This window comes from Actinoplanes siamensis (assembly GCF_016862395.1).
GTDB classification, from domain to species: domain Bacteria; phylum Actinomycetota; class Actinomycetes; order Mycobacteriales; family Micromonosporaceae; genus Actinoplanes; species Actinoplanes siamensis.
In genome coordinates, this window is record NZ_BOMW01000041.1 from 1 (window position 1) to 96,662 (window position 96,662).

Annotated in this window: 66 protein-coding genes and 1 pseudogene; 28 read left to right on the forward strand and 39 right to left on the reverse strand. The window is 73.5% G+C overall.

The genetic code is table 11. The features are described from left to right. Nucleotides 1-8 precede the first annotated feature (8 nt). Entirely contained in the window at nucleotides 9-9,107 is a 9,099-nt protein-coding gene (locus Asi03nite_RS21575; RefSeq protein WP_239102832.1) for a type I polyketide synthase, read from the forward strand. Between the two features lie 62 nt (nucleotides 9,108-9,169). On the opposite strand, the gene Asi03nite_RS21580 is transcribed toward Asi03nite_RS21575, so the two are convergent. Together Asi03nite_RS21580 and Asi03nite_RS21585 are read right to left on the reverse strand one after the other, a co-directional pair. After that, complete coding sequence (locus tag Asi03nite_RS21580; protein ID WP_203682239.1) at nucleotides 9,170-9,829, reverse strand: response regulator transcription factor; 660 nt, start codon at nucleotides 9,827-9,829, stop codon at nucleotides 9,170-9,172. Between the two features lie 790 nt (nucleotides 9,830-10,619). Further along, on the reverse strand, nucleotides 10,620-10,988 hold the full coding sequence (locus Asi03nite_RS21585; RefSeq protein WP_203682240.1) for a response regulator transcription factor: 369 nt from the start codon (nucleotides 10,986-10,988) through the stop codon (nucleotides 10,620-10,622). A 30-nt stretch (nucleotides 10,989-11,018) separates the two neighbouring features. On the opposite strand from Asi03nite_RS21585, the gene Asi03nite_RS21590 reads away from it, so the two are divergent. Both Asi03nite_RS21590 and Asi03nite_RS21595 read left to right on the forward strand, forming a co-directional pair. Then, a complete protein-coding gene (locus Asi03nite_RS21590; protein WP_203682241.1) occupies nucleotides 11,019-11,963 on the forward strand; it encodes an RNA polymerase sigma-70 factor in 945 nt (314 codons plus the stop codon). 91 nt (nucleotides 11,964-12,054) lie between these two features. After that, nucleotides 12,055-13,254 carry an NAD(P)/FAD-dependent oxidoreductase gene (locus Asi03nite_RS21595; protein ID WP_203682242.1) on the forward strand — a complete coding sequence of 400 codons (1,200 nt, stop codon included), beginning with the start codon at nucleotides 12,055-12,057 and terminating at the stop codon, nucleotides 13,252-13,254. Nucleotides 13,255-13,313: 59 nt separating this feature from the next. Here Asi03nite_RS21595 and Asi03nite_RS21600 read toward each other — a convergent pair whose 3' ends face one another. Next, on the reverse strand, nucleotides 13,314-14,189 hold the full coding sequence (locus Asi03nite_RS21600; RefSeq protein WP_203682243.1) for a cytochrome c biogenesis CcdA family protein: 876 nt from the start codon (nucleotides 14,187-14,189) through the stop codon (nucleotides 13,314-13,316). Continuing rightward, complete coding sequence (locus tag Asi03nite_RS21605; RefSeq protein WP_203682244.1) at nucleotides 14,190-14,759, reverse strand: redoxin domain-containing protein; 570 nt, start codon at nucleotides 14,757-14,759, stop codon at nucleotides 14,190-14,192. Nucleotides 14,760-14,998: 239 nt separating this feature from the next. Here Asi03nite_RS21605 and Asi03nite_RS21610 point away from each other — a divergent pair, with 239 nt between their 5' ends. Beyond that, the gene (locus Asi03nite_RS21610) at nucleotides 14,999-16,507 is read left to right on the forward strand and encodes a GGDEF domain-containing protein (protein ID WP_203682245.1); all 1,509 of its coding nucleotides are present in this window, start codon (nucleotides 14,999-15,001) and stop codon (nucleotides 16,505-16,507) included. A gap of 102 nt (nucleotides 16,508-16,609) precedes the next feature. Here Asi03nite_RS21610 and Asi03nite_RS21615 read toward each other — a convergent pair whose 3' ends face one another. Beyond that, the gene (locus Asi03nite_RS21615; protein WP_203682246.1) at nucleotides 16,610-17,722 is read right to left on the reverse strand and encodes a carboxylate-amine ligase; all 1,113 of its coding nucleotides are present in this window, start codon (nucleotides 17,720-17,722) and stop codon (nucleotides 16,610-16,612) included. Between the two features lie 212 nt (nucleotides 17,723-17,934). Beyond that, complete coding sequence (locus Asi03nite_RS21620) at nucleotides 17,935-19,857, reverse strand: APC family permease (protein WP_203682247.1); 1,923 nt, start codon at nucleotides 19,855-19,857, stop codon at nucleotides 17,935-17,937. 188 nt (nucleotides 19,858-20,045) lie between these two features. On the opposite strand from Asi03nite_RS21620, the gene pdxY reads away from it, so the two are divergent. After that, nucleotides 20,046-20,897: a pyridoxal kinase PdxY gene (pdxY, locus tag Asi03nite_RS21625; protein ID WP_203682248.1), complete on the forward strand. Its 852-nt coding sequence runs from the start codon at nucleotides 20,046-20,048 to the stop codon at nucleotides 20,895-20,897. 91 nt (nucleotides 20,898-20,988) lie between these two features. On the opposite strand, the gene Asi03nite_RS21630 is transcribed toward pdxY, so the two are convergent. Genes Asi03nite_RS21630 through Asi03nite_RS21640 form a run of 3 tightly spaced genes read right to left on the reverse strand, consistent with a single transcriptional unit; the run spans nucleotide 20,989 to nucleotide 24,100 of the window. Continuing rightward, nucleotides 20,989-21,822 carry a carbohydrate ABC transporter permease gene (locus Asi03nite_RS21630; RefSeq protein WP_203682249.1) on the reverse strand — a complete coding sequence of 278 codons (834 nt, stop codon included), beginning with the start codon at nucleotides 21,820-21,822 and terminating at the stop codon, nucleotides 20,989-20,991. Between the two features lie 2 nt (nucleotides 21,823-21,824). After that, the gene (locus Asi03nite_RS21635; protein WP_373872148.1) at nucleotides 21,825-22,793 is read right to left on the reverse strand and encodes a carbohydrate ABC transporter permease; all 969 of its coding nucleotides are present in this window, start codon (nucleotides 22,791-22,793) and stop codon (nucleotides 21,825-21,827) included. 20 nt (nucleotides 22,794-22,813) lie between these two features. Beyond that, a complete protein-coding gene (locus tag Asi03nite_RS21640) occupies nucleotides 22,814-24,100 on the reverse strand; it encodes an ABC transporter substrate-binding protein (RefSeq protein WP_203682250.1) in 1,287 nt (428 codons plus the stop codon). A 240-nt stretch (nucleotides 24,101-24,340) separates the two neighbouring features. Here Asi03nite_RS21640 and Asi03nite_RS21645 point away from each other — a divergent pair, with 240 nt between their 5' ends. After that, nucleotides 24,341-25,621, forward strand: coding sequence for an endo-1,4-beta-xylanase (locus tag Asi03nite_RS21645; RefSeq protein ID WP_203682251.1), 1,281 nt, complete (start codon nucleotides 24,341-24,343; stop codon nucleotides 25,619-25,621). 76 nt (nucleotides 25,622-25,697) lie between these two features. Here the strand turns inward: Asi03nite_RS21645 and Asi03nite_RS21650 are convergent, their stop codons facing one another. Continuing rightward, the gene (locus Asi03nite_RS21650; protein ID WP_203682252.1) at nucleotides 25,698-27,356 is read right to left on the reverse strand and encodes a glycoside hydrolase family 43 protein; all 1,659 of its coding nucleotides are present in this window, start codon (nucleotides 27,354-27,356) and stop codon (nucleotides 25,698-25,700) included. Nucleotides 27,357-27,431: 75 nt separating this feature from the next. After that, nucleotides 27,432-28,454: a glycoside hydrolase family 11 protein gene (locus tag Asi03nite_RS21655; RefSeq protein WP_239102835.1), complete on the reverse strand. Its 1,023-nt coding sequence runs from the start codon at nucleotides 28,452-28,454 to the stop codon at nucleotides 27,432-27,434. A 551-nt stretch (nucleotides 28,455-29,005) separates the two neighbouring features. Between Asi03nite_RS21655 and Asi03nite_RS21660 the strand changes: the two genes are divergently transcribed. Continuing rightward, nucleotides 29,006-30,544, forward strand: coding sequence for a sigma-70 family RNA polymerase sigma factor (locus Asi03nite_RS21660; protein WP_203682253.1), 1,539 nt, complete (start codon nucleotides 29,006-29,008; stop codon nucleotides 30,542-30,544). 54 nt (nucleotides 30,545-30,598) lie between these two features. Here Asi03nite_RS21660 and Asi03nite_RS21665 read toward each other — a convergent pair whose 3' ends face one another. From Asi03nite_RS21665 to Asi03nite_RS37985, 3 genes are all read right to left on the reverse strand, one after another. Beyond that, nucleotides 30,599-33,700 (reverse strand): GH92 family glycosyl hydrolase, encoded by a 3,102-nt coding sequence (locus Asi03nite_RS21665; RefSeq protein ID WP_203682254.1) that lies wholly within the window; start codon nucleotides 33,698-33,700, stop codon nucleotides 30,599-30,601. Nucleotides 33,701-33,803: 103 nt separating this feature from the next. Beyond that, nucleotides 33,804-34,415 carry a hypothetical protein gene (locus Asi03nite_RS21670; RefSeq protein WP_203682255.1) on the reverse strand — a complete coding sequence of 204 codons (612 nt, stop codon included), beginning with the start codon at nucleotides 34,413-34,415 and terminating at the stop codon, nucleotides 33,804-33,806. A gap of 60 nt (nucleotides 34,416-34,475) precedes the next feature. Then, nucleotides 34,476-34,880, reverse strand: coding sequence for a hypothetical protein (locus Asi03nite_RS37985; protein ID WP_239102836.1), 405 nt, complete (start codon nucleotides 34,878-34,880; stop codon nucleotides 34,476-34,478). 100 nt (nucleotides 34,881-34,980) lie between these two features. Between Asi03nite_RS37985 and Asi03nite_RS37990 the strand changes: the two genes are divergently transcribed. After that, nucleotides 34,981-35,568 (forward strand): GGDEF domain-containing protein, encoded by a 588-nt coding sequence (locus Asi03nite_RS37990; RefSeq protein WP_239102837.1) that lies wholly within the window; start codon nucleotides 34,981-34,983, stop codon nucleotides 35,566-35,568. A gap of 123 nt (nucleotides 35,569-35,691) precedes the next feature. Here the strand turns inward: Asi03nite_RS37990 and Asi03nite_RS21680 are convergent, their stop codons facing one another. From Asi03nite_RS21680 to pabB, 3 genes are all read right to left on the reverse strand, one after another. After that, nucleotides 35,692-37,467 carry a GDSL-type esterase/lipase family protein gene (locus Asi03nite_RS21680; RefSeq protein ID WP_239102838.1) on the reverse strand — a complete coding sequence of 592 codons (1,776 nt, stop codon included), beginning with the start codon at nucleotides 37,465-37,467 and terminating at the stop codon, nucleotides 35,692-35,694. Nucleotides 37,468-37,762: 295 nt separating this feature from the next. Then, nucleotides 37,763-38,542, reverse strand: coding sequence for an aminotransferase class IV (locus Asi03nite_RS21685; protein WP_203682257.1), 780 nt, complete (start codon nucleotides 38,540-38,542; stop codon nucleotides 37,763-37,765). Beyond that, complete coding sequence (gene pabB / locus Asi03nite_RS21690) at nucleotides 38,535-40,637, reverse strand: aminodeoxychorismate synthase component I (protein ID WP_203682258.1); 2,103 nt, start codon at nucleotides 40,635-40,637, stop codon at nucleotides 38,535-38,537. Before pabB ends, Asi03nite_RS21685 begins: the two co-directional genes overlap by 8 nt. Before the next feature lie 452 nt (nucleotides 40,638-41,089). Here pabB and Asi03nite_RS21695 point away from each other — a divergent pair, with 452 nt between their 5' ends. Further along, complete coding sequence (locus tag Asi03nite_RS21695; protein ID WP_203682259.1) at nucleotides 41,090-42,004, forward strand: glycoside hydrolase family 19 protein; 915 nt, start codon at nucleotides 41,090-41,092, stop codon at nucleotides 42,002-42,004. Between the two features lie 278 nt (nucleotides 42,005-42,282). Here Asi03nite_RS21695 and Asi03nite_RS21700 read toward each other — a convergent pair whose 3' ends face one another. After that, nucleotides 42,283-42,864, reverse strand: coding sequence for a TetR/AcrR family transcriptional regulator (locus Asi03nite_RS21700; protein ID WP_239102839.1), 582 nt, complete (start codon nucleotides 42,862-42,864; stop codon nucleotides 42,283-42,285). 63 nt (nucleotides 42,865-42,927) lie between these two features. Here Asi03nite_RS21700 and Asi03nite_RS21705 point away from each other — a divergent pair, with 63 nt between their 5' ends. Both Asi03nite_RS21705 and Asi03nite_RS21710 read left to right on the forward strand, forming a co-directional pair. Beyond that, nucleotides 42,928-43,599 (forward strand): alpha/beta hydrolase, encoded by a 672-nt coding sequence (locus Asi03nite_RS21705; protein WP_203682261.1) that lies wholly within the window; start codon nucleotides 42,928-42,930, stop codon nucleotides 43,597-43,599. Nucleotides 43,600-43,818: 219 nt separating this feature from the next. Beyond that, nucleotides 43,819-44,163 carry a VOC family protein gene (locus tag Asi03nite_RS21710; RefSeq protein WP_203682262.1) on the forward strand — a complete coding sequence of 115 codons (345 nt, stop codon included), beginning with the start codon at nucleotides 43,819-43,821 and terminating at the stop codon, nucleotides 44,161-44,163. Here Asi03nite_RS21710 and Asi03nite_RS21715 read toward each other — a convergent pair. Together Asi03nite_RS21715 and Asi03nite_RS21720 are read right to left on the reverse strand one after the other, a co-directional pair. Further along, a complete protein-coding gene (locus Asi03nite_RS21715; protein WP_203682263.1) occupies nucleotides 44,160-47,342 on the reverse strand; it encodes a helicase HerA domain-containing protein in 3,183 nt (1,060 codons plus the stop codon). The genes Asi03nite_RS21710 and Asi03nite_RS21715 overlap by 4 nt on opposite strands. After that, entirely contained in the window at nucleotides 47,342-47,977 is a 636-nt protein-coding gene (locus tag Asi03nite_RS21720; RefSeq protein ID WP_203682264.1) for a hypothetical protein, read from the reverse strand. The genes Asi03nite_RS21715 and Asi03nite_RS21720 overlap by 1 nt, the downstream gene beginning before the upstream one ends. Before the next feature lie 330 nt (nucleotides 47,978-48,307). On the opposite strand from Asi03nite_RS21720, the gene Asi03nite_RS21725 reads away from it, so the two are divergent. From Asi03nite_RS21725 to Asi03nite_RS21740, 4 genes are all read left to right on the forward strand, one after another. Next, nucleotides 48,308-48,643: a CU044_2847 family protein gene (locus Asi03nite_RS21725; protein ID WP_239102840.1), complete on the forward strand. Its 336-nt coding sequence runs from the start codon at nucleotides 48,308-48,310 to the stop codon at nucleotides 48,641-48,643. Between the two features lie 22 nt (nucleotides 48,644-48,665). After that, nucleotides 48,666-52,679, forward strand: coding sequence for a WD40 repeat domain-containing protein (locus Asi03nite_RS21730; protein WP_239102841.1), 4,014 nt, complete (start codon nucleotides 48,666-48,668; stop codon nucleotides 52,677-52,679). Nucleotides 52,680-52,780: 101 nt separating this feature from the next. Continuing rightward, nucleotides 52,781-52,906 (forward strand): hypothetical protein, encoded by a 126-nt coding sequence (locus tag Asi03nite_RS38790; RefSeq protein WP_307834022.1) that lies wholly within the window; start codon nucleotides 52,781-52,783, stop codon nucleotides 52,904-52,906. A gap of 300 nt (nucleotides 52,907-53,206) precedes the next feature. Further along, nucleotides 53,207-54,637: a PLP-dependent cysteine synthase family protein gene (locus tag Asi03nite_RS21740; protein WP_203682266.1), complete on the forward strand. Its 1,431-nt coding sequence runs from the start codon at nucleotides 53,207-53,209 to the stop codon at nucleotides 54,635-54,637. Nucleotides 54,638-54,657: 20 nt separating this feature from the next. Here Asi03nite_RS21740 and Asi03nite_RS21745 read toward each other — a convergent pair whose 3' ends face one another. Beyond that, on the reverse strand, nucleotides 54,658-55,302 hold the full coding sequence (locus Asi03nite_RS21745; RefSeq protein ID WP_203682267.1) for a 4'-phosphopantetheinyl transferase family protein: 645 nt from the start codon (nucleotides 55,300-55,302) through the stop codon (nucleotides 54,658-54,660). A gap of 196 nt (nucleotides 55,303-55,498) precedes the next feature. Between Asi03nite_RS21745 and Asi03nite_RS38570 the strand changes: the two genes are divergently transcribed. Further along, nucleotides 55,499-55,624, forward strand: coding sequence for a hypothetical protein (locus Asi03nite_RS38570; RefSeq protein WP_275409487.1), 126 nt, complete (start codon nucleotides 55,499-55,501; stop codon nucleotides 55,622-55,624). Here Asi03nite_RS38570 and Asi03nite_RS21750 read toward each other — a convergent pair whose 3' ends face one another. Then, nucleotides 55,625-55,786: a hypothetical protein gene (locus Asi03nite_RS21750; RefSeq protein WP_203682268.1), complete on the reverse strand. Its 162-nt coding sequence runs from the start codon at nucleotides 55,784-55,786 to the stop codon at nucleotides 55,625-55,627. A gap of 67 nt (nucleotides 55,787-55,853) precedes the next feature. Between Asi03nite_RS21750 and Asi03nite_RS21755 the strand changes: the two genes are divergently transcribed. The 5 genes from Asi03nite_RS21755 (at nucleotide 55,854) to Asi03nite_RS21775 (ending at nucleotide 59,427) form a co-directional block, all read left to right on the forward strand. Next, a complete protein-coding gene (locus Asi03nite_RS21755; RefSeq protein ID WP_203682269.1) occupies nucleotides 55,854-56,543 on the forward strand; it encodes a TetR/AcrR family transcriptional regulator in 690 nt (229 codons plus the stop codon). Nucleotides 56,544-56,676: 133 nt separating this feature from the next. Further along, nucleotides 56,677-57,186, forward strand: coding sequence for a hypothetical protein (locus tag Asi03nite_RS21760; protein ID WP_203682270.1), 510 nt, complete (start codon nucleotides 56,677-56,679; stop codon nucleotides 57,184-57,186). A 243-nt stretch (nucleotides 57,187-57,429) separates the two neighbouring features. Next, nucleotides 57,430-57,960: a hypothetical protein gene (locus Asi03nite_RS21765; protein ID WP_203682271.1), complete on the forward strand. Its 531-nt coding sequence runs from the start codon at nucleotides 57,430-57,432 to the stop codon at nucleotides 57,958-57,960. 131 nt (nucleotides 57,961-58,091) lie between these two features. Beyond that, the gene (locus Asi03nite_RS21770; RefSeq protein ID WP_203682272.1) at nucleotides 58,092-58,718 is read left to right on the forward strand and encodes an ElyC/SanA/YdcF family protein; all 627 of its coding nucleotides are present in this window, start codon (nucleotides 58,092-58,094) and stop codon (nucleotides 58,716-58,718) included. Nucleotides 58,719-58,746: 28 nt separating this feature from the next. Beyond that, complete coding sequence (locus tag Asi03nite_RS21775; RefSeq protein WP_203682273.1) at nucleotides 58,747-59,427, forward strand: glycosyltransferase family 2 protein; 681 nt, start codon at nucleotides 58,747-58,749, stop codon at nucleotides 59,425-59,427. Nucleotides 59,428-59,451: 24 nt separating this feature from the next. Here the strand turns inward: Asi03nite_RS21775 and Asi03nite_RS21780 are convergent, their stop codons facing one another. The 8 genes from Asi03nite_RS21780 to Asi03nite_RS21815 form a co-directional block, all read right to left on the reverse strand. Beyond that, complete coding sequence (locus Asi03nite_RS21780) at nucleotides 59,452-59,652, reverse strand: hypothetical protein (protein WP_203682274.1); 201 nt, start codon at nucleotides 59,650-59,652, stop codon at nucleotides 59,452-59,454. Between the two features lie 13 nt (nucleotides 59,653-59,665). Continuing rightward, on the reverse strand, nucleotides 59,666-62,482 hold the full coding sequence (locus Asi03nite_RS21785) for a CHAT domain-containing protein (RefSeq protein WP_203682275.1): 2,817 nt from the start codon (nucleotides 62,480-62,482) through the stop codon (nucleotides 59,666-59,668). A gap of 20 nt (nucleotides 62,483-62,502) precedes the next feature. Next, on the reverse strand, nucleotides 62,503-64,866 hold the full coding sequence (locus tag Asi03nite_RS21790) for a CHAT domain-containing protein (RefSeq protein WP_203682276.1): 2,364 nt from the start codon (nucleotides 64,864-64,866) through the stop codon (nucleotides 62,503-62,505). A 25-nt stretch (nucleotides 64,867-64,891) separates the two neighbouring features. Continuing rightward, nucleotides 64,892-65,911, reverse strand: coding sequence for a hypothetical protein (locus Asi03nite_RS21795; protein WP_203682277.1), 1,020 nt, complete (start codon nucleotides 65,909-65,911; stop codon nucleotides 64,892-64,894). Nucleotides 65,912-66,067: 156 nt separating this feature from the next. Further along, entirely contained in the window at nucleotides 66,068-66,292 is a 225-nt protein-coding gene (locus Asi03nite_RS21800; protein WP_203682278.1) for a hypothetical protein, read from the reverse strand. A gap of 46 nt (nucleotides 66,293-66,338) precedes the next feature. Further along, a complete protein-coding gene (locus Asi03nite_RS21805) occupies nucleotides 66,339-68,840 on the reverse strand; it encodes a caspase family protein (RefSeq protein ID WP_203682279.1) in 2,502 nt (833 codons plus the stop codon). 21 nt (nucleotides 68,841-68,861) lie between these two features. Beyond that, nucleotides 68,862-71,759, reverse strand: coding sequence for a helix-turn-helix transcriptional regulator (locus Asi03nite_RS21810; protein ID WP_203682280.1), 2,898 nt, complete (start codon nucleotides 71,757-71,759; stop codon nucleotides 68,862-68,864). Between the two features lie 21 nt (nucleotides 71,760-71,780). Beyond that, entirely contained in the window at nucleotides 71,781-72,755 is a 975-nt protein-coding gene (locus tag Asi03nite_RS21815; RefSeq protein WP_203682281.1) for a hypothetical protein, read from the reverse strand. Nucleotides 72,756-73,036: 281 nt separating this feature from the next. On the opposite strand from Asi03nite_RS21815, the gene Asi03nite_RS21820 reads away from it, so the two are divergent. Continuing rightward, nucleotides 73,037-73,282, forward strand: a complete 246-nt coding sequence (locus tag Asi03nite_RS21820) for a hypothetical protein (RefSeq protein ID WP_203682282.1) — start codon at nucleotides 73,037-73,039, stop codon at nucleotides 73,280-73,282. Here Asi03nite_RS21820 and Asi03nite_RS21825 read toward each other — a convergent pair. From Asi03nite_RS21825 to Asi03nite_RS21840, 4 genes are read right to left on the reverse strand one after another with little or no spacing between them, the layout of a single operon-like run. Continuing rightward, nucleotides 73,257-73,823 carry an FHA domain-containing protein gene (locus tag Asi03nite_RS21825; protein WP_203682283.1) on the reverse strand — a complete coding sequence of 189 codons (567 nt, stop codon included), beginning with the start codon at nucleotides 73,821-73,823 and terminating at the stop codon, nucleotides 73,257-73,259. The genes Asi03nite_RS21820 and Asi03nite_RS21825 overlap by 26 nt on opposite strands. Continuing rightward, the gene (locus tag Asi03nite_RS21830; RefSeq protein ID WP_203682284.1) at nucleotides 73,820-75,769 is read right to left on the reverse strand and encodes an AAA family ATPase; all 1,950 of its coding nucleotides are present in this window, start codon (nucleotides 75,767-75,769) and stop codon (nucleotides 73,820-73,822) included. The genes Asi03nite_RS21825 and Asi03nite_RS21830 overlap by 4 nt, the downstream gene beginning before the upstream one ends. Further along, nucleotides 75,769-77,148, reverse strand: coding sequence for a hypothetical protein (locus Asi03nite_RS21835; protein WP_203682285.1), 1,380 nt, complete (start codon nucleotides 77,146-77,148; stop codon nucleotides 75,769-75,771). Before Asi03nite_RS21835 ends, Asi03nite_RS21830 begins: the two co-directional genes overlap by 1 nt. Then, nucleotides 77,145-79,421, reverse strand: a complete 2,277-nt coding sequence (locus tag Asi03nite_RS21840) for a protein kinase domain-containing protein (protein ID WP_203682286.1) — start codon at nucleotides 79,419-79,421, stop codon at nucleotides 77,145-77,147. Before Asi03nite_RS21840 ends, Asi03nite_RS21835 begins: the two co-directional genes overlap by 4 nt. Before the next feature lie 80 nt (nucleotides 79,422-79,501). On the opposite strand from Asi03nite_RS21840, the gene Asi03nite_RS21845 reads away from it, so the two are divergent. Both Asi03nite_RS21845 and Asi03nite_RS21850 read left to right on the forward strand, forming a co-directional pair. Further along, nucleotides 79,502-80,815 carry a hypothetical protein gene (locus Asi03nite_RS21845; protein ID WP_203682287.1) on the forward strand — a complete coding sequence of 438 codons (1,314 nt, stop codon included), beginning with the start codon at nucleotides 79,502-79,504 and terminating at the stop codon, nucleotides 80,813-80,815. Next, entirely contained in the window at nucleotides 80,808-81,473 is a 666-nt protein-coding gene (locus tag Asi03nite_RS21850; RefSeq protein ID WP_203682288.1) for a 4Fe-4S single cluster domain-containing protein, read from the forward strand. Before Asi03nite_RS21845 ends, Asi03nite_RS21850 begins: the two co-directional genes overlap by 8 nt. On the opposite strand, the gene Asi03nite_RS21855 is transcribed toward Asi03nite_RS21850, so the two are convergent. Further along, nucleotides 81,470-82,702, reverse strand: a complete 1,233-nt coding sequence (locus Asi03nite_RS21855) for a hypothetical protein (RefSeq protein ID WP_203682289.1) — start codon at nucleotides 82,700-82,702, stop codon at nucleotides 81,470-81,472. The two genes, Asi03nite_RS21850 and Asi03nite_RS21855, sit on opposite strands and share 4 nt — an antisense overlap. After that, nucleotides 82,699-83,418 carry a hypothetical protein gene (locus Asi03nite_RS21860; RefSeq protein WP_203682290.1) on the reverse strand — a complete coding sequence of 240 codons (720 nt, stop codon included), beginning with the start codon at nucleotides 83,416-83,418 and terminating at the stop codon, nucleotides 82,699-82,701. The genes Asi03nite_RS21855 and Asi03nite_RS21860 overlap by 4 nt, the downstream gene beginning before the upstream one ends. Nucleotides 83,419-83,461: 43 nt before the next feature. Here Asi03nite_RS21860 and Asi03nite_RS37995 point away from each other — a divergent pair, with 43 nt between their 5' ends. Next, complete coding sequence (locus Asi03nite_RS37995) at nucleotides 83,462-84,613, forward strand: OmpA family protein (RefSeq protein WP_239102842.1); 1,152 nt, start codon at nucleotides 83,462-83,464, stop codon at nucleotides 84,611-84,613. Nucleotides 84,614-84,861: 248 nt separating this feature from the next. On the opposite strand, the gene Asi03nite_RS21870 is transcribed toward Asi03nite_RS37995, so the two are convergent. The 3 genes from Asi03nite_RS21870 to Asi03nite_RS21880 all read right to left on the reverse strand — a co-directional run bounded on the left by Asi03nite_RS21870 (nucleotide 84,862) and on the right by Asi03nite_RS21880 (nucleotide 90,185). After that, entirely contained in the window at nucleotides 84,862-86,481 is a 1,620-nt protein-coding gene (locus tag Asi03nite_RS21870; protein ID WP_203682291.1) for an SWIM zinc finger family protein, read from the reverse strand. Between the two features lie 17 nt (nucleotides 86,482-86,498). Beyond that, a complete protein-coding gene (locus Asi03nite_RS21875; RefSeq protein WP_203682292.1) occupies nucleotides 86,499-88,178 on the reverse strand; it encodes a DEAD/DEAH box helicase in 1,680 nt (559 codons plus the stop codon). 96 nt (nucleotides 88,179-88,274) lie between these two features. Next, on the reverse strand, nucleotides 88,275-90,185 hold the full coding sequence (locus Asi03nite_RS21880; RefSeq protein ID WP_203682293.1) for a hypothetical protein: 1,911 nt from the start codon (nucleotides 90,183-90,185) through the stop codon (nucleotides 88,275-88,277). 442 nt (nucleotides 90,186-90,627) lie between these two features. On the opposite strand from Asi03nite_RS21880, the pseudogene fdh reads away from it, so the two are divergent. The 3 genes and pseudogenes from fdh to nrfD all read left to right on the forward strand — a co-directional run. Continuing rightward, nucleotides 90,628-93,861, forward strand: a pseudogene (gene fdh, locus Asi03nite_RS21890) (formate dehydrogenase); the annotation flags it as partial. A gap of 13 nt (nucleotides 93,862-93,874) precedes the next feature. After that, the gene (locus tag Asi03nite_RS21895; protein ID WP_203682296.1) at nucleotides 93,875-94,930 is read left to right on the forward strand and encodes a 4Fe-4S dicluster domain-containing protein; all 1,056 of its coding nucleotides are present in this window, start codon (nucleotides 93,875-93,877) and stop codon (nucleotides 94,928-94,930) included. A 56-nt stretch (nucleotides 94,931-94,986) separates the two neighbouring features. Continuing rightward, a complete protein-coding gene (nrfD, locus tag Asi03nite_RS21900; protein WP_203682297.1) occupies nucleotides 94,987-95,958 on the forward strand; it encodes an NrfD/PsrC family molybdoenzyme membrane anchor subunit in 972 nt (323 codons plus the stop codon). Nucleotides 95,959-96,662 lie beyond the last annotated feature (704 nt).

Consider the following 96,662-nt stretch of genomic DNA (forward strand, 5'->3'; position numbering starts at 1 on the left):
CGGCGACGGTGTTCTCGGGCGGGACCGCGGCGATCGACGCCCTGGAGCAGCGGCTGGCGGACGAGGGCGTCAAGACGACCCGCCTGACCGTTTCGCACGCCTTCCACTCGGCGATGATGGAGCCGATGCTCGCTGAGTACGAGCGGGTCGCCGCGTCGGTGACGTACCAGGCGCCGAGGATCGGCGTGTGCTCCACGGTCTCCGGCGCGCCGATCGGCCCCGAGCTGCTGACGCCGCGGTACTGGGTGCGGCAGGTGCGCGAGGCCGTACGGTTCGCCCCGGCGGTGCGGTCGCTCGCCGACGCCGGTGTGCGCCGGTTCGTCGAGGTGGGTCCGGACGCGGTGCTGACGGCGCTGACCCGCCAGACTCTGACCGAGGAGGAGGCTTCCCGTTCGCTGGTCGCGGCGGCGGCGCGGCGCAACCTCGACGAGGCCGGCCAGTTCCTGCGGTTGCTCGCCGCCGCCCACTGCTCGGGGATCGCCGTCGACTGGGCCACGCTGTCGCCGGGACGACCGGTGGCCCAGCTCGACCTGCCCTTCTACGCCTTCCAGCGCCGGCGTCACTGGGTGCGCCCCGACGACCGTGCGCTCGGTGACCTGGGCCGCGCCGGACTCGCCGCGCTGGACCATCCGCTGCTGCGCGTCGCCGCGCCGCTCGCCGGTCGCGACGAATGGCTGTTCAGCGGCAGACTCTCCACCACCGACCAGCCGTGGATCGCCGACCACACCGCCTTCGGCACGGTGCTGCTGCCCGGCACGGGGTTCGTCGATCTCGCCTTGGCCGTGGGCGGCCGCCTGGACCTGCCCGTCGTGGACGAGCTCGTCCTGGAGACGCCGCTGCTGTTCGACGGCGCCGCTGCCGTGGACGTGCAGATCTCGGTGACCGAGCCCGACCACACCGGACGCCGGTGTCTCTCCATCCACTCCCGCCCTCCGGGCGAGCCGGACTGGACGCTGCACGCCACCGGCACCCTGGCGCCCGCCGACGGCGTGACGCCGGACTGGACCGACCCCGCATGGCCACCGGCCGGCGCCACCCCGATCGACGGAAAGCTTCTCTACGACCGGCTCGCCGATCTCGGATTCGGCTACGGCCCGGCCTTCCAGGACGTGCGCGCCGCGTGGACCAGCGGTGACGACGTGTTCGCCGAGGTGGCCCTGGCCGAGACGACGGCCGGCTTCACGATACATCCGGCGCTGCTGGACGCGACGTTCCACGCCGCCATCGACGGGCTCGCCGCCGGCCTGCCCGACGGCCGGCTGCCGCTTCCGTTCTCCTTCGGCGGCGTCCGGGTGTTCCGGCCCGGCGCCACCGCGGTCCGGGCCCGCATCGTCCGCTCGGGTCCCTTGAAGGTACGCGTCGACGCCTGCGACGCCACCGGCGCCGCGGTGCTGTCGATCGACGCCGTGCTCGCCCGCCCCGCGGACGCGCGCGCCCTCGCCGGTGCCCGCAGCCCGATCTACGCGTTCGACTGGACGCCGGTGCCGACACCGGCGGTGGTGCCGGACCGGCACCTGCTCGCACTGGGCCGCCCCGTCGCCGGTTGCGCCGAGATGGTCCGGGATGTCGCGGATCCTTCGGGCGCGGCCGTCGTCTGGTCGCCCGAGGCCGCGGCGGGCGGCGCCGACGACGTCCCGTCCGCTGTCCGCACCGCCGTGCACGACGCCCTCGCGGTGCTGCGCGACTGGCTCGCCGAACCGAACCCGGCCGGCTCGACGCTGATCGTGCTGACCCGCAACGGAGCCGGCCTGCCCGGTGAGACGCCGGATCTCGCGGCGGCGGCCGTCCGCGGCCTGGTCCGCAGCGCGCAGTCGGAACATCCGGGGCGCATCGTGCAGGTCGATGTCGACGACGACCGGGCGGACCTGCGGCGGTGGATCGCCGCCGCGGCCGCCACGGACGAACCGCAGCTCGCGATCCGCGACGGCGTCCTGCTGGCACCGCGGCTGATGCGTACGGCGGCGGCCACGGCCGAACCGGCCGGCGAGCCCTTCGGCGGCGGCACGGTCCTGATCACCGGCGGCGCCGGCGGGCTGGGCGCCGTCACCGCACGCCACCTGGTCACCCGGCACGGGGTGCGCCGGCTGCTGCTCGCCTCGCGTCGCGGCTGCGCCGCGCCCGGGGTCGCGGAACTGGTCGCCGAGCTGACCGAGCTGGGCGCCGGCGTACGCGTCGCGGCCTGCGATGTCAGCGATCGCGCCGCCGTCGCCGAACTGCTGGGGTCCGTGCCGGCGCACGAACCGCTGACCGCTGTCGTGCACACCGCGGGGGTGTCCGACGACGGCACCGTCGAAACGCTGACCGCCGAGCAGGTGGACCGGGTGCTCGCCCCGAAGGTCGACGCCGCCTGGCACCTGCACGAGCTCACCCGCGACCTGAACCTCTCGGCGTTCGTGCTGTTCTCCTCGGCCGGGCCGCTGCTCGGCGGGCAGGGCCAGGGCAACTACGCGGCGGCGAACGCGGCGCTGGACGCGCTCGCCCGAGCGCGCCGCAGCGCCGGTCTGCCCGCTCATTCGCTGGCCTGGGGCCTGTGGAAGCGCGGCATGGCCGAGGCGTTGAACGACGCGGGCGGCGAGCATCTGGCGCGCCGGATCCGTACGCGTCTCGGCCTGTCCCCGATCGAGCCGGACGCCGGCATGCAGCTGTTCGACAGCGCCCTGAACAGCGGCGAACCAATGCTGATGACCGCGCTGCTCGACACGCCCGCCCTCACCGCGCTGGGTCGGCTCGGCACGCTGCCCGCGGTGTTGCGCGGCCTGATCCAGGTGCCGTCGCGCGCCCGGGTCGCCGACGGCCCGTTGCGTCAGCGGCTGCTCGACGCCCCCGCGGAGCAGTGGGAGGCGCTGATCCGCGGTGAGGTCCGCGTCATCGCCGCCGCGGTGCTCGGGCACGAGTCGGCCGAGGCGATCGACCCCGGGACGCCCTTCGCCGACCTGGGTCTCGACTCGCTCGGCGCCGTCGAGTTCCGCAACCGGGTCACCGCCGTCACCGGTGTTCAGCTGCCGTCCACGCTGGTGTTCGACTATCCGACCCCGGCCGCTGTCGCGGGCTTCCTGCGCACCCGGGTCGACGGTTCCGCGCCATCGCGTCCCGCCCCGGTCCGGGCCCGGGCGACGGCCGACGAGCCGATCGCGATCGTCGGCATGAGCTGCCGGTATCCCGGCGGCGTCGAGAACCCCGAGCAGCTCTGGGAGCTGATCGCCGGGCGCGTCGACGCGATCAGCCCGATCCCGGACGACCGCGGCTGGAACCCCGACCAGCTGTACGACGCGGAACCCGGCCGGCCCGGCAAGATCTACACCCGGGAGGGCGGGTTCCTGGACGCCGCCGGCGACTTCGACGCCGCCTTCTTCGGCATCGGACCCCGCGAGGCGGCGGCGATGGACCCGCAGCAGCGGTTGCTGCTCGAGGCGTCCTGGGAAGCGCTCGAAGACGCCGGCGTGGACCCGACCTCGCTGCGGGGCAGCGATACCGGGGTGTACGCGGGCGTGATGTACCAGGACTACGGCTATCTGGCGCGCGACGCCGCCGACGGTGCCGCCGACGGCTATCTGGCGACCGGGTCGGGCGGCAGCGTGGTCTCCGGCCGGGTGTCCTACGCCCTTGGGCTGGAAGGCCCCGCGGTTACCGTGGACACGGCCTGTTCGTCGTCGCTGGTGGCCCTGCACCTGGCGGTGCAGGCGCTGCGCGCCGGGGAGACGTCGCTGGCCCTGGCCGGCGGGGTGACGGTCATGTCGACCCCGATGCTGTTCCTGGAGTTCTCCCGGCAGCGGGCGCTGTCACCGGACGGGCGCTGCAAGGCGTTCTCGAGTGCCGCGGACGGCGTCGCGTGGGCCGAGGGCGTCGGCCTGCTCGCGCTCGAGCGGTTGTCCGACGCCCGGCGCAACGGGCGGCCGGTGCTCGCCGTGATCCGCGGCAGCGCCATCAATCAGGACGGCGCCAGCAACGGCCTGACCGCGCCGAACGGTCCGTCCCAGGAGCGGGTGATCGCCCAGGCGCTGGCCAACGCCGGGGTGGCCGCGGCCGACGTCGACGCGGTGGAGGCGCACGGCACCGGCACGACGCTGGGTGACCCGATCGAGGCGCAGGCGCTCGTCAACGCGTACGGGCAGGACCGCGCCGAGCCGGTACGGATCGGGTCGCTGAAGTCGAACATCGGGCACACCCAGGCGGCCGCCGGCGTCGGCGGTGTGATCAAAATGGTGCAGGCGCTGCGGCACGAGACACTGCCGCCCACCCTGCACGTCGACGCGCCGTCGCCACACGTGCAGTGGTCGGCGGGCGCCGTACGGATCCTGACCGAGGCCGAGCCGTGGCCCGCGGGTGAGCGTCCGCGCCGGGCGGGAGTGTCGTCGTTCGGGATCAGCGGAACCAACGCACACGTGATCCTCGAGGAGGCGCCCGCGGTCGCGCCGCGGCCGGCCGAGCCACCGCGGCCCGCGGCCCTGCCGCTGCTGCTGTCCGCGCGGACGACCACCGCGCTGCGGGAACAGGCGCGCCGCCTGCACGACGTGCTGCGCGAACGTCCCGAGCTCGACCTGACCGACGTCGCGACGACGCTGGCGCTGCACCGTGCCCGCCTCGAGCGGCGCGCCGCCGTCGTCGGCGCGGACCGGGAGGCTCTGCTGGCGGGCCTGGCCCGGGTGGCGGCCGACGAGCCGGGAGCGGGCGTGGCCGGCGGCGCCGACCAGGCCGGTACGACGGCGTTCCTGTTCACCGGCCAGGGCGCGCAGCGCAGCGGGATGGGCGCCGAGCTGTACCGGGCGTTCCCGGCGTTCGCGGCCGCGCTCGACGAGGTGTGCGCGCAGTTCGACGCGTACCTCGGGCGTTCGCTGCGCGACGTCATGTTCGGCGCGGTCGCCGGGACTCTGCTGGACCGCACCGAGTTCACCCAGCCCGCGTTGTTCGCGTTCGAGGTGGCGCTGTACCGCCTGCTGGAGTCGTTCGGCGTGACACCGGACGTGGTGGTGGGGCACTCGATCGGTGAGCTGGCGGCGGCCTATGTGGCCGGTGTGTGGTCGTTGCCGGACGCGTGCCGGCTGGTGGCGGCCCGGGGCCGGTTGATGGGTGCGCTGCCGGCCGGGGGAGCGATGCTGGCCGCCGCGGTGCCGGAGGAGCGGGCCGTCGCGTTGCTCGAGGCGGGGACGGTTTCGCTGGCGGCCGTGAACGCTCCCGACGCGGTGGTCTTCTCCGGGGACGACGAGGCGGTGTCGGCGATCGAGTCGACGCTGGTGACCGCGGGCGTCAGGACGAGCCGGCTGCGGGTGAGCCACGCGTTCCACTCCGCCTTGATGGATCCGATGCTGACCGAGTTCGCGCGGATCGCCGCGGGCCTGACCTATCACCAGCCGCGCATCCCCCTGTGCTCCACGGTCTCCGGCGCGCTCGCCGCCGACGCGGTGGATACGCCCGAGTACTGGGTGCGGCAGGCGCGCGAGGCGGTGCGCTTCGCCCCGGCGGTGCGGTCGCTGCTCGACTCGGGGGTGCGCCTCTTCGTCGAGCTGGGTCCGGACGCGGTGCTGACGGCGATGACCCGCGCCGCCCTGGCGACGGAGCCCGCTGCCGGCGCGGTGGTGGTCGCGGCGTCCCGGCGTACGGTCGCCGAGCCGGAGCAGCTGGTCGCCGCGCTGGCGACCGCGCACTGCGCGGGCCGGCCGGTGAGGTGGGCGGAGTATCTCGGAGCGCGGCCGCAGGCGCGGATCACCCTGCCGACCTATCCCTTCCAGCACGAACGCTTCTGGCTGCGGCCCGCGGAGGCCACCGCGCCGCTCGCCGGCGCCGACGCGGTCGACCATCCGCTGTTGCACGCCCAGGTGCAGGTCGCCGGCAAGGACGAGTGGCTGTTCACCGGCCGGCTGTCGCTGCGCGCACACCCTTGGCTCGCCGACCACGCCGTCTTCGGCACGGTGGTGCTGCCGGCTACCGGATTCGTGGAGCTGGCCCTGGCCGCCGGTGCCCGACTCGGTGTCTCGCGCCTGGCGGAGCTGGTGATCGCGGCGCCGCTGGTGCTACCGGCCGACGGCGGCGCCGACATCCAGCTCGCCGTGGGCGAACCCGACGCCGACGGCAACCGGACCGTGGTTGTCCACGCCCGCGCCGCCGGCGCCTGGACGGCGCACGCCCGCGGCCTGCTCACGCTCGCCGCGCCGGCCGCGGCGGCCGACTGGTCCCAGGTGTGGCCCCCGTTGGCCGGCGACCCGGTGGACGGCCGGCAGATGTATCGCGAGCTCGGCGAGCGCGGCTTCGGGCACGGTCCGGCGTTCCAGGGTGTTCGCGCCATGTGGTCGCGTGGTGAGCAAGTCTTCGCCGACCTGGCGCTGGACACCGGCTCCGCGGCGCGCGCCACCGCCTTCGGGATGCATCCGGCCCTGCTGGACGCGGTCTTCCACGCCGCCGCCGGCCTCCTTCCCGACGGGGTGCGCCTGCCTCTGGCCTTCGACGGCGTTCAGCTGACCCGACCCGGCGCGGATGCGCTGCGAGTCCGCGTTGTTCGCACCGCGCCGGACACCCTGCGCGTGGACGCGGTCGACGCGGCCGGTATCCCCGTGCTGAGCATGGAGTCGGTGCGCGTCCACCCGATCGAGCCGCAGGCGCTGGCCCGGCTGCGCGGCGCCGCGCCGCTGTTCGACCTCGAATGGGTGGCCCTGCCCGCCGTGTCCGGGGCGGACGCCGGACGCGTCGTCGTGCTCGGCGAGCCGGCGGCCCTCGCGACCCCGGAACCCCCGGCCTGCTGTGCCGACCTCACGGAGCTCGCCGCGCTGCCGGATGCTCCGGACACGGTGGTCTGGTCGGCGCCCCGCGAAACCGGTGGCGGCGCGGCGGACGTCCACGCCGGCGTGCTGACCGCGCTCACGCTGCTGCAGGGTTGGATCGGCGCCGGACACCCCGGCCGGCTGGCGATCATGACACGCACGGCCGCAGGCCTGCCGGGCGAGAGCCCCGATCTGGTCGGAGCCGCGGTGGCGGGCCTGGTGCGCAGCGCCCAGTCCGAGCACCCGGGCCGGTTCCTGCTCGTCGACCACGACGGCGACGCCCTGCCGATCAAGGTGCTCGCCGATGCCGTGGCCCGGGACGAACCACACGTGGCGGTTCGCGACGGCCGGCTCCTGGCACCCCGCCTGCAGCCGGTGCCCGCTGCCGAGCCGGGTGAGCCGCCGTCGTTCGGCCACGGCACGGTGCTCATCACCGGCGGCACCGGCGGCATCGGCGCGATCGTCGCCCGGCACCTGGTCGCGGCGCGCGGCGCACGACGGCTGCTGCTGGCATCGCGGCGCGGTGCCGCCGCGGACGGCGCCGCCGACCTGGTCGCCGAGCTGACCGGCCTCGGCGCCGAGGTCCGCGTCGTGGCCTGCGACGTCGCCGACCGCACCGAGGTCCGGGCGCTGCTGGCCGGCGTCGAGGCCGACGCCCCGCTGACCGCAGTCGTCCACGCGGCGGGTGTCCTGGACGACGGCACGCTCGACACCCTCACGGCCGCGCGGACGACACGGGTGCTGGCGCCGAAGGTCGACGCCGCACTGCACCTGCACGAGCTGACCCGTGACCTGGACCTGTCGGCGTTCGTCCTGTTCTCGTCGGCGGCGCCGCTGCTCGGCGGGCAGGGCCAGGGCAACTACGCCGCCGCGAACAGCATGCTGGACGCGCTGGCCCGGGTGCGGCGCGGCGCGGGACTGCCCGCACACTCCCTGGCCTGGGGACTGTGGACCGTCGGCATGGCCGGGGTCCTCGCCGGCGACGACGCGGGGCAGTACGCCCGTCAGATCCGGACGCGGCTGGGCCTGATTCCGATCGACCCGGAAGCCGGGATGGCGCTGTTCGACAACGCGCTCGCGACGGATCGGGCGACACCGGTGACGGCGCTGCTCGACCCGGCGGCGCTCACCGCCCTGGCGCACGGCGGCGCCCCGCCTGCGGTGCTGCGCAGCCTGGTCCGGGTTCCCCCGGCCGCCGCCGGTGCCGAGGTCAGCCTGGCACGGCGGGTGGCCGCGCTGCCCGACGCCGAGCGCGACGGTGTGATCCTGCGCGAGGTGCGCGATGTCGCCGCGGCGGTGCTCGGCCACCGCTCCGGCGACGCGATCGTCCCGGACGTGCCGTTCACCGAGCTCGGCTTCGACTCCCTGGGCGCCGTCGAGTTCCGCAACCGGCTCGCCCGGCTGACCGGGCTGACGTTGCCGCCGACACTGGTCTTCGACCACCCGACCGCCGCCGACCTGGCGAAACTGGTGCGGGCACGGATCGAGGAAGCCGGCATCGGCGGGGTCGAGCCGGCACCTGCCGGCGTGCGCGGCACGATCACCGACCTGGTCGCGGCGGCGCACCGCCGCGGCGAGCTGGCCGGGGCGCTGCCCCTGCTGATCGCGGGCTCGGCGTTGGCGACCACATATCCCGCTGGCGAGGCCGCGACCCGGCGCCCGCCGGTGCAGCTGCTGGCGCGCGGCGTCGCCGCACCGGCGCTGATCGGCATCCCCTCGTTCCTGGCGGGATCGGGCCCGCACCAGTTCGCCCGCCTTGCCCGCGAGCTCGGCGGCAAGTGGCAGTTCAGCGCGTTGCGGCTGCCGGGTCTGCGGGCGGGGGAGGATCTACCGGCGACCTGGGCGGCGGCGATCGAGAGCCTCGCCGCGGCCGTCGCGTCGGAGCTGGAGCGCGGCCCGGTGGCGCTCGTCGGCTATTCGGCGGGCGGTGCGATCGCTCACGCGGTCGCCCGGCGGATCGAGGACGGCGGCGGCGAGCTCGCGGGCGTTGCGATGATCGACACCTACGCCCCGGAGGACCAGGAGCTCAACCGTCGGGTGCTCACCGACGCGCTGGGGCAGATCCTGTCCCGGGACAACGCCCTGACCCCCGTCGACGACCACGGCCTGGTCGCCATGGGCGGCTACGTGCGGATCTATCCCGAGCGCGCGGCCGAGCCGATCGCCGCGCCGACGTTGAACCTGCGGGCCACCACGGCGCTGAGCGGCTTCGGCGACGCCGACCCGGTCCCCGGCTGGCAGCACGGTGGCCCGGCCGACCACGTCGAGGCGGATCACTTCTCGATCATCGAGAACCAGGCGCCGGCGACCGCCGCGCGTCTGCGCCACTGGCTCGACTCACTGGGCGCCCGTTGATGTCTCGGCCGTCGAATCTCAGAGATGCGCACCCGGAGGAGCGTGTGCGGGCGGCGAGCGTCTCAGACGGTGAGGAGCCCGAGCTCGATCGCACGGACCACGGCGAGGGTCCGGTTGGGGCAGTTGAGCTTGGCCAGAATGATGCCCACCACTCGTTTGACGCCGTGTTCGGAGATGCTCAGCGATCGGGCGACCTGCCGGTTGCTCTGCCCCTCGGCGATCAAGCGCAGCACCTGCTGTTCGCGTGCCGTCAGGGCGACCATCGAGGCGCGCTGCGAGGCGTCGTCGCCGGCCCGGTCCGGCGCCGTCACCGATCGGCGCGCCACGGTCGCCGACACGTGGAATCGCCCGGCCTCCACGTCGAGGATCGCTTCGCGCAGGGTCTCGGGGCGCAGATCCGCCCAGTCCAGGAAACCGTTCGCGTGATCGATCCAGGACGGCTCCACACTGTCGCCGGAATCCACCAGGATCAGTACATGCAGGTTGTGGGCGCGCAGCTTGTCCGCGATCTTGTCGCAGACGGGCTCGAGCGCATTGCTGGAGGAGATAACCAGTTGGGCGTCGCAGAGCGCCGAAAGATCGCCGATATCCGTGACGAATTGTGCCGTCACCGGGAGGTCGAGCGAGCGAAACATTCCCTCGACACTGTATCGACGAATGTCGTCGGGAATTACCAGCACGACCTGGAGATCGGGATCGAGCGTGTCGGCGGGCGCCGCCATCTCGGTGCGCGACGGAGATTGTCTGGCCGTCGTGAAAGGCGGTCGGTTGCGTATATCAGGTATTGGATGTCCGCCGGTCCCACTAGGTTGCCACGCCAACCTATCGTTTACCCTGCCCACCAGTGATCCCCGATTTCTGATACTGACCATCTCAGGGGTTCGACCCCGAAGGGGAGCATCGCACGGTTTTGTCGGGACCGTCCAGTCCTGCCCGGCGTGGCCGGCGTCATTGATGATCATGGTTGTGGTCGGCGGGAGCAGGGCGATCACGGCGCGGCCCAGGTCCGCTGTGGAGGAGGTCAGGATCTTGTAGTGGTCCTGGTCACAGTGCGATCCCGGTGGACTCGGCTCGCACCGTCCAGGACCCACTGTCGCGGTTCGGCCGTGGTGTCGCAGGTCGCGGCGCGGTGGTCCGCACCGGGCATGAAACCCGCTCCGCCGCAACCCCGCGGAAGCCATGAATTCCCGTGAATAGCAAGCCCTCGGCGGCAGAAGATCTAACCCTGGATAGGGCACAAAATCTGTTCGGACGCAATGGCTCTGACCAGAAATCTGAGCTTGACAGTCGTCCTGAGCCTGTTTATGGTCCACTGTCCGGCCTTGCTGACCGATATCCGAAGGTGTTCATGACCGCGCCTCCCCTCCGACGTCGCCGAAGTCGCGGCAGCAGTTTATTCTTGCCGTTCTCGTGGTCTGCTCGCCGCCGATCCGGCTGGACAATACCGTCCTGAGCGCTGCGCTGGAGACCTTGACCGTTCTCATGTGGACCGTCACCGGACCCGCGCGCACCTCATTGCGGCAGCACGTCCGTCGCTCTGATCAGATCGTTCTGATAAGCGATGACGACCAATTGCGCCCCATCCCGCGCAGTCAACTTGATCATCGTGCGGTTGACGTGGGTCTTGACCGTCAGTGGCGAGAGGTGCAGCGGCCGGGCTATGTCGTCGTTGGACAGGCCGTGCGCGACCAGCACGAGGATCTCGGTCTCCCGCCCGGTGACCCGTTCCAGGGCAGGCGGCCGGCGGGCCGCGGGCGGGCGGATCTGGTGAAGGAAGCGGTTGAGCAACCCCCGGGTGGCGCGCGGTGACAGCGGCGCCTCGCCGGCGGCGACCACCCGGACCGCGCTGACCAGTTCGGCCGGGGCCACCGACATCGTCATGTGCGACGGCTCGCTCGCTAGGATCGGGGCATGTCCCTGGGCGCCGCCGACGTCGCGCGTTTTGTGGCTTTCCGGCCTCGTCTGGAGGCCATCGCGTACCGGCTGCTCGGGTCCGCCGCCGAGGCCGAGGACGCCGTCCAGGAGACGTTCCTGCGCTGGCAGGCCGCGGAGGTGGAGCGCATCGAGGTGCCCGAGGCGTGGCTGACCAAGGTGCTGACCAATCTGTGCCTCAACCAACTCGCCTCGGCGCGCGCCCGGCGTGAGACCTACGTGGGGCAGTGGCTGCCCGAGCCTTTGCTGGCCGGCGACCCGATGCTCGGACCGGCGGAGACCGCGGAGCAGCGCGAGTCACTGTCGTACGCGGTGCTGGCCTTGATGGAGCGCCTGTCCCCGCCCGAGCGGGCGGTGTACGTGCTGCGTGCGGCGTTCGGCTATTCGCATCGGGAACTCGCCGAGGTCCTCGATCTCAGCGAAGCGGCCTGCCAGCAGCTTCTGCACCGCGCCAAGAAGCACATCGCGGGCGCCAAGGTGCGCACCGAGATCGACGAGGGCGCCGCCCGGCGGGTGGTCGAGGCGTTTCTGGCCGCGGCCGCCAGCGGCCGGACCGATTCGCTTGTCGCGCTGCTCACCGCGGACGCGATCTCGATCGGTGACGGCGGCGGGAAGGTGCCGGCCCGCACCAAGGCGTTCGAGGGCGCGACCGCCGTCGCCCGGTTCATCCGGGGGCTGTTCAAACCTTCCCCCGCCAAGCGTGCCCTCACCGGCGGCGCCACCGAGATCTACGCGTGGACCGCGAACGGCGATCCGGCGGTGGTGGCGGTGGTGGACGGCCGGGTCATCGGCGTGATGTGCCTGCAGGTGACCGCCGACGGCATCGCCGCGATCCGCGCCCAGGCCAACCCGGACAAGCTGCGACGGGCGACCGAGCAGTTCGCGGCCCGCGATCACGGGCAACCGCTGCTCGAAGGGTTCTGACCCCGTGTGAGGTGCTTCACATCACGGCCCTGTCAGCAATCGGCGGGCTGCCCGGTTCAAGGGGCGAACCGTGAGAGACAGGAGCACGCACATGCAGCATCGCATCGTCGTCCTCGGCGCCGGGTACGCCGGGGCCGTCGTCGCCGGCCGGCTCGCCAAGCGGCTGTGTCCCGCCGACGTGGCCATCTCCCTGGTCAACGCCGAGCCGGACTTCGTCGAGCGGATCCGCCTGCACCAGTTGGCCACCGGCCAGGACCTCAAGGCCCGGCCGCTGCGGGACATGTTCGCCGGCACCGGCGTCACCGTGGTGATCGCACGCGTCACCGGCGTCGACACCGACCGCCGCACCGCCGTGGTGACCGGACCGGACGGCACGCGCGAACTCGGCTACGACACGCTGGTGTACGCACTGGGTAGCGGAGCGGGCAGCGCGAGCGTTCCCGGGGCGGGTCAGCACGCTTACGACATCGCCGGGCGCCCCGGCGCGTTGCGGCTACGCGAGCGCCTGGCCCGTCTCGGGGCGGGCGAGCGCGTCGTGGTCGTCGGCGGCGGCCTCACCGGCATCGAGGCCGCGACCGAGATCGCCGAGTCGCACCCCGCCCTCGACGTCGCGCTGGCCACCGGTGGGTGGCTCGGGGACCGGCTTTCCCCCAAGGGCCGCCGTCACCTGCGCAAGGTCTGCGACACTCTCGGGATCACCGTGTACGAGAACACCACAGTCACCGGCGTCACCGCCGATCACGTCGACTGTGCGGGCGGCACGACGATCCCGGCCGCGGTCACCCTCTGGACGGCGGGGTTCGTGGCCTCCCCGACAGCGCGGCAGACCTCGCTGGAACTCGCCGGCACCGGTCAGATCGTCGTCGACGGGACCATGCGCTCGGTGTCGCATCCGGATGTCTACGCCGTCGGTGACGCCGCGTTCGCGATGGGCGCGGGGAACAAGCCGCTGCGCATGTCGTGCGCGTCGGGCACGCCGATGGCGTGGCAGGCGGCCGACGCCATCGCCGCCCGGCTGACCGGCGGGAAGCTGCCCACCGTACCGCTGCGGTACTTCAACCAGTGTGTCTCGCTGGGCCGCCGGGAAGGTCTCGTCCAGTACGTCACCGCCGACGACCGCGCCGTGCCGGCGGCCCTGACCGGCCGGCTCGCCGCCGCCTACAAGGAGCTGGTCTGCAAGGGCGCCGCCTGGGGCGTGACCCACCCGACCCTCGGACTGCCCAGCCGGCGACGTCGCATCACGGCGCGGCCGGCCGCTACGGTCGCGCCCAACGGCGGCGTGCCGGCCTGAGCAGCGGCGGCGGTGCGGCGGGCGCGGGACGGCTCGTCGGGCGGGTACCTTTGCCGGCATCACCGGGAGGTGCCGGTGTCCGGCCCGATCTCCTCGTCCTGGCGCTGGAGCGGTTCGCCGTTGGTCCTGGCGCGCCTGGCCCGGAGCAGCAGGGCGGCCGCGGCGGTCAGTGCGAACGCCGCGGCGATCCAGCCGGCGCCGACGGCGTCGAGGCGGTTCGAGATGTGGCCGGGCAGTTCGGCGACTTCGCCGACGAGCGGGTCGTCGGCGTCGCCACCGGCGTTGACACGCAGCTCGTACCAGCCGTAGTAGGCGACGTAGGCGCCGGCGAGCAGCAGGAGTGCGCCGCTGGTCCGGGAGACGTAGGGCAGCACCGCGCGGGTACGGCGTACGACGGTGTCCTGGGCGAGCGCGACCAGCAGGGCGAGCAGGCCGACGACGAGACCCATGCCGATCCCGTACGCGAGGAAGGCGCCCACGCCCCCGAGCACGTCCCCGCTGCCGGAGACCAGTCCGGTGACGGCCAGGAACGGGGCGATGGTGCAGGACAGCGACGCGACCGCGTAGGAGGCGCCGTAGCCGTACAGGCCCAGCAGTGAGCCGGTGGGGCCGCCGGCGTTGAGCCGGGGGAACGGCATCTGCAGTTCGCGGCCGGCCAACAGCCAGCCGCCGAGCAGGACCAGGCCGGCGCCGATGACCATGGTGAGCCAGGGCAGGTGCTGCTGGATGGGGGCGGTGACCACGCCGATGAGCAGGCCCGCGATGCCGAAGACGGTGACGAATCCGGTGGTCATGGCGGCCGAGAGCCGCATCGCGCGCAGGACTCCGCCGGGCCCGGACACGAGCAGCAGCAGGAACGACGGGAGCAGCGCGAAGCCGCACGGGTTGAACGCGGCGATCAGGCCGGCGGCGAGGGCGAAGGCGAGATCGTCCATCTAGAGCAGGTGCTGTTCGATCAGCGCGGACAGCTCGTCCTCGTCGAGAGGGCCGGTGGCGGACTCGGTGCCGCCGGCCGGGTCGATGAACAGGTACGACGACTGGCTGGTGACCCGAAAATGCTTGTAGAGGGCGCCGTTGGTGTCGTTGAGCTGCGGCAGTTCCGAGGTGCCGGTGCGCTCGACGAACTGGTTCATCTTCTCGGTGCTGGGGTCGAGGCCGGCGACGCCGACGACGGTGACGCGGCCGCGGTACCGCTCTGCGATCGTCGCGACGGCGGGGCCCTCGGCCTGGCATTTGGGGCACCAGGGCGCCCAGAACCAGAAGACGGCGGGCTTGCCGGCCAGGGTGGCGCCGTCGAACGCGGTGCCGTCCAGGGTCGTGCCGGTGAATCGGAGCACCCCGGGGGTCTGCGGGGCCGGCGCCGCACTGGCCGCCGTGGCCGCGGTGGTGCCCGAGGTGGTCGCCGCGGCCGGTGGGGGAGCGGCGGCCTCCGGCGGTTCGCTCCCGCGCCCGCAGGCCGCCAGAGCACACGCCACCGCGACCATCGAGAGTACGAGTCTCTTCATGAGACAGACCGTAGAGCCTCTTCGCGGCGCGGATTCTTACGAGTCGGGGAAACCCGGCGGCCGAGGCGGATAGCGGATCAGCCGGCTGGCACTCCTCGGGTAGCCACCTGGACGGCCGGGCTCGGGGCCGGGTCCGGCCGGGACGAGCCGGTCCACCAGATCAAGGCGGACCCGTCGACGCCGGTGGGCCGGCGGCGGTTCTGGTCAGGTCGCCGGGCCGGCTGCCGATGGTCGCGTTCATGAGTCTTCTCCGGGGTCGCCCGCTCTGGCAGTGGTGGCTGCTGTGCGGCGCTGTGGTCGGCGCCGTCTATCTGGCGCTGCTGTCGGACAGTCCGCAGTCGTGGGCGCTCTACGACGTCTTCGGGTTCGCCTCGGCGGCCGCCGTCGTAGCCGGTGTCCGCCGCAACCGGCCGCGCCGGCCCGGGTTGTGGTACTGGTTCGCCGCGGCGCTGGCCATGTGGGCGGTCGGTGACGTCACCTTCGACCTGCAGTATTTCGCGTGGCACTGGCTGACGTTCCCGGCCCCGGCGGACGTGCCGTACCTGCTGGCCTATCCGATGTTCGCGATCGGCGCGTTCCGGATGATCAAGGGGAGGATCTCCGGCCGGGACCGGGCCGGGCTTGTCGACGCGGCGATCGTGTCGACCAGTCTCGGGTTGCTGTCCTGGTCGTTCCTGATGCGCCCGATCACGCAGGACGACTCGCTCGGTGTGCTGGCCCGGCTGGTCTCCCTGGCCTACCCGGCCGGGGACCTGCTCCTGCTGATCATGCTGGTGCGGCTGATCACCACGCCCGGCGCCCGCACGGCCAGCTACCGGCTGCTGATCGCGGCGACCGGCGCTCAGCTGGTCAGCGACATCGGCTACGCGGTGGTCAACATGTTCACCGTCTACACCGACGGGATCCTCGATGCCGGCTGGCTGGCCATGTACCTGCTGTGGGGCGCGGCGGCGCTGCACCCGTCGATGCGGGCGCTCTCCGAGGTCGCACCGGACCAGGCGGAACGATTCACCCGTGGGCGGCTCTCACTGCTGGCGGTGGCGTCCCTGCTGGCGCCGGTGGTGCTGGCCGTGCAGGGCCTGACCGACCCGGCCGGCATCGATTGGGTGGCGATCGTGCTCAGCTCGGTCACGTTGTTCCTGCTGGTGCTGATACGGATGGCGGGGCTGATCTCGCGGGTCCAGGACCAGGCCGCCCAGCTGCGGGCGCTGGCCCACAACGACGCGCTCACCGGGGTGCCCAATCGGCGTGCCTGGGACCTGGAGCTGAGCCGGGAGATGGCCAAGGCGCTGCGCAGCGGCGAGCCGGTCGCGGTGGCGCTGCTGGACCTCGATCATTTCAAGCGCTTCAACGACACCCTCGGGCACCCGGCCGGCGACCGCCTGCTCAAAGAGGTCTCGGCCGCCTGGCGCGACCAGTTGCGCGAGGGCGACCTGCTGGCCCGCTACGGCGGTGAGGAGTTCGGCGTCCTGCTGGCCGGACAGTCCCAGGAAACGGCGCTCGCCGTGCTGGAGAGGATGCGCGCCGTGACCCCGCACGGGCAGACGTTCTCCGCCGGTGTCGCCGTCTGGGACCGCGCGGAGATCCCCGAGCAGCTGGTCGCCCGTGCCGACGAGGCGCTCTACCGGTCCAAGCACGGCGGCCGGGACCGGGTCACGGCCGCGGCCGGGCCGGCTGCGGTGTCCGGACCGGGTGAGCTGCCGCCGCTCCGCGAGGAGAGCCGGTCCTCCCATCCGGCGCCGCGGTAGGGGACGAGGCGAACGGCGTCACACCCGGAATCGGGCGATCGTGTCGCGCAGGTGGTCGGCGATGGTCGCGTTGAGTGCCAGCAGGTTCGTCTGCTCCGCGATCTACGTCCTGCCGGCCGGGGCGACGTGCCAGGTGGTCTCCTCGGCGACGACCCGGGCGACCTCGGTCAGGTCGCCGCTGGTGAACATCGTCATCCGCTGTCGGCTCGCCGACGTGCCACGCTGCAGGGTGGTGGCGAGCAGGGCGGCCAGCTCGTCGTACTCGCAGTGCTCGCGCAGGTCGGCGGCGACGGTGTCGAGCAGGGCGCCGACCACCTCGGCCGCCGGCCGCAGGATGCCGGACAGCGGGTGCCAGAGGCACTCGTCCAGGCCGTACCGGGCGGCCCGCCAGCGGGCGGCCCGGGCCACCTCGTCCGGCAGGTCCGGCGCGGGCGTGCCGCTGGCGGCCCGCCCGGCCATGGTACGGACCAGCCCCCGCACCAGGCCGGCGTGCAGGATGGCGTCGTCGACCAGTGGGCACACGTCGGCGACCCGGAACTCCAGGGCCGGGTAGCGGACCGACGGCCGCACGTCCCAGTACAGGTGGCTGGCGTCGTCGATCACCCCGACCGAGAGCAGCCGCTCGACGTGCCGGCGGAACCCGGCGTCGTCGCCGAGCACCGGCGGCGGCCCGGCGATCGGCCAGCGGGCGTACCACTGGCTGCGGTAGCTGGCGTAGCCGGTGTCGACCCCTTCCCAGAAGGGCGAGCTGGCGGTCAGCGCGAGCAGGGCGGGCAGCCAGGGCCGGCAGTGGTCGGAGACGGCCGCGCGCAGGTCCGGGTCGGGGACGCCGACGTGCACGTGGCAGCCGCTGATGTTCAGCTGCAGCGCCAGCACACCCCAGCGTTCCAGCAACGCCACGTAGCGGGGCCGGGGTGTCATCCGCTGCTGCCGCCAGGACCCGAACGGGTGGGTGCCGGCGGCGAGCAGCCGGCAGCCGTTGCGCCCGATCGCGGCGGAGGCCGCCACGCGCAGCCCGACCAGATGCGACCGGATCCCGGCCAGGCCGGTGCAGACCGGCGTGGCCACCTCGAGCTGGGCGGTGCCGATCTCGGCGTCCACGCCCGGCACCGCGCGGGCCGCCTCCACCATCTCGGCGTCGCCGCACAGCGCGAACGTGTCGGTGCCGACGAGGTGGTACTCCTCCTCGACCCCGATGGTGAAATCGTCGGTCATCCCGGTCCTCCTCCCGTCGGCCGGACGCGGTTACCCGCCGGTGATCGGAGTATTCGCCCGATCCGGCCGGGCCAGAGTGCGGCCCGGCCAGGCCGGGAACTCGATGCGCCGGACGACGTCCTCGCCCTGCACCGGGCGGTGGACGGCCCCGGGCGGGACCGGCGCCGCCCACGAGGGCGGCCGCACGGCGTACGGGCACGCCGGCGACCGGCTCAGCCGACGTGCACGTGCGGCCGGCGGCCGCGCTCCGGCTCGGCCCGGCGGATCATCTCGCGGGTCACCGGGGCCACCTCGCCCTGGCCGAAGATCAGGTAGCGGGCGAAGTTCGCCACCGGGTTGCCCTCGGTCCACTCGAAGTAGATGTGCGGCCGCCGGTGCGTGGTGTCGCGCATCCACAGCAGCAGGGCGGCCAGAGCGCTGGGCACCGAGGAGCCCTCCACGGTGAGCACCCGGTAGCGGTGGTGCAGGACCTCGCCACGCACGTGCAGCTCGGTCTCGAAGTCCGAGGCGTCCCGGACGGTGACCTCGACGAACAGCACGTCGGCCGGATCGGTCAGGTCGTTGTCCGCGATGATCTGCGCCATCTTGGCGGAGTACTCGTGCGCGTCCCGGCGGTCCGGCTCGTTGGCGATCAGCCGGATCTGCCGTTTGCCCAGCTCCTTGAGATAACCCTCGGCCATCGGGTCGGCCTCGATGCTGGTGACCCGCAGCTCGAAGGCCCGGAAGATCCGGGAGAGCAGCGACACGACGAGAATCGCTCCGATGAAGCAGGCGGCGATCTTCACGCCGTCCGGGCGCTCGATGACGTTGGCGACCGTGGTGTAGACGAAGACGGCGGTGATCACGGCGAACGCGGCGGTGCGGCGCCGCTGTCGATGATGGTGGGCGGACAGCGTCACAGCGGTCGCGGCGGAGGTGATCAGCACCAGCACGCCTGTCGCGTACGCGCCACCCTGCGCGTCGACGTTCGCGTCGAAGATCCAGGTGATCAGGAACGCGGTGCCGGTGAAGACCAGGACCAGCGGGCGCACGGCCCGGGCCCAGCTCGGCGCCATCCCGAACTTCGGCAGATAGCGGGGTACGAGGTTGAGCAGCCCCGCCATCGCCGACGCCCCGGCGAACCAGAGGATCGCGATCGTCGAGATGTCGTAGACGCTGCCGAACACGCTGCCCAGGTTCTGGTGTGCCAGGTAGGCCAGGGCCCGCCCGTTGGCCTGCCCGCCCGCCTCGAACTCGCGCTGCGGAATCAGCACCGTGGTGGCGACGCTGCTGGTGATCAGGAAGATGCTCATGATGCCGGCCGCGGTGGTCAGCAGCCGCTTGCCGCCCCGGATCCGCTGCTCCAGGTCACCCTTGATGTGTGGCATGACCGCGACCCCGGTCTCGAACCCGGACAGGCCCAGGGCCAGCTTCGGGAAGACCACCAGCGCGACCCCGGCCATCGCCAGGGGGCTGCCGTGCGCGGCGGTCATCGCGCCGGTCCAGTCGGTCACCGCGTGTGGATGCGAGATCACCTCCCCGAGGGCGTCGCCGACCACCACCACGTTCAGGCCCAGGTACACCGCGACCAGGGCGACCGCGATGCCGATCGCCTCGGTGAAGCCCTTCAGGAACACTGCGCCGAGCAGCGCGACCAGGAACAGGGTGATCAGCGCCTGGTGGCCGTGCAGCGCACCGGGCAGGTACGGGTTCTCGTGGATGTGCGCTGTCGCGTCCGCCGCGGACAGGGTGATCGTGATGATGAAGTCGGTGGCCGCGAACCCGAGCAGCACCAGGACGAACAGCTTGCCCTTCCAGAACGACAGCAGGCGTACGAGCATCGCGATCGAGCCCTCGCCGTGCGGGCTGTCCGCGGCCACCCGCCGGTACACCGGCAGCGCGCCCAGCAGCGTCACGAGCACCAGCACCAGCGTGGCCAGGGGCGACAGCACACCGGCGGCGAGCGCCGCGATGCCAGGCTGGTAACCGAGCGTGGAGAAGTAGTCCACACCGGTCAGACACATCACCTTCCACCACGGGTGCGGCTTCTCGTCCCCGCCGGTCTGCGCGTGCGGCCCCTCGTGCCGGGCGGCCCGGTCGCTGATCCCCTGCAGAAGCCACGTACGCAGGGTGTTCTGTTGCGCGGTCACGGCCATCAGTGTCTCCCGGCAGGTGTGCCCGGCCGGGTCGTTCCGCCCTCGACGAGGGTCCCGACTTTCACCGGCCCCGGGACCGGACCACGCGGCGTTGGCGAAACGTCGAAGGGAGCCGGGGCCGGTTCGCCGGCCGCACCTCGGCCGCCGGTGTTCCACCCGCCCCGGGCGCGGGTATCTAGGCTGGGGCGATGAAGGTTCTGTCCATCCAGTCGGTGGTCGCCCACGGCCATGTCGGGAACTCCGCTGCCGTCTTCCCGCTGCAGCGCATCGGTGTCGAGGTCGTCCCCATCCCCACGGTGAACTTCTCCAACCACACCGGCTACGGCGCCTGGCGGGGCCCGCTCATCCCGCCCGCGGACGTGGCCGAGATCCTGCTCGGCGTGCAGGAGCGGGGAGTGTTCCCGCAGATCGACGCGGTGTTGTCCGGATACCAGGGCGGGGTGGGCATCGGCGACGTCATCATCGACGCCGTGCGGCGGGTGAAGGCGGCGAACCCCGCGGCGCTCTACGCGTGCGACCCGGTCATGGGCAACGCCAAGTCCGGATGTTTCGTGGCGCCCGAGATCCCCGTCCTGCTGCGCGACCGGGTCGTGCCGGTGGCCGACATCATCACCCCGAACCAGTTCGAGCTCGGGTTCCTGACCGGCACCGAGCCGGCGAGCATCGAGTCGACCCTGGCCTCGGCCGACCTGGCCCGGGCCATGGGTCCTTCGACGGTGCTGGTCACCAGCGTGGAGCGTCCCGACCGGGCGGAGGCCACGATCGAGATGCTGGTGGTGGACGAGGCCGGCGCGTGGCTGGTGAGCACCCCGCACCTGCCGTTCAAGGCGAACGGGTCGGGTGACGTCACGGCCGCCCTGTTCACCGCCCACTACGTGGCGACCAGGGACGCGGCGGTGTCGCTGGAGCGCACCGCCTCCAGCGTCTTCGACCTGATCGAGACCACCTACCGGTCCGGCGAGCGGGAGCTCCAACTGGTGCAGGCCCAGGAGTTCTACGCCACGCCGCGCATGCAGTTCAGCGCCAGAAAGGTGCGCTGAGCCGGGGCCCGTCCGGGCGTGGGCGCGTCCGGACGGGCCGGTCCGGTCCGGACGCGCCGGACCGGGCGGGAACCGACCGCCGGCTGACGCCCTAACCCTTGACGGCGCCGGTGAGGCCGCCGACGATGCGGCGCTCGAAGAGGCTGAAGAACGCCAGCGCCGGGATCATCGACAGCGACGTGAAGGCGAGCACCTTCGCGGTGTCCACCGAGTACTCCGACGCGAACGCCTGCACCCCCAGCGGCAGGGTGAAGGACTCCTGGTCGCTGAGGATGAACAGCGGCAGCAGGTAACTGTTCCAGCTGTTGATGAACGCCAGGATCCCGGTGGTGACCAGGCCGGGCACCGACAGCGGCAGCACGATCCGCCAGAAGAAACCGAGCCGGCTGCAGCGGTCGATGGCCGCGGCCTCCTCGATCTCGCGGGGGATCGCCCGCAGGAACGGGACCAGGATGATGATCGTCGTGGGCAGTGCGAAGGCGATCTGGGGGAGGATCACCCCCGGCAGGGTGTTCACGATCCCCAGCGTCTTGACCAGGATGTAGACCGGGGTGATGGCGACCGTCACCGGGAACATCAGACCGGCGGCGAACAACGCGTACATCGCTCCGCGACCGCGGAACCGGTAGCGGGCCAGAACGTAACTGGCCATCACGCCCAGCAGGACCACCGCGAGGGTGGTGACCACCGCGACGATCGTCGAGTTGCCGGCCTGGCGCCAGAAGCTGCTGCCGCCCAGCACGCCCGAGTAGTTGACGGTCTCCCACGGGTCGGGCAGGCCGGCCGGGTCGGTGGTGATCTGCGCGTTGGTCCGGAACCCGCCGATGATGATGTAGACGACCGGCCCGAGCATCACGCCGATCAGCAGCAGGGCCCCGGCGTAGATGCCAGGATGTCCCCAGCTGTTGTCGTTCCTGCCGGCCATGTCTACCGCCCTCCGGTGAGCGCGCCCTCGGTGTCCCGGCGCAGAACGAAACGCTGGTACAGCAGCGCGATGGTCATCGAGACGACGAAGAGCACGACCGCGACCGCGTTGCCGTAGCCGTAGTTGCCGGCGTTACGGCCCTCGTTGACCATGTAGGTCACCATCGTCGAGGTGCCGGCGGTCGACGAGACGTACTGGCCCCAGATGATGTAGACCAGGTCGAACAACTGCAGGGATCCGATGATCGACAGGAACGCCCAGATCCGGATGGTCGGCCCCAGCAGCGGCAGCGTGATCCGCCACTGGGTTTGCCAGTAGGAGGCGCCGTCGACGGCGGCGGCCTCGGCCAGTTCCTCCGGGATGTTCTGCATGCCGGCCAGGAACAGGATCACCGCGAAACCGATGTACTTCCAGGTCAGGATCAACATCAGGGTCCAGATGGCGAGTTTCGGGTTCGCCAGCCAGTCCTGCGCCAGACCGCCGAGACCGATCGACCTCAGTACGTCGTTGACCGCCCCGTTCGTCTGCAGCAGCAACGCCCACGCCGTCCCGACGATCACCTCGGAGATCACGTAGGGCACGAAGATCAGCACGCGGATGACGGACCGTCCCCGGATCTTGCGGTTGAGCAGCAGCGCGAGGACGACCGCGATCGGCCCCTGGAACACCAGCGACAGCACGAGGATCATGCCGTTGTGCTGGAGCGCGTCCCAGAACGCCCGGTCCTGCAGGATCGTGACGTAGTTGTCCAGGCCGACGAAGTTGGTGGGTGACCCGAAACCCTTCCACCGGTAGAGGCCGAGGTAGACCGCGACCAGGACCGGGGCGACCACGAAGCCCAGAAAGATCAGGACCGCCGGGCCGGACAGCAGCAGGATCTCCAGGCGCTGCGCCCAGCCGATGCCACGCCGCCGCGAACGTGCCGGGGGTGGCGGCTCCACGCCACCCCCGTCGCGTACGTGATCGGTGATCACGAGACTGTCGGCCACTCTCAGCCCTTCTTGGCCGCGTCGTTGACAGCCTTGATGATCCCGGCGACGTCACCCTTTCCGGCCAGCAGGTTCACCACGCCGACGTTCAGCGCGTTGCCGACGTTCTGGCCGTACACGGTGTCGAGCCACTGCGACACGTACGGCGCCTTGTTGTAGGCGTCGAGGACGGCCTTGAGGTACGGCTCGGTGATGGCGCTCTGCGCCTGCTTGTTGACCGGCAGGGAGTTGAAGGCCTTGTAGTACGCCTCCTGCACGTCCTTGGTCACGATGTAGTTGAGGAAGTCGGCGCACTCCTTGGGCGCCTTGGCCGAGCAGGAGTAGCCGTCCGCGCCGCCCATCACCGCGGCCGGGTCACCCTGGCCGCCGGACACCGCCGGGAATGGGAAGAAGCCCAGGTCGGGCAGCGGCTTGGTGTCCTTGGTGAGGGAGGCGATCACGCCCGGGTCCCAGGCGCCCATCAGCTCCATGCTCGCCTTGTGGTTGGCGAGCAGGCCGGCCGAGCTGCCCGCGCCCTGCTGCGCTGAGGTGGTCAGGAAACCCTCGTTGAACGGCTTGGTGTCGGCGAAGGCCTTGAGCTGCTCACCGGCCCTCGTCCAGCACGGGTCGTCGAAGGTCTTGCTCTTCGCGGTGGCGTCGAGGGTGGCCTGGTTGCAGGCGCGCAACGCGAAGAAGTAGAACCAGTGGGCGGCCGGCCACGCGTCCTTGGCGCCGAGCGCGATCGGGGTGCCCTTGGCCTTGAGCTTGGTCACCGCGGCGTTCAGCTCGTCCAGGGTGGCCGGTGGTGAGCTGACCCCGGCCTGCTTGAACAGGTCCTGGCTGTACCACAGGCCCCCGGGCAGGATCGAGACCGGAACCGCGTACGCCTTGCCGTCGACCTGCGCGGTCTTGAGCGCCGCCTCACCCACCGCCTGCTTGGTCTCGGGGCTGATGGCGTCGGTGACGTCCTTGAGCTGGCCGGCCTCGACCATGGCGGCCATCTTCCCGCCGCCGCGCTGCAGGAAGATGTCCGGCGCGGAGCCCGAGTTCAGCGCGGTCTGCAGCTTGCCGTCCAGGTCCTCGTTCTGGATCGACTGCAGCTTGATCTTCACGTTCGGGTGGGCGGTCTGGAAGTCGGCGACCGTCTTCTCCCAGAACGCCTTGCCCGGACCGGTGGTGGAGTTCTGCCACAGCTCCATCGTGACGTCGCCGCCCGAGCTGGAACCGTCGTCGTCGCCGCTGCAGGCGGCCAGACCCAGCGTGCTCAGCGCCAGCACGACGGCTGCCGCGAGGGTCCTCTTCGGTGCCATGACAACCCACTTTCGATAGCGAAAGTTTCGGAATGTTTCCGGAAGATGGCGCTCAAACTATGAAGCGAGGCATGGGAATGTCAAGATATTGACCTGAGCGAAAAGTGGGCCCGCAGGTGACGACGATAGTGCACATCGGGTCTGCTCAACGTGGAGATCACCTGGAGCGCTCGGGGCGATGCCTGCTGCCCCGCTCTCGAAACTTGTGAATTTTCAGCCGAAACTATCGATGGTGGTGACGTGACAGCGACCCAGCTCGATCACCGTTCCGGTGCGCTCGTCGTCACCGTCCTCGACACCGGCGGACGCCCGCTGAGCCACCGCGAGGTCATCGTCGAGCAGCGCGCCCACGCCTTCCCGTTCGGCAACATCGGCTTCGACCTGGTCGCGCTGGCCAACGAGGAGACCGCCCCCGCACCCGGTGTGTTCGGCGCGGCCGCCCCGGACCACGCGGTCCGGCTCGCCGGTCTGTGGCTCGAGGTCTTCAACACCGCGACCCTGCCGTTCTACTGGAGCGGCTTCGAGCCGGAGCCCGGCCGGCCCGGCACCGGCCGCCTGCGCCGGGCGGCCACGTGGTTCGCCGACCGTGGCTGCCGGGTCAAGGGACACCCGTTGGTCTGGCACACCCTGGCTCCCGACTGGCTGCGGGAGCTGCCGGCCGACCAGGTCGAGGCGGCGGTCCGGGCGCGGGTCCGGCGCGAGGTCACCGACTTCGCCGGCGTCGTGGACGCGTGGGACGCGATCAACGAGGCGGTGATCATGCCGGTGTTCCGCAACGAGCCGCGGCGCAACGCGATCACCCGGCTGGCCTGGGAGCGGGGCCGGATCGCGACCGTCCGGCTGGCGTTCGAGGAGGCGCGCGCGGCGGACCCCGCGGCCACGCTGGTGCTCAACGACTTCGACGTCTCCCCGGCGTACGAATGCCTCATCGAGGGCGTCCTCGAGGCCGGCATCCGGGTCGACGCGATCGGCCTGCAGAGTCACATGCACCAGGGGTACTGGGGCGAGGAGCGGACGCTGGCGGTCCTGGACCGGTTCGCCCGTTACGGCCTGCCCATCCACCTGACCGAGACCACCCTGCTCTCCGGCGACCTGATGCCGGCGCACATCGAGGATCTCAACGACTACCAGGTCGCGTGCTGGCCCTCCACCCCCGAGGGGGAACAGCGGCAGGCCGACGAGATCGTGCGGCACTACCGGACGCTGCTCGCACACCCCGCGGTTCAGGCGATCACCTACTGGGGGCTGACCGACGAGGGCGCGTGGCTCGGCGCGCCCTGCGGCCTGGTGCGCGCCGACGGCTCACCCAAACCCGCCTACGACGCGCTGCGGAACCTGGTGAAGGGGGAGTGGTGGCTCCCGCCGACGAGCCTGCGGACCGACGGCGCCGGGCGGGTCGAGGTGCGCGGATTCCTCGGCGACTACCAGTTGTACTGCGCGGGCCGCCCGGCTCCGTTCACCATCGCCGCGCCCGGGCCGGCGGCCACGACCATCCGGCTCGCGGCCGACCCCGCGCCGTGACGACGTCACCCGGCGCCGGTGGACGGCCCCGGCGCGGGCCGGCGGAACCGTCCCAGGCGCCCGCGCCCTGACGACGTCACCCGGCGCGGTAGACGGCCCGGTCGAAGTCGGCGTAACCCCCCTCGGCGCCCAGGTCCTGCACCCAGAGCCCGACGAAGGCGCCGGTGAAGCCCCAGGCCTCGGGCTCGCCGGGGACGACAGTCGCGGCGTACTCGTCGGAGAGGGTGGTGGCGTCGAAGGTCCGGCCCAGCTCGTGCCAGCCGGCGCCGGTGGTGTGGGCGAAGGTGAGGGCCGGGCCGTCCAGGCGGGCCCGCAGCCCCACCCGTCGCGCGTCGCCGAGCGGGGTCCGCACGCCCGGCGCCGCGGTGACCCGCCCGCTGTCGCAGCAGAGCAGGTCGAGCACCGGCGTGCCGTCGTCGTCGGCGGTGAGGTGCAGGTAGTACCAGTTGCGCGAGTTGTAGTACGCGGTGATGCCGGCCAGCTGCCGGAAGTTCTTCGGCTCGAACTCGCAGGTCGCCTCGAAGGTGCACAGCGGATCGGTCACCCGGCGGGCCACCAGGCTGGGCCGGTGCCGCGCCATCGGGGACTGGCCGCCCCGGATCCGCAGGTGCGAGGGGCGGGCGGACAGATCGATCCAGTCGGGTGTCGCCGGCCGGCGCAGCGTCGACCAGTTCGCGCCCAGCACCGGGGTGTCGAAGTGGTCCTCCTCGGCCTGCCCGGAGGAGAGCGGGCGAGGTTCCGCGGTGGCGCCGGCGGGCGCGGGAACCTGCTCGGCCGGCACGCCGTCGTGGATCCGGGGCCACTCGCCGGCCGGCCACTCCACCTTCTGCAGCGCGGTCTCGCGGCCGAGCACGCACCGGCCGGTGGGCGCGTACGGCCGGGCGGCCAGATGCGCCAGGTACCACTCGCCGGCCGGGGTTCGCACCAGGCTGCCGTGACCGGCCTTCTGCAGGGTCAGCTCGGGGCGCCCGGCCGAGGTCAGCAACGGTCCGGCCGGGTCCACCCGGTACCCGCCGAGCAGGTTCCGGGACCGGGCGACGGTGACCTGGTGGGTCAGCGTCGTGCCGCCCTCCGCGGTGATCAGGTAGTACCAGCCGTCCTTGCGGTAGATGTGCGGCGCCTCGGTGAGACCGGCCTCGGTGCCCTCGAAGATCACGTGCTCGGGGCCGGTCAGGCGGCGCTGGTCCCGGTCGTACCGCTGGGCGGAGATGCCCGCGAAGCGGTTGCGGCCGGGCCGCCAGTCGGCGCGCATCGACAGCATCCAGGTGCTGCCGTCCTCGTCGTGGAAGAGCGAGGCGTCGAAGCCGCGGCCGTGCAGGACCACCGGGTCCGACCAGGGTCCGGCTATGCTCGGCGCGGTGACCAGGTAGTTCTGCGGGTCCCAGTAGCCGCCCGCGAACGTCGCCACGTCGGCGTACACCAGGTGGAAGAGCCCGTCCGCGTAGGTCAGGTCGGGCGCCCAGACACCGCACGAGTCGGCGGTACCGGTGAGGTCGAGCAGTCGCCGCTCGGTCAGCACACCGCCGATCGGCTCCCAGTTCACCAGATCTGTCGAGTGGTGCACCCGCACGCCCGGGTACCACTCGAACGTCGAGGTCGCGATGTAGTAGTCGGAGCCGACCCGCAGGATCGACGGATCGGGATGAAAGCCCGGCAGCACCGGGTTGCGGATCGTCCGGTGGCCGGTCCCGCCGCCGTCGCCGGCGGTGGTGGCGGCGGCCTTGGCGATCGTCATGTGTTACCTCCGCTGAGGGTGGCGCGGCGGACGGGCCGCCGCGCCACGGGTGCAGTGTCCGGAAGCCGGCCGGGGTCAGCCGGCCCGGCAGGTGATCGTCGGCCAGGTCCAGTTGCCGTTGGCCATGATGGTCACGCCGAAGTTGTTGCCGCTGCCGTTCGGCCGGGCGGTGACGGTGCCGCTCGTGCCGCTGACCGAGGCGTTCCAGCTGTTCTGCAGGCTCTGCCCGCCGTTCAGGTTGAGCGTGACGGTCCAGTTGCTGGTGCCGCTGACCGCGACGTTGAGGTTGAACCGGTCACCGAACTGCTCGCCGGCCGAGATCGTGGCGGTGCAGTTGCCGCCGCTCGGCGGCGGGCTGGTCGGGTCGGTGGGGGTGGTGCCACCGCCGCCCTCGCGGACCGTGATGTCGGAGCTGCCGCTGCTCTGGTAGCCCTCGGTCGCCATGATCTGGTAGGCGAAGTTGGTGCCGAGGTTCAGGCCGGCGCGGGCCCAGGCGTCGAAGTGGTTGGCCGTGGTGATCGTGCCCGAGCTGCGCTTCTGCTGCCGCACGCTCCAGTACTGGTAGAACGTGGCGGTGCCGTCGATCGACGGCTGGTTGACCCGCTGGGTGCGGTAGATGTCGTAGGTGCTGCCGTCGGTGGTGACCGAGCCCATCCGGGTGGCGCCGGTGCTCGGGTTGTACGTGCCGAAGTTCTCCACCACGTAGTACTCGATCAGCGGGTTGCGGGTCCACCCGTACAGGGCCAGGTAGCTGTTGCCGTTCGGGTTGTACGAGCCGGAGTACGAGATCGTCCGGCGGCTGCCGGTGGCCCAGCCCTTGCCGCCGACCCAGTTGTTCGTGCTGCGGCCCCAGGAGCTGGAGTACCTGCCGTCGGCGCGCAGCGTCATGCTGGCGTCGCCGCTGTCCTTCCAGAACGAGAAGTAGTACCCGTTGTGCGTGCCCGTGGTGTTGGAGCTGACGGTCCGGTCCGACTCGGCGTGCGCGGCGCCGGGCAGCGCCATTCCGGCGATCGCCGTCGCGAGCGCGAGGGCGGCGCCGGCGAGCAGGCGGATGCGGCCACGCCGGTGGCCCTTCGGGTGGGCGAGATCTGCGGTCATGGGAGTGGGTCCTCCAGATGGGTCGGGCTGATGGGGAACAGCCCCACGGGGCACGGCGAAAACGCATCGGGGAAATGCCGGTGACCAGGACGGGCGTCACCGTGAATCGGTGCCGTGCCTCGTGGCGAGGATGACGGTCCATTGAGGTCCGTCACTGCGAGATGGTGGCCCGTGGGTCACCGCGCTGTCAACAACTTCCGGAAACATTACGGAAATACCGAAGTCGATCTTGGGTCGGTGCTCGCGGCAATAAGAACAGCTAGCGGCAGTTGTTGATCTTCATTCGGGCGAACTCCGACCGCGAAAAAGGATCGCTCACCGATCGTTCCGGCGGTCACCTCCGAAAGTTTCGGAACCGCCGGCCCGTAATGCGGGAGATTTCCGGTTATCTGTTATGCGAATGCGTCCCAGATGGTCGCTCGAATCGAGGCCCGCCGCTGCGCCCGGCGTACTTGACGCGACTGGTCATTTCGCGCACCTTGTTACGTCATGACACCGGATCCCCCACCGGAGACGGGTCTTCCTTTCTGCTCCACGACGGTGATGTGAAGATGCGTGTTGGCGCCAGGATCGAGACGAGTCTCGTGGTCGCGGCCCAGAGTGGCGATCGGCGTGCGATGGACGACCTGGTGGCGGCGAGTCTGCCGCTGGTGTACACACTGGTGCGGCAGGTGCTGGACGGCCACGCCGACGCCGACGACGTGGTCCAGGACGTCCTGGTGCGCGCGCTGCGGCAGTTGCCGGCGCTGCGCAAGCCGGAGAGTTTCCGGTCCTGGCTGACCGCCATCACCGTCAACCAGATCGGCACCCACCTGCAGCGCCGTGGCGCCGACGCGGCCCGCACCGCCCCGCTCGACGACGCGTCCACGCTGACCGACCCGGCCGCCGCGGTGGAGGACCGCACCCTGCTGCAGCTGGAGTTGTCCGAGCAACGCCGCCAGGTGGTGCGCGCCGGCTACTGGCTGGACCCGGGCGACCGGGTGCTGCTGTCGCTGTGGTTGCTGGAGAACGCCGGCGAGCTGACCCGCGCCGATCTGGCCGCGTCGCTGGGCACCGGGCTCGCCCACGCCGGCGTGCGGGTCCAGCGGATGCGCCAGCAGCTCGACCAGTGCCGGGAGCTGGTCGCCGCGCTCGACGCCCGGCCGCGGTGCCCCGGACTGGAGGCGGCCGCGGCCGGGTGGGACGGGACGCCGTCGCCGCTGTGGCGCAAGCGGCTGCGGCGGCACACCCGCGCCTGCGAGGTCTGCCGGGCCGCGGCGCCGGCCGTCGTCCCCGCCGAGCGCCTGCTGCCGATCGCCGTCCTGCTCCCGGTGCCGGCCGCGCTGTCCGCGGCCGTCGCGCCGGCCGCGCTGACCAGCTCGGCCACGGCGACCGGGGTGGCCACCGGAGCCGGCGTGCTCGGCCAGCTCGCCCAGGCCGCGGTGGCCCATCCGGTCGCCGCCTGCCTGGCCGCCGGCACGCTGGCGGCCGGAGCCGCCGTCACCGCCACCACGCTGCCGGGCACGCCTCCGCCGCCGGCCGCGCCCATCGCGGCGCCGGCCGCGCCCGCCGTGGTGCGCCCGTCGCCCTCCGTGGCACGCCCGTCGGCGTCGGCGTCGCGGTCCCGGACCGTCAGCTCCGCGGCGCCGCGGCCGGCGGCCACCACCTCGCTGGTCCCCGGGCAGCCGGTCTCGATCGAATCGGCGGACGTGCCGGGCTCTTACGTCAGCGTCACCGGCGAGCTGGCCTTCCTCACGCCGGCCGGCCCCACCGGCGAGTACTCCGTCCGGCGCCGGGCGACGTTCACCGCGGTCACCGGTCTGGCCGAGCCGGGCTGCTTCTCGTTCCGGGCGGAGAACGGCAGGTATCTGCGGCACGCCTCCTGGCGTTTCCGGCTCGATCCGGACGTGGGCACGCCGCTGTTCCGCGGCGACGCCACCTTCTGCACCGGCGCGGGGGCGGCCGCCGGGACGGTCACCCTGGAGGCCTCCAACTATCCGGGCTGGTTCGTGCACCACCGGGGCGACGAGCTGTGGGTGGACCAGACCGACCACACCGCCGCGTTCCGCACCGAGACGTCGTTCCGGATACGCCCGGCCCTGGCCGGTTGAGACCGCCGCCCCGGCGGGGCCCGGCCCGAAGCCGGTCCCCGCCGGGGCGCGAGGTCAGCCGCGGACCTCGAACTCGTAGATCCGGGCCGCGGTGTTGCCGTCGCCGGCCGGGGTGATGATGTTCAGCCGCACGTAGCGGGCCTCCGCGTCGACAGTCGTGGTGGTGCTGTCGGCGGTGTTGCCGCGGACCGTGGCACGCGTCGTCCAGGCGCTGCCGTCGGGGGAGGTGAGCACGTCGAAGTCCCGGGTGTTCCAGGCCGGGTACTCACCGCCGGCGCCGGCGTGCCGGATCACCACCGAGCCGACGTGCCGGGTGCCGCCCAGGTCGGTCTGCAGCCACTTGCCGGCTCCGCCCGAGCACCACTTGTCGGCCCAGCCGCCCAGCCAGCTGCCGTTGACCGCCTTGTCGGCGCCCTCGTTCGCGCCGCAGGCCGAGTCCGCGGTGGCCGGCCGGCCCAGGGCCAGGTCGGGCGGGGCGCTGCTGGATCCGTACACCTCCAGCTCGTAGATCCGGGCGGCGGTGTTGCCGTCGCTGGCCGGGGTGGTGACGTCCAGCCGGACGTAGCGCGCGGTGCGCGCCGGGATCGGCGCCCAGGTGCGGCTCGCCCGTGCGCCGGTGACCGTGACCGCGTTCGACCAGTTCGTGCCGTCGGTGCCGGTGGCGATGGTGAACGCGGCGGTGTTCCAGTTGGTCCGCTCGCCGCCGAGGCCGGCGTGTTTGACGACGAACGAGGAGACGTTCTGTGCCGAGCCGAGGTCGACGGTCAGGGTGCGCGGCGTTCCGGTCGTACACCATTTGCTGTTGTCCCGGAGTTGGTTGTCGACGGCCCTGGCCGGCGACTCCGCGGCGCCGCAGGCGGCCGCGCCGCCGGTCACCGCCCGGCCCAGGGCCAGGTTCGGCCCGAGGTCCGGCTCGGCCGGCGGCTGCTGCGCGCCGTCGCCGAAGCTGGGCGGCACGTCGCCGGCGCCGGTTCCCCAGGCGCTGGGGGAGGAACCCATGGTGTACGTGACGGCGGCGCCGCCGCCGATCTGTGAGTACGTGATCCAGCTGTGCGTGGTGGCGACCCCGTTGACCGAAATCGATTGCACGTAGCGGTTGCTGGCACTGCCCCCGGTGATGGTGACGTCGCCACCGGGCCGCCGGATCAGCGCCTGCGGGAACAGCCCGCCGTGCACGGCGAGGGTGCCGGCGCCGGGCGTCACCGGGTAGAGGCCGAGCGCCGACCAGACGTACCAGGCGCTGGTGGCGCCGAGGTCGTCGTTGCCGGGCAGGCCACCCGCGCCGGTGGTGAACGACTCGCTCATCACCCGGCGCACCGCGTCCGAGGCGCCGGCCGGCTTGCGGGCGTAGTGGTAGGTCCACGGCACGCCGTGCTCCGGCTCGTTGCCGACGTAGAAGTACGGCCGGGACAGGCCGCCGTTGAGCTCGGTGAAGTGGTGGTCGAGCCGCTGGACCACGGTGTTCGGCCCGCCCATCAGGGTGACCAGGGCGCCCAGGTTGTGCGGCACCATCCAGGTGTACTGGGCGGCGTTGCCCTCCACGTACGGGCTCTCGGTCGCCGGGTTCAGCGGCCAGGAATAGGCGCCGTCACCGCCGCGGGCGTGCAGGTAGGACGATTCGCCGTTGAACAGGCTGCGCCAGTATTGCGAGTGCGTCGCGTAGGTGTCGTACGCCGTGGTGTCGCCGAGCGCCTTGGCGAATTGACTGATCGCGAAGTCGCTCGACGCGTACTCCAGCGTTTCCGAGGGGTTGCCGGGGATGTAGTGGCCGCTCTCGTAGGAGCCGCGGTTGCCGCGCAGCACGTGCCCCTGGGTGGCGCCGCCCGAGGCGCTCTTCCTCATCAGCGCCAGCGCCGCGGCCGTGTCGAAGTCGCGGACGCCGAACGCGTAGGCGCTGGCCACGATGATCGGCCCGGGATCGCCGGGCATCACGAAGTCCTCGATGCTCTGGTGCGACCACTTCGGCAGCAGTCCACCCTGCTGGCCGTCGAGCACCATCGACTTGACGATGTCGGTCATCACGTCCGGCGCGATCAGCGCGGTCAGCGCGGCCCAGGACCGGTAGACGTCCCAGCCCGAGTAGTTCTGGTAGACCGGGTGCGACGCGGTGTGCACCGCGCCGTCGAAGCCCGTGTACTGCCCGTTGGTGTCGCTGGCGATGTTCGGGTTCATCAGCACGTGGTAGAGCGCTGTGTAGAACTTTCGCAGGTCGGTGGTCCCGCCCCCGGTCACCTGGACCCGGTTGAGCGCCGCGTTCCAGGAGTTGTTCGCGTTCGCCCGTACGGTGGCGAACGCTGCCGCCTCGGCGGTGGCGTTGTTCTGCGCGTTGGCGACGCTGACGAACGAGATCCCGATCGTCGCGGTGACCACGGCGTCGGTGGTGGTGTCGAAGGTGACGTACGCGCCGGCCTGGTTCCCGCTGACGCTGGTCGAGCCGGCGGTGACGGTGCCGCCGTTGAACGTGCCGGCGCCGGTGGGCGCGCGGTCGAACAGGATCGAGTAGTACATCTTGAAGGTGCGCCCGCCGCAGAATCCGCCGGCGGTGTGCTCGCCGGATACCCGGTTGCCGCTGATGGACACGGTGCCGGCCCGGTCGCCGGTGGCCGACCGGGAGGCGTTGATCAGCACCCGGGCGGTGGTCGTCGCGGGATAGGTGAGCCGCAGCGCGCCGGTGCGTGTGGTGGCGCTCAGCTCGGCGTCGACGCCGTACTTGTCCAGCCGGTTCCGGTAGTAGCCGGGGGCGGCGGACTCGTTGCTCTTGGTGTAGCCGCTGGCGTACGAGGTCCAGGCGTTGCCGGGTGACGAGCCGAGGTTGCCGGTGATCGGCAGGATCGGCAGGTCCTCGTTGTTCGGGCAGCCCGCGCCGTTGAAGTGGGTGAGGCTGAACGACTCGATGGTCCGGTCGGAGTCCCGGTAGCCGGACGGCGAGCCGGTCGGGGTGTCCGGGCTGAACTGCACCATCCCGAACGGCACGGTGGCGCCGGGGTAGGTGCTGCCGCCGGCGCCGCCGCCGACCGGGTTGGGGGAGTTGCTGTCGTCGGTGCCGACGAACGGGTTGACGTAGCCGGTCAGGTCGAGGTCGGCGGCCTGCGCCGCCGATGGGACCGACAGGGCCGCGGCGGTGAGCAGCACCGCGGTGGCGAGGGTACGGAGCATTGGGGCCGTCCCTTCGGACGTGACATGGGTGTGACAACGTTGTCAAAAGAAATTGAGGAATGTCAATCTCCACGCGGTTCCGGAACCGCGCGGATGCTCCGGCTCAGCCCGTGGCGGGCACCTCGACAGTGGTGGTGACACGTACCAGCGCGGGCAGCCGCGGCGTCGAGCCGAAGCCGAACCGCACCGGCGGATCGACCCGGGTGAGGGACCCGAGGTCGGTGCCGTCCCACCGGGCCGTAGCGGTAATGATCCGGTGCAGGTCCCGGGCGGCGTACCACTCGCGGCGGCCGTTGCCGGCGCTGCCGTAGGTGCGCACGCCGTTCAGCAGCCGGGCCGGCAGGTCGACCAGCCGTACCCAGGGCAGCTGCCCGGCCAGCGGGGACGGCACGGCGCGCAGCAGCCGGCCGAGCGCGCCGCGGCCGCCGATGCCGAACCGGAGCGTCAGCGGGCCGGCCGTGACGGTCCACGCCGGCCCGTGCCGCCGCACCGCCGTCGGCACCACGCCGACCTCGTCGAAGGAGTACGTGGCGGCGACGAACCGGCCCAGCTCGGCGGTCGGGGCGAGCAGCGTGCGGTGACCGTCCGGGCGTTCCACCATGACGTCGCTGACCGAGCCGAACGGTGAGTCCGGCCAGTGCCCCACCACCAGCCGGATCCCGCTCGCCGTGCCGAGCCCGGCGATCCAGCCGTCGAAGCGCAGTCGGAGTTCCACCGCACCCTCGTACCCGGCGCCGCGCGCGGCACGCGGGGAGTGTCGGCCCGGCCGGACACCTCACATCGGGAGCACGCCGGCCGACCGTAGGGCCATGCGAAACGCGGCTGGCCGATGAACCGCCTGCCGGTGCTGGTGTCGCCGTACGGCCCGTACGCCCGCCTCGCGCTGCACGTGCACGACCTGACCATTCGCGGCCACCACGCGGAGACACTGGTCGCGGCGGACGCGGCCGAGGCGATCACGGCGGCGCTCGGCGACCACCGCACCCACCGGGTCAGCCGGCTCGGCCGGATGTACGCGCTCAAGGCCCTCGGCCGGCTGGACGAGGCGCTGCGCATCGCCGAGGATCTGATCGCCGATCAGGCCCAGCTCGGCGGCCCGAAGGCCACCGACGCCAAGATCCTGGCGGACACCGCCGAGGTGCTGATCCACCTGGGCCGCGTCGACGACGGCCTGCACCACGTCGCCCGGGCCATGGCGCTGCTGGAGGTGGCGCCGCGCAAGGGCCCGCGATACTTCTCCGCCATGGCCTGTCGAGTTCCCGGGCGAGGCGGCCCAGACGGTGCTGGACTCGCTGCGCACCCACGTCGGGGCGCTGTGGCAGCTGCGCCTGGACCGGCGCACGATGCTGCGGCAGGCCTACCGCCGGGTGGAGCTGGAGGCGGCGCGGGCCTCCGCGGACCTGGCCGCCACCTCGGACGCGTTGACCGGGCTGGGAAACCGGCGGATGTTCGACCGCCGGATCAACGCGGTCACGGCCGGCGGCTCGCTGCTGCTCATCGACGTGGACCACTTCAAGGAGATCAACGACCGCTACTCGCACGGCGTCGGCGACCGGGTGCTGGGCGAGATCGCCGCGGTGCTGCGCTCGCACTGCCGGCACGACGAGGTGGCGATCCGCTTCGGCGGGGACGAGTTCGCCCTGTTCCTGGCCACCGGTGAGAAGGAGGCCCGGCAGGTCGCCGAGCGCATCCGCCGGGTGATCCAGGCCCGCGACTGGAACACCATCATGCCGGGCCTGACGGTGACCCTGAGCATGGGACTGGCCGCGTGCCGGCCCGGCGAACCGGGCCGGAACCTGTACGACCGCGCGGACGCCCACCTCTACGTCGCCAAACGGTCCGGCCGCAACCAGCTGGCCGCCGCCTGACCGGTCGGCTCAGCCGCGACCGGGATCGGCCGATCCGCCGTGGCGAAGGTGAGGAGCGCTGTACGCGGCCGAGGAGCGGGGCCGCGACCGGGTGGTCACCAGCGATCCGGTGGTTCCGGGGTCTCACCTCAGGTAGGCGGCCAGCGGCAGGTTCTGCTCGCGCAGGGCGGTGGCGATCAGGCCGGCGATCTGCTTCGCGCCGGCGGCCTCGAAGTGGGTGTGGTCGTTGCAGAAGAACGCGCCCACCGCTCCTGTCGTGTAGTCGCCGTTGTTCGGGCACAGCCGCAGCGAGTTGTACAGCGCCACGCTGCGCGCGTGCAGGTCGATCACCGGCACGCCGTTGGCCGCGGCGGCGTCCCTGGTCTCGGCGACGAAGCCGCGGTTGCCGACCGCGGTGCCGCCGCTGCAGGTGATGGCGGCGACCGGGGTGACGAGGACCGGCTTCACGCCGCGGGCCTTCGCGGCCGAGGCCATCACGCCGAGCAGCTCCTTGAACCGGGCCGTGCCGACGTGCCGCGGGCAGGCCGAGTCGCCGTCGTTGATGCCGAACTGGACGATCAGGTGGTCGCCGGACCGGAAGCCGTTGAGCATCGCCGTCCATCGTGAGCTGTACGCGGTCGAGCTCAGCACGCACTCGCCCGCCGCGTTCTTGGCGCCTGTCACGTTGCCCTCGTACAGCCAGGTCTGGATGCTGCGGCCGCCGACGGCGCTGTTCTGCACGGTGGCGTCGGTGGTGAGGTACGACGCGAACTGGCTGCCCCAGCCGATCGGGCAGGAACTGGCGTTCATCATCGTGGAGTCGCCGGCCATCCAGACCTTGACCGGCGTGGCGGCGGCGGTGGTGGCGACCGGCGTGGCGCACGGCGCCGCCGTGGCGCCGGCCGTCCGGGCGCCGAGGATCGGGGCGAGCCGGTCGGCGACGGCCTGGTGGCCCTTGTCGTTGGGGTGCACCGAGTCGCTGAGCCCGTCCGCGGGCAGCCAGCCGGTGGTGTCCACGTAGAACACCCGAGAATCTCCGGCGGCGGCGCGCGCCCGGACGGCGGCCTGCGTCTCCGCGGCGTACCTGCCGATGAACGTACGCAGGGCAAAGATCTTGGTGGTGGGGAACGTCGCCCTGATCCGGGTGAGGAAGGTGGTGTACCTGGCCTGGAAGTCCGCGCCGCCCACGCCGTGGCTCTTGTCGTTGGTGCCCAGGTTGATCACCACGGCGTCGGGGGTGTAGCGGGTGAAGTCCCACTGGTCGGTGCCGGCCTGGCCCCCGCTGGACATCCAGTAGCGGGTCTCCTGCGCCCAGCACCCGTCCGTCGTCTCGGACAGGCACATACCGCCGATCGCGATCTGCGTGTGGTCGTAGCCGAGCTGTTCCCCGGTCTTGAAGCCGTAGCCGGTCACCGCGAGCTGGCTGCTCGTCGTGCCCGCCGTGATCGAGTCGCCGATGAACTCGACCAGCTTCGAGCGGGCCGGCGCCCGGAACGTGGTGGCGCCGGCGTCCAGGGTCAGGCCCTGGAAGACCGCGTCGCCGGTGTAGGAGCCGGCCACCTGCCGGTAGCTGACGATCAGCGTGTGGTTGCCGGCGGCCAGCGGGGCCGGCGTCAGGTTGATCGTGCCGGAGCCCTTGACGGCGGTGAACGGCTTGCCGTCGATGCTGGCCCACAGGTCGACGGTGTTGCGCTGCCGGAGCTTCACGGTCCGGCCGGTGAATCCGGCCCGCAGGTACGCGCCGGCCCAGTAGGGCACGTACGCCGAGGCGTTCGTCCTGTTCCAGCGCCCGACGAAGCTGATGTTGGGATCGCCCGGGGTGCCGTCACCGGCCGCCGCCCGGGCCGGCGCGGATGACGCGGACAACCAGCCGGCGCAGGCCAGGATCGCCGTCAGGACGATCGTCACGGAACGTCGCATGGCACGATCCCCTTCCGCCGGGAGCGCTCCCAGGGCGCGATGCGTCGTATCGTCGTCCATCAATTGAAATGTGTCAATCGATGGGTCCGGTCACCGTGCGTCCACGACCACCGGCCGCTGGTCCGCGGCGGCGAGCGCGACGACCGGATCCTCGCCGCGCCCGGCGTCGTCGCGGGGCCGCCCTGATGAACACGTTCCACCGCGACGATCAGCATCCGAGCGACCATCTGCCGGTCCAGGTCCGGCTGCGCCGGCCCGGACCGGAGCCCCGCGGGCGTACGGCCGGAGCCGGTCCTCAGAGGGCGTCCGGCTCGATGTCGTGATAGGCGGCGCGCAGCTCGTCGAGCACCCGGCGGTCTCCGGCGAACACGACGTCGTCGATCCGGCCGATCTCGCGCACCCCGATCGCGGCGTTCGTGGCGAACGCGGCGCGCATCGTCGCCAGGTCGGCCGGCGAGACCGGCGCGACCCGGTGCGACGGCCGCCGGAGCAGGCGCATCGTCACGCCGGGCAGGCACGGCGCGTCCGGCCAGACCACGTGTGCGCCGTCGGAGAAGCAGACGTTCCAGGTGGCGCCCTCGGAGACGAACCCGGCTCCGTCGGTGAACAGGGCGTCGTCGTACCCCAGTAGTTGCGCCTCGCGGCGCCGCCGCAGGGCGCCGAACAGGCCGGTGCTCTTGATCTGCGGGCTGTCCCGGACGTGCGCCACGGTCCCCGCGGTCATCGGCGGCAACGGCGCCGTGCCCGCCGGGCGCCGGGTGACCAGGACGCGCGGGCTCCGCGCGCGAGCCGGGTGGCCCAGGTCCAGATCCGGGTCGAAGACCGTGACCCGGATCGTGCACGCCCGGTCCGCCGGCGCCGCCCGGCGCACCAGTTCCCGGACCCGGTCCGGATCGAGGGGGACGCCGAAGGTGGCGCGGCAGTCCCGGACCAGCCGGTCGAGGTGCAGCGCGAGGCCCCGGACGCGGCCGCCCTCGACCCGGAACGTGGTGAAGTGGCCGTAATTGGTCATCGCGAGTGCCTGCAGCTCCGCCCCGGTCACCGGGCGCCCGTCGAGGTGGCCCGGCTCAGGCATCGCTCGCCGCCGTCATCGGGTCGTGTTCCGGGAAACCGGCGCCGAGCAGGGTGAGCAGCGGAAGGGCCTTGACCGCCGTCTCGTCGAACTCCGCGACCGGGTCGGACATGGCGACGACCGCGCCGCCGACCCCGTAGCCGACCCGGCCCGGCTCCGCCACCAGCGTCCGGATGGCGATGCTCAGGTCGACGGCCCCGGACAGCGAGAAGTATCCGATCGCACCCGAGTAGATGCCGCGGGGCCCCTCCTCCAACCGGTCGATGATCTCCATGGTGCGCAGCTTCGGCGCCCCGGTCATCGACCCGCCGGGGAAGGCGGCGCGGACGCAGTCGACCGGGCTGCGGTCCGGGCGCAACCGGGCCGTCACCGTGCTGATCAGCTGGTGCACCGTCGCGTAGGTCTCCACGGCGAACAGCTCCGGGACCGCCACCGAGCCGATCGCCGCGACCTGGGCCAGGTCGTTGCGCAGCAGGTCGACGATCATCAGGTTCTCGGCCCGGTCCTTCTCGCAGCCGGCCAGATCCCGCCGCAGCTCCTCGTCCTGTTCGGGAGAGCGGCCCCGCGGGCGGGTGCCCTTGATCGGCCGGGCCTCCACCCGCCGCTCGCCGTCGACGCGTAGGAAGCGCTCCGGCGAGGTGCTCAGGACCGACAGGTCGCCCAGGCGCAGCAGCGCCGCGAACGGAGCCGGATTGGCCCGGCGCAGCGCGGTGTACGCCGGCCACACGTCCAGCGTGGTCTCCACCTGGAGCTGGTTGGTCAGGCAGATCTCGTAGCTCTCCCCGGCGGCGATGGCGCGCCGGCAGGACTCGACGAGGTCCAGGTAGGCGCGGCGGTCGTGGCGCGGCGACACCGGCGCGGTCACCGGCTCCGGCGCCGCGGGCGGCCGGCTCCGGACCCCGGCCAGGCGCTCGACGCGGGCGCGGGTGGCGGCGAGCCAGTCACGGGCCGGCCCCTCGTCCCCGAGATGCAGGGCGAGCAGATAGGTGGTGGAGGTGTCGTGGTCGACGACCACACACCTGTCGGCGAACAGCAGCGACGCGTCCGGGTACGGGGAGCGGTGCGCCGGGCGGGCCCCGCACTGCGCCTTGAGCTCGTAGCCGAGATAGCCGACCCAGCCGCCCCGGAAGTCGAACGGCAGCTGCTCTCCGCCGGTCACCTCGGCGGCGCGCAGCCGGTCGTCCAGCCAGTCCAGCAGGGGCCGGACCACCCGGTGGACGCCCCGTCCGGAGCGGACGGTCACCGTGCCGGCGGTGACGTCCGCGGTGACCACCTCGGCGAGCGGGCCGCCGGTCGCGCCGAGCACCGAGAACCGGCCCAGGCGCGGGTCGGGGCGGCTGCTGTCCAGCCAGAACGCGAACGGCTGGTCGCCGAAGAGCTCTTCGAAGACCTTTTCCGTGTCGTACGCCGTGGGCAGCTCCTCGACCACCAGCCGGTACCGCACCCGCGGCGTGGTGTCCGGCCGGCCCGGGCGCACCGGCCGCGGGCGCCGCGGGCGGGCACGCCTGCCGTGCCGCACGTTCCACGCGCCGCTGAGCTCGGCGAAGTTGGCCAGCAGGCGGTGCCCGTGCTCGGTGGCGATCGACTCGGGGTGGAACTGCACCCCCCACTGCGGGCGGGTGCGGTGCCGCAACGCCATCAACACCCCGTCCGGCGTCCAGGCGAGCCCTTGCAGGTCGCCGGAGAGGCGGTCGACCACCCACGAGTGGTAGCGCACCACCTGCTGCGGCGACGGGATGCCGGCGAACAGCCCGGTGCCGTCGTGCAGGACCGGGGACCGGCGGCCGTGCCGGGGCTCCGGGGCGAGCGCGATCGACCCCCCGCCGAGCATCGCGATGCCCTGGTGCCCGAGGCAGACGCCGAGCAGCGGGATCCGGCCGGTGGCGATGACGTCACGGCAGATGCCGAAGTCGGCCGGGACGCCCGGCGTGCCGGGCCCGGGGGAGATGACGACGTTGTCGAAGCCGTCGAGATGCCCCGCCCGCCACCCGGGCTCGTCGTTGCGGATCACCGTGGGCTCGGACCCGGTCACCTCACCCAGGTAGTGGGCCAGGTTGTACGAGAACGAGTCGTAGTTGTCGATGAGCAAGGTCCGCACACACACCCCCATGGTCCCGCCGGATCTCCCGGCCGCCGCGCGCCGGGACCGCGGCAGGTGATTGTCCCCCGGTGGCCCGGACGGCTGTCGTCCGCGGCCACGGTCTCCGCCCGTGCGGCCATATACCCCGGAAAACCGGTCGGGCGTTTCGATCCCGACCTGCCGGCCGGCGCCGTGGTGGCGGGCTCGGGTGGCGGTCCTGGGACGGCGCCGGGCTGTCCGGGGGCCAGTGGCAGACCGTCGCCAACGCCCGGGGCGGCGATGCGTGCGGCGCCGCTGCTGCGGATCCTGGACGACCGGGTGCTGGTGTGAGGAAAGCGGCCCCGGCGCCCCCGGAAATCACTGAAGTTTCTTAACAGATAACTTGACTTCACCGGTCGCGATCTAGTTGAGTCGATGTACCTCTCATCCCCCTCGCTCCAGTACGTCCCCCGGCGTACGGAAGGTGAATTATGTCGAGAAGAAGGCTGATGTCGATCCTCGCCGCGGTGAGCGTCGCCGTGGCCGGCGCCGCCGCGGCGATCATGCCGATGACGGCGTCGCAGGCCGCCGAGGCCTGTGTCACCGCGTACAGCGGCTCGCAGGTGTACACCGGAGGCATGCGTGCCTCGTACAACAGCCACAACTGGACCGCCAAGTGGTGGACCCAGGGTGAGGCGCCCAGCACCGGCGGCTCCGGCGTGTGGGCCGACAACGGCGCCTGCGGCGGTGGCGGCGCCACCACCGCGCCGCCCACCGGCGGCAACAGCGGCTTCCCGGTCAGCGAGGCCCAGTTCAACCAGATGTTCCCGAACCGGATCGGCTTCTACTCGTACGCCGGCCTGCTCGACGCCGTCAAGAAGTTCCCCGCGTTCACCACCACCGGCAGCGACACGGTCCGCAAGCAGGAGGCCGCGGCGTTCCTCGCCAACGTCAACCACGAGTCCGGCGGCCTGGTCTACGTCGAGGAGCTGAACCAGGCGAACTGGCCGCTCTACTGCGACCGCAACCAGCCGTACGGCTGCCCGGCCGGGCAGTCCGCCTACCACGGCCGCGGGCCGATCCAGCTGAGCTGGAACTTCAACTACAAGGCGGCCGGTGACGCGCTCGGCATCGACCTGCTGAACAACCCGGACCGGGTCAAGAACGAGGCGTCGGTCGCCTACCAGACCGCGGTCTGGTATTGGATGACCCAGCGCGGCCCGGGCACGATGACCCCGCACGACGCCATGGTCAACAGCCGCGGCTTCGGCGAGACGATCCGCAGCATCAACGGGTCGCTCGAGTGCAACGGCGGCAACCCCGCCCAGGTCCAGAGCCGGGTCGACGCCTACAACCGGTTCGCCGGCATTCTCGGGGTCACCCCGGGCGCCAACCTCTACTGCTGATCCCCGGAACAGCATCGATCGAGGGGTACGGTCATCCGGCCGTACCCCTCGATTCTTCTCGCCTTTCGGGCGTGGGCCGGTGAGTGGCCGCGGGCGATTCGTCGCTTGCCGCTACTCGGCGCCGGCGAGGTGTGCCTCGGGCGCGTGCCGGTCATCGACCCGGCGGTCGGCCTCGTCAAAGATTCCGTCGTCAGCCATGGAGCACCTCCCGGAGAACCTCGTCTCATCGATGTGCGCCGGACAGGCTGAGCCGGCTCATCCGGGGCCGAGCCGGCGGTTCAGTGATCTCCGGGTGGCGAGGCCGCATCGGAACGGGCCGGGTCGAGCGTGCGCAGGAAGTGCTGGAACGCCTGATCGGTGCGGGCCGGGTCGCCTGTCGCGTCGAGGTCCAGGAGCAGGCCGCGGATCACCGCCAGGACCAGCGTCGCGTGGTCCTGGCGGCCGATGCCGCGCAGGCCCTCCGCGAGCGGTTCCAGCCAGTCCGTCGTCGCCGCGCGGCGGAAGTCCGGCCACAACTGCCGCAGGGAGTTGTCCCGCACCTGGTTGAACATCCGCAGGAACGGTTGCCCCGCCGGCCCGGTCATCGACGTCCAGGCGGTGCCCAGCGTGGTGGTGTACGGCTCGCCGGTCCGGGCCCGCAGCAGGGCGCCGAACGTGTCGAGCTGCCGTTGCCGCGCCTGCCCGAGGATGGCCCGCAGCAGGGCGTCGCGGGTGCCGAAGTGGTAGATCAGCATCCGGGCCGAGGCGCCGGTCGCGCGGGTCAGCGGCTCCAGCCGGTCGGGCAGGCCGTGCTCGAGCGCGTGGTCCGTGCACGCGTCGAGGAGCCGCTGTTTGATCTCGGGCTGCGATCGCCGTCCCATCACGCCATCTTTTCGCGTAACAACCGCTACGTCTACCGTGGATCGGGACGGCGGGAGGCAGTCATGAGGGTGGTTTTCGTGCACGGTGCGTGCGTGCGGGACGGCGAGTGGTGGTGGCACCGCACCGCGGAGCTGCTCCGCCGCCACGGGGTGGCCAGCGTGTCCCCGGAGCTGCCGAGCTGTGTCGGGGCGGCGGGCCTGGCCGAGGACGTCGCCGCGGTGCGGCAGGTGCTGCGGGACAGCGACGAGCCGGCGATCGTGGTGGCGCACAGTTACGGCGGCGTCGTCACCGCGGAGGCGGCCGCCGGCGCCGGCGCGGTCCGCCACCTGCTGCTGATCTCCAGTTTCCTGCCCGAGGTGGGGCAGACCCTGTCGGACTTCGGCGACGGCGCCCCCGCGCCGTTCCTGGACGCCGATCCCGGGACCGGCACGTTCGGGGTCCGCCCCGAACTGCTCGCCGACACGTTCCTGCACGACTGCGACGCCGACGTCCGGGCGGAGGCGCCGGCGCACCTCGCGCGGCAGAGCCTGCGGGTGACGGGGCAGCCGGTCGGAGCGGCTGCCTGGCACGACATCCCCTCCACCTACCTGGTGTGCGCCCAGGACCGGGGCACCCCGGCGCGGCGGCAACGCGAGTTCGCCCGCCGGGCTGGCCGGGTCGTCGAGTTGGACGCCGGCCACCACCCGTTCCTGTCCCGCCCCGCCGACATTCGTGACCTGCTGCTGAGCGTGTAGAGCGGGCCACGCCCGGGGAGAACGACAGGCGCCGGCCGGCTGGCGCCGAGAAGTGCCTCGACCCTCGTGAGGGAACTCCTGTGGTCAGCCGAGTCCCGTGCGACCGGCCCCGAGGGGTGCCTCGCAGGACTTCCAGGTCGAGGTGCGCCTGATGTGAGGCCGGGTTTCCCCGGTCCGGGCGGCGGGGACTTGGATCGGATGACTGATGGAGGTTCGGGGATGAGACTGGCGGCGACGACTATCAGTTCGCCGCGGCCGCGGCGGCTGGCGGAGTTCTACTCGCGGTTGCTGGACCTGCCGGTGCTCGTCGACAAGGACGGCTGGGTCGAGCTGGACGGGCTCTCCTTCCACTCCGCGGCCGGCTACGAGCCGCCGGCCTGGCCGGGCGAGCCGGGCCGCCAGCAGATGCAGATGCACCTGGACATCGAGGTCGACGACCTGGCGGCAGGGGTGGCGCGCGCGGTCGAGCTGGGCGCTGCGGTGGCCGATTTCCAGCCCCAGGCGGGGGTACGGGTGTGCCTGGACCCGGACGGCCATCCGTTCTGCCTGTTCGTGCGGGACTAGCGCGCGGCCAGTTCCAGCACCTCCTCGGCCGAGAGCGGGCTTCGCGGATGGTGGCTCAGGCACAACGGGGACTGCATCTTGACGAACGACGCGCCTTCGACGGTGGCGTAGAACTGGCCGGCCCTGAGACGCGCCACGTCGGCGATGTTGCTGCCCTTCGCCCGGGCCATGTCCTGCGCCGCGGCGATCTGGGCCGGGCTGTTGAGCAGGCCGAAGAACTGGGTGGCGGCGTTGCCGGGAATGCGGTTGTGCAGGCCCTTCGGCGCCTGCGTGGCGAAGACCAGGCCCAGGCCGTATTTGCGGGCCTGCGAGGCCAGCGCCAGCGTGCTGTGCGTGCACGGGGTCATCGCGCCGGACGGGGCCAGCGTCTGCGCCTCGTCCATGACGAACAGACCGCCGAGCGGCCGGTCGCCGGCCGGATTCTGCTTGATCCACGAGAAGAGGGCGATCTGCAGCTGGTTGACGAAGTTCTGCCGCTGCTGGTCGTCGGGCAGACCGACGAAACTGATCACCGACACCCGGGCCCGCCGCCCCTCCGACGGGGTGAGCAACTCGCCGGGGTCGACGGGTGCGCCGCGCCCGCCGAACATCGGATCGTTGACCGTCGCGGCCCGCAGCAGCTGGGACATGTTGCCGGCCAGCTTGGTGGCGTCGTCGAGCAGGCTCACGCCGTCCGGCAGGTCGTTCAGCAGGCCCACCAGACCTTCAAGAGCATTTCCGCCGGTACGGGCGTAGCTCGTGACCGCCTCCCGCAGCACCGCCCGGCCCAGCACCGCCTTGTCGGTCTTGCCGTCCACCCGGGCGTGCGGGGCCAGCGCTGAGACTGCCGCGTCGACGCCCGCGGTGAAGGCGTCCGAGTCGTCCAGGATGCCGGCGAAGTCCGGGAGCGGTTGGAAGCTGAGCGGGCGGCCGCTGTCCCGGTTCGGTGTCCAGACCACGACCTCGGTGGTCCGGAAGTACTCGGCGGCCCGTTCCGCGTCGCCCGCCGGCCAACTCTCCGGCGGTGACGGCCACGGCTGGCCGAGCCGGGCCAGGTCGTTGTTGGGGTCCAGCACGATGGCCGAGACGCCGCGCAGCGCGCACTCCTCGACCAGCCGCCGGATCAGCACCGTCTTCCCGGAGCCGGAACCCGCGAAGATCGCCGTGTGCCGGCGCAGCGCTTCCAGCCCGACGGCGACGGTCTGGCCGCCGTCGAGCGCTGCCCCCACCGGCACGGCCAGATCGCCGAGCCCGACCGGCACGGCCAGATCGCCGGGCGCCGCCTGTCCGGGCGGGCCGGCCGGATCCCGGGGCCGGGGAACGCCGTCGCCCGTGCGGGCGGACGGGGTGATCGAGGCGCGGGGAAGCGTCTCCTGGAGCAAGGTGATCGAGGCGGTCGGCTCCCGGTCGCGGAGCCACGGCAGGAGCGGCTCCGCGCCGTACTCCTCGATCAGGCTCTTGAGGGCCGTGAGCCGCTTGACGTCCTCGCCGGTGAATGGCAGCACCTGCCCGCCGGCCTCCCGGAAGTCCTTGACCACCTCCTGGGTGCGGGTGCCCTTCGACCAGGGGTTGGTGTCCAGGTTGCGCAGCAGGTAGAGCCGTCGCTTGGTGACGCCTCTGGTCAGGCCGGCCGTGGTCACCGCGTTCCGGATGCGGTTCAGGACCGCGATGGCGTGCGTGGCGCCGATCGCCCGGAACGCCCAGTGCTCCTCGTCCTCCGGGTTTGCGTCGTCGTCCTCGCCGCCGAGGCTGCGCCGGAGCCGGGCGTGCAGGGCGGGCTTGCCGCCGGCCTGCGGGTCGATGCTGAACGCCTCGCCACCGGCGCCCCGCTCCGCGATCCAGGCGGTGAGACCCGCCGCCAGCAGCGCCGGCACCTCGCCGTCCTCGGTGTTCTGGTCGAGCGCTGTCCGCGGGTCGGCCTGCTGCAGCAGCTCGGCGTAGCGGTCGTCGATCTCCTTGAGGTCTCCTGCGGGCGGGTCCGCCTGCGGTATCGGCGCGCCGACCGTGCGCTCCGGCTGGAGGTTCCGCATCGGGGTCACGACCCCGGTGGCCAGACAGCTCCGGACATGGTTGTCGATGGTCTTGAGCAGCTCGCGCGGGGTGAAGTCGGCCGCCTGGGCGAAGGCCTCCGGCAGGATCGGCCAGGTCGGGTGGGGCGGGGTGAAGCCGGCCTCGCCGAACAGCGGGGCGAAGCGCTTCTCCACGAGTTCGCGGCCGAGCTCGGGGCTGGGGATCCGGCGCAGCGGGGCGGCCTCGCGGAACCGGTCCTGCACGGTGTCGGTCGCCTCGGTGGTGATGTCCGCCCAGGTGGCCGGCAGGCAGGTCACCACGGACAGCGAGCGGCGGGTGGTCTCCCGCAGCGACATCAGCCCGCCGGCGATCTGCTCCAGAAGCAGCGCCTGCTGCCAGTCGGTGACCCGGTCGCCCCGGGCGTTGGTAGCCTTCGTGGACTGTGCGATCAGCAGGTCGATCTGGTCCACCGCGATCACCGCGGGCCCGGTCAGGGCGAGCAGCCGGGAGATGTCTCGGATCACCTCCTGCGCCGAGCGCTTGCCGCGCCGCATGCCCCAGGCGGCCCGGTCGCCGGGTTCCTCCTCGTCATTGGAGCAGAGGAACTCGTAGCCGATGTCCTGCGTGCGCGACGACTCGGCGGCCAGCAGGGCGAGCGCGCGGGCGGTGTCCTGGCACTCCACTCCGATCGGCCGGTGGTGCTTGCGGATCAGATCGGCGAACGCATCCAGCGCCGGCCGGGTGAGCTCGGCCCGGCCGGTGACCGCGCGGCGCACCGTCCGGGGCGCGCCGATGAGGTCCACCAGCCGGTTCAGGAACGTCGTGAGCTGGTTCTCCCCGCCGGCCGCGGGCCGGGCGAAGCCGTCCAGCATGGACAGTGCCGTGCTGCGCCAGAACGCGCTGGTCTCCAGCAGGCTGATCAGGAAGAAGTACCCGCCCTCGGCTTGGACACGCTCGCGGACCGCGCCGAGCAGATGCGTCTTGCCGGTGCCGCGCTGCCCGAGGATGGCCACCCCGATCGGGCTGGAGTCGGTGTTGCGCCGCGCCTCGGCGACACCGTCGAGCACGGTCCGCACCACCTCGTGCTGCAGGCCCTCGACGTGGAAGGGGGCGGGGCGCCACACGTCGTCCGGGGTGGGCGCCCAGTTGAACCGCAGCGCGGCCAGGGCCCGGCGTTCCTGGTCGTCCATCAGTCGCGGATCGCGAGCAGGTGCATGTCCTGATTGCCGATGCGGATCGCGGCGGCGCGCTGGCCCGGGGTCAGGATCTTCTGGTTGGACTCCGGGACGAGGTGCACGTCGGGTGCCTTGTCGAGGCGCAACAGGGCGGCGTCGACCTGTCCGGAAGCGGTCCCGCCGGGCAGGGCTCCGCGGAGATCCTCCAGCATCACGTAATCGCCACGCCTGGCAGCGATGTCGTGGTACACCGCACGGATCTGCCCCTCGATGTCGATCTTCGTCGTTTCCGCCGGGCGGCTGACGATGCCCGGCGCGTAGAATTCCGCCGCCGAGAGATCGTTGCGCTCCAGAAATCCGCGCAGGGCCTCGAGGTGGAGATAGAACGCGCCGCCGAGGGCACCGCTGCGCGGGGGAGCCTCCTTGCCGAGTTCCTGTTTCGCCCGGCCCCAGCCGTCGTCGGTCAGTTCGAGAACCATCGGCTTGCCGGTCACCGTGATCAATTTCCGGTTGACCAGATCGTCACGTTTCCCTTTCTCGAGGCCCACCTTCTTGGTGTCGGCCAGGAACGCCCTCGGCGATGTGCCGCCCATGGCCATCAGGGCCAGGATTGTCGCGAGCTGTGCGGCGGTGAGTTCCTTCTCGGGCATTCCGGTGCCTCTCTCCGGCGCGGTTCGGTCGCGCCGGCGGCGAAATGATGATCAAGGTGAGCCATTCCGGCCCGGCCCGATTCTGCCGAGCGCGCTGGCGAGATGCAAGGTCCACCAAGGAGGCGGCAGAAATCCGACAAAAGCATTTCTTGATCTATGAAACTACTGGTGGGAGTGGGTCCGCGTGGTCATTGCGGACGTTCCCGAAATTGATCTCCGGATGGCCCATTGCCTTTCGGCGGATCGCCGGGAAACATGTCCCCGGGCGAGGAATCGCATAGCCGGTCTCCTCGTCCTTATCCGTGCGCCCGCACGGCTCGATGGAGGTTGATGGCGGTGTCGTCCGAGGTCGTTCGGTACCAGGTGGACGACAAGACCGTCGCCCAGTTCGAGTTCGAGCCGCTGGCCGGGTTCCAGCCCGCCGGCGTGGGCGACGTCGCCGGTTGGGTCCGCGAGGCGGCCGCACCGTCGATCGAGGCCGCCCGTGCGATCCTCGACGAGGTTCGGCAGTTGGCGCCGGACGAGGTGCAGGTCAAGTTCGGCGTCAAGGTCACCGGCACGGCCAACTGGGTCGTCGCGAAGGCGGCCAGCGAGGCGAACTTCGAGATCACGCTCGCCTGGCGGCCGGCGGGCGCGGCGCATCCGGGACCTCTCGCCGGCGGCTGAGATCGCGGTGACCGTGACCGGCATGCCCGTGGAGTCCTGGGCGGTGGCTCTGCACGGCGGGCCGTGCGACGAGGCGCCACTGGGCGCGGGGATCGTCGTCGCCGACTCGCTCGTCCTCGCCTGCGAACACGTGGCATTCCATCAAGGCCGCCCGCGCGAATTGTGGGTGGCTTTCCCCCGCGCCTTCCACGTGCCGCCAGGCGTCCGCCGGCGGGTGCGAGCGTGTTCGTTCAACGGCCGCGCCGAGGCCGGCCTCGACGTCGTCCTGCTGGAGCTGGAGGAGCCGGTGCCGGCCGGGGTGGCGCCCGCCCGACTGCGGCGGCCGTCCGGGCCGGACCTGGTCGGCCGCTCCTGGCGGGCCTTCGGGTTCCCGCAGCACAGCGCCGGTGGACGACCAGCGGCCGGCCGCGTCGGCGGCGAGGGCGGATACGGCAGGATCCAACTGGAGGCGGAGCCGGTCTCCGGCGTCACGCAGGGATTCAGCGGCGCGGCGCTCTGGTCTCCGGACTACGACGCCGTGGTGGGGATCATCCTGGCCGCAGAGTCGTCCACCGGCTCCGGCCACGCGCTCACCCTGGCGTACGCGGACGAGCACCTGCCCGGCATGAAGCTGTCCACCCTGGACGCCTGGCGGGTCGGCGACGCCGACGAGCTGACCCACGCGGCCTGGGGATGGACCCTGGCGGCGGACGGGGAAGCTGGCCGCCACTGGCTGCCCCGGGCCCGCGGCGTCGCCTCCGGCTCGGAGACCGGCTCCCGGTTCCGGGGCCGCTCGGCCGCGCTGCGGCGGCTGCGCGACTTCCTCGACCGGCCGCAAGCGGCGGGCCGGCCCCTGGTGGTCACCGGCTCGCCCGGCGTCGGCAAGTCCGCGGTGCTGGGCCGCGTCGTCACGACCGCGGACGCCGAGATCCACGCGGCCCTGCCGGCCGACGACGTCGCGGAGCGGGCCACCGTCGGCTCGGTGGCGTGCGCGGTGCACGTGAAGGGCAAGACGGCCCTGGAGGTAGCGTGCGAGATCGCCCGCGGGACAGGCGCCGGGCTGCCGGCGGCGACCGTGGATCTGCTGCCCGCGCTGCGGCACCGGCTCGCTGCCCGGCCGGCGCGGGTCAACGTGGTGGTCGACGCGCTGGACGAGGCCGCCACGCCGGCGGACACCCGGGAGCTGATCGACGAGGTTCTGGTTCCGCTCGCACGCACCTGCCACGAACTGGGCGCCCAGGTGGTGGTCGGCACCCGGCGCAGCGACGACCGCGGCGACCTGCTCGCGGCGTTCGGCTCGGACGCCGTGACGATCGACCTGGACGCTCCGGAGTACTTCTCGTCCGCGGACCTGGCCGACTACGCGCAGGCCACGCTGCAGTCGTCCGGAGTGTACGCGGATCCGGCGGTGGCCGCGCCGGTGGCCGCGCGGATCGCCGCCCTCGCCGACCGGAACTTCCTGATCGCGGGCCTGGTGGCGCGCACCCGGGCACTGCGCGACCTGACCCCGGTCGACCCCGTCCACGTCTCCTTCACCCCGACGGTCGGCGATACGCTGCACGAGTACGTGCGGGGGCTGACCGACGTCGGTGTGGCACCGGCCCGGCTGGCACTGAGCGCGCTCGCCTACGCCGAGACGCCGGGCCTGCCCCTGGAGTTGTGGCAGGCGGCTGTCGGGGCGCTCGGCGCGAGCGTGACCGCGGCCCAGCTCAGCGACTTCGCGCGTACCTCGGCGGCGAACTTCCTGGTGGAGACCGGCGACCCGGCCCGGCCCATCTACCGGCTGTTCCACCAGGCGCTCAACGACGCGCTGCTGGCTGAGCGCCGCACCGTCGGCAAGTGGATATCCGACGAGCAGCGGCTGGTGCGCACCTGGACGGCGTTCGGCCGGGAGGCGGGTTGGAGCGAGGTCCCGGAGTACCTGCTGCGCTCGCTGCCGCAGCACGCCGCCCGGGCCGGGGCGGTCGACGAACTGCTCAACGACGACGACTACCTGCTGCACGCCCACCTGGACCGGTTGTTGCCGGTCGCCGGTGAGAGCCACAGCTGGTCCGGTCAGGCCCGCCGACGGCTGCTCCAGCGCACGCCGCAGGCGTTCGGCGCGGCGCCGGCCGACCGGGCCGCGCTGTTCTCGGTGGTCGACCGGCTCGACGACCTGCGGGTCGGGATCGGCTCCGGCGCGGTGGTGGCTCCCTACCAGGCCCGCTGGGCGCACACGCCGCCCCGGCTGGAGAGCGCGGTGCTGGATGGGCACTCGCTCGCCGTGCACGACGTCTGCGCGATCGCCGTCGACGGGCGTCACCTGCTTGCCTCGGCGGGGGAGGAGGGCACCGTACGGCTGTGGGACCCGCTGACCAACCAGACGGTGCGGGTGATCGCCTGCCACGACGACTGCATCCGCGGCGTCTGTGCCGTGGAAGCGGCCGGCGGCACCTACCTGGCCACCGCGAGCCACGACGGCACGATCGGGATCTGGGACCCGAGATCCGGGATACGGCTGCACAGCTTCACCGGTCACGGTGACTGGGTGCGTAACCTCGTCGCGCTGCCGGTACCCGGCGGGGACCTGCTGGCGTCGGCCGGCGACGACCGGACGGTGCGGATCTGGGACGTGGCCGGCGGGATCCCGGTCCGGACGCTGACCGGGCACACCGGGTGGGTGACCGCGGTGACCCACGTGCCGGTCGAGCCGTACGGCCTGCTCGCCTCGACCGGGACCGACGGGACCGTGCGCCTGTGGGACCCGCTGACCGGCGCCGACCGCGGGGTGTTGCGGGCCGGAGCCGGCTGGCTCACCACGCTGTACCCGGTGCGTGACGGTGACCGGGTACTCCTCGCGGCGGCGGGCTACGACGGGGTGGTCCGGTTGTGGGACCCGCTGACCCGGGACCTGGTCGCCGCGCTGCCCGGCGCCGGAGGTCTGATCACCGATCTGTGCACGGTCCGCGGCCGATCCGCCGAGTTGCTTGCCGCGACCTGCGAGGACGGCACGGTCCGTCTGTGGGATGTGGCCACCAGGACCGAACGCCCCCGGCTGCACGGGCACGCCAGCTGGATCCGGGCGGTCTGCGAGCTGCCGATGCCGGGGCAGCGGCTGCTCGCCACCGCCGGGGAGGACGGGACGGTGCGGCTGTGGAACCCGGAGGAGGAGCTGCCGCGGACGGTGGCCGCCAGCGGGTTCCCCGGCGCGGTGGCCGACCTGAGCGCTGTCCGGATGGGCGGTGACGACCTGGTCGTCTCGGCCGGCAGCGACGGCGTGGTGCGCCTCTACCAGTTGTCCAGTGGCGAGCTGCGCGGTCAGCTGCGGACCCATGCCGGCGCGGTGAACGCCGTGGACGTCGTCGAGGACGACGACATCTTCTACCTGGCCGCGGCGTGTCGGACCGGCACGGTGGAGCTCTGGGACCTGGCGGACGGTGAGCTGGTCCGCGAGTTCCGGCAGCACTCCGACCAGGTCAAGGCGCTCGCCGTGCTGCGGTCGGCGGCGGGGCTGCTGGTGGCGTCCGCCGGGGAAGACGAGACGATCCGCCTGTGGGATCCGCGGACCGCCGCGGTCCGCGGCCGGCTCGGCCATCGGGACTGGGTGACCTCGTTGCTCGTGATGGACGGACCGGGCGGGGCGGCGCTGGCGTCCGGGGACAACAGCGGGGTGGTGCGTTTCTGGCGCGCCGCCGGCGGAGGGACCTGGGAGCAGCACGGTCATCAGGGGGCGATAAACGTCCTGTGCGAGTTCCGTGGCGCCGGACGCACGATGCTCGTGTCCGCCGGTGCGGATCGGAGCCTCCGGCTGTGGGATCCGGCGGACGGGCGGCTGATCCGGGTGCTGACCGGGCACACCGCCGCGGTGACCGGGCTGGACGTGGTGGACGTGGCCGGTCAGCGGGTGCTGGTGTCGGCGAGCCTGGACCGCACGGTGCGGCTGTGGGACCTGCGGACCGGCCGGGCGCTCCGGGTGATCCCGGTGCACCACCGGGCACGGGCGTGCCGCCGCATCGGTGAGTTCCTGGTGGTGGGACTGGAGCACGGGCTGTTGGCGCTGATCCTGAAAAAGCTGTGACCGATTGGCACATCTCCTTCCCCGTCCTCGCAATGGGAGCGCTCCCAATCCTCCCTTCCTGTAAGATCCTCATGCACGTCTCACCGAAATGGCGCGTAGCCGTGAGCGCTGTCCTGCTCACGCTGGTCAGCGCCGTGGCCGGGACCCGGCGGACCGGGGCCGAGCCGATGATCATCGCCAACTACGGGACGGGGACCGCCCGGGAGGCCGCCGACGGGGTGCGGTAGGCCAACGTCACCAAGGGGTACGGCGCCAGGTACTGGACGATCGGCAACGAGAACTACGGCTGCGCCCGGGAGGCCGACGAGCACGCCGACAAGAGCCCCGAGGAGTGCGCCTCCACAGTGGTCGCCTACTCGCGGGCGATGAAGGCGGGTGGGCCGAACGTGCTGCCTGGCGTGTTCACGCTCGACGGCACGGTCTGCGCCGGCGTCTGACGGCGCGGCCGGGGCAGGCGCGCCCGTCCCGGCCTTCGCCGCGGCTTCCGGTGCGCGGATAAGTCCTATTTGGATGGTAGGTTATCCGGCATGAGTGTGCTGGACGCCATCGGAGACACGCCGCTGATCCGGCTGACGCGGATCACCGCGGGCCTGGCCGCCGAGGTCCATCTCAAGGCGGAGTTCCTCAACCCCGGCGGCAGCGTCAAGGACCGGGCCGCGCTGGCCATGGTGCAGGCCGCGGAGGCTGCCGGCGAGCTGCGGCCCGGCGGGGTGATCGTGGAGGGCACGTCCGGCAACACCGGCATCGGGCTCGCCATGATCGCGGCGCAGCGCGGCTACCGGGCCGTCGTCGTGGTCCCGGACAAGAGCAGCGTCGAGAAGACGAACACACTGCGGGCGTACGGCGCGGAGGTCGTGATCACCACGGGTGGCGTCACCCGGGAGGACCCGCGCCACGTGTCCCAGGTCGCCGCCCGCCTCGCCGAGCAGACGCCCGGGGCGTGGCTCGCCGGGCAGTACGACAATCCCGCCAACCCGGGCGCGCACCAGGCCACCACCGGCCCGGAGATCTGGCGGCAGACCGCTGGGCGGGTCACCCACTTCGTGGCCGGCGTCGGCACCGGCGGCACGATCAGCGGCGCGGGGGCGTACCTGCGGTCGGCCGGCCCGGTCACGGTGATCGGCGCGGATCCGGAGAGCTCCGTCTACGGCGGCGGGGACGGCAGCCCGTACTACGTGGAGAGCATCGGGCACTACGTGCATCCGGACACCGTCGAGGACGTGTGGCCGCTGTCGTACCACCCGGCGGTGGCGCACCGGATCGAGCGGATCAGCGACCGGGAGTCGATCGAGGCGACCCGCCGCCTGGCCCGGGAGGAGGGCATCCTGGCCGGCGCCTCGACCGGGACCGCGGTGGCGGCGGCCCTGCGGGTGGCCCGGGAGCTCGGCCCCGAGCACCTGGTGGTGGTGCTGGCGCCGGACTCCGGCCGGGCGTACCTCTCGAAGTACTTCGACGACGGCTGGCTGCGCCGGGCCGGCTTCCCGGCGCCGACGCTGCCCGGCCCGCTGGTGGGCGACGGCGAGGTGGTCGTGCCGGCGCTGCTGCCGGCCTCGGCGCGGGCCGGTGAGCTGTCCGCCGCCGCGGTCGCCCTGCTGGTGTTGCCGCGCGGCGGGCGCCCGGCGGTGGACCCGTCGCCCGGCGACGTCGTCGGGGTGGTGCCGGCCGGCGCGGTGGCCGGGGTGGCGGCGGACGCGCCGCTGGCGGCGATCGCCCGGCCGCTGCCGGTGGTCGGCGCCGGCGAGCCGATCTCCGAGGCGCTCGCGCGTACGCCTGGCGACGCCCCGTGGCTGGGCGTGCTCACCGACGGCCGGATCCGTGGCGTGATCTCCCGTGCCGACGTTGCGACAGCTGTGCGGGTTCAGGAGGTGCGTGGGGTTGGGGGCGTGGATACCTTCGGCCTGACGAAGGACGGAACGCACGTCTCTGACCTCGACAGTGTCGACCGCGGGGCCCGGTAGGGACGGTGCCACCCAGCCGGCTAGGCCGGGACCGCGACGGACGTGAGGATCAGGCCCTCGGCGGCCAGCCAGCGGCCGTCGAAACAGCGCGGCGCTCCCGGCGCGGTCAGCGTCAGCCGGGCCCGGAACGTCCCGCCCACCGGGTCGATCGACAGCTCCGCGTCCTCGAAGTCCAGCCAGCGCGAGGTCAGCGGGAACCAGGCCTTGTAGACCGACTCCTTGGCGCTGAACAGCAGTCGGTCCCAGCTGACCCGCGGATGCCCGGCCGCCAGCCCGGTGAGCATCTTCCGCTCGGCCGGCAGCGCCACCGCCTCCAGCACCCCGAAGGTCAGCGGCTCGTCCGGCTCGGCGTCGATGCCGATGGTCCGCACCACCGAGGACTCGGCGAGCACCGCGGCACGATAGCCGGCGCAGTGCGTGATGCTCCCGACCAGCCCGGCCGGCCAGAGCGGCTCACCCCGGGGGCCGGGCAGCACCGGCGCCGGCGGGCGGCCCAGCCGGGCCATCGCCTGCCGTGCGCACCAGCGCGCGGTGGTGAACTCGTTGCGCCGCTTCGCCACGGCCTTGCGGACGAGCGCCTCCTCCTCGGCGTACAGCGCGGCGCCGGGTGGGTCGACGAACGTGTCGACTGCGGCCGTGCCGGGCGGAAGGATTGACTCGATCATGAGGTCCCCGTGGTTCGGCGAGAGCGACGCATCGACAGATGGCGTCGTCGAAATGCTAACCACGCTTGCCGCGCCGGCGGAACAGGGCAGCGAGCCGAGCGGGGTCGTCCAGGGGCGACGGGTTTGCGGGCGCTGCCCGAGCCGGCCGACGCGGTGGTCACGGTCCGCGAGGACACCCTCCGGGAGCCTGGAGCGGGTGCGCGGCCTGTTCGCGGACCGCGTCGCGGCCGCGCCGGAAGCCCTGGACGGCCTGGCCCTCCCGGCCCCGGAACACGCTGCCCTGACCGAGGTGGCCGGCCACCTGACCGATCGCGTCAGCTGATCAGGTGCGGCCCTCGCGCTCCTGGGCGTCGCGCAGCGACCCGGCGTGCGGGACCCAGTCCGCGAGGCGTACCGGGAAGCCCTCCTTCCGCAGGCGGTGCACGACCGCCGGGTCGTCGTCGACGACCACGGCCACCGCGCCCCCGGCGGCGCCCGGCGCCACCGACAGGAAAACAGAGCCGTAGCACGTCCTCCCGATCGCCGCTAACGTCGTGCCGTAGCATTGATTCATGCAGGACGGGGCCGACGCCGCGGTGCGCGCGGCGCTCATCGAGGCGGCCGGGCGGCAGCTGGCCTGCTCGGCCGACGGCGACATCGCCACCCGGGCGGTGTGCGAGGCGGCCGGGGTCACCCAGCCGGTGCTCTACCGGCTGTTCCGGGACAAGCGCGGGCTGCTCGACGCCGTCGCGGACGCCGGCTCCCAGCGGTACGCCGAGCGCAAGAAGAGCCTGGAGGTCACCGGCGACCCGGTGGCCGACCTGCGCGCCGGCTGGGACGACCACATGGCGTTCGCGGCCGCCAACCCGGCGCTCTACCGGCTGATGTTCACCTCCTCGACCGCGCACCGGCGCATCCTGCAACTGTTGGAGGCGATACTGGTCCGCTGTGCCGCGGCCGGCGCCCTGCGGACCACGCCGCGGCTGGCCGCCCAGCTGATCCTGCCGGCCAACGTCGGGGCCGCGCTCAGCCTGATCGCCCAGCCCGGCCTCTACGACGACCCGGCCCTGTCACACCGGATGCGCGACGCCGTCTTCGCCGCGGTCCTCACCGAGCCCAGCACGCCACCCGGGCCGGACCCGGTGCGTGGCGCCGCGCGTCAACTGCGCTCGCAACTCGCCCTCACCGGCACCGGGCGGCTGGAGCCGGTGGAGGCCGCGCTGCTCGAACGGTGGCTGGAACGGATGGACCCGGCGGACTGAACCCGCCCGCCATGGATCCGCGGACATCGGTGGCGTCTGGTACGACCTACCGCCGATCGCCCGATTCCGATCCTCGCGGAAACGCGGGTTGTCCAGCGCAACCCCGGGCTGGTGACGCATCGTTGTTGTCGTCATGAGCCCTGTCCTTCTCGCCCTGCTCGCCGCCGGCCTGGCGTTGCCCGCCCCGCCGCTGCGGTTCGACCCGTCCACCGACACCGGGTTCGTCCCCGGCGCCGCCGTGCGCAAGGCGTTCGGCTGGAGCGAGGCGGTGCTGGCGGCGAAAGCGCGCGGCGTCGAGTTCAGCCGCGGGTTCTGGACCGTGGAGAAGTACGCGGCCACCTGCGGTGGGCGGGAGTACCCGCTGGCGTACCAGAGCGAGTTCGGCCGGATGATGCTCACCGACCAGGTGGTCCGCGGACGCGGCGGGAGCCTCGGCTTCCGGATCACCGGGTCGCACGCCGGGATCTCCGGGGTCGCGCTGCCGTGGCCGATCGGCAGCGACTGTCCCGGCCACCCGGGCCTGACCATCACCCGGCTGCGGCTGGTCTCCACCGGCAAGGGGTGGGCGCTGACCGCCGAGTCCGGCGAGGCCAGCCGCCCGCTGCTGGCCGGCGGGGAACCGGCTACCCCCGGACCCGGATGATCGCCCGGCCGGCGCTCCCTCGCCGCGGGCGCGCCGCGCCCGCGGCGCTGCGCCCCGCCTCTTCGCGGGTCACCGTGCTCCTGTCGGCCGCGGCGATGTGCCCGCCCTCGGAGCGGTTCGCGGGTCAGTTCACGGTGACGTGCGGGGCGGGACCTCCGGACTCCGGCGATGGGTGTGGTCCGGTCCCCGACGGAGCCCGGATCCCGCCGCTTCTCTCCCGCCGCCACTGGGAGGATGTACGACATGTCAGGATCGCGTCTCGCAACCCTGGTGCTGGCCGTGCTCGTCACCGCAGGCTGCACGAACCATCCCGCCACGGCGCCGCGCCCATCCGCATCGGCGTACACCGGGCCCAGCGAGCCCGCCGAGCCGTCCGCGAGTGCCACCACCGCCACCCCGCCGAAGGCGCTGAAGCCGCCCCCGCCCATCCCCGGCGAACTGTCCCGGCGAGTGGTCACCCGCAAGGACGACCACCACGAGGGCAGGACCACCATGGGCGGTTCCGCCCGCGCCGGCCAGGAGTACTGGCTGCACGCCGCCTGTACCTCCACGACGCCCGGCAGGACGCTCTCCGTCGAGATCCGCAGCGCCGAACCAGGCGCCTCCGGCGATGCCGTGGTCACCACCGGGCTTCCCTGCGACGGACAGCCCATTGTCGACGGCATCGGCGCCCTGCCTGCCGGGGTGATCGCTGTCTACCTCCATGGGGACCAGTCGGACGTGCTCTCGGCCTACGCCGTCGTCGCGCCGGCGCCGGCGTCGCCCGAGGGCTGACCGTGTTCGCCGGCCCCGGCTGGGCCGGCGCCGTCGCCGCCCGAAAACTGACGGTGCCACCGCTTTCGACGGTGACGGCGGGCGGCGACGTAGGCTCGGGATTTCGTCGTACGGCGATGGCAGGGTGAGAAATGGCGTTCGCGGCGGTTCTGCTGGTGTTCGGCCGGGGCGTCCGGTGGACCGGCGACGCCTGGGAGCTCACCCCGGCCAGCGTGGAGCGGGTCCGTGCCGCCCAGCGGTACGTCGCGGAGAACGTCCCGGGGCGGGACCGGCCGCGAGTGATCTTCACCGGTGGCTGGCCCGAGGCGAGTGCCGGAGCGCGGCGCCCGCCGTACGGCGCCGGCGAGGGTGATCTCATGATCCGGGCCGCGCGGCTGGCCGGGCTGGACGCCCGAGCCGATCTGTACGCCGAGACCCGGTCGCGCAGCACGCTGGAGAACCTGCTGCACACCGTGGAGGACCGGCTGCTGGCCGGGTTCGTGTTCGACGGCCGCCGGCCACTCGGCCTGGTCACGCACGACTGGCATCTGCCGCGCGTGCGGTTCCTCGCGGGCAAGACGCTCGGGCTGCGCGGCGACGCCCTGCTGGACATCCCGGCCGGCGGTGAGCGACACGACGACCGGACGGCTCTGCTCGCCACGCGGGTCGGCTTTCTCGGCGCCCGGCGGCCGGAGGTGCTGCTGCGCCGCGAGCGCAGGCTGGTGGGCCTGATCCGGTACGCCGAGAGGATGGGATACCGCCGCCGCGCAACGGGGTAAAGGCGTCACCGACCCCAGAGGAGATGAGATGAGCGCGGTCATTCTGCTACCGGTCCACCGGCCGGGAGATCAGTTCGTGTCCCTGCTCGGCGAGCTGGTGCCGGACGTCGCCGACCCGGCCTCCGTGGTGGTGGTGGACGACGGCAGCGGCCCGCAGGCCGACGCCGTGCTGGCGGGCGCCGGCGAGCTCGGCTGCACGGTGCTGAGGTGCCCGGCCAACCGTGGCAAGGGCGCCGCGCTGAAGGTGGGCCTCCGGCACGTGATCGCGGCTCGGCCCGGGTGCGACGTGGTCACCGCGGACGGGGACGGCCAGCACCGGGCCGCCGACATCCGCGCGCTGGCCGAGCGGACCGGCCGGGGCCGGCTGGTGCTCGGCGTGCGCCGGTTCGACCGGATGCCGCCGCGCAGCCGGCTCGGCAACCACGTCGTGCAGTGGCTGTTCCGGGCGGTCACCGGGCGCGCGGTGGCGGACACCCAGACCGGGCTGCGGGCCTATCCGGCAGCGCTGCTGGAGCGGCTCTGCCGGGTGCCCGGGGAACGTTTCGACTACGAGATGAACGTTCTGATCACGGCGGCCGGCAGCGGCTGCGGGTTCGAGGAGGTGCCGATCTCGACGATCTATCTGGGCGACAACACCAGCTCCAACTTCCGCGGGCTCACGGATTCCGCGCAGGTGCTGGGCACCCTGCTGCGGCACGCCGCCGGATGACCGGCCGGGTTGGCCACGCCCTGTTCAGTCCGGCGACGGCTCGGTCGGGTCGCCCGTGGCGGGGCGGGGACGCCCCGGCGACGTGGCCCTGATCTCCCGCTGGAGCCGCCGCAGACGGCGTACCAGGCCGGCGGTCAGCTCGTCCGGGTCGGCCCCGCCGGCCCTGCGGGCGGCGACGGCCGTACGCAGTTCGAGCAGCAACAGGTCCCGCAGGTCCTCGGACATGGCGGCCACCCCGTCAGCGACCGTGGTAGGACAGCGCGGCCCACAGATCCGGCCGGGTCAGGTCCATGGTGGCCACGGTGTTCAGGTGGGCGCCGGTCAGGAACGGCGGCGCGACCCGCCCGGGGTCCAGCATCCAGCGGTGCACCGCGCCGACCGCCGCCGCGGGCGGCCGCCGGTGGTCGACGAGTTCCAGGTGGACCAGGAACAGCGCGAGGGCGGCGAACTCCGGGGGCACCGGCCAGCGCCAGCCGATCACCCCGGTGCAGCCGGCGTCGAGCAGGGCGGGCGCCGAGCCCTCGGAGAGGATCGCCAGCCCGCTCGCGCCCCGCACGGTGGTCAGGTCGAGCGTGCCGCCGGCCAGTTGCAGCTCGGTGCCCCGCAACCCGCACGCCAGGTGGAGCACGGAGGCCGCGGGCAGGCGTTCCAGCAGGTCCTCCGGCGTTCCGGGGCCGTCGGCCGGCTCCAGGGCGCGGCCGAGGCAGGCCGAGCGCGGGTAGAACAGCCGCCGGACCACCAGGGTCTCGGCCATCTCCGGGTCCCGGTCGCCGCGGGGGTTGACCACGAACACCGGAGCGGCGCCGACGGCGGGCGCGGTCCGCCCGGCCAGCCGGATCACCTGGGAACCGGAGGCGACGTGGGCGAGCACCAGGTCCTCGGCGCGGTGGCGGCCGTCGGGGGTCCGTACCGCGGCCAGGGGCAGCCGGGCGAGGCCGTCGCTCGCCGCCACCAGCAGGCTGCCGGCGCTCCAGCGGCCCAGGACCGCGGCCCAGCCCGGGTCGTCCGAGACGAGGGGGTCGCTGGCCGGCACGTTGGCGAGCACGTCCAGGCGGTCGGTGGCGGGGTCCAGGCAGAGCACCCCGGCGGTGCGCCCGGCGTCGTCGGTGGGGTGCAGGTAGAGCAGGGCGTTCGCGCCCAGGTCGCGGACCGCGGCGGCGACCTGCGCCGGGGCCGGGGGCAGCGGCGCCGGCTCGGCCGGCGGCGCGATTCCCAGCACCGCCTGCACCAGGTCCCGGCCCGGCGGGTCGTCCGGATCACCGGGGGCGGTCGCGGCGATCTCCAGGGCGATGAACGCCTCCTCGGCGCGGCCCTCGGCCAGCATCCATCCGGCGAACCGGGCCGCCTCGCGCCGGCTGGTGCCGGGGCCGCGCAGCGCGGCCAGGCCGGCGTCGCGGCTCGGCCCGGCGTCGCCGCGCGCGCGATGCGCCTCGGCGAGCCGCCATCGGGTGCGGGTCCGCAACGCCCCGTCGGCGAGGGTGCGGGCCGCCTCGGCGAGCAGCGGGATCGCGCCGTCGGGGTCGCCGGCCCGGATCAGCCGGGTGGCGCCCCGGACCGCGAGCGCCCGCGGCGAGTCCGGGTCGGGGAATGCCGCGTCGTCGCCGATCCGGCCGGCGCGGAGATCCTCGGCGAGCCGGAGCTGTGCCACCGCGGTGTCCAGCACCGGCCGCCAGGGGTGGTCTCCGGGCACCGCCGCGGCGAGCGTGTCCGGGTCGGCGGCGTCGCCGGCGAGCAGGGCGGTGACGGTCCGGCACAGCTGGGAGAGCGCGTTCACCACCGGCGGCCGGTCGGGGATCCGCCGCGCGTAGTCGTGGATCCCGGCGGCGATGCCGGTGATCGCTCCGGCGAACGGCCGGTCGCGGTCGAGCAGGGCGCCGGCGGCCTCGACGACCACCGGCGCGGCCGGGTGGCCGGCGGGGATGCGGGCGGCCGCGGCGGACAGGTGCCGGGCCGCGGTCAGCAGGGTGCCGTCGACCGAGTCGTCGCCCCAGCCGCTGCCCTCGAGCCGGCCGCGCAGCCCCAGCCCGATCGCCGACAGCAGGAAGTCGGTGCCGGAGGCCTCCGAGGCGCCGGGCTCGTCGACGGCGCCGGCCGCCGCCCCGACGAACGCGTCCAGGTCGCCGGTCGGGACCGTGTGCGGGTCGCTGAGCAGCAGCGTCCGGGCCTGCTGCCAGACCGGCCGGGTGGGGTCGCCGGCCAGCGCGGCGAGCCGGTCCCGGGCGGCCTGGCGCGCCTGGTCACCGGCGGCGGCCGCGGACCCGGGAGCGGTCGGCGCAGGCGCGGGCCGCCGGGGCGGCACGGTCGGCGCCTGGTTCTCCTCCTCGGCGAGCACGGTCACGGGGTAGTCGAGCGGGCTGCCCGGAATGAACGGCGTGCTGGGCATCCCGGTCCGCTGGATCCGCTGCAGCGCCGACAGCGTCTCCATGATCTTGCCGAGGTCGAAGCGTGCGAGATCGCCGGCGAGCAGCGGCTGGATCGACTCGGCCAGGGCCAGCGAGGTCCGCGCCATGGCGGTGACGTCAGCGCTCAGCGCCGGACCGTCGACGATCTCCCGGAACAGCCGGACCGCCACCTCGGCGTCGTCGGCGGCGTCCTCGGCCGAACCGGTCAGGAACCCGGCGCGTGCGGCGGCCGGGTTCAGCGACTCGGTCGCCCGCCCCAGGTGCAGCTGGCCCAGCGAGAGCCGGGTGACGGCCACCTGCGCGGGCGGGAGGCCGGCACCGGTGAGCGCCTCCCCGAGCACGAGGATCCCGGTGTCCCGGTCCCGGGGCCCGCCGCCGTGCGCCGAGTGCCGGATCGACAGCAGCCAGCCGAGCTGGCCGGCCACCTGCGCACGGGCCGGGTCGCCGGCGTCCAGCAACCGGTACGCCTCGTCCCACACCTCGATCGCCGTGGACAGGTCCCCCAGGGCGGCCGGCTGTCCGGGCCCGGCCCGCCAGTACCGCCCGGTCAGTTCCTGCCCGAGCGTGACCAGGATGGGCACCCGGGCCGCGCCGCGCCGCCGGGCGAGCCGATCCCGGAGCCTCGTGATGTTCTCGTCCCCACGGACGTCCATGCGATACCACCTTCCGGGAGTCACTGACCCCAGTGGACGAACCCGGCCCACGCCACGACGCGTGCGGGTTCGGTGTCGTCGAGCATCCGGCGCAGGGGGAGCGGCATGTGCCGGGGCGGCTGCCGGTCCGGGTCGAGCATCCACATCTGTGCCTGGCGCAGCGCGTCCCACGGCGCGCGGCGCTCGGTCGTCAGGTAGTGGTGGAACAGGTACATGAGCAGGGAGGTCTCCTGGTCCGGAACGCTCCACTGGGTGGACAGCACGGACCGGGCGCCGGCCGCCAGGAACATCGTGCCCAGGCTGTACGCCTCGTCGTACCCGTGGATCGACCGGCCGGTGTGGCAGGCCGCGAGCACCACCAGAGCGACCGGGTGCCGGTCCGCCTCGGCCATGATCCCGATCAGCTCGTCAGCGGTGAGGTCGCCGCCGGCCAGGATCAGCCGGGACGACGCGCCGTCGCCGGCCGTCTCGATCGTGCCGTGCGACGCCAGGTGCAGCATCGTGCCGGCGTGGGCGCCGTCGGCGCGCAACCACGACCGTACGTCGTCGGGGGTCCCCGCCCCGGACCGGCTGACGGTGCCGTCCGGCCGCCGCCCGACATAGCCGGCGCCGGGATAGAACGACTGGTGGATCGCGTACGCCTCGAGCCGCGCCGAGGGCAGGCCGGGCGCCCTCCCACCGGTGTCCGGGTCGGCCAGCACCAGGCCGCCGGAGGTGATCCGGACCGGCTCGGCGGCCGCGCTGTCGCACAGCATCCGGGCCGACGCGGTCTGCGAGAGGGCGGCCTGCTCCACCACGTACCGGCCGTCCGGGCGGCGGGCCGCCTGCCACGGGACCCGGGCCAGGTCGCCCATCGGGACGAGCACGATCCGCGGCACCCGCCCGCCGCCGAGGTACGGCGTGAGCAGCGGCCCCATCGCGGCCTTCCACGCCCACCCGCAGAGCTCGCCGAGGCCGTCCGCCAGCAGGTCGCCGTCCTGCGGGCCGAGGTCCCGGGTCACCACCCCGGTCAGATACCGCTCGACGCCGCTGCCCGCCTCGACGATCAGGTGCGGCAGGGCCAGGAACCGCGGCCCGCCCTCGGCCGGCGCGATCACCGCCCAGCCGGGCGTCGGCGGGTCCGCGGGCACCAGGTAGACCAGGGCGTCCGCGCCGAGCCGGCGCAGCGCGCCCTGGATCTCGGCGAGGTCCGGCGGATCGAGCAGGCCGGTGCCACGGGCCAGTGCGTCGAGGACCTGCTCCCGCAGCCTCGGCGACGGTTCCCGGGCCGCCCGCCACCGGTCGGCCAGGTCGCGGCGACCGATCTCGGTGAGCAGGGTGTACGGATCGCGCAGCTCGGTCGCCGCGAACAGCATCAACCCGCGTCCGGCGTCCAGCGCCCGCAGCGCGTCGCCGGGCCGGTGGTCGGCCAGCAGCCGGCCGGCGGCCGCCATGGCCTCCACGGCCGCGCTGCGGGCGACGGACCGGGCCGAGGCCGGGTCCGGCTGCAGGAGCACCCGCCAGGTGTAGCCGCGCAGTCCTTCCAGGGCGGTGTGCCGGGCCGGCGACGACTCGCCGCGGCGCCGGTACTGCCCGGCGAGCATCTCGCTGACGAACGTCCAGTGCGGGTGTTCCGGCCCCCGGGCCAGCCGGCGGGCCTCCTCGAGCAGGCCGATCGCCTCGTCCACGTCGGCCGGCGAGCCGGTGACCTCGCCGCGGTGGATCAGGCCGAGCGCCAGCGACGCCAGGTGGAACACCCGGTCCGGGTGGCCGGCGGGGGTCAGCCGGACCGCCTCGCGCAGATCCCGGAGTCCCGCGTCGATCCGGGCCGGGTCCTGCTCCGCGCCCTGCCGCAGGGCCAGCCCGCCCCGGGCGGTCAGGTGCAGCGCCTGTTCCGCGGCGGACGCGCCCGGGCGCGCGGGCGGCACGAGCGGAGTCTCCCCGTCCGCGGCGGCCCGCAGAGCGGCGAGCATCGGCGCGCTCTCGGTCATGACCTGCCGCATCGGGTGCTCCGGTGGCAGCTCGCCGGCGCGGGCGGCCAGCTCGCCGAAGATCCGCAAGGCGGCCGGGCTGTCCCCGTCCTGCTGCGCCTGCCAGGCGTCGAGCAGGTCCGGCAGCAGCCCGGCCAGGGGCTCGGCGCCGGGGTGCCCGGCGGTCAGCTCGCCCAGGCGGGCCAGCGACGCGCGCACGCTGCGCACGTCGCCGAGCGGCGATCCGGAGGCCAGCGCCAGCGCCACGCGTGCGCTCTCGGCCATCGCCAGGATCTGCGGGTCGCCGGCGTACGCCTCGGCCAGCTCGTCCATCTCGGCCATCGCCGCCCCCGGGTCGGTCAGGGTCCGGTCGGCGGCCGCCCGCATCACCTGGTGGATGCGGGCGAAGACGTGTATCCGGTCGGCTGGTGTCATCGGTCCGTCGCCCTTTCCGTCGCTCCTACCGTTCTGACGGACGCCGCAGCATCCCGACCACGGTGGCGACGATGTGGTTCAGCCGTTCCGGGTCGTCGATCAGGGCCAGCACGCGCTCCGGCCCGGCGAGCCCGTCGCCGGGGGAGCGGTCCAGGTCGTACGACGCGGGCAGCTCCCCGAAGACCGTGCCGAGCACGTCGGAGACCGCCGCGTGCGGGCTCTCCCCGGCCCCGACCCGGCGCCGGATCAGCGTGATCGCCCGATCGGCCAACTCCAGCAGCAGCGCGTCGTCCTTCTCGTACCGCTCGACCGGCGCGAGCGCCTGCGGCTCGGCGCGCGCCCCGGGGGCGGTGCGCGGCGGAAGGTGGACCGGCGCCCGTTTGCGGCCGAGCGGGCGCTCCACGAACTTGTCGTACCAGGTGGGCCGCCGCCGCATCGCGGCCAGCACGAGCTCGATCTCGCCGGGCACCGGGGACTCGCCGGCGGCGTGGTCGCCGGTGATCGCGGCCCGGCGCTCGGTCCACGAGCTGACCGGCCACAGCGAGGTCCCCGCCGTGGTCTCGGCGCCGGCCCAGTCCAGGATCGACGTGGCCAGCTCGGTCAGCCAGCGGTCGCCGCCCAGCTCGGTGGCGAGCCAGCCGGGCACCCGGGGCCGTTGGAGGGCGCCGCGCCCGCCGCGCCGGCGACGGTATCCGTCCACGGTGGCGCGCGGGATCCGCATGGTCAGCCAGCCCTCGAGGTTCTCGATCGGCACGTCCGCGTGCGCGAACAGATCGTGCAGCACGGCGTCGACGTCGTCGTGGAACTGGTCGAGGCAGTCCGGCGCCAGCCGCTGCAGGCCGGTGGCGCACAGGTGGTGGCCGCGACGGCGCTCGATCGGCCGGCGGACCCGGCGGAACACCAACGGGAAGACGATCTCGAAGGCGCCCGCGCGCAGCCGGCGGCGCTCGGACTCGGGGGCGGTGCGCGCGTACCGGGTGAGCAGGCCCCGGCGGGCGAGCCCGCGGACCAGGTCCGCGGCGGTGGGCTGATCGGTGTCGGCCACGGCAAGCTCCTCCTGCCTCGACGTTTGCATCGATGGTCGGTGCGGCGGGCAGTGCCGGGCGAGGGCCGGGGGAGGAGATACCGGGAACTACGTACGCGGGCTTCCGGGTACGTACGAGGCCGGGTTCCCAGCGAGGGAACCCGGCCTGCGCAGGGGTCAGGACATCTCGCTGGGGCGCGGGCCCCGGTCCAGGTCCAAGGCGACCGCGGTGACCGCCGCGCCGTTGAGGAAGACGGTCACGGCACGCCCGTCGGCGTCGAACAGCTCCAGCTCGACGGTCCGGCGGTTGGTCAGCGCGTCGCGCACCAGGTCGGTCACGGCCGCGGCGTCGCTGTCCGCGATGAACCACTCCGACCTGTCGATGACGAGTTTCTTGGTCACGGTTCTGCTCCTTTACGGGACGGGAACTTCCAGAGGTACGGACGGATCAGGCCACCTCGTCCACGGTGAACGTGAACGAGAAGTCCTGCGGGTGGCGCACGTGGCGCCCGGCGCCGAACCGCTCCTGGGCCAGCAGCGAGGTGCGGTAGAGCCCGATGCTCGCCCCGACCACGCCGGTGAGCAGCTCGTACGCGGTGTTGACGAGCACCGCGCCGGCGCCCGCCACGGCCACCGCGACCGCGGCGTGCGGCGCGGTCAGCGCCAGCTGGGCCACCTGCGCGCCGGCCGCCTGCACGGCCGGGTCGGTGAGCCGCTGTTCCAGCAGCGCGCTGAGCGCGAGGCTGTCGCCGGTGTCCCGGGACACCCAGACGGCGATGTCCAGGAAGTCCACCGCCGGACCGTGATAGATCAGCACGTTGTCCAGCGGCAGCCGCTCGCCGTCGCGGACGTTGCTGAACCGCATGGTCTCGGCGCGGTGGACCGGCCGCTCCCCGGCCCCGCCGGTGAGCACCACGGCGTCCACCCGGATGTCGGCGCCGAGCAGCGCCCGGTTGCGGTGCACGACCAGCTCGGCGATGCGGACCGCGACGGTGGCCGGCGCCGCGCCACGTGGCGAGAGCAGCCGGACCGGCTGGGCGGGCCGGTCGTCGACCAGGAACACGGCCTGCTCGGTCACCGGCGGAGGGGTCGGGCTGACGGTGAAGTCGATGGGCTGGACGGCGTAGCGGACCTGCGCCGCGGGCGCGTCCCCGAACTCGCGGGACCCTCCGGTGACGATCTGCGCCAGCAGCCGCTCCAGAGCGGACGAGCCGCTGCCGGCGCGGACTCCCCGCTGCTGCAGCGCGGACACGTCGACCGGGCCGTCGCTGATCAGCGCCAGCACCGTCTCCGGCCGGGGAACCGAGGCGTCCACGCCGGCCGGCCAGTTCATCGCCACCCCGGTGAGCCGCCGCCGGTCCTCGTCCCAGCCGTAGGTGTAGGTGGCGCCCGGCGCGAGCCGCAGACCTCCCGGGTCGGCGTGGGTCAGCACCGCGATCCGGGACGAGACGCCGATGTCGATCAGCGAGACGAACACCGCGTGGTCGCCCTCGTTGTGCAGGCGCACCCAGACCCGCTCCCCGGCGTACGCGAAGACCAGCCCGCCGGAGAGCGGCAGCGGCTCCTCGTGCTCGTCGCGCACCCGGCCCCACTCGGTGCGCACCGCGTGCCGCAGCGGCCGGTCCCGGTCCCCGGCCAGCCGGCGCAGCGCCCTGGCCTGGGCGATCCGCTGCAGGTTGGCCACGATCGCGTCGACCCCGTCCGGGTTCGCCTGGTGCGGCGGGTGCAGCGGCCCGTTCTCGTCCCGGATCACCAGGCCGCCCCGCTCGTCCACGGCGACCTCGACGGCCACCGGGTCGTCCGGCCCGGCCGGCCGCAGCATCGGGCGCTCCACCAGCGCGGCTTTCAGCGCCGCCGGCACCGGCCGGTCCCGCGGCAGGCGCACCGGCATCGCCGGGGCGGCCGCGCGGACGCGGTGCGCCCGGGCGTCCAGCGGTGGCGTCCACCCGGCCGGGCGCGGGTCCGCCAGCGCGGCGGTGGGCAGCAACTGGACGACAGTGGCGGTGGCGAGCGGGGTTCCGTCCCGCGGACCGGTGGCGCTGCCCGGCATGATGGCGAACTCGTCGCCCACCTGCACGCCGAGCAGTGGGGCGCCGAGCAACCGGACGCGGTCCGGCCCGGCCGGGGCGACCGGCAGCGAGTCCCGCGCGTCCGGCTCGGCGGTCCCGAACGGCTCCCGCCCCCACGGCCCTTCAGCCTCCGGCCGCTGCGTCGGCACGAACGCCTGCACGCGGCGCCGGACCGCGTCCATCAGCGTCGCCCAGGTGACCCGCAGCCCGTCCGCCTCGCGCAGCGCCCGGGTCAGCGCGTCGGTGAGCAACCCCATCTCGACGCCGTCGCTGTTGGCGCCCTCCCACGCCGACTCGGCCGGCGCGCAGGCGACCACCCGGACCGCCCGCGAGCTGCCGATCAGCGGGCGCCGGTCCAGGTCGAGCCCGCCGGCCGCGAGCTTGCGCACATGCCGCTCGACGCTGTCGAACGTCGGGCGCCACCGGCCCGGCGCCGGCCGCAGCAGCGCCCTGACCCGCCGCTCGGTCTGCCGGGACAGGTGCGCGGCGTGGCAGCAGTCGAGCACCACTGTGACGTTGGCGGTGACCTCTGTCAGCCGGTCCTGCAGGACGGACAGCTCCGGGTCGGTGATGCCGCGGAAGTCGTCGTCGCTGGAGTCGGCGTAGTCGTCCGGCACGATGAACTGCAGGTCCCGCCCGTCCGGTGCGAGCAGCCGGCCGCCGTGGCCGCTGTAGTAGACGACCACCGCGTCGCCGGGGCGGGCGTCCGCGATGAGCCTCTCGTACGCCTGGAGGATCCCGGCCCGGCCGGCGTCCGGCGTCACCAGCCGCTGGACGGTGAAGCCGCGCGGGGTCAGCGCCCGGTCCATCGCGTCGACGTCGTGCAGCACACCGGTCAGGCCGTTGGTCTGCGCACCGATCAGGAGGGCTGTTCGTGTCATGCCGGTCTCTGACGGACAGCTTCAGCGGCCGGGGACCGGGCCGAACAGGTTCTCCTGACGGGCGAGCGCGACCGCCTCGACGTTGGCGTGCACGCCCAGCTTCGCGTAGATCCGGGACAGGTGCGTCTCCACGGTGCGCACCGAGTTGCCGCGGGCCTGCGCGATCCGGGCCGCGTCCCGGCCCTCGTAGAGCAGCCCGAGCACCTCGAACTCGGCCCTGGTCAGGCCGTACGGCCGCGGCCGGGGAACCGCGTGCTCGGCGAGGTCCAGGCCGATCCGCGCGGCCAGCGCCCGCACCCGGGTCCGCAGCGGCTCGGCGCCGAGCGCGGTGGCCGCCCGGTAGGCGAAGCGGGCCGGTTCCCGGGCGGCGTCCCGGTCGCCGTGGGCGTCGGCCGCCTCGGCCTGCCGCCAGTGCGCGTAGGCGGCCGGATACGGCCGGTCCAGCGCTGCCCAGCTGCGGGCGACCTGCCGCCAGAGCGGCGCGGTGTCCGCGCCGCGGATCCGCTGCCGTTCCGCCTTGCAGAGCTCGACCAGCACGGCCGTCTCGCCGCTGGGCTCCGCGTGCTGGGCGCCGTGGGCCAGGCGGGCCAGCTCGTCGCCGGCCGCGGCCGCGCCCCGCGGGTCGGTGGCCGCCCGGTCGGCCGCGCCGCGCAGGCCCACCGCGCACAGCCGCAGCAGTTCCAGGGTGTTCTCCCCGGCGCGGACCGCGGCCACGCCCAGGCCCACCTCGGCGGCGGCCCGGTCCGGATCGCCCTGTCCCAGGGCCAGCTCGGCCCGGACCGCGTGCAGCGGCCCGAGGAAACGCGGGTCCCGGCCGTGCTCCACGTTCTCGATCGAGGTGAGCAACTCGCGGGCCTGCGGATAGGCGCCGCGCGCCACCTTGATCTCGGCCAGGGTCAGCCGCGGGTACAGGCTTTCCGCGGGCGGCCGGTCGAGCGTCACCTCGGTGATGATCTTCTCGGCCTCGTCCCACTCGCCGAGCAGCACCAGCGCGGCGCTGGAGTTCCCGGCCAGCACCGTGCCCTGGCGGCTCCCGGCCAGGTCGAGGCGGCGCGCCTCGTCCAGCCCGGCGGTGGTCACCTCCGCGGACTCCCGCAGGCGACCGGCGTGTTCCAGGATCAGGCCCAGATTGCCGTACGCCCGGAACAGGTCCTCGATGTGGTTGACCGAACGGGCGATCTCGATGGCGCGGCGCAGCCGGGCCTCGCCGTCCGGATCCCCCAGCATGCCCAGCGCGAGCCCGGACACGTTCAGCGCCCGGCCCAGCTCGGCGTCCGCCCCGATCCCGGTGGCCATGGCCAGCGCGGCGTCGGCGGTGTCCCGGCCCCGGAGGTAGTGCCCGGCCTGTAGGTGCGCCAGGGCGATCCCGGCCAGCACCCGCGCCTTGACCGCGGACGGTGGACCGTCCGCCAGCAGCGTCGCCGCCCGGCCGAACTCCTCGCCGGACTCGGCCCGCCGGCCCGCCTCCCACAGGTAGGTGGCGAGCCGTTCGTGCAGCTCACCGAGCCGGCCGGGGTCGCCGTCGGGGGCATGCGCGCCGATTGCCTGGCGGATCGCCGCGCACGCCCGGTCGAGGTCGCCGGACCAGCGCGCCGCCTCGGCCGCCTCGGCGAGCAGGCGGGACCGGGTCAGCCCGGCGCGCTCCTCCGGCCGGTCCACCCGCTCCCACAGCCGCAACGCCCGGTCGTACTGCACCCAGGCGGAGGAGAACGCCAGCGTGCGCGCCGCGGCCTGGCCGGCCTGCACGGCGTAGGTCAGCGCCTGCGGCGCGCTGCCCGCCTGATACCAGTGGCTGGCCAGCTCGGCCACCGCCGAGCCCTCGGTCAGGCTCAGCCCGGGATCGCCGGCCAGCGCCTCGGCCAGCGCGATGTGCAGGTTCACCCGGATGTCCCGGTTGGTCTCCCGGTAGACCGCCTCGCGCAGCAGCGCGTGCCGGAACCGGTACACCTCCTCGTCCGGCCCGGTCACCAGCATCTGCTGGTCGAAGCACTCCTGCAGGGCGTCGCCCAGTTCCTCGGGGGACAGCCGGCTGACCTCGCGCAGCAGCCGGCGGCTCATCGCGCGACCGGCGGCCGCGGCCAGCCGCAAGACCCCGAGCGCCGCCCCGCTCAGGTCGCCGAGCCGGGCCAGCATCACCGAGCGCAGGTCCGGTGGCAGCTCGACGTCCTCGTCGCGCCCGGCCAGGGTGCCGGTGGCGAGCAGCTGCTCGGCATAGAACGGGATGCCGTCGGACCATCTCAGGCAGCGTTCCACCAGCCGGGCGTCGACCCGGCCGGGGTGCCGCGCGGCCAGCAGCTGGCGCATCTCGGCGAGGCTGAAGGAGGCCAGCTCGAAACGCTCGGTCCGGCGCAGGAACGTGGTGCCGGCGAACAGCTGCCACAACGGGTCGCGGCGGCGGGGCGCGCGGTAGCTGCCGACCAGCAGCAGCCGGCGGTCCTCCGGGCGGGCCTGGGCCAGGTGCCGCACCAGGTCCAGCGTGGACGGGTCGGCCCAGTGCAGATCCTCCAGGATCAGCACGACCGGGGCGTGCGAGCCGATGTCGTCGAGCATCCGCCGGACCGCGAGGAAGACCTGGTGCGGCGCGTTCATCGAGTCGCCGTCCAGCTCGAAGAAGGACCGCAACCGGGGGTACGCCGGACCGCCCAGCTCGGCCGCCCGGTGCGCCCCGTGTTCCCGGCCGAACGTCTCCAGCACCTCCAGCAGCGGCCCGTACGGCATCGGGTCGCCGAAGTGCTCCTCACACATCCCGGACAGCACGTACGCCCCGGTCTCCCGGGCCGTCCCGGCGAACCGGCCCAGCAGTCGGCTCTTGCCGACCCCCGGCTCGCCGCCGACCAGCACGGTCGCGGCCCGTCCCCGGCCCACCTCGATCAGCCGCCGCCTGAGCAGGCCCAGCTCGTTCTCCCGGCCGATGAACACCCGCACCACCCCGACCCGGCTCTAGTGGTTGACGATCTCCAGGACCACGGCGACGATCCGGTCCAGCTCCTCGTCGTCGCGCAGGACGTGCTCCAGGCGATCGTCGTACGCCCGGCCGCCGCCCGCATCCTCGGTGTCCGCGCCGAACACCGTGTTCAGCACCTCGGCCACCACCGTGCGGGCCGGCTCGCCGCGGGCCAGGCGGGCCCGGATGAGCTGGACGGCGCTGTGCGCCAGCGCGGTGATCAGCCGCTCGTGCTCGGTGTGCGGGTCCGGCGCAGTCTCGGCCCGGGCCTCCAGCTGGGCGGCCGAGGCGACCGGGGCCCGCTTGTGGCCCAGCGGCGCCTCCACGTACTGCTCGTACCACCGGGGCCGGCGGGCCATCGCGGCCAGCACGGTCCGGATGTCGGCCCGCACGTCGGCCTCGCCGTACGCCGACCAGCCGCCGTGCCGCTCGCCGTGCCGCACCACCCAGCTCTCGGTGGGCCACAGGTCGTGCCCCGCGGGCGCCGGCGTGCCGACCCAGACCAGGATCTGCACCGCCAGCTCGATCAGCCACGCGTCGCCGCCCAGCTCCCGGCACAGCCAGGCCGGCACCCGCGGGCGCTGCAGCGCGCCGATCTCGCCGCGCCGCCGGCGGTGTCCGTCCACGGTGGCCGGCACCAGCCGGCTGACGATCCAGCCCTCCAGGTTCTCGATCCGGGTGCACGCCCGGCGGGTGACGTCGTCGACCACCGCCTCGACGTCGTTCTCGAACCGGTCCAGGCAGTCGGCGGCCAGGTGGCGCACCGACGCCGCGCAGTTCACGTGCCCCCGGCGCAGCTCGATCTTCTGCGTGAGCCGCCGGTAGACGATCGGCCAGACGATGGAGTACGTCGCCCCGGTCAGCCGCAGCCGCTGTGGCCCGGTGGCGTCCGCGATCGCGGATGCCAGCAGCCCCCGGCGCGCCAGATCACGGACCTCGTCGACGCCATCGGTGTCGATGGTTCCGAGCACCGCCCCTCCTCATGGTTCCCGGTCGGACCGGGTGGACCGGTCCGAAAGACGCACCAACGAAGTGCAATCACTGTGGACCACGTGATCGCGCACCGTGAACGGCGGGACGAGTCGTTCTGGCCGCCGGTCAGGCGGGCCGGGGAACGGCTCGGCGGAGTGTGCTGGCCGACACGGTCCACAGGAGAGGGTCATGAGGACGGCCGCACCCGATGAAGGTGCTAGCCCGTCCGGGGAGCCCCGATTCCGGCCGGAAGTGGCGGACGGGCGGCAGGATGGGGTGCATGCTGGGCGGGGAGTGTCCACCGGCCGGGGACGGGAAGGCGACGATGACAGGCGACGAGCCCTCCGAGGCCGCTGACGAGCTGCGCGAATACCTCGTGTCGGAGTTGCGCGGGGCCGGGTCGGCGGCCATCGCGGCCGGGGCCGACCCGGCCGCGGTGACGACAGATCTCCAGGAGCGGCTGCGCCGGGTGAACCAGGCGCTGGCCGCTCTCGCGGAACCTACCGCGCCTGATCCGGCTGACTGATCGGCGCGCTGACCGGGCCGGTCCGGGCGCCGTGGCCGGCGGCGAAGCGGATCCGGTCGCCGGGCCGGACCGGCTCGCGGCCGTGGATCTCCCGGTCGTTGACGAAGGTGCCGTTCGGCGCCTCCGGGACCGGCTCGAGCCAGGCGGTGCCGTCCTCGTCCACCCCGGCTGTGGCGTGCCGGCGGGAGACGTTGGGGTAGCGGGCGAACAGCCGGCCGTACTCGCCGGCCCGGCCCAGCTCGGCCGTCGTCCCACGCCGGGGCAGCACCACGCGGCCGGCCGGGAACGCGATCACCAGCGCGGGCGGGACCAGCGACTCGTGGCAGGCGGTGCAGGTGTCGTTGCGTACGTCGGTGGTCCGGGCGCCGCACGCCCAGCAGACCGCCCGCGGCTCCCCGGCCGCCCCGCCCCCGGCCCCCGGTCCCTCCTGGACCCGGGCCGGCTCCAGTTCCACCCCGGGATGCCGGGGGCAGAAGTACCCGGCGCCGGCCGGGTACCGTTCCGCGCCACGCGGGCACCACAGCTCGCCGTCGTCGCTCATCGCTCGTGCCTGGCGTGCAGGGTGACCAGCCCGTCGGCGGCGGTGATGTCCTCCACCCGGACCTTGCCCCACCGCACGTCCTGGTCGAACAGGTAGCGTGCGAGCGGGTTGATCAGCTTGCTCTCCACCTCGTTGCCGATGCCCCGGCCGCCGTTGGTCAGCGTCTCCGGCGCGGCGCACCACCGCTGCAGCCGTTGCCGCGCGGCGCCGCCCAGCTCCAGGTGGACGCCGTGCTCCCGGGACAGCCGCTCCTCGACGTTGCGCAGCTGCCCGTCGAGGATGCGCAGGGCGGTCGGCTCGCTGATGAAGTCGAACACCACGATGTTGTCACCGAAGCGGTTGAGCAGCTCCGGGCGGCCCAGCTCCCGGGTGAAATGGTCCTTGATCGCCTCCTTGACGGTCCGCTCCAGCGTGTCGTGGTCGATCCCCGGATGCACCAGCTGGACCTTCTCGCCGGTGGCCGGGTCGTCGCGGAAGATGCCCAGGTTGGACGTGAAGATCAGCATGCATTCGGTGAAGTACGTGGTGACGCCCTGCCCGTCGGTGAGCCGCCCGTCGTCGAGGATCTGCAGGAACTTGTCGAAGATCTGCCGGTTGGCCTTCTCGAACTCGTCGAAGAGCACCACCGAGAACGGCTTGCGCCGGATCGCCCCGGTCAGCTCGCCGCCGGCCTCGTAGCCGACGTAGCCGGGCGGGGCGCCGGTCAGCCGGTCGGCGGAGTGGCTCGCCGAGAACTCGGACATGTCGAACCGCAGGTACGCGTCCGGGTCGCCGAACAGCATCGTGGCCAGTTGCTTGGCCAGCTCGGTCTTGCCCACCCCGGTCGGCCCGGCCAGGAACAGCACCCCCCGCGGCCGGTTCGCCGAGCTGCTGGCCTGCGCCCCGGACAGGCCCAGGGCGGCCCGCTTGAGGATGTCGAAGGCCTTCACCACGGCCGGCTGCTGGCCGTGGATCCGTTTCGGGACCTCGCTCTCGCCGAGCATGATCTGCCGGCGTACGGTCTCCTGCCGCCACGGGTTCTGGTCCACGCCGATCCGGTAGATCCGGATCGCGTCCTCGATCCGGCCGATCGGCATCCGCCGGTCCGCGGCGAGCCGGGCGATCTCGCGCATGGCGTGCAGCGTCATGTCGTCGGTGCGCTGCGCGAACCGGGCGACGTCCGGATCGGTGTCCGGCGGCGCGGTCCGGTCGCCGGTGATGATCGGCGCGAAGTACCTCGCCGCGCGCATCCGGTCGGACAGCCCGGGGCCGGCCACCGCGATGCTGCGCACCCGTTCCATCCCGACGGTCAGCCAGGCCGGCAGGTCACGCTCGCCCTCGGTCAGCCAGATCACCGGGTTGAACAGGTCGGCCGGCCGGTCCGGCGGCCCGCCCAGGTGGGTCTCGGCGGTGACCGCGAGCTTCTGGGCGAACAGGAAGAAGTCCCGCTCCACCCCTTCCAGGCCGGTCTGGCTGCGCGGGATCCGGGCCGCGTAGTCGATGACCAGCGCGGCGCGGACCCCGTCCGGGCCGGCCGGGGAGTCGTCGGGCGCCGGGGCCGGCGGCACCGCGTCCGCGTCGATCGGCGGCGGCTCGGCGGCTCCTGCCACCCGGGCCATGCAGGTGCGCAGCCGCTCCAGCGTCTGCTTGCGGCCGATCATCCGGCGACCCAGGAGCCGCTCCGCGGCGGCCCGCGCCGCCGGGTCGCCCGGCGGGTACACGGTGATGCCGTCGACCTGGTCGGAGACGATCAGGCAGCGGTACCCGGACGGGTGCAGCGCCTGCCAGAGGACCTCCAGCAGCGGCGTCGGGCGCACGCCGCCGGGGGCCCGGCCCCGGGTGTCGGGGACCAGGTAGAGGTCGCGGACGTTGCCGTGCAGGACGTACTGCGAGTGCACGGCGAGCGTGCCGGCCAGCTCCTGGGTGAACGCGGGGAAGCCGGGCAGGAACTCGGACGGGGTGGCCATCAACTCTCCTCGTGGTGATCGCGGGTCCGGGCCTTCGGGGCGGTGTCCTCGGCGGGCGATGCGGCCGGGGCGCCGGCGCCGCGCCCGAACCGCTTCAGGGCCGGGACGGGGTGTTCCGGCAGGTCCACGCGCGCCTCGAGGCCGCGTTCGCCGAGCCGGGCGCCGACCTCCCGGAGGCTGTCGTTCAGGTCCGCGCAGCGGCCGGCCTCACCACCGGCCTGCGGGGCGAGCTGTACCAGGCGCGACCGGATCCGGCCGGCGCCGTCGATCCACACATCGGCGGAGTGACCGCCCCGCCACGCGTCCCGGTGCACCGACAGGGTGGCCGAGTGGCCGACGCCCAGACCGGTGCTCACGTCGTAGCCCAGCCCGCTGAACGCCTCGGCCACCTCGTCGAGCAGCCGCCGCCGCTCCGTCTCCACGAGCGCCCAGTCCAGCGCGCTGTTCGCGGCGCGCCGCAGCTCGTCGGTGAGGTCGGCCTCGCCGCGGACCACGGCCCGCAGCCCGGCGACCGCGTCCAGGCACGGCGGCCGCGGCGGCGCGAGATCGCCGATCGCCTCCGCGACCAGTGGCTGGTCCAGCCCGGCCAGCAGGGTGGCCGCCTCGCGGCGGCGGGCGATCCGGGGATTGAGCTCCTGCTCCACGACCCGGGCCAGGGCCTCCAGGAACGTGGTGTTCATCGTGGTGTTCTTCTTCTGCTCGGCCCGCGCCGCGGCGGTCAGCGCCAGCGCGCGGTCGTCGGCGGTGGCGTCCTCGTGCAGCCGCACCAGGATGGCGTCGATCTCGGCCCGGACGCGGGCGCCGTCGGCCTTGGCCGGCGCGGTCCAGGCCGGCTCCGGCCGGACCGCCGGGACGGTTCCGCGCCGGGCCAGCACCCGCTGGTGGTGGGCGAGCAGCTCGGCGGCGCTGGGCGAGCCGGCCGCCGGGACCGGCAGGGCGGCCAGCAGTGTGTGCCGTTCCCGGTCCGCCTCGGCCCGCTCGATCTGCGCCCGGGCCCCGGCGAGCGCCGCGCGCACCTGGGTCACCAGGGCCGGGGTACCGGCCAGCCGGCACCCGGTCACGTCGACCGGCCGGGGCAGGTCCGGCCGGACGCCGGCCTTCTCGGCGCGTGCGGCCAGCAGCAGCAGCTCCTGGTTGACCCGTACCGCCGATCCCGCCGCGAGCTCCCACAGCCGGGTCCGGACCTCCTGGTCGTGCTGCTCGTCCGCCTCGCGCTCCAGCTCAGCGGCGAACTCCTCCAGCGCGCGGCCGGCCGCCTCGGTGCCGGCCCGGGCCGCCTTGACCACCAGCGTGGCCGCCACGCCCGCACCCACGGCGACCACCGCCAGCGGGACGAGCACCAGCCCGGCCGGCAGCACCGCGATCTCTCCACCACTCATCCGCCCACTCCCTCTTCGGTATCTCGACGTCGTTCCGCCTCGGCGATCAGCTCCTCGTCGGCCGCCACCTCGGCGCGCCAGGCCGTCCAGCGGCGCCCGGCCCAGACCAGGTGGGCGATCGTCGTGGCGATCACCAGGTACTGCGGGAACCGGGACGCGGCCAGGCCGAGCACGGCCAGCCCGGCGAGGACGGCCAGCAACCCCGGCGCCCAGGACCGCCGCAGGAACCGGCCGGCCGGGCCCAGCGCGATCACGCCGGCGCCGGGGATCGAGTACCGCCTGTGGAACCGGCCGCCCACCCCGGCGGCCAGCAGGCACTCGGTGACCAGCGACACGGCGAGGCAGACCGCGGCGGCCACCCAGGCCAGCGCGATCACCGGGTCACCGGCGTGCCCGGCGGCGTCCGCGCCGGTGACCACGGCGATCCAGGCCACCCCGAGCAGGCTCACCCCGGCCACCGCCCAGCCCAGCGCCGCGGGCCGGTTCTGCCGGCGCGACCACTCCCGGAACGCCGCGCTCAGCGCCAGGTCGCTCCGTCGCCGGAGCTCGGCCTCGGCGCGGTCGTGCTCGGACCGCGCGACCGCCCGCGCGTGGCCGATCAGCAGCACCGCCGGCCAGAGCATCTCCGGGTCGCCGGCCAGGCGCCGCATCCACGGCACCGGCACGGGCAGCTCCGCGACGCGCCGGTCCAGCTCCTCGCGCAGCGCGGCGCGGTCGGCGGGCTGGTCGAGCGCCATCCGCAGCCAGATCGCCAGCCGCTCCCGGACGTCGACCCGCTCCCGCAGGTAGCGCTCGGCGTCCGGGTCGCCGACCCGGCGCACCATGGCCGGCCAGTCCCGGTGCACCCGCATCCAGGCGCGGTCCAGGTCGGCGAGCGCCTGCCCGCCGCTGCCGTCGCCGTCCGGCAGCGCCGTGTCGAACTCCGGCAGCAGGCGGTGGTTCCACAGATCGCGCAGCACCGAGCCGTGGTCGCCGTCGTTGCGCATCGCCGCGTGCGCGGTCATCAGCAGGCCGGCCCGGGTGATCACGTGGTTGCGGTAGACCGGGGGCCGGGTCGGGTCGAGGGCCCGCAGGACCCGCAGCAGCCGTACGTCGCCGGGCAGCCCGGACTCCGCCGCGACGGCGTCCACCTCCCGGCGGGCCTCGTCGGCGTCGCCGCCGGTGAACTGGTCCAGCCACGTGCGCAGCCCGTCCAGGCCGCCGTCGCGTTCGAACAGCACCCGGACCGCGTGGTTCCATGCGGTGGCCATCTCCTGCGCCAGCTCGGCGCGCAGATGGAAGGACATGCCGCGGAAGTGGTGCGGGACGCCTGCCACGTCCGGGGCGGCCGCGGGCGCCGACGGCACCGGCTCCGGCGGCAGCGGATCCGCCGTTCCGGTCAGCCACTGACCCACCTCGCCGGCGCCCCAGCGCAGCGACCGGTCGGTGGCCAGCAGGCCCCGGCACAGGTTACGCAGCCGCTCGTCGGGCACGCCGGAGACGTCCACCGAGCGCATCTGGGCGAAGTGGCCGCGGATGTCGTCGTCGGCCAGCCCGTCGAACGGGTGCTCGCCGGTGGCCAGTTCGAGGACCGTCATCCCCAGCCCCCACCAGTCGGTGGCCGCGCCGACCAGCCCGCCGTTGCACCATTCGGGCGGCTGGTAGGCCAGGTTGATGCGCTGCGGCCAGTCGGTCGCGGCCAGCGGCCCGGCGACGCCGAAGTCGACGAGCGTCGCGTCGTCGCCGGCGATCATGATGTTGGCCGGCTTCACGTCCCGGTGCACGAACCCGGCGCGGTGCAGCGCGGTCAGCGCGGCCGCAACGCGCTGCACCAGGTCGGTGAGCGCGGTGAGGCCGTCGCCCGGGTGCGCCCGGCGCTCCTCGCGCAGGTTCTGGCCCGGGACGAAGGCCATCACGCTGTGCCCGGCCTCGAACTCCAGATGCCGTACCGCGTTGAGCGGCGTCCCGGCCAGGTAGGCGACCAGCCCGGGGTCGGGCACGCGGGCCGGCAGGTGGCGCTTCACCACCGCCTCGGCGCCGCCGGCGCGCACCCGGACCAGGTAGAGCGGGGCCCGGCCGCCGGCCGCCAGCCGCCGGACCATTTCGTAGCGCGCGGCCAGCGGTGCGGGCAGCCCGTCCCCGGGCCAGTCCCCGTCCGCCGTCCCCGGCCGGGACCGCCCCTCGTCCAGCAGCGTCTCGTCCAGCTCGGGTCCCGCGCGCGGCGGGTCGCGCCGCGTGCGTCCCTCGTCCAGCAGGGTCTCGTCGAGACCGGCCGGCTGCTCGGGCTGGCTCATCCGCCGCTGACACCTCCGTGCTCCGGTCCGCCAGAAGTCTGGTGACCACCGAAACCTGCTACCGAGGAAGTGACGGACCGGTGACCTATCCGCAGATGTGGGGCCGTCGTCTCGGCCAGGCTCTCGCGGTCCTCCGGGACCCGGACGCCGGCCTGCTGCCGCCGCTGCCCCCGCCGCTCGTGGACCCGCGCCTGGACGCCGGCCGGCTGATCGCCGAGGCGCGGCAGAAGGGCCTCGAGGACGGCGCGGCCTACCTGTACGACGGCTGGTCCTTCGGGCACGAGGGCGACCCGCCGGACGCCGTGGGCGCGCCGGCGTACGTGGCGGCGCTGCGCCGCCGCCGGGACACCGCCCTGCACGAGCACCGCGACCGGCAGCGCCAGACCGAGGACGTGCTGGCCGGCCTCTACGACGCCGCGCAGGACGCGGACCGGGACATGCGCCAGGCCCGGGACCGGATGGCCCGGGTGGCCGCCCGTGAGCAGCTCGACGAGGACCGCTCGCTGCGCGCCTACCTGCGCCGCCGGGACCTGGACGCCGAGCGGCTGCCGCTGCCCCCGCTGGACCACCCGGTCTGGGAGGGCGAGGCGCCGCCGATGGGCCTGCTCTGGCGGGTGTTCATCCTGCTGTTCCTGGGCGTCGTGGTGTTCGTCATCGAGCACTACGTGGCCGGGGCCTACCTGCCGCTGACCGACCTGGGCCGGACCACCGGCCGGGTGCTCACCGGCGCGATCGCCGCTGCCACCGTGGCCGGCCCGCTGGTGTCCGGGCAGCTGTTCCGGCACCGGCACGCGACCGGGTACGACCGGCCGCTGGCCGTGCTCACGTTCGTGCTGCTGCTGCCCACGCTCGCGATCATCGGAGGCTTCGGGCTGCTCGCCGCGTCGCTGTTCGACCACGGCGTCACCGGCGCGGGCGGCCCGGCGCCGGACGCGTCGCGGACCGCCGCGCTCGGCCTCACCCCGGCGACGCTGGTCGTGGTCTTCGACGTGGTGCTGTTCCTGGCCTGCGCGATGGCGTACCTGCTGGGCCTGGCTCAGCGGCACCCGTTCCAGCAGGCGTTCGCCCGCAGCCGGCGGATCCGCAACCGGACCGTCGACGTGGTGCAGCGGATGGGCGCCCGGATCAACCCGGACTTCCGGGCGGTGCTGGCCCCGGGCGACGGCGGGCAAGACGGAGACGGGCGGACGGCCGACCGGGAGGCGGCGGTCCGGTCCGCGTACCGGGCCGCCGAGGAGGCGTACTACCAGGGCCTGGTCGAGGCGGTGGCGGACCCGACGTTCACCGAGGCCGTGATGCGCCACCGGAGCCGGGCGGCCGCGGGGCCGGCCGGTGATCCGGAGACCGGCGGACCGGCCGGGGACGCGGACGCCGGGGAGGCGGCCGATGACTGAGTCGTTGCGGCTGGCCCGGGCGCACTTCCCGGTGACCGCGCTGGGCTACGGGCGGCGGCTCGGGCTCTGGGTGCAGGGCTGCCCGCTGGCTTGCCCGGGGTGCATCGCCAAGGACACCTGGGACCCGGACGGGGGAGTGGCGGCAGGCGTCGGCGAACTGCTGGACGACGTGCGGCGGGCGGCCGAGGCCGGGGCGGACGGGCTCACGGTCAGCGGAGGCGAGCCGCTGCGTCAGGCCCGGGCGCTCGGGGCGTTGCTCAACGGCGTACGGGAAATCGGTCTGGATGATTTCGACCTGCTGGTCTACACCGGCTACGAGCTGGCCGAGCTCGATGACGAGCAGCGCGGGACCGCGGCCCTGGCGGACGTGCTGATCACCGGGCGGTACGTCGCGGCCGCGCCCACCGGGCGGATCTGGCGCGGCTCGGCCAACCAGGAGATGCTGCTGCGCACGCCGCTGGCGCGGGCGCGGTACACCGAGTTCCTGGAGTACGAGCCGCCGGCCCCGCCCATCCAGGTCGGCGCCGGCCCGGACGGCCGGGCCTGGTGGGTGGGCGTGCCGAACCGGGCGGAGACCAGACGCGAGCTGGACCGCGCACTGGCGGCGCTCGGCTACACCGTGGAGTCGGTGAGCTGGCGCCGCACCCGTGACCGCTAGTCCTCCCGCGCCTGCGGCGGCCCTGGCTCCGGCTCGGACTGCGCCGGGGCCGGGCGCGGGCCGGACAGGCGCCGCCGCAGCCAGCTCTGCTCCGGCTCCAGCCGCAGCTGCCGGATCAGGATGGCCGCCTCGGCCCGGATCCGCCGGGCCGCCGACCGGCACCTGTCGATCTCCACGGCGTACTGCCGCTTGCGGCTGTCCCGCAGCTCGTCGAGCTGCGCGCGCAGGGCTCGGGCCTCCGCGGCGTCACGCAGCAGGGCGCCGTGCCGCGGCTCGGCCCGGCGCAGCCGCCTGCTGGTCCGTGTGTACTGGGCGACCTCGGCGCGCGGCCGGTGGTATCCGGCGGTCAGCGCGATCGCCCCGGTCAGCCCGTAGAGCAGCAGCATCAGCACCGCGCCCAGCGCCTGGCCGTCGTCGGCGGGCGCGGGGCCGGCATTCGCCCAGGCGCTCGCCGCGTCCCCGCTCGGCGGGGCGGGCGCCAGCAGCCGGAAGACGAACGCGCCGAGCCCCATCGCCAGCCACACGCCGGCCAGCCCCCAGCCGAGCACCGCGCGCCGGATCCGGCGCCGCGTCTCCCGGGCCCGCCGCAGGCACTCGCCGGCCAGGTGCGCCACGTACGTCGTCGTCACGGTCAGCGCCACGACCAGCGGGAACACCGTGGCGTCGTTGAGCATCCGCTCGACCACCTGCCGGAAGGTGATCAGGTCGGCGACCATCGCCAGCGCCAGCACGACGTAGAGCACCACCATCGTGACCAGGCCGCGGCCGGCCAGCTCGCCGACGTTGCCGGTCTGGTAACCGGCCTCCTCGATGCCGTCCGGGCCGGCCGGCATCGGGGTGTCGCGCTGCTCGACGCCGCGCCGGGCGCCGCGCTTGACGTACTTCAGCTCCTGGATCCGGCCGCCGCGGCTCTCCTCGTCGTGGTCGTACTGGGTGACCAGCCCGTCGATCTGCGCCTGCGCCTTGCCCAGCTCCACCTCCTCGGCGGTGTGCCGGCGCAGGATCTCCACCTCCATCTCGACCACGTGCGACTCGATCACCTCGTGGACCGCGCTGACCACGGAGTCGTCGATGCCGTACCGCGCGGTTCCGGCCAGCTGCCGTCGGACCCGCTGGCGCAGCCGGTCCTCGCCGGCCATCGCCGGCACCGGCCGCAGGCTCAGCCGCCTGAGCCGCTTCGCGGTCCGCCGCAGCTCGGCACGGCGCTTCCAGTCCTTCGGCATCCTCATGTCGGGCTCCCAGAGTCGGCGGGATCGGGCGGTGTCTCGGTGACCCAGCCGGGGAGCTGGACCGGGGGGAGGGTGAGCAGCGGGTAGAGCGTCATGCCGTGCGGATGGTGCTGCGAGAGCGCGGACAGGTATTCGGCGATGCGCCGCTGATACAGCTCGGCCGTCCGGCGCGCCTCGGCTCCCGGCCCGGCCGCGGCCTCCCGGTGCCGGCGCAGCACCTCGGCCCGGTCGGCGCGGCGGCGTTCCACGGCCTCCCGGGCCTGTTCCAGCTCGGCCTCGGCGCGCCGGATCCGCCGGGAGCGGGCGACCTCGCGGCGGTGCCGCAGCATCGCCTCGGCCCAGCGCTGTTCCTGCGGGTTGCGTGGCCGCAGCTCCTCGGCGGTCAGCGGGGCGTTCGCGGCGTCCAGACGCTCCCGTGCCCGGTCCGCGTCGCGCCGGGCCCGGTCGATCAGCTCGTCGCACCGGTCCAGCTCCAGCGCGGTGGCGCGGCCCAGCCGGACGAAGGCGACGTACAACTCGTCGAGCCGCTCGTTCAGCTCGGCCAGCAGCACCACCTGATAGCCCACGACCACCGGCTCGCCTGTCCCGGCCAGCTCCTGGTGCCGGCGCCGCACCTCGGCCAGCGACGGAAGGCCCTGCTCACCGTCGAGCCGGCCCCGGTTCCGGTCGTCGCGTCGCAGCGCGGCGGGGTAGGTGGTCTCGGCTGTGGCTTCCATGCCAGCTTGCTGACGGACGGCATCCGGTCCGTCAGCTACCGGCATGAGACTTCACCGGTCCGTGCTACTCGTCGCCGTGGCGCTGAGCCTGCCTCTGGCCACCGGTTGCGCCGCGGCGAAAACCGTGGTGTTCGGCGACGAGTTCGAATTCCACTGCCCACAGCCGGCCGCGCCCGGCCTGGCGATCGCTGTCGGCGCGCGGGCGAACAGCCCCACGCCGGCGCTCTCGCCGGAGATCCGCAAGCTGGTGGTGTCCACGACGGAGGGCTGCGGCACGATCACCGCCGTCCGGGTGGACGGTCGGCCGGCCGTCGTCGACGCCCTGACCTTCCGCACCGGCGCGAAGACCGAGCAGAACTTCCAGATCGACAAGCGCGCCTTCTTCGACCGGGTGGACGGCCTGCCGGCCAAGGCGAAGGCGGCGGCGCCGGAGGCGAACGTCCTGCAGGCGCTGAGCCTGGCCGCCGACGCGGCCGGACGGGGCGGCACGGTCGTCCTGATCGACTCGGGGGTGCAGACCACCGCCCCGCTCGACTTCCGGAAGAACGACCTGCCGTCCCGCCGCCCGGCAGCCGTGGCCGACGCGCTGCGGCGGCAGAAGCTGCTGCCCGACCTGAGCGGCCGCAAGGTCCTGCTGGCCGGGCTGGGCTACACGGCGTCCCCGCAGGAGCCGCTGGACGACAAGAACAAGGCGTTCCTGGTCGACCTGTGGCGCCAGATCGTCACCTCGGCCGGCGCCGCCGAGGTGATCCTGGACGAGAGCCCGAACACCGGTGGCGCGGCGGTCACCAGCCCGGCGGTCGGTGTGGTGCGGTTCCCGGTCGCGGAGATCCAGCTCGCCTGCGACACGTTGTCGGTGCTGCCGGACGACGGCGCTGTCGGTTTCGTCCCGGACCAGGCGGAGTTCCGCGATCCGGCGGCCGCGCGCCGGACCCTCGGGAAGCTGGCCGGCTTCCTCGGTGGCAATCCGGCCGCCCGGGTGCTGATCAAGGGGTATGTCGCCCACTACGGCGCCGGCGACCTCTCGCAGCGCCGCGCCGACCGGGTCGAGCGGGAGCTGTCCGCGCTGGGCGCGCGCAACGCGATCACCGCGAAGGGCATGGGGTGGGGGCCGTACCCGAGCGTGTCGGCGCCCCCGGACAAGCGCTGGGACCAGAAGAACCGGCAGGTCACCATCGAGGTCAGCTGCGACTGAGCGTCGGCGTGCGGGCCAGGGACGGCCCTGGCCCGTACCGCCCGTCGGATGTGGTGCGCCGGGCCCAGGTCGGCGCGGTTCCTCCGCGGCGAGAGGTGGAGGTGATGGACACCATTCGGAACCGCCGTGGCCCTGGCGCGCGGGCGGCAGCGCCTGGCTCCGCTCGCTGCGCCGGCGAAACCGCTGGCCACCGGATCGATGACTCGCTTCCCGCCCGGCGGGTGCCGTCCGTCCTCACCGGCGGCCCGTCAGAGCCCGGCCTTGTCCAAGGCGGCCAGGAACGAGGGCTTGCGACGGTGCCGTTCCCGCAAGGCCGCCAGGAACGCCTCGAAATCCAGACCGGCCCGCTCGTGCAGATCACGGATCTGGGTCACGATCCGGGCGGCCGCCGGATAGCCCTTGGTGCCGGTGGTCATCTTGTCCTCGGCCTGGCGGGCGAGAACCGGGATGGCGTCCGCCGGATGCGTCCTCGCCCGCACCTCGCCGACCCGGTACAGGATGCCGGCACTGCACCGGTACCTCACTGCGGCTTCCCACGCGCCGTCGGCGTCCCCGCTCTCCAGCAGCACCCGGACCAGGAAGTCCGCCTGATAGCCACCGCTCGCCGCCCGCTGATGCAGGTGCGCCGCGGCTCGCTCGGCCACCTCCGCGAGGGTTGCGGCCCGTTCGGCCGCGTCGAGCAGGTCCTGGTGGCGCTGGGGGTCGGGCAGCTCGGTGAACAGACGCCACCGGATCCCGACGGCCTCCGCGTACTCGCCCTGCCCGGTCAGCAGCTCCGCGAGCAGCGAGTCGATGCGGCTGTCCGGCCGGTTCGCCTCGGTCAGCCCGCGGCGCAGCCAGGTGATCGCCTCCGCCTGGCGTCCGGCGTCGCGCAGGGTCTCACCGATCCGCACGTACTGGTAGGACTGGGGGAGCTCCTCGGCGTACATCGCGACCAGCGCGTCGGTGTCCCTCGCGATCACTTTCAGGTACTGCTCCAGCAGATGCCGCACGGTCCAGCGGTCACCGGGATCGAGGTGGCGACCGGCGAGTTCGGCGAGACGCGCCCGGTACGCCGCCAGGCCCGACTCGCCGAGCGCCTCGGCGAAGTCGGCGATCGGGAGCTCCGGCCAGCCCGGCCCCTGCACCCGGAAGTCGATCAGCCAGGCCGCGAGCTCCGCCGGATCCCGCGGGGGAGCGGCCCGGCAGGCCCGCGCATATCCGGCGACGGCCCGGCCGATCTGGTCTCCGATCGACCCGCTCGAGTCGTCTGCCTGCTCGGTCGTCCGGGTCAGGTGCTGGATCGCGGTCCGGTACAGCGGCCCGATCCGGGCCGGCGCGGATTCGCCGGCCCGGTCGAGGGCGTCCAGCACGTCGCTCGCCTTGCGCGCATAGTCGAGGCCGCGCCCGTACGGCAGGAATCCGCGCTGGCGCAGCCCGCCGACCAGCCGCCGGAGCTCCTTGACATCCGTTTCGCCGTGGGTGGCGGCCCGCAGCGACAGCCGCCGGAGCAGCGCGGGATCGTCCTCGGCCAGCTCGATGACCAGATCGACGAGCGTGTCCGGCCCCAGGGCGTGCAGATAGCCGCGCAGGCCTTGCCTCGCCGCCTGGCGGCGCGGCGCCACGGGGCGCGCACCCAGCAGGGACAGTCCGACAGCGACGCAGTGCTTGCAGAAGTTGCCGTCCCGGCCGTACGGGCAACTGCACTCCCCGTGCAGCCCGGCGCTGTCCGTCAGCCGCACCACGTAGGACTCGGTCCCCTCGACGGTGGCCACGACCCCGTCCGGCAGCTCGTCCACGGTCCCGACCGCGTCCACGTAGTCCCTGCCGCGCTCGTACGACGTCGCTCCGGCCAGCCGCCGCAGATCCTGATCACTGAACCACGTCACGTGTCCATTCCATCAGGTCAGCGGTGCGGGCGGTCGCGGCGCACCGTGGGGCGCCGCCCCCGGATGGTGCTGTGGCTCAGCGCCCGGATCACCCGCTCCGCATCCGCCTCCGGCACCTCCACCAGCGCGAACCGGTCGGTGATCTGGATCGCGCCGACGTCGCGGGCCGGCAGCCCGGCCTCCCCGGCGATCGCCCCGACCAGGTCCTGCGGGCGCAGCCCGGCGCGCCGTCCCAGGCCCACGAAGACGCGGGTCACGGCGTCTTCCGCCGGACGGCCCCGGCCCGGCCCGTTCGAGCCGCGGCGCGCGGCCCGGTTCTCGAACTCGCGCTCCCGCTGCGGGGCGATCGACGGGATCTCCGGCTCGTCCACGTCCCCGCCGTTCGCCTCGTGCAGCAGCTTCAGTCCGGCCAGCGCCACCTGCTCCACGTCGGCGTCGTCGGTCAGCGAGGCCAGCACCGAGCGGAACCGGTCCAGGTCGTCGGCGGCCATGGCCTCCTGGACGGTGGTGCGGATCACTTCCAGGCGCCGGGCCCGCAGGTCGGTCACCGTGGGCAGCTTCTCCAGGACGATCCGCTGCCCGGTGAGCCGCTCGATCGCCTTGAGCATCCGCTGCTCGCGCGGCTCGGCCAGGGTGATCGCGGCGCCGGTGCGCCCGGCCCGGCCGACTCGGCCGATCCGGTGCACATAGGCCTCCGGGGCGGACGGCACGTTGTAGTTGATGACGTGGGTCAGCTGCTCCACGTCCAGGCCGCGGGCCGCCACATCGGTGGCGACCAGCAGCTCGGTGGCGCCGCTGCGCAGCCGGCCCATCACCCGGTCCCGCTGGTCCTGGCTCAGCCCGCCGTGCAGGGCCTCGGCGCGGAACCCGCGGCCGTTCAGGCTCTGCGTGACCTCGTCGACCTCCTCCCGGGTCCGGCAGAAGACGATCGCCGCCGTGGGCGCCTCGACGTCGAGCACCCGGCCCAGCGCCGCCGTCTTGTGCGCCCGGGCCACCAGGTAGGCGCTCTGCCGCACCGCGGGCAGCGCGTCGGCGGCCGCGGTGTCCCGGCCCATCTGGATGCGCAGCGGCTCGCGCAGGTGGCGGCGGGCGATGGCGTCGATCCGGGGCGGCATGGTCGCCGAGAACAGCACGGTCTGCCGCTGTTCGGGCGTCTCGGTGAGGATCGCCTCGATGTCCTCGGCGAAGCCCATGTCCAGCATCTCGTCGGCCTCGTCGAGCACCACGGTGCGGACCGCGTCGAGCCGCAGGGTCTCCCGCTCGATGTGGTCGAGGATCCGCCCCGGCGTGCCGACCACGACGTCCACCCCGCGCCGCAGCACCTGCAGCTGCCGGCTGATCGGCTGGCCGCCGTAGACCGGCAGCACCCGCACGTGCAGGTCCCGCCCGTACCGGTAGACCGCCTGCGACACCTGCTCGGCCAGTTCCCGGGTCGGCACCAGCACCAGGGCGGCCGGTGCGTCCGAGGCGCCGGGCGCCAGGCCCTGCAGCAGTGGCAGCGCGAACGCCGCCGTCTTCCCGGTGCCGGTGGCGGCCTGCCCCACCAGGTCGTGCCCGGCGACCAGCGGCGCGATCGCCTCGCGCTGGATCGGTGTGGGTTCTTCGTAGCCGAGATCGGCGAGCGCGCGCAGCAGTTCGGGCCGCAGCCCCAGGGCGGCGAAGCCCGTATCGGTGCTGGTCGCGACGTCTTCGTCCATGAGGGCAGAATACGGAGCGTGCGCGCCGCCCCGGCCACGGGGCAAGCGGAACAGCGCAGCGTGATCAGTTCGTCCCGCTGTGGTCAGCGGGAGCGGTCACCGGCAGGTGGTGGGGAGCTGCTCCCTGGTCCACCGCTGCACGCCGCTCTGGTTGACCACCACGACCTCGTCCGCGTCGCCCGCGCAGAGGCGCCTGTCGAAGTACTCCCGCGTGGCCGTGTACGCCGGCCCGGCCGGCGCCTCCACCTGCAGCAGCGCGACCCGGGTGCTGCCCTCCGGCGCGCCCTTGCCGAGCTGGGCCAGCGCGCCGCGCAGATTTCCGGTGACCGAGTCGCTGCTCACCGATCTGGCCGCGATGGCGACGACCCGTTTCTGCGACGTGTGCACGAGGATGTCGACGCCGCCGTCGAGCCGCACCGTGGCGTCCTTGTCCTGCCGCAGCACCCCGGCCGCGATCTGCAGCTGGCGCCGCGATCCGGTCTTCTCCCGCACCGGTGTCCCGGGCGCCGCCACGTCGTACTCGAAGCTCGGATCCCGCAGTTTCCGGTACAGGATGCCGGGATTCTCCAGGCGCCCGGCCGCGACCAGCTCCCCGATCTCCGGCAGCGCGCCCCGGTCCACCGCGTTCTCCAGGGCCTCGACGGCCTGGTCCGGGTCGAATTCCGGGGCCCGGCCCATCGCGTCCAGCGCGAACAGCATGGTCGGGACCGTGCTCGGGTCGAGCCGGCTCAGCGTCCGGGACCGGCCGGGCACCAGGCCCTTCTCCTGCAGCCGCCGCAGCAGGTCCAGGTGCGCTCCGTAGATCTGCGGGGTGTACACCTGGGCGCGGTAATCGGCCTGCACATCCCGGTTGGTCGGGGCCGGATTCGGGAAGCTCATCCGGGCGGTGGTGACGGTCCGGCCGGGCTTGACCACTCCGAGTCTCTGCACCCGGGTGTCCGGCATTCCGGGGGTGACCGAGGCGATCACCGACGCCTCGCCCGCCGCGGTCCCGGTGTTGGTCACGGTCACCGTCCAGGAGCAGGTGGAGGTGCGGCAGGTGGTCGCGTTCACGGTGACGTCGAAGGCGGGCAGCTTCGCCACCGCCTTCCGTTCCTCCAGCGGATCGCGCGGAACTGTCCCGCCGGGCGCCCCGGCTGACCCGGGATCGACCAGCACACCGAGGTAGGGCGGGGTGGGCGGCCGTGGCGAACCGGGCGCGCCGTCGACGACCGGCCCGAGCGGGGTCCCGTCCCGCATCGGCCCGCCGAACCACACCAGCCGGTGCGGCGCGGCCCGGCTGAACAGCACGGTCCAACCGTCGCGCCGCAGGCCGACCGCCGGGCGGCCGGCCGCCGCGAGCCCGTCACCGGCCGGCTCCCCGCGGGCGGCGACCCAGTCGATCAGGCCGGCCAGCGCGTCCGGCGCCAGCCCGGTGCTCTCCACCGGGAAGGCGTAGCCCTCCGGGCGTACCCAGGTGTCCCGGAGAACGGCGATCCGGGCCGGGTCGCGACGTGCCCACCAGGCCTGATCCCCGCGCACCGCGGCATCCGGGCCGGAGGCCAGGAACTCGGCGGTCCCGCCGCCGGAGTCGGTGAGCCGCCCGCCGGCCGTGCCGTCCGCCGCCACCGTCAGGTCGCCGGTGACGTCCAACCCGGCCTGGTCGAAGAAGGTGGCCCTCAGCGACGCGGCTTTCTGATCCCGCAGGGCCGTCGCGGCCTGCGCCGCGGCCACCGCGGGATCCGGCGCCCGGTCCGGCCGGCCGCGCAGCCGGACCAGACCGCCGGTGGCCACGAGCACCATGGCCAACGCCAGGCCGATCAGCAGATGGGGCAGCCGGGGCGACACCGGCGCCGTTTCCGGCGCGCTCTCCCGCGGGGGTACGGCGGTGGGCTGCGGCCGCGCCGGCGGTACGGGCGGAGCCGGTTCCCGCGCCGGCCGCCACGGTTCGGGCGCGCCGGCCGGGGCGGCCGACGGCGTCCGCGGCGCGGGGACGACCGGCTGCGGGGCCCGCGGTGGAGGTTGCACGGGCGTCGGGATGCGCGGGGGTGGCCCGGTCCGCGGGGGCTCGGTGGTGCGGGGCGTGGGGATGCGCGGGGGTGGCCCGGTCCGCGGGGGCTCGGTGGTGCGGGACGGCTCGGCGGTGCGCGGCGGCGGAACGGTGCGCGGGGGGGCGTCCGAGGCCCACGGATTGTTGGCGGGCCGTCCCGCGGCCGGCGTGGGCGCGGCCGGCGGATCCGGCGGGGGAGCGGGTGCGGAGGCGGCCGGTGGCGGCGCCGGAACCCCCTTGCGGGGCGGTGGCGAGTCCCACGGTCCCGGGGACCGCTCCACCTCATCACGCTCCGAGCCCATCGACACCCCCCAACCAGACGATCCTAGTGAGGTGAGTCGATAAACCACGAGGGCGCGAGGCATCTGGCACGAAACGCAACCCGTGCGAATGATCGTCACCGGGGTTAGGGTCTTCGGTATGGGCGTTCGCACCTGGATCGAGGGCTGGCCGGTCTACCGGCAGCTGACCGGCACCGACCCGCTGGGTCGTGGGGCCGCGGCCCAGAGCGCGCGCTCGAAGAGCCTCACCGCCCGCACCGAGACCGCCGACTCGGTGGCCCGCTCGGTCTGCCCGTACTGCGCGGTCGGCTGCGGTCAGCGGATCTTCGTGAAGGACGGCGAGGTCGTCCAGATCGAGGGCGACCCGGACAGCCCGATCTCCAAGGGCCGGCTCTGTCCCAAGGGCTCGGCCAGCAAGAGCCTGGTCACCAGCGACCGCCGGCAGAAGAAGGTGCTCTACCGGCGGCCGTACGCGACCGACTGGGAGGAACTCGACCTCGACACCGCGATGGACATGATCGCCGAGCGGGTGCTCACGGCGCGTGCCGAGACCTGGGAGGACGTCGATGACGAGGGCCGCCCGCTCAACCGCACGCTGGGCATCTCCAGCCTGGGCGGCGCGACGCTGGACAACGAAGAGAACTACCTGATCAAGAAGTTGTTCACGGCGGCCGGCGCGATCCAGATCGAGAACCAGGCGCGTATTTGACACTCCGCCACCGTTCCCGGTCTGGGAACCAGCTTCGGCCGTGGCGGGGCCACCGGATTCCTCCAGGATCTGGCTAACGCCGACTGCATCATCATCCAGGGTTCCAACATGGCTGAGGCCCATCCCGTGGGCTTCCAGTACGTGGTGGAGGCGAAGAACCGCGGCGCCAAGGTGATCCACGTCGACCCGCGGTTCACCCGGACCAGCGCGCTCGCGCACAGCTACGTGCCGATGCGCGCCGGGGCGGACATCGCGTTCCTGGGTGGAGTGATCAACTACATCCTCGGCAACGAGAAGGACTTCCGGGAGTACGTGGTCGCGTACACCAACGCGTCCACGATCGTCAGCGAGGACTTCCAGGACACCGAGGACCTGGACGGGCTGTTCTCCGGCTACGACCCGGAGACCGGCGCGTACCACCAGGGCAGCTGGGCCTACGAGGGCCAGCAGGAGGACGACTCGGTCCGGGACCACGTCGAGTCGCACATCGACCGGGAGACCGCCTCCGGCCTGGAGCAGGAGTCGCACGGCCCGCCGGTGCCCGCCGACGTGCCCCGGGACCCGACGCTGCAGCACCCGCGCTGCGTCTACCAGGTCCTCAAGCGCCACTACGCCCGCTACACCCCGGAGGTGGTCGAGCGGGTCTGCGGCGTGCCGCAGGACAAGTTCCTCGAGGTCTGCGAGGCGTGGACGAGCAACTCCGGGCGCGAGCGCACCACCGCGCTGGTCTACTCGGTGGGCTGGACCCAGCACAGCGTCGGCGTGCAGTACATCCGCACCGGCGCGATCATCCAGCTGCTGCTGGGCAACATGGGCCGGCCCGGCGGCGGCGTGATGGCGCTGCGCGGGCACGCCAGCATCCAGGGCTCGACGGACATCCCCACGCTGTTCAACCTGCTGCCCGGCTACCTGCCGATGCCGCACCACGAGAAGCACGCGACGTTCCAGCAGTGGGTGGACTCGATCCGGCACCCGGCGCAGAAGGGCTTCTGGGCCGACGCCGAGGCCTACGCGGTCAGCCTGCTCAAGGCCTACTGGGGAGACGCCGCGACAAGGGAGAACAACTGGGGGTACGACCTGCTGCCCCGGCTGACCGGCGACCACGGCACCTACCAGCAGGTCCTCAGCATGATCGACGGGAAGATCAAGGGTTACTTCCTGCTCGGGCAGAACCCGGCGGTCGGGTCGGCACACGGCCGCGCCCAGCGGCTCGGCATGGCGAACCTGGACTGGCTGGTGGTCCGCGACCTGTTCATGATCGAGTCGGCGACGTTCTGGAAGGACGGACCGGAGATCGCCACCGGCGAGATCGTCCCGGAACAGTGCAGGACCGAGGTGTTCTTCATGCCGGCCGCCTCGCACGCCGAGAAGGAGGGCACGTTCACCCAGACCCAGCGGCTGCTGCAGTGGCGGGAGAAGGCTCTCGACCCGCCGGGTGACTGCCGCTCCGAACTGTGGTTCTTCACCCGGCTGGGGCAGCTGATGCGGGAGAAGCTGGCCGGCTCCACCCTGCCGCGCGACCGGGCCCTGCTCGACCTCACGTGGGACTACTCGGGCGACGACGGCGAGGAGGTGCTCCGGGAGATCAACGGCTACGACGTGGCCACCGGGGCGCCGGTGCCCAACTTCACGGCGCTCAAAGCCGACGGCTCCACCGCCTGCGGCTGCTGGATCTACTCGGGCGTCTTCAAGGACGGCGTCAACCAGGCCGCGCGGCGCAAGCCCGGCAGCGAGCAGAACTGGGTGGCCGGCGAGTGGGGCTGGGCCTGGCCGTCGGACCGCCGCACGCTGTACAACCGCGCGTCCGCCGACCCCGAGGGACGCCCCTGGTCGGAGCGGAAGAAGTACGTGTGGTGGGACGCCGGGGCCGGCGAGTGGACCGGTTACGACGTGCCCGACTTCGAGAGGAACAAGGCGCCCGGCTACCGGCCGCCGGAGGGCGCCAGCGGCGTCGAGGCGATCGCCGGCGACGACGCGTTCATCATGCAGGGCGACGGGAAGGGCTGGCTGTACGCGCCGAGCGGGCTGATCGACGGCCCGATGCCGACACACTACGAGCCGGTCGAGTCCCCGGTCCGCAACCCGCTCTACACCCAGCAGTCCAACCCGACCCGCAAGGTGTACGAGCGCCCGGACAACCCGACCAACCCGAGCCCGCCCGAACGGCACGGCGAGGTGTTCCCGTACGTGTTCAGCACCAGCCGGCTCACCGAGCACCACACCGCGGGTGGCATGAGCCGGCAGCTGGCGTACCTGTCCGAGCTGCAGCCGGAGATGTTCGTCGAGGTGTCCCCGGAACTGGCCGCCGAGCGGGGGCTGGAACACCTGGGCTGGGCGCACGTCGTCACCGCCCGTGCCGCGATCGAGGCCCGGGTGCTGGTCACCGACCGGCTCACCCCGCTGCGCGTGGACGGGCGGGTGATCCACCAGATCTGGATGCCGTACCACTGGGGCAGCTCCGGCCTGGTCACCGGCGACTCCGCGAACGACCTGCTCGGCATCACCCTGGACCCGAACGTGCTGATCCAGGAGAGCAAGGTCGGAACCTGCGACATCCAGCCGGGCCGGCGGCCGGTCGGCCCGGCGCTGCTCGACCTGGTGCGTGCCTACCGCGACCGGGCCGGCCTGTCGCCGGACCGGCACACCCCGTTGCTGACCGAGGACGAGCAGGCCTGACATGGTGTCGAAGAACAGCTTCTACGGTCCGCTGGACCCGGCCCCCGACGCCGGCTACCCGGACGCGCCGCCGCGGATGGGATTCTTCACCGACACCAGCGTCTGCATCGGCTGCAAGGCGTGCGAGGTGGCCTGCAAGGAGTGGAACGCGGTCCCGGACGACGGGTTCAACCTGCTCGGGCAGTCCTACGACAACACCGGCGGGCTGACCGCGAACTCGTGGCGGCACGTGGCGTTCATCGAGCAGCCGGTGGCCGGCGGGGGGCACGGCACCGACGTGCCGGGGGCGTTCGCGGGGGTGCCGGCCGGGCCGCCGGTCAGCCCGCACACCGCGGTGGTCGCCGCGGGGACGGCCCGCGACGGCGGGACCGCCCCGGGCGTACCACCTGCTGTCGATGTCTTCGCGGCCGCCGCGACCACGGCGGAGCCGCAGTTTCTCGGCATGCCCGGCCGGGATCTCCCCGGGCGGACCCCGGACGCGCCGCGCAGCGACTTCCGCTGGCTGATGATGTCGAACGTGTGCAAGCACTGCACGCACGCCGGCTGCCTGGACGTCTGCCCGACCGGCGCGTTGTTCCGGACCGAGTACGGCACGGTGGTGGTGCAGGAGGACATCTGCAACGGCTGCGGGTACTGCATCCCGGCGTGCCCCTACGGCGTCATCGACCAGCGCAAGGACGACGGGCGCGCGTGGAAGTGCACGATGTGTTACGACCGGATCGGCGACGGGCTGACCCCGGCGTGCGCGAAGGCCTGCCCCACCCAGTCCATCCAGTACGGTGAGCTGGAGGAGCTGCGCGGCCGGGCGCGGCACCGGGTGGAGAAACTGCACGAGCAGGGAGTGACCGAGGCGCGGCTCTACGGCCACGACCCGGAGGACGGCGTGGGCGGCGACGGCGCGTTCTTCCTGCTGCTCGACGAGCCCGAGGTGTACGGTCTGCCGCCGGACCCGATCGTGCCCACCCGGGACCTGCCGAAGATGTGGAAGCGTGCCGGGCTGGCCGGCCTGGCGATGGCCGCGGCCGTAGTGGTGTCGTTCTTGGGAGGCCGTTCGTGACCAGCCCTTCGGATGGCCGGCGCGGGAAGCGGGGCGGTGGCCGCAGGGACCGGCCGATGGTGCCGCCCGCCGACTTCCGCTCGTACTACGGGCGGCCGATCGTGCGGCCGCCGGTCTGGCACCACGACATCGCGGCGTACCTGTTCACCGGGGGCCTGGCGGCCGGATCCGCGCTGCTGGCCGCGGGCGGCGACGCCACCGGCCGCCCCGCGCTGCGCCGCGCCGGCCGCCTGACGTCGCTGGGCGCGCTGGTGGCCAGCACCTACTTCCTGGTCAACGACCTGGGCCGGCCGGAGCGGTTCCACCACATGCTCCGCGTCGCCAAGCCGACGTCGCCGATGTCGATGGGCACGTGGATCCTCAGCGCGTTCGGCGCCGCGGCAGGCGTCTCCGCGGTGGCCGAGGCCGCTCCGCTGCTGCCGGCGCGCGGCGTCACCGGCCTGGCGCGCAAGCTCCTGCCACCGCTCGGCCGGACCGGCCAGTACGGCGCCGCGGCACTGGCGCCGGCGCTCGCCACGTACACCGCGGTGCTGCTCGCCGACACCGCCACCCCCAGCTGGCACGCGGCGTACCCGGATCTCCCGGTCGTCTTCGCGGGCAGCGCGCTGGCCAGCGGCGCCGGCGTCGGGCTGCTGGCGGCTGCGCCGGAGCAGGCCGGGCCGGCGCGGCGGATGGCGGTGCTGGGGGCGGCGATGGAGCTCTACGGGGCGCACCGGGTGGAGACCGCCCGGGGGCTGCTCAGCGAGCCGTATGCGCAGGGCCGTCCCGGGAAGCTGCTGCGGGCCGGGCGCGTCCTGACCGCGGCGGGGGTGGCGGGCGCGGTCGTCGGGCGGCGCAGCCGGGTGGTCTCCGCGCTGTCCGGGCTGTCGTTGCTGGCCGCTTCGGTCGCTACCCGGTTCGGCATCTTCGAGGGCGGCATAGCGTCGGCGAGGGACCCGAAATACACGGTCCTCCCCCAGAAAGAGCGCCTGACCCGCCATAGCAGTGGGCCCGCCGCGCCGGGTCCCCGTCCCACCCCGCCCGCGTAGCCACCCTGCCCGCGCGGCGCTTGCCCCGCCGTGTGCTTGCCTCGCCGTGCGCTTGCCTCGCCGTGTGCTTGCCTCGCCGTGTGCTTGCCCCGCCCGGCGCCCGGTCGCTCCGCGCGTCGCGCTCTCGGCTGGCGCTTCAGAGGTGTCTCACGACGGCGGAGGGGCCGCTGGGCGCCAGTCCCAGTGGGTACAGCTGGGGGCGAGGGCGTGTCGGGGTTCCTGAGCGGGACCTCTGTGGGCCGGCCGCGAGCCTGCCCGCCGTCGGGGCGGGCGTGGGCGTCGACGTCGAGGAAGGTGGTCCGGGCGGGAGTGCCGGTTCCCGGTGGTCCCGCGGAGCGGAAAGCGCGGCATTTCTGCCCCCTGATCCATTTTCGGAAAGGCGCTGCCGGCTCGAATGCGGGGGCTTCCGAATCTGTCCTGTTCGGACGGTTTCGAGTGTTGACGCCCGGGGCGGAACTGGTTGGCAGGGGTCCGGTAGGCTGCCATCCCGGTCGATGAAGCACGGTCGGCCGCCGGGGAGGTAAAGGACGTGGCCGCCAGGTGTTCGCTCACCGAAAGCCATCGACGATTTTAACGACGCTGATGTCGCTCCGAATCGCTGGAATTTACTCCGCCCGATCTTAAAGCCGCTTTTCCGTTCGGGGGAACGAAAATGACACAGCCGCCGTCTGATCGGCAGCCTCCGCACCCGCAGGAGGAACCGG

Excerpts from the sequence above, each read along its gene's own strand:
- Asi03nite_RS21610 (WP_203682245.1), top strand. The coding sequence starts at position 14,999 with ATGAGTCTTCTCCGGGGTCGCCCGCTCTGGCAGTGGTGGCTGCTGTGC.
- Asi03nite_RS21650 (WP_203682252.1), bottom strand. The coding sequence starts at position 27,356 with ATGACGATCGCCAAGGCCGCCGCCACCACCGCCGGCGACGGCGGCGGG.
- Asi03nite_RS21660 (WP_203682253.1), top strand. The coding sequence starts at position 29,006 with ATGCGTGTTGGCGCCAGGATCGAGACGAGTCTCGTGGTCGCGGCCCAG.
- Asi03nite_RS21585 (WP_203682240.1), bottom strand. The coding sequence starts at position 10,988 with ATGACGATGTCGGTGGCCCCGGCCGAACTGGTCAGCGCGGTCCGGGTG.
- Asi03nite_RS21835 (WP_203682285.1), bottom strand. The coding sequence starts at position 77,148 with ATGAGTGGTGGAGAGATCGCGGTGCTGCCGGCCGGGCTGGTGCTCGTC.
- Asi03nite_RS21600 (WP_203682243.1), bottom strand. The coding sequence starts at position 14,189 with ATGGACGATCTCGCCTTCGCCCTCGCCGCCGGCCTGATCGCCGCGTTC.
- Asi03nite_RS21700 (WP_239102839.1), bottom strand. The coding sequence starts at position 42,864 with ATGGGACGGCGATCGCAGCCCGAGATCAAACAGCGGCTCCTCGACGCG.
- Asi03nite_RS21740 (WP_203682266.1), top strand. The coding sequence starts at position 53,207 with ATGAGTGTGCTGGACGCCATCGGAGACACGCCGCTGATCCGGCTGACG.
- Asi03nite_RS21725 (WP_239102840.1), top strand. The coding sequence starts at position 48,308 with ATGGCGGTGTCGTCCGAGGTCGTTCGGTACCAGGTGGACGACAAGACC.
- Asi03nite_RS21830 (WP_203682284.1), bottom strand. The coding sequence starts at position 75,769 with ATGGCCACCCCGTCCGAGTTCCTGCCCGGCTTCCCCGCGTTCACCCAG.
- Asi03nite_RS21665 (WP_203682254.1), bottom strand. The coding sequence starts at position 33,700 with ATGCTCCGTACCCTCGCCACCGCGGTGCTGCTCACCGCCGCGGCCCTG.
- Asi03nite_RS21755 (WP_203682269.1), top strand. The coding sequence starts at position 55,854 with ATGCAGGACGGGGCCGACGCCGCGGTGCGCGCGGCGCTCATCGAGGCG.
- Asi03nite_RS21590 (WP_203682241.1), top strand. The coding sequence starts at position 11,019 with ATGTCCCTGGGCGCCGCCGACGTCGCGCGTTTTGTGGCTTTCCGGCCT.
- Asi03nite_RS21620 (WP_203682247.1), bottom strand. The coding sequence starts at position 19,857 with ATGGCCGTGACCGCGCAACAGAACACCCTGCGTACGTGGCTTCTGCAG.
- Asi03nite_RS21680 (WP_239102838.1), bottom strand. The coding sequence starts at position 37,467 with ATGCGACGTTCCGTGACGATCGTCCTGACGGCGATCCTGGCCTGCGCC.
- Asi03nite_RS21840 (WP_203682286.1), bottom strand. The coding sequence starts at position 79,421 with ATGAGCCAGCCCGAGCAGCCGGCCGGTCTCGACGAGACCCTGCTGGAC.
- Asi03nite_RS21875 (WP_203682292.1), bottom strand. The coding sequence starts at position 88,178 with ATGGACGAAGACGTCGCGACCAGCACCGATACGGGCTTCGCCGCCCTG.
- Asi03nite_RS21640 (WP_203682250.1), bottom strand. The coding sequence starts at position 24,100 with ATGGCACCGAAGAGGACCCTCGCGGCAGCCGTCGTGCTGGCGCTGAGC.
- Asi03nite_RS21850 (WP_203682288.1), top strand. The coding sequence starts at position 80,808 with ATGACTGAGTCGTTGCGGCTGGCCCGGGCGCACTTCCCGGTGACCGCG.
- Asi03nite_RS21720 (WP_203682264.1), bottom strand. The coding sequence starts at position 47,977 with ATGCCCGAGAAGGAACTCACCGCCGCACAGCTCGCGACAATCCTGGCC.
- Asi03nite_RS21630 (WP_203682249.1), bottom strand. The coding sequence starts at position 21,822 with ATGGCCGGCAGGAACGACAACAGCTGGGGACATCCTGGCATCTACGCC.
- Asi03nite_RS21895 (WP_203682296.1), top strand. The coding sequence starts at position 93,875 with ATGGTGTCGAAGAACAGCTTCTACGGTCCGCTGGACCCGGCCCCCGAC.
- Asi03nite_RS21685 (WP_203682257.1), bottom strand. The coding sequence starts at position 38,542 with ATGCCTGAGCCGGGCCACCTCGACGGGCGCCCGGTGACCGGGGCGGAG.
- Asi03nite_RS21775 (WP_203682273.1), top strand. The coding sequence starts at position 58,747 with ATGAGCGCGGTCATTCTGCTACCGGTCCACCGGCCGGGAGATCAGTTC.
- Asi03nite_RS21715 (WP_203682263.1), bottom strand. The coding sequence starts at position 47,342 with ATGGACGACCAGGAACGCCGGGCCCTGGCCGCGCTGCGGTTCAACTGG.
- Asi03nite_RS21860 (WP_203682290.1), bottom strand. The coding sequence starts at position 83,418 with ATGGAAGCCACAGCCGAGACCACCTACCCCGCCGCGCTGCGACGCGAC.
- Asi03nite_RS21790 (WP_203682276.1), bottom strand. The coding sequence starts at position 64,866 with ATGACACCAGCCGACCGGATACACGTCTTCGCCCGCATCCACCAGGTG.
- Asi03nite_RS21615 (WP_203682246.1), bottom strand. The coding sequence starts at position 17,722 with ATGACCGACGATTTCACCATCGGGGTCGAGGAGGAGTACCACCTCGTC.
- Asi03nite_RS21705 (WP_203682261.1), top strand. The coding sequence starts at position 42,928 with ATGAGGGTGGTTTTCGTGCACGGTGCGTGCGTGCGGGACGGCGAGTGG.
- nrfD (WP_203682297.1), top strand. The coding sequence starts at position 94,987 with ATGGTGCCGCCCGCCGACTTCCGCTCGTACTACGGGCGGCCGATCGTG.
- Asi03nite_RS21655 (WP_239102835.1), bottom strand. The coding sequence starts at position 28,454 with ATGACCGCAGATCTCGCCCACCCGAAGGGCCACCGGCGTGGCCGCATC.
- Asi03nite_RS21605 (WP_203682244.1), bottom strand. The coding sequence starts at position 14,759 with ATGAAGAGACTCGTACTCTCGATGGTCGCGGTGGCGTGTGCTCTGGCG.
- Asi03nite_RS21770 (WP_203682272.1), top strand. The coding sequence starts at position 58,092 with ATGGCGTTCGCGGCGGTTCTGCTGGTGTTCGGCCGGGGCGTCCGGTGG.
- Asi03nite_RS21730 (WP_239102841.1), top strand. The coding sequence starts at position 48,666 with ATGCCCGTGGAGTCCTGGGCGGTGGCTCTGCACGGCGGGCCGTGCGAC.
- Asi03nite_RS21805 (WP_203682279.1), bottom strand. The coding sequence starts at position 68,840 with ATGACACGAACAGCCCTCCTGATCGGTGCGCAGACCAACGGCCTGACC.
- Asi03nite_RS21780 (WP_203682274.1), bottom strand. The coding sequence starts at position 59,652 with ATGTCCGAGGACCTGCGGGACCTGTTGCTGCTCGAACTGCGTACGGCC.
- Asi03nite_RS21825 (WP_203682283.1), bottom strand. The coding sequence starts at position 73,823 with ATGAGCGACGACGGCGAGCTGTGGTGCCCGCGTGGCGCGGAACGGTAC.
- pdxY (WP_203682248.1), top strand. The coding sequence starts at position 20,046 with ATGAAGGTTCTGTCCATCCAGTCGGTGGTCGCCCACGGCCATGTCGGG.
- Asi03nite_RS21760 (WP_203682270.1), top strand. The coding sequence starts at position 56,677 with ATGAGCCCTGTCCTTCTCGCCCTGCTCGCCGCCGGCCTGGCGTTGCCC.
- Asi03nite_RS21785 (WP_203682275.1), bottom strand. The coding sequence starts at position 62,482 with ATGGACGTCCGTGGGGACGAGAACATCACGAGGCTCCGGGATCGGCTC.
- Asi03nite_RS21820 (WP_203682282.1), top strand. The coding sequence starts at position 73,037 with ATGCTGGGCGGGGAGTGTCCACCGGCCGGGGACGGGAAGGCGACGATG.
- Asi03nite_RS21745 (WP_203682267.1), bottom strand. The coding sequence starts at position 55,302 with ATGATCGAGTCAATCCTTCCGCCCGGCACGGCCGCAGTCGACACGTTC.
- Asi03nite_RS21595 (WP_203682242.1), top strand. The coding sequence starts at position 12,055 with ATGCAGCATCGCATCGTCGTCCTCGGCGCCGGGTACGCCGGGGCCGTC.
- Asi03nite_RS37995 (WP_239102842.1), top strand. The coding sequence starts at position 83,462 with ATGAGACTTCACCGGTCCGTGCTACTCGTCGCCGTGGCGCTGAGCCTG.
- Asi03nite_RS21765 (WP_203682271.1), top strand. The coding sequence starts at position 57,430 with ATGTCAGGATCGCGTCTCGCAACCCTGGTGCTGGCCGTGCTCGTCACC.
- Asi03nite_RS21695 (WP_203682259.1), top strand. The coding sequence starts at position 41,090 with ATGTCGAGAAGAAGGCTGATGTCGATCCTCGCCGCGGTGAGCGTCGCC.
- Asi03nite_RS21580 (WP_203682239.1), bottom strand. The coding sequence starts at position 9,829 with ATGGCGGCGCCCGCCGACACGCTCGATCCCGATCTCCAGGTCGTGCTG.
- Asi03nite_RS21710 (WP_203682262.1), top strand. The coding sequence starts at position 43,819 with ATGAGACTGGCGGCGACGACTATCAGTTCGCCGCGGCCGCGGCGGCTG.
- Asi03nite_RS21855 (WP_203682289.1), bottom strand. The coding sequence starts at position 82,702 with ATGAGGATGCCGAAGGACTGGAAGCGCCGTGCCGAGCTGCGGCGGACC.